Genomic DNA, 100627 nt, shown 5'->3' with positions numbered 1-100627 from the left:
GGCCGGCTCCGGGGGCGCACCGGCGGAAGCCTGCCCCGGCTCGGCCGCACCGGCGGCCGGGGCCGATACGACGCCGGAAGCCACCTGCCGCTCCAGCCGTTCAAGCCGTTGCAGGGTTGCGGCGTCGGAGGTATCGGCCGCGGGGAGCACCATCCGGGAACACACGACCTCGAGCAGCAATCGCGGCGCGGTGGCACCGCGCATCTCCCCCAGGCCGGCATGCAGGAGTTCGGCGCAGCGGGTGAGCGTCGCGGGACCCAGCCGGGCGGCTTGATCGCGCATCCGGTCCAGCAGGTCGGCGGGCGCGGCCACGAGACCGCGCTCGGTGGCGTCCGGCACGGCCTGCATCAGGATCAGGTCGCGCAGCCGTTCGAGCAGATCCACTGCGAAACGGCGCGGGTCGTGTCCGGCCTCCATCACCCGGTCCACCGTGCGGAACAGCGCGGCACCGTCGCCGGCGGACAGCGCGTCGATCGCGTCGTCGATCAACGCCACATCGGTCACCCCCAGCAGCGCGACGGCGCGCGTATAGGTGACGCCGTCGCTACCGGCGCCCGCGAGCAACTGGTCGAGAACACTCAAACTGTCTCGCGGGGAACCCCCACCTGCTCGGATGACCAGCGGATACACCGCCTCGTCCACCGGTACGTGCTCCTGGGCGCAGATATCACCGAGCAGCCCCCGCATCGTGGCGGGCGGCAGCAGCCGGAACGGGTAGTGATGGGTACGCGACCTGATGGTCGGCAGTACTTTTTCGGGTTCGGTGGTGGCGAACACGAAGATCAGATGCGCCGGCGGTTCTTCGACGATCTTGAGCAGCGCGTTGAATCCGGCGGTGGTCACCATATGCGCTTCGTCCACGATGAACACCCGGTAGCGGGACTCGGCGGGTGCATAGAAGGCGCGATCGCGCAGTTCCCGGGTGTCGTCCACACCGCCGTGGCTGGCCGCGTCCAGTTCGATCACATCGAGGTTCCCGCCGCCGCCCGGAGCGAGGGATGCACAGGAAGCGCAGGTGCCGCATGGGGTGGAGGTGGGACCTTCCACACAGTTCAGCGACCGCGCCAGGATCCGGGCGGACGAGGTCTTCCCGCAACCGCGCGGACCGGAGAACAGGTACGCATGACTGATCCGCCCGGTATCGAGCGCGGTACACAGCGGGTCGGTGACATGCTCCTGGCCCACTACTTCAGCGAACGTTGCCGGTCGGTACTTCCGGTACAGAGCCACGCGGAGAGTGTAGGGCGCGACTACGACGTGTGGGGTCTCGGCCCGTCGACGAACCGCTCGGCCGGAAGGGTCTTCCATCCATGGGTTAACAGCGTTACGCTAACGCCACTAACCTATCTAGGCGGGGGCCCTGCACATGCTGATCCGAATCGCGCAACTCGTCACGAGACATCCACGGGCGATACTCGTCGGCGCACTGGCCGTCGCACTGCTCTGCGGCATCTTCGGCGCCACCGCCGCGTCCGGACTCAAATCGGGTGGATTCGTCTCCTCCGATGCCGAATCCACACAGGCCGGGGAGTTGCTCGCAGATAATTTCGAAGGCGCCGCACCCAACTACATCCTGCTGGTCGACTCGCCGGAAGGCGTCGATACACCCGCTGTACGAGCCCGGGCACAGGCGGCCGTCGACACGATCCGGGCGCATCCCGGCACCACCAGCGTCCAGTCGTACTGGACCGCCCCCTCGCCCGCAGTCGCCTCGGCACTACGCAGTACCGACGGAAATTCCGGGCTCGTTGCCGTACACCTGGACGGCGACGAAACCCAGATGCAGGAAGCCGCGGGTGAGATCAGCGCCCAGGTCACCGGCACAATCGACGGTGTCACTATCCGGGCGGGTGGCGTGGCCGCCACCTTCAACGAGATCAACGAGCAGATCACCCACGATCTGGCGGTCGCCGAGGCCGCGGCCATACCGCTGACCTTGATCGTATTGATACTGGTGTTCGGCAGCCTGGTCGCGGCATCGCTGCCATTATTGGTCGGCTTGTTCGCGATCGCCGCCACATTGGCGATTCTGCGGCTGTTCACACTGGTCACCGATGTGTCCATCTACGCGATGAACCTCACCACCGCACTCGGCCTGGCGCTGGCAATCGACTACAGCCTTTTCATCGTGAGCCGGTTCCGGGAGGAACTCGCGGGCGGCCTGGACCCCCGTGCCGCGACCGTGCGCGCCTTGCAGACAGCGGGCCGCACCGTACTGTTCTCCGCCTTCACCGTGGCATTGTCGCTTTCGGCGATGCTGGTGTTCGACCTGTATTTCCTGCGCTCGTTCGCCTATTCCGGCGTGGCGGTCGTGGTGGCCGCGGCGGCGGCCTCGGTGATCGTGCTGCCGGCGGCGCTGGTACTGCTGGGTTCCCGGGTGAACGCCTTGGACCTGCGCGCACCGCTGCTGCGCTTGTTCGGACGCAAGCCGGCACCGCTGGGCACCATGATTCCGGAACAGACCGGCTGGTACCGGCTGGTCCGACAAGTGATGCGGTTCGCGGTCCCGGTATCCGTGGTGATCGTCACGCTGCTGCTGGCGCTGGGATCGCCGTTCCTGTCCGTGAAATTCGGCTACCCCGACGAGCGCGTACTCCCGGAGACCGCCGCCAGTCGGCAAGTGGGTGACGAGGTGCGCGCAGAATTCCCGCGGGCCGATCCGGGCGGCAACACCACGATCGTGCTGAACGGCCACCAGGACGAGCAGAGTGTCGGCGCATACGCGGCCCGGTTGTCCGAAGTCGACGATGTGACGGGGGTGCTGTCCAGCGCCGGAGTGTATGTCTCCGGTAGCCGGCTCGCTCCCACCCCGCCGGGGATGGCCAACAACACCGGCACCTATCTGACCGTGAATACCTCCCTCGACCCGTTCTCCCCCGCCGGAGGCGACCAACTGGCGGAGCTCCGGGCGGTACCGGCACCGGCGCCCCCGCTCTTCTCCGGCGCCGCCGCGATGAACGAGGATTCCCTCGACGCACTCGCCGACCGGCTACCCCTGGCGGCACTGCTCATCGTCCTGGCCACCTTCGTCGTGCTGTTCCTGTTCACCGGCAGCGTGGTCCTGCCGCTGAAAGCGCTGCTGCTGAACACCCTTTCGCTGACCGCGGCATTCGGCGCCATGGTGTGGATATTCCAGGACGGCCACTTCGAGGGCCTGCTCGGCTTCACCGCGGTCGGCTACCTGGTGCCTACCATGCCGATCCTCATGTTCTGCCTGGCCTTCGGCCTGTCCATGGACTACGAGGTATTCCTGCTCTCCCGGATCCGGGAGGAATGGCTCCACCGTCGCGCGGGCCGCACCGGCGGCGAATTCGCGGCGGAGGACAACACCGCATCCGTCGCTGTCGGCGTGGCCCGCACCGGCCGGATCTTCACCGCCGCCGCCGTACTGATGGCCATCGTGATCGGCGCGCTGGCCACCTCGCAGGTCTCGTTCATCCAGCTGATGGGGTTGGGTTTGACGCTGACGGTACTGGTCGACGCCACCATCATCCGGGCCCTGCTGGTACCGGCGCTGATGCGGTTGATGGGCCCACTCAACTGGTGGGCCCCCAAACCGCTGGCTCGCCTGCACGAACGATTCGGGCTCGGCGAGGAAACCGAGCCGCGGCCGGCCGCCACCGAACCACCGGTGCGGGTATGACCGGGCGGCCGCGCTCACCGCGTGGAACCGGAGGCCGCTTACGGGCGGAGATCATCGCGGCCACCCGGGAGCTGCTCGAACGTACGGGCAATGTCGAGGCCGTATCCATCCGCGCGGTCGCGGGGATGGTGGGTGTCAGCGCACCATCGATCTACCGCCATTTCGCCGATAAGGACGCGCTGATCGAGGCCGCGGTGGCCGAGGTTTTCGAAGCGTTGAACACCGCCATGCAGGCCGCGGTGGACCCGGCCGACCCTCCGCCGCTGCGGCTGCGGCGGCTGGGCTTGGCTTATGTCCGTTTCGCCCTCGACCATCCCGAGCAGTACCGGCTGGCCACTATCCCCACCGACGCACACGGCGCAGTGGACTTCGTCCTGACCAGTGGCGCTTTCCAGTCCTTCGCGACCACCCTCGAGGAAGCCATGGCGGACGGGTTGATCGACCGCGGCGACCCGACCCCGGTGGTTCTGGAACTCTGGGCCGCCGCGCACGGTATCGCCTCACTGCTTCTGGCGAAACCTTTTCTGCCGTGGGGCGACCCGATGGCTGTGGCCGCCCGGGTGCTCGACGCGGCCTGCGCCGGACATGTCGTCACCGAACTGATCGGCCCCGAGGCGGACCCGGAGGAGATGACGGACTGGCTCACCCGATTGCGGAGCCGGGTACGCGGCACCGGAACAGCCGCCGACTGATTCAGCTCACCGCATCGTCCGGTGCGGTGAAGGTATTGCACTGGGCCGTCCGATTGTGCTCCACACCGAGCCCGAACCAGCGCCCGCCGTTCTCCGGCGTGCCGTGATCGCGCATATCACCGCTTCGATCACCACGATTGTCGGCATCGGTGCGCGCCTGCGACATCTGTTCGGCGGTCAGCGAACCACCATCGGCCGAGGACACCAGGTACATACCGTCGAAACAGTTGGCCTGCAGTTCGACCCGCCGCGACAACGCCAGGCCGTCCGGGCTCTGCGCACCCACATCGACACGTTCACCGTTGGCCGCGAGCAGGATGCCGGACAGGTTCTGGATGTGGTGGCCGTACTCATGGGCGAAAACCGACAGGTAGACCACCCAGTCGTCCCCGTAGTAATCGGTTTGCAGCTGGCTGATGGGCATATACACGGTGCGGTTGGCCGGACAATAGAATGCGGCGAAATTACTGGTCGAGCCGGTGCACGGGGTGGATATGCCCTCGGTGGTGGCCGATACCTCGATGGTCGGCGGTTCGAACGGCAACCCCGCGGCTTCCAGCACCGGCTGCCACGCCGCCTCCAGGCATTTCTCGGCGCTCCCGAAGAAGGCGCGGGCCGTTTCCTCGTCGGTCGACCACTCGGTGTAGGGACAGTCGGCGGGGACGAGAGTCGCGCCGGTATCGATGAGCAGCGGATTGGTACCGGTTTCGGACGGCCCGGTCACCCCCGTGTCGTAACCATGATCGGGCTGCGGCCCGAACACGCTCGAGCCACCCGAATCCAATGCTCCGCGAACCAATGCCGCCACCACGAATGCGAGGATCGCGAGCAATATCCACAATGTCCGGGCGCCACCACGCCGAGGCCGGGGCTGCCGAACACCCGGCGGCCGCTGCGGGACGGGCGGTGGCATGGGCGGAGCGACGATCGGCCGGTATCCCGGTATCGGACCGCGCTGCGGCGGCGGGCCCGGCCGCGGCGGGTAGCCGGGCCGCGGCGGCGGATACCCCGGTGCGGCCGGGTATCCCGGACGCACCCCCTGCGGTGGCGGCTGCAGCCGGCCGGGCGGCGGTCCGTAAGGTGGTCGCCCGTGCGGTGGAATCGGCTGTCTACCAGGCGGAACCGGTCCACGTTCATAAGGTGGTCGAGTCACTCCCCCGGTCCCTCTCGAATTCTCGGAACGCCAACAGCCGCTGACGCAGGATAGCAAGCTGTCTAAAGTTACGGACCATGCTCACTTTTCGGGGGGGCGCCGCGGCGCTACTAGTTGCACTGACCGGATTGTTCACCCTGTTCACGCCCACCGCCCGGGCCCAGGATCCCGCCGGTGTGATCCTGAACTTGGATATGACCCTCAGCCGCGAGGGCGTTCTCGAAGTGACCGAGCGGGTTACCGTCCCACCCGGTGAACAATTCACCATGTCCCTGCCGCTGCGGGTGCAGATCAGCGAGGATTCCGAACGCAGGTTCGCGGTCACCGATATCGAAACGACCGGCCCCGGAACCGCACAGGTAGCCGGTGACCTGTTCACCATCGAGGCCGGGCCCGGCGAGTCGACTTTCCGCTACTCGGTGCAGAACACGGTCAGCGACGCCGAGGGCAGCCAGGTGTTCCGCTGGTTCGGGGTGCTCAACGTCGATATCGCCGAAATCCACGCCACGCTGATCAGCCCGAGTTTCGAGATGGGCATCGTGGAATGCCTGCTCGGGCCGATCGGTAGCACGCGGCCCTGCGCCCAGGTGCGCATCGAACCCGACGGGGTGCTGTACCTGGACCAGACAAACCTACGCAAGGGCGAATCGGTCGATCTCACGCTGCAGATCCCGCCCGGCACCGTAGCGTCGAACGCCGATATCAGCGGTCCCGGCGACTCGCCTTTCGCGATCACCGGTCCGGTCCTCGTCGCTTTCGCCCTACTGCTTGCCGCGTCGGCGGGGCTCGCCGGCTACATCGTCTGGGCACGCCGGCAGACAGCTGCCGCCGAACCGGCGCAGCCACTGGTCCACGCCGAGGGCCGCACCCAGTTCAGCTCCCCCGCGGGCCTGCTCCCCGGCGAAGCGGGAGTTCTGCTCGACGGGCACGCCGACACCACCGATATCGCCGCCACGGTCGTCGACCTGGCGGTGCGCAACTACCTCTGGATCGGGCGCATCGGCGAAACCCAGTGGCGGATGATCCGGGTCAACCCGGCCGATGAACAGCTGCGGCCGTACGAGCGTGCGGTCTACGACGCCCTGCTCCCCGCGGGGACCCATGAGGTCACGGTGGCCGATCTGAGTGCCCCCGGCCGGCTTCCGATCGAATCACTCCGCCACACCATGCTCACCGACGCGGTCGAACGCGGCGCGTTCATCGACCCGTCCCGCCGTCGCATACCGCTCTGGCTCGGCGGAGCCCTCATAGTGCTCGGCGCCGGGGTGACCGTTGCCGCGGCACTGCTTTCCGGACACGCACTGGTAGGCATCGCGATCGTGATCGCCGGCGCCGCACTGCTCGCGGCCCAGCGTTTCCTGCCGGCCCGCACCGCTTACGGGCGCTCACTCACCGGACAGGTGCGCGGATTGCAGCAGGGCCTGGAACAGGTGAACAGCGCGCAGATCCCCGCAGGCGACCGGGAACTGGTGTTCTCCCGCGGACTGCCGTACATGATCGTCTGGAGCCGCGCCGACAACTGGGTGCGCACGTTCCGCGATATCGACCCGTCCGCCGACGACGATCCCGGTCTGTACTGGTTCGGCGGTTTCGAGGGCGACCGCGACCTGCATCGGTTCGCCGGACACTTCCCGTACTTCATCACCGCGGTGGAAGGTGTGTTCTCGGCACGTTGACGTGCGCGACCCCCGCACGCTGACGTGCGGGGGTCGCGGTCCTTCTGGACGGCGACCGGCAATCCTTGCGCTATCCGTTCCCGGCTCCGGTCGTAGACGACCGGAGCCGGTGCCGCCGGGGGGCGCCGGCCGCCGCTCGTATTCCGCACCGGCCGGGTTCGCGGATACCAGCCCTGCCTATACCGGTATCCGAGGTTCGGTTGTCGCTTCCGTACCGTCGGGCCCGGACCCGGGCACTTTCGGCGGGGCAAGTCGGTCCCACGCGAAAAACGGCATTCACCCGCCGGACCGACGACGCCCGAGAAGTGCAGAGTCCGATAGCCCGTAGGAGTTATCGGACACGCTTCAAGCCTGGATACGGCGCAGCGCGGCGACGGGGTCGGCGTACAGAGCGCTCAGCGAAGCGACCACGGCCGCGAACTCCTGCACCTTCGACGCGTAGCCGGTGACCCGGATATCGGTGGGCGGCAGTACCGTCGCCTCGTTGAACGAACGCGCCACATGCGCCAGGCCGGGACGGTAAGTGGTGAAGGCCTGCCCGCCGAGCACCACGCGGTCCGGGTTGAGCATATCCCGCACCAAAGCGACCGTCTGCCCGAGAACGGTGGCGCGGTCGGCGAGCAGCTCGCGGGCCGGTTCCGAACCACCGGCCGCGGCGCGATACAGATCGCCGATGGTCGAACTGGCTTTTCCGTTGTGTGCGGGAATGATTCCGCGGCCCACCGCGCGGGCGTGTAGCGCGCGATCACCGACAGTGGCCTCCAAGCAGCCGCGCCGGCCGCACTGGCATTCGACCTCCGAGCCGGTCGGTAGATGCGCGATCGAACCCGGCCCATTGCTCGGGGTGTGCACGCGACCGTCCAGCGTCACCGAGATACCCACCATCTCACGGACATAGAAGTACAGGCTGCTGCCGTGCGCGTGCCCCTGTTCGGGGGCGTCGGCCGAATCCTGCTGTACGCCGGGTAACAACAGCTCCGCGGCCGCCATCGCCTCGACGTGGGGCGCCACCGAAATCGGTAGCCCGAGCACCTCACTGAATACCGCGCCGACCGGCGCCGCCTGCCAGCCGAGCTTCGAATGGTCGACCACGCCGGTACTCGGATCGACCCGGCCGCCGATCGCCACCCCGACCCATAACGGAGTGCGCCGGTACCACCGCTGCAGGAAGGACTTCGCACTGTACGCGACGGTTTTGACTGCGAATTCCTGACCGGTTTGCGGAGTGGCGATGGTGAGACCGCCGAGGATTCGCCCACGCAGGTCGGCGACCACGATTCGGGTGGAGGTGGATCCGATATGCACGCCCAGGGTCCCGAAGGTGTCGATATCCACCTCGAACGGAACGCGGGGCCGGCCCACCGCACCGGAGGCGGTGAGGTCGGCACGCTCGCGTAGCAGTCCGGCGGTGAGCAGCGCGGAAACCTGGCGGTTGACGGTGGCGATACTCAACCCGGTGGCGCGGGCGGTTGTATCACGGAACACCGGGCCGGTGGTGGCCGACCGCAGCACGGCGGCGGCGGGATTATCGGAGATCCGCAGGTCCGGGGGGACGACAGGGCGGGGAGCACGGGTACGGGTGGTGGGAGCCTGCGACGCGATGCGTTCGGCGGTGCGGACAGCCATATGATTTCCTCGATTATTCCGGCGTGCGCCGGATATGCCTACAGGTGCAGCAACGAGGCGGCGAGTGGATCGAAATCGCTCAACCGCGGCGGCGGGAGCAACACAACTCACGGGTGAGCGGCAAGCGCAGACCGAGCGCGGCGGTCACATATGTGACCGGCTTCGGTTTGGTGCCGCTGGTAGACATAACGAATAAATTAACACCCGGCACGGCGCCGCACCAAGAGATTCGTTCACGCCAGTTCCAACACCCGGGCGTTTCCCCAGCTCAGATGCGCATTCCAGGCGAGTCGTCGGCAGCAGTGCATCAGCCGCCCCGTCCGGACCCGGCGGCCGGGAGAATGCGTCGCCGGACGTCGTCGCGCAGGGTTGTATCAGCCTGTCGGCCGATATCGGCAAACACGTGGTGAATCACCTGCGCCGAGCGCCACATATTCCCCGCAAATTTCCGGGGAATATCTCCCGGAGCCGGATGGCGAATAATTGTCCGGAATTATCCGGACAATATTTCCCCGGATGTCACGGAGAACCGGTGCGCGCTTCCGCCGAGACCACCGGACCCCGGCGCAACCCCACATCCCGGATACATCGACCCTGGTCCGGGACCATTTCCGCTGCTATGCTCCGACCACGAGGCGGGGAGTCCGAAGGGGGAAGACGATGTCCGTACCAGATCTGGGACAGCAGGCGGGGATTCGGCTGCACGAAGCGGCCCGGTCCGGAGAATTCCATATGTCGGCGGATGCGGCCCGGGAACTCGCCGCCTCTTGTGATCGGCTCGTGGAACGAGTGCAGCAGGCCAGAACCGACGCCGCAGACCTCACCCGGGTGTCGGGATTTCCGGACCTTCCCTCGGGACGGGCACTGACCGCCGGCTTCGACGCGAAGGGCCGGGAGTACCTCGAGGTACTCGACGCCTTCGAACAGGCCACCCTCCGGCACAAGGCGGCCTACCTGGCCGCGGCGGCACTGTTCGAAGAGGCCGATGCGGCAAACGGCGCTGCTCTGGCCGCCGCGGTGGCGGTTACCCCCTGAAGTACGGCATCATATCGAATCACGCAGGGGTGCAAACGAATTGAAACCATCCGGTCCGGGTCGTGTTTTCGGCGGTCGCGGACCGACAGGCAAGGGGGCCGACCGTGACGTATCAGGGACAGGCCGGTACAGCGAGGACCGGCACCGATCCGGCCTATGTACCGGATCGTGAAGTGTTCGACGCCTATACCCATCAGCAGATCTGGGACCTCGCACGCGAGCGGCTGGCACCGGCCGAGCTACGCCGGGTAGCCGATGCGTGGGGTCGTACCGCCGACACAGTGGAATCGGCATTCGACGAGCACGCCCGCGAACTCACCCGGCTGTCCAGCGAATGGTCCGGTGTCGCGGCAGCGGCCGCGATGCAGGCCGCGACCGCCCTCGTGCAGGCCGGTGACGACACGGTCGAAGTCTGCCGGGCGCTCCGGCAGCTCATGACGGCGAATTCCGATGCCGCCGAATCGGTCCGGGCGGCCGTCCCACGGCTACCGCAACCGTACCGGCCGGATCCGGATTCCGCCGTCGAGGCGGCCACCGGAGCGCAGCGGCGTACGGCCTACAACCTCGCGACGGCCGCAGCGACAGCCTCCGCCCAGGACGCCATGACCTTCGGTTACAACCCGACCATCCCGGCGAGCGGCGACAGCGTTCCCCGGTTTCCGGCCGTGGTCGCCACGGCATCGGAAAGCTCGGGTACACCGGCGGTTTCGGGACGGGGCCCGGACACAGCACCGAGCACGGGCCCCGGAGCAGCCGCCGGAACGGACCCCGAATCGCCGGAAACCGATGCGCCGGGATCCACGACTTCGCATATCGATGGGGCCAGAGCCCCCGTCACCGTGCCCGGCCGAGCCGGGGACGGGCCGCAACCTTCGCTCGGCAACGATTCGGCATCCACGCCCACCACCACGGAAACCGAATCGCAACCGGCGGGTGCCCCGTCCGACTCTTCACCGCAAGCAGGCACCCCCGCGGACACCTCGAGCCCTCCGGCCGAACCTCCACAGCCGGACAACACTCGGGCCCCCGATTCCCCCCACCACCCGGCCGTGCCTGCGGCCGGTACTGCACCCGCTGCCGAGTCTGCGTCGGAGACCCGGCCCGCACGTTCGGAACCCGCCGTGGCACCCTCCTCGGCCCCGGGCGACCGCGGAACAGTCCCGGCCGACCATTCACCGCGCTCACCGGCGAGTCCCCCCACCAGCGGCCCAGTCACCCCGGTCCCGGCCGGACCTGTTCCCGCCGCACCGCCGCCCGGCGCTACGGGTGGTGGCTCTGCACCGGGCCACAGCGGTTCGACCGGCGGCACTCCGGGGCCCGCGCACGCACCGGGCACCAATACGCCACAACACCGTCCGGCACCGGGCGTCCCGCCCACCTTCACCGGCGGACCAGGAGTAGCCCCGGCCACACCACCCGGCTACGCACCGGGCGCCACGACACCCGTATCCGGCACCTCGGCCGCCACCGGAGCCGGAAATCCACTGCCCGCCGGAACCGGGAGCTCCCCTGCTGGGGTGGGAACCACGCCGTCCATCGAGCAGGCCCCTCCGTGCGAGGTGGAGTGGGAAGGCCCGAGCCGCATCGAGTGCGGCAGCCCGCCACACCCAGAATCGGGGCCGGACTACCCAGATGGCCCGCACACTCCGGCTTGCACAGGATCGGGACCCCCTGGACCCGATATACCGGTAGTCCGAGCGCCCACGACATCAGGTTCGTCCGCCGGCCCCGAGCCGGCGACTGTCCCCTATTCCCCCGACCCGTCCGTCCGGACCCCGGCCGGCCATACCGATCCGGTGGTCCATCCCCCGTTGCCCGCGGAGCGCGAAGCGCTCGACCCCGCAGGAACGGGCCCGAACGGTTCTACAGCGGAAGCACACGAGCATTCCGGGCAGCGACCGGTCCGCCCGCTACCCACGGGCGTGCCGGTGCCATCCACCGCCGGTGCACTTCCATCCCGCCCGGCCGATTCCGAGCGGGCCAGCCCCGACTATCTGCACGCACCGAACGAGGAATTGACCGCGACCGATCCCAGGGTGCCCCCCGTTCTCGGCGAATACACCGAATCGGAACGAGCCGAACGCGGCGATCCGGGTGGCGGGAGCCGCTGATGGAATGGGTGTTCACGCCGGACGAGTTCAGCTACATCTGGCAGACCGAGACAGGACTCGACCGGCGGCCCCATCCCATCGATCTGGCGCCGCGGGCCACCGCGGCCACCGAGAGCGAGCGGTCGGCACTGGAGTTGGAACACCGGTTCCCGCCCAACGGCGACCCCGACCTCACCGGAACTCTGCGGTTCCTCGCCCGGACCGATGTCACCCGGGTGACCGTATTCGGGGACGATTTCGACGGTTCCGGCCATCGTGGCGATCCAGTGCTCGCGGTCGCGGTCGGGTTCGGCAACTGGGGTGCGCTGGTACGCGCGCAGAACGAGGCGATCACCCTGATCGCCTGCCATGCGCGGACCGTGGGCAAACATCTGGTCAGCACCTTGGGCCCGGCTCGGGCCGGGCGCCTGCCCGCCATGCGCGAACCACGCGCCGCGGTGCTCTGCCCGGAGCAGGGCCCCGGCGCGGCCGATGCCGCGGAGATCCGGGCGCGACGGCTGCGAGAAGCGCTGCACCGGCCGATCGATGCCCGCGGATTCTTCACCATCACGATCGCACCGGAGAATCCGATGTCACCGCCACCGATCCACCGCACCTGGCTGGATTTCACCGGCGACGGCCGCTATCTTCTGGCCGCCGGTGCCGATCTGTCGCTCGCACCGTTCGGCGATTCCGGTCTGGCCGCCGAACTCACCCGGCTTGCGCGCCTACGCTGATCAGCGGGTACGCCGCTCATTTCTGTTTCGCTGCGGCCTTCATCTGCTTCTTGAAGGCGCGCACCTCGAGCAAGGTCTCCCCGTCGACGATATCGGCCGCCGACCGTCGCGACCCCGGCTCGGCATAATCACCGGCGGCCGCTTCCCAGCCGGCCGGCCGGATATCGAGCTGTTTGCCGAGCAAGGCGAGAAAGATCCGGGCCTTCTGGTCGCCGTAGCCCGGCAGCGCCTTCAAACGCCGCAGCACCTCTTTACCGTCCGGGTTCCCAGCGGTCCAGATCGCCGTCACATCGCCGTCGTAGTGTTCGATCACATATCGCGCCAGATCCTGGATCCGCCGCGCCATGGACCGGCCGTAGCGGTGAATGGCGGGCGGGGTCGCCGCCATCTCCTCGAACTCGGCCTGATCCGCCGCCGCGATCGCGTGGATATCCAGCCCGCCCATCCGGTCGGCGATCTTCTTCGGGCCGCGGAACGCGTGTTCGAGCGGGTACTGCTGGTCGAGCAGCATCCCGATCAACAGCGCCGGCGCGCTTTCCGACAACAGCTGGTCCGCCTCGGGTTCCTGCGCGAGACACAACTTGGCCATGGCCTGCTCTCCTCACTGCGCATATCGAGCATGAGCGGGGTCCTGCCGGTCACGGCCACCGCCGGGCCCGGCCGACGCTCTGTACTACCAGCGATCATCGCACGCCCCCGAGTTAGGCTCAGCACATGCCACACACGGCGATACACCCACCCACCACACTGGATGGACACGGACCCATGGACAGTTTCGGGTTACGCCCCGACAGATTCGATGCCGCCGGCCAGGATCAGCTGGTCGATATCCGCGACCTACAGGCGGCGCTCCCCGGACTCGACCGGTTGCGTGACTGGGCGCACCAGGCGCTCGCGCTGCAGCCGGGTGAAAAGGCCGTCGATATCGGCTCCGGCACCGGTTCCGAAGTGGTCGCCTTCGCGGCGGCGGTCGGTCCCACCGGGGTCGCCGCCGGGGTAGAGCCCGACCCCAACCTGCTGGCCGCCGCCGAACGGCAGGCAGCCATCGCACATTCCACCGCAACCTTCCACTCCGGCGATGCCTACGGTGTGCCCTTCGGTTCCGATACCTTCGACGCCGTACTGTGCGAACGCGTCTTTCAGCACCTGACATCGCCCGCGCGCGCCGCCCGCGAGATCGCCCGCGTCCTACGGCCGGGTGGCCGGACCGTGGTGATGGATGCCGACTGGGGTTCGGCAATAGTGCACCCCGGCAGCACCCGGGTCGTGCGCGAGGTCGTGGACACCCTGATCTCGGCGACCACCAATCCCTATTCGGGTCGCCGATTGCAGGGACTGCTCACCGCCGCAGGCCTGGAGGCCGAGAGCATCGGATCGCATGCGCTGGTCCAGGAGCGTTCGGTGGGAGCCGGCGCACTGGTCAGCAGGGTTTCCGCCATGGCGGTGGCGCGCCGGGTGATCACCGCGGCCGAGCGTGAACAGTTGCTCGCCGACCTGGCCGCGGGCGCCGCGAGCGGCGATATCCACCTGTCGGTGACGATGTTCGCCGTGCACGCCCGCAAACCGGCCTGATCCCTACTTCTGCAGTTTCTCGGTCGCTGCCAGCAGCACGCAGGTCGCCAACCCGTCCATGGCCTGCTCCAGCTCCGGCAGCGCCGGGAAACTGGGCGCGATCCGGATGTTCTTGTCCTCCGGGTCCTTCTTGTACGGGAAGGCCGATCCGGCGGCGGTCAACGCGATACCGGCATCCTTCGCCAGTGCGATGACCCGCGCCGCGGTGCCCTCGAGCACATCGAGACTGACGAAGTAGCCGCCCTTGGGCTCGGTCCAGGAGGCCACCTTGGACGAGCCGAGGCGTTCCTCGAGGATCCGCAGCACCAGCGCGAACTTCGGTTCCAAGATGGCCCGGTGTTTCTGCATATGCGCCCGCACCCCTGCGGCATCACTGAAGAAACGCAGATGACGCAGCTGGTTGATCTTGTCCGGGCCGATGCTCTTCTTCGACGCATGCCCCAGATACCAGTTCAGGTTCTCGGTCGAGGCGCCGAGGAAGCTCACCCCCGAACCGGCGAAGGTGATCTTCGACGTAGAGGCGAAAACAAAGGGCCGGTGCGGATTTCCCGCCGCCGCGGCGAGTCCGAGTACATCGACCACGGGCGCAGCGGTATCGGTGAGTGGGTGCACGGCGTAGGCGTTGTCCCAGAACAACCGGAAATCGGGCGCCGCAGCCGGCATCGAAACCAGTTCCCGCACGACCTCTTCGGAGAACACCGCGCCGGTCGGGTTGGAGTAGTTGGGGACCGCCCACAGACCCTTGATCTGCGGATCGGCGGCCAGCAGTTCGGCGATCATCCGGGTATCGGGCCCGTTCGGCCCCATCGGCACCGTGATCATCTCGAAGCCCAGCGATTCGGTGATCGCGAAATGCCGGTCGTAGCCGGGGCTGGGGCACAGGAATTTCACCACCGGCTCGTCGGCCCACCGGCGCGGCGAATCGGGCAGGCCGTGCAGGGTGGCGTAGACGATGGTGTCGTGCATCAGCTCGAGGCTGGCGTTGTTTCCGGCGATCAGGTTGTCGGCGCCGATGCCGAGGAGTTCACCGAAGATGGCGCGTAGCTCCGGAAGCCCGTGCAGACCACCGTAGTTGCGGCAGTCGATACCGGTGCCGTCGCGAAAATCGCCGTCACCGGGCAGCGACAGCATTGCGGAGGAGAGGGCGAGTTGTTCCGGCGAAGGCTTTCCCCGGGTCAGATCGAGGGTGAGTGCGGCGGCCTGCAGCATCGCGTAGTTCGCGGACTGGAGTTCGTGCTCGGCGGCGAGTTCCTCGGGACTCATCAAACCGATCTGGGTTTGCCGGGGCATCCTGGACAGCCTTTCCAACGACCTGGTGGGTGAATGCACTTACGGGCGGCCGGTGGTGCCGGGCGCCCGTGGCCACGTTACCCGGACGTCCACGACGGCTGGGAGGTGTTGGGATTCTCGGTGCCGGTCGGGAAACGTCACCGCGGCGGGTTCTCGTCCGGATGTCCGGACGGACACCGGGCCGGATATAAGGGGACCCCGCGCACCCGGCAGAGCCCGTTGACCCTTGCTGCCTTCCGGCCCTGGGGGAGTTCACAGGATGCGCGCCGCGCGGGATCCGTGGGCCAGTGTAGCCGCAGCCGCGCACACCGCGCAGCCGGGGCCTCACCGGCGGAACGGAAACAGGAAGGGGCCGGGTCGGTACAGAAAAACGGCCCCGCCGGTGGAATGCTCCACGGGCGGGGCCGGTTGCGGAGGATGCGGGATTCGAACCCGCGAGGGCTGTTAACCCAACCCGCGTTCCAGGCGAGCGCCATAGGCCACTAGGCGAATCCTCCGCCGAGCAGCATACCTGCCACCCCGGCGCATCGTGAAAACGCCCGCTCATTCCGGCCACCACGAACGGTCCGCCGCCTCAGCGACACGGCCCACATAGCATGAATCATCTTATCCCGCAAGATATCCAATGCTTCAGCCCCGCTGAGCACCCAATTGTGACGGCCGTCGCGCCCGACCGCGGCGACGGTGCCATTATGGGCGCCGTGGATCCCCAGGTGATCGAGATCGTTCAGAGTTCCCCGGCCTGGTGGCAGTCGTGGCTGCCGCTGCTCGGTTCGCTCGCGCTCGGTGGTGCGGCTGTGATCGCCGTACTGGTCAACAATCGGACGAGCCGGGATGCGATCGCCGCCGCCGACGAACGAGCCCAGCGGACCCTGTCCGTCGCGGCCCAGCACCAGACTGCCAGCGTCGCGCAACAGGCCGATTCCACCCGGTTGCAGCTCGACGCCGCCCACCATCAGGTGGAATCCGCCCATGCCGTGGCCTTGGTCCAGGCGAGCGAGCACTGGCGCCGGGACGCCGTCGCCGGCGCAGTGGCCGATTCGCTGGGTATGTCCAGCCGTATCTGCCAGGCGCTGCGCCGCGACGAGGACTGGACCGACGAACTGATCGGCGACCTGATCCACAACTTGGAAGCCGGTTCCGACCGGGCCAACGTGCTGCGGCTGGTCGGTTCGGATACGCACTACAAGCAGTGGCGCCGGCTGGCCGATACTCTCTCCGACGTACTGCTGTCGGCCCTGACCCTGCAGCGCAAGAAGCTGCAGGACGCACCGCCGGAGGAGATCCGCGCGGCCCGCGACCACAAGACTCAGATGCTGGGCGAGGTACGCGTCGCCGAACGCGACCTCATCATCGCCACCCGTGAAGAACTGGGCATCGACCCGAACTGACACACCAGGCGGGTCGGCCTGCGCGACTGCGCCGGCGGCTGTACGCGTCTTCGTCTCGACTGATCGCCGCCCGCGAAAGCGACCGGGGATCGGTGGCGCCCGCACGTGGCCGCCGCCGAAGTGGTCCCGCCTCGATCGCCGAGACGGCACCGAGCTCCGGACGCTGCCGAGACGGTCTCGTCAGCGGCGAAGGCGAGACAATTCGCGCAGCGCATCCCGGAGATGGCCGGTATAGGTATCCGGATCCACGACACCGGGGTCGGCGTGCACCGACAGCGTGACGGTCTCACCCAGCCCGTGGATCCCGTGGGTGAGATGCATCACCGCACCGAGCGCGGGAAATCCGCCGGTGAACCGCACCGGCGCACCACCGAGGGACAGATCCGCCGGCCCCCGGTTCACACTGGAGACCACGGTATGCCCGGTAACCCGCTCGGGGGTGCTGTGGATCGGATAGTCGCGTACGTCGCGGCGCAGCAGGAGCGGCGGCAACACCGCGTCGACGGCGTTCTGCGCATCGTGCAGCGGATGCCGGGCACGCTCACGCCGAGCAGCCAATTCCGCTGCGATCACCGCGGCCCGGCGCCGCGGGTCGCTTTCACCGGCGGCGAGGTCCACCCCGAGGCTGCGATAGTTGTTGCGGACATCGCGGCGCGGTGGCAGCGCCATCGGCACCTGTGCTCCCAGCCGCGTGACGGCTTCTCCGCGGCCCCGCAGATACTGCTCGACTGCGATCGATACCGCCGTAAGACCGATCACAGTGACACTGAGTCCGGGAACGCGAAAATCGTCCGCCGGGCACACCAGCATCCGTACGGCATGCCCGGTCACCCCGGCAGGCCGGTTCAACGGACCGGGCGGGTATCCGGGTCCGGGCGGTGGCACCCGGCCGGCCGCGGTGAGTGCGGCGAGCTCATTGCGCGCCCGCGCGGCGCCCACGCCGCGCCGAACCGTCCGGGCGACACCCACGGGCAGCGTCACGGCGGCCCGTAACGAGGCGAGGCGAACGGCCGAGATCGCCGGCGGCCTCGCGCCGGGTGCCGGTGGCAGCCCACCGACGCGCGGCGCCGGCGCAAGCACCTCCCCCGGCGTCGTCTCGGGGCTGTTCTCCGCCGGCACAGGTACGGCGAACAAGGCGCGGGCGATCCTCGAAGCTCCGCGACCGTCGACCAGTGCGTGCGATATCTGTAGTACAACCACTGTCACCTGCGGGTCCGATACGGGACTGTCGCGTATCCCACGGAAGATGTGCAACCGCCAGGAAGTTTCCCGCGCGTCGATACCGGTGCCGGTCAACCGGCCGAGCGTGGTGAGTAGTTCCGGCCAGTGGGGTGTGGGAAGCCGGTGCTGTTCGATCTGTGCCGCTGTGGGCTCGGCGGGAATCCACATCGGAGGGGCCAGGCCCGTGGGATCGTCGCGTAATCGCAGCCGCAACTCCGGGACGCCGGCGCACCGTTGCAGTATTTCGGCGCATAATGCGCTGTCCGCGCGGCTGGACTCCGCGAAGCAGTAGAGCAGGAACTGGTCGTTGCGGGTACGCCGGGACAGCCAGTACATGGTGGCGTCCGGAGTTGCCAGCGGGATCACCGGCCCGACCCTAGCCGCCATCGCGAACCCGATCGCGGACAGGCAAAGGCCCCGGGCCGACAGACCCGGGGCCGTACTGCCTGATATCGGGATAACCTCAGGCGCCGCGGCGATCTCCCGCCGACACGCCGGACAGGAATTCGGCCCATTCGCCGAGCGCGAAGGCCAGCACCGGCCCGTTGCCTCGATCCTTGGTATCTCGGACCGCTACGTTGCCGTCTACGAGAAATGCCACCTCCACGCAGTTCCCGTCCGGGCCACTGTATGAACTTTTCCGCCACACAGCACCCGTCATATCCACCTTCACGGCACTGCACTCCTTCGCTGCGTCGATAACGATATTCGATTCCTGCATAGTTCTCGAACTAGCTGGTATCCGGCGGTAACACCGAATACCTCCGATGCACGCGCAGATAGCGAGCAAATTTCCGGTTTGCCGGGTTCGGTCTATCGGACTCGCACCTGTCCGCGAACACACCTGACGCGGTGACTCAAACCCCTTGTGAGCGGCCGCGCATCCGGAAGACTAGCAGGTTCATGGCCAATTTGCCCATATCTTGCCAACGGATCCAATCGCCTTGCCAATTCCGCTAAGATGCGCCATTGCCACGCAATTGCGGACTTATAAGGATGACTTTGCTCGAAAATATCTGAAATGGTCTGGACGAATGGCCAGGAAACGACCGGCGTGATTGTTACGTAATCGACGTAATCACTTATTCACCCTATGTCAATCCCCCTGGCGCGCACTCCGCGCGCAGCGACCGCAATGATGGCCGCATGCCCGAACGCGATCGCGACGATCAGGGACGCGCCACCAACGCCCGGCCACGCGACCGGCTGGGACGCCCACTACCACCGGGTTCCCCCGGAGTTCCGCGAATCCCGGACGACCTGGACCTCCCGCCCGGCGAGGCACTCGTCTACGCACAGCAACTCCTGGACGAGGGCCTGGCCTTCAACGCCCACGAGGTCCTGGAATCGGTATGGAAGAACGGCCCGGCCGCCGAGCGCATGCTGTGGCAGGGTCTCGCGCAGTACGCGGTCGGACTGACCCATATCCAGCGCGGAAACCCCAAGGGCGCCCGGACACTACTGAACCGCGCGATCGGGCGCATCCGGGCATTCGACCCGGCCGCCGCCGGTCATCCCGCCGGGGCACTCCCCTACGGGCTCGACGGACCGGGCCTCATCGCCCATGCCGAAGCACTGCTGGCCGAACTGGACGAACAGATCCCGGCGCGACCGGGCACACCTACATCTCTCGCCGGACGCGCCGGGCTCATGCCCCGCCTCACCGCCGACCTACCATGACAGCGATGCCCACCGACCCCGCGCCCAGTACGCCCACCGCCGGCGCCGGCCGGTACGCGCCCAGCCCGTCGGGTGATCTACATCTCGGCAACCTGCGCACCGCGCTGCTGGCATGGCTGTTCGCCCGCAGTGCCGGCCGCCGCTTCATACTCCGCGTCGACGACCTGGACCGGGTACGACCCGGCGCCGAAGAACGCCAACTCGGTGATCTCGCCGCCCTCGGCATCGACTGGGACGGTCCGGTACTGCACCAGTCGGACCGGCTGGGCCGCTACGACGCAGCCGTCGGCAGGCTCACCGAAGCGGGCCTGACCTACGAATGCTTCTGCACCAGACGCGAGATCCAGCAGGCCGCCACCGCCCCGCACGGGCCGCAAGGCGCCTACCCGGGCACCTGCCGCGATCTCACCCCGGCCGAACGCGACGCCCATCGCGGCGCCGGCCGCCCGGCCGCGCTCCGGTTACGGACGGCCCGCCCCGACTTCGAGATCACCGATCGCCTGCACGGAAGGTACCGCGGGCCGGTGGACGATCTCGTGCTCCGTCGCGGCGACGGGATCCCGGCATACAACCTGACGGTCGTGATCGACGACGCCGAACACGGTATCGACCAGGTGGTTCGTGGTGACGATCTGCTGCCCTCCACCCCGCGGCAGGCCTATCTAGCCACCCTGCTCGGTCTGCCGGTCCCCGAGTACGCGCACGTCCCGCTGGTGCTGAACACGGCCGGACAGCGGCTGGCCAAACGTGACGGCGCTGTCACCCTCGCCGATCGGCGCCACCGCGGCGACTCCGTGCGCGATGTGGTCGCACTGTTGGCTACCTCACTGGGGTTGTCGGGTGGTAGCGCGGACGAACTGCTCACCGGATTCGATCCCGGCCGGCTGCCGCGAACCCCGTGGATACTGGACCCCGACAGCTTGGTGTGCACGGCCGGCGGTCCGTAATCTGGCCTGCGACCGGGTCTTTACGATTTTCGAGTGCAGGCAGGCGAAATGACCAGTGGCGGGTACGACCCCAGCAACCACCCCCAGGCCGGGCAGCCGTACGGGCAGTCGCCGCAGTACGGCGCTCCCGGCCCGTATGCGCCGCCGCCGGGCCCGCCCGGACAGCAGCCGCCGCCTCCGCAGCCGTACGGGCACCAGCCCCCACCACCACCGCCGCAGCAAGAGCGGCCCCCGTATCAGCAGACCGTGCACCCGCAGCCGCAGTACGGCGGCCATCGATACGGTCAGTTCGATCCCGCGTTCGGGGTGCCGGGCAAGGTGTGGCCTCGATTCACCGCCCGGGTGATCGACAATCTCATCGTCGGCCTCCCGCTGGCGATCCTGCTGAATTTCGTCATCATGCCGAATATGAGTGGTCTGTCCGGTATGTCGGTCAGCTATGCGATCGTCTTCGCCGCCATCCTGCTGTACTTCGTACTGATGGAGAGCCGGACCGGCGCGACACTGGGCAAAAGAATCATCGGACTCAAGGTCGTGGCCCCCAACGGCGCACCCACCGTACCGCCGCTGGTCTCCCTGAAACGCAATGTCTACCTGGCCGTATCGATCATCCCGTGCCTGGGCTGGTTGGCCGGGCTCGCGCTGATGATCTATATGGCCGCCACCGTGGACAAGGACCCCAACAAACAGGGCTGGCACGACAAGCTCGCCGGCGGAACCCAGGTTCTGGAGGCCTGATCGGCGGATCCGCTAGGACGCGGCGAAGATCAGCACCATATACAGCACCCAGAGCACGATCCAGCCGACACCGACCCAGATTCCGGCCAGCGCCATCCCGCGACCCTGCTGACCGTTGTCCCGGATCTGGCCGAGCGCGATCACGCCCATGATGATTCCGGCGATGGCCCCGATACCACAGCCGATACCCACCAGCGAAGCGATCAGCGAGGCGATCGCCAACCCGTTGGTGCCGCCGCCGGCCGCCGGATAGCCATAGGGCTGATAGCCCATGGGATATCCCGGCCCCGGGGGCGGGCCGGGATAGGACGGATTCGCCGGATACGAGGGATTCGCCGGGTACCCGGGCATCGCCGGGTAGGGGTTGGCCTGTGGGGCCGGCGTGGGCGGCACCCCGTACGTCGGGGGCACGGGCGGCGGCGTGGGAGCAGGCGCCGGAGACGACGGGTACGACGGGTAACTGGACGGTTCGCCCGCGGACGGCTGTGCGTTCGCGGGATCCGACGATACGCCCGACCCCCCGTATTGCTTCCACCATTCGTCGGAGTTGCCGGGGTTCGTCATCCCTACACCCTATTCGAGAGTTTGATTGGATAGCCGGGTGGAAGACTCCAACAAACCCCCGTTACCCGGCAAGTCTGGACACCCCGCGCCCGTTCACGTGGCATTCGCCCAGGTGGCGCGGGGGTACTACACGCCGATCGTCGTATTGTTCACCGCCACACTGCTCGTCTCCAACATCTGTGCGACCAAGGGCGTGCAGTTCTTCTCCGGTAGCTCGGTGAACCTGGGCCCCCTGGAGGTCCTGCCCATCACCACCGACGCCGCCTTCTTCCTGTTCCCCCTGGCCTACGTTCTCGGTGATGTGCTGAGCGAGGTCTACGGTTTCCGGGCCACCCGGCACGCCGTGTTCTACGGTTTCACCGCCCTGCTCGTCATGGTGGTGTGTTTCGCCGTCGCGATCCATTTGCCGGCGGCGGTGTTCTACGAAAACCAGGAGGCGTTCCGCAGCGTTATCGGCACCACCCCGCAACTGGTGGCGGCCGGGCTCGCGGGCTATGTCGTAGGCCAGCTGCTCAACTCCGCGACCCTGGTGCTGATCAAGGAACGTACCCGCGAGAAATATCTGTGGGCACGCCTCATCGGCTCGACGGTGGTGGGTGAACTCGCCGACACCCTGATCTTCTGCTCCATAGCGGCCACCGCGATCGGTATCGACAGCTGGAGTCAGTTCGTCAACTACGTGATCATCGGTTTCCTGTGGAAAACCTTGGTCGAGGTATTGATGCTCCCGGTGACCTACCAGGTCATCGGCCTGCTCAAAAAGCACGAACCCACCTACGCCCCCCGCGAAACCCCCCCGCTGCGTTCCTGACCCGGACGGTCCAGACCAGGGGCGGGGCCCCGCCCCTGGTCTGGACCGACGGAGCGAAGGAGGGAAGACCAGGGGTTGACAGGGCCCCGCCCTCGAGACGCGGAGCGGCGCCGGAATCACAGATCAGGGCGCCGTGATCCGCCCCCGCCAGCGCCCCATCGCCTCCGCCCGGAACTCGTCGAAATAACCACCGTCGATACTGGCCCGGATCCGGTCGACCAGCCGGATGGTGAACCGCTCGTTGTGAATCGTGCACAACGTCGAGGCCAGCATCTCCTTGGCTTTGAACAGGTGGTGGATATAGGCGCGGGTGTAGTGCCCACAGGTGTAGCAGTCGCAGGTTTCGTCGATCGGGGTGAAATCCCTTTTGAACCGCAGGGTATCGATATTGAACCGGCCGGCGTCCACGTAGATTCCGCCGTTGCGCCCCACCCGGGACGGGTTCACACAATCGAAGGTGTCCGCCCCCGCCTCGATCGCCGCGAACATATCCTCCGGTTCGCTGATCCCCAGCATATGACGCGGTTTGTCCTCCGGCAGCTCGTCACAGCACCAGCCGACGATGGTGCCTAGGTTGTGCTTCTCGAGTGCGCCGCCGATACCGTAGCCATCGAATTCTGTACCCGCGGCGCCACGGATCTCGGCGAGGTCGTGGGAAGCCTTCCGCCGCAGGTCCTCGTACTGCGCGCCCTGCACCACCGCGAACAGCGCCTGATAGGGCCGGTGGGTGCGGGCGGCGGTGAGCCGTTCGTGCTCATCGATGCAGCGCTGCGCCCACTGATGGGTGCGCTGTACCGATTTCTCCTGGTAGCCACGGGTGTTCATCAGGGTGGTGAGTTCGTCGAAGGCGAACATGATGTCTGCGCCCAGTTGATGCTGGATCCCCATGGACACCTCGGGCGTGAACCGGTGCTTCGACCCGTTCAGATGCGACCGGAAGGTGACTCCCTCGTCGTCCACGGTGGCCAGCCGTTCCTTGCCTTTGGCGATCACATCGTCGTCTTGTACGTCGACGGTTTCCATCGCCAGCACCTTCTTGAACCCGACCCCCAGCGACATGACCTGGAAGCCGCCGCTATCGGTGAAGGTGGGGCCGGGCCAGTTCATGAACGCCGCCAGCCCACCGGCCTCGTCGACGATATCGGGTCCGGGTTGCAGATACAGGTGGTAGGCGTTGGCGAGCAGGGCCTGCGCGCCGAGGTCGCCCATCGCCTCGGGCAGGACCGCCTTCACTGTCGCTTTGGTCCCCACCGGGACGAAGGCAGGCGTGGCCACGGCACCGTGCGGGGTCTGGACAACTCCCGTCCGGCCGTGCCGGCCATCGAGGCGGGTACCGATACTGAACGAGAAACCGGCGCTGTCGGACACGCCGCTATCCTCGCAGGCAGTATTCCCCGGGTATGAGCGAGGGGCCTACGTGGTGACTCCGTTGCCACCGTGGCGATGCTTCGCCACCGCGACCACTCCGGCGTCACTCGCTCACTCGTACCTGCTCACGCATCGACCGCGGCCGCCGCGAACTGCGCACTGTAGAGGCGGTAGTAGGCCGCCTGCCGCGCCAGCAGCTCCTCGTGGGTGCCCTGTTCGACGATATGGCCGTCCTCCATCACCACGATCAGGTCGGCGTCGCGGATGGTGGAGAGCCGGTGGGCGATGACGAAACTGGTGCGATCGCGGCGCAGTTCCGCGGTGGCCTGCTGCACCAGCAGTTCGGTGCGGGTATCCACGGAACTGGTGGCCTCGTCCAGTACCAGGATGGTGGGTTTGGCGAGGAACGCGCGCGCGATGGTGATCAGCTGTTTCTCGCCCGCGCTGACACCGGTGCCTTCTTCGTCGATCACGGTGTCGTACCCGGCGGGCAGCGAGTGCACGAAGCGGTCCACGTAGGCGGCGCGGGCGGCGTCGAAGATATCGGCGTCGCTCGCATCCGGATCCCCGTAGGCGATGTTCTCCCTGATCGTGCCCTTGAACAGCCAGGTGTCCTGCAACACCATGCCGATCCGGGAGCGCAGCGTGTCGCGGCCGATATCGGTGATATCCACCCCGTCGATGCTGATCGTGCCGGAATCCAGTTCGTAGAACCGCAACAGCAGATTGACCAGCGTGGTCTTCCCGGCACCCGTGGGGCCGACGATCGCCACCACATGTCCCGGTTCGGCCACCAGCGACAGGTCCTCGATCACCGGGGTTTGCGGTTCGTATCGGAAGCAGACATCGGCGAATTCCACACGCCCGCGCTCGGGTTGCACGGCGGCTTCGGGCACCGGGTCCGGGCTCTGTTCCCCGGCGTCCAGGATTTCGAAGATCCGCTCGGCCGAGGCCACACCCGACTGCAGCAGATTCGCCATGGCACCGATTTGGGTGAGCGGCTGGCTGAACTGGCGCGAGTACTGGATGAACGCCTGCACTTCACCCAGCGACAGCTGGCCGGAGGCGACCCGCAGGCCACCGATCAACGCGACCAGCACAAAGTTCAGGTTCCCGAGGAACATCGACGACGGCATGATCAGCCCGGAGATGAACTGCGCCTTGAAGCTGGACTGGTACAGATGTTCGTTGCGCTCGTCGAACTCGGCGCCGACCTGCTTGCTGCGCCCGAACACGGTGATCACCTCGTGCCCGGTGTAGGCCTCTTCCACCTGGGCGTTCACCAGTCCGGTGTACCTCCACTGGTCCACGAAATGTGGTTTGGAGCGTTTGGCGATCTGCGCCGTCACGATGATCACTGCGGGCACCGTCAGCAGGGCGATGAGCGCGAGCAGCCACGAGATCCAGAACATCATCCCGAGAATGCCGAAGACGGTGAGCAGCGAGATCAACAGCTGGCTCATCGTCTGCTGCAAGCTCTGCGAGATATTGTCCACATCGTTGGTGACGCGGCTGAGCACATCGCCGCGGGGTGCGGAATCGAAATAGCTCAGCGGCAGCCGGTGAAGCTTGTCCTCCACATCGGCGCGCAACCGTTTGATGGTGCGGTTGATCAGGTTGTTGAGCAGATAAGCCTGCAACCAGCCGAACAGCGCGGCGCCCAGATACAGCACCAGCACCAGCGTCAGCACCCGGCCGACGGCGCCGAAGTCGATCCCGACACCCGGTACGACCGCCATCCCCGACAGCATATCGGCGAAGGTGTCCTGGCCCTGCGCGCGCAAACCGGCGATGGCCTCTTCCTTGCTGGCTCCCGCGGGCAGTTGCCGGCCGACGACCCCGTCGAAGATCAGGTTGGTGGCCTTGCCCAGCAGGTAGGGGCCCGCGATATTGAGCACCACCGAGACGACGCCGAGGGCGACGATGATCGCCACCAGTGTTCGCTCCGGTGCGAGCCTGCCCACCAGCCGCTTTATCGAGGGCTTGAACGATTTCGGTTTCGCATCGGGGGCGCCCGGCGTACCCGGTCTCATCGCGCTTCCTCCACACTCAGCTGGGATTCCACGATCTCCCGGTATTCGGCGCAGTCGCGGACCAGCTGATCATGCGTACCGAGACCGACCATGGCGCCGTCCTCGAGAACCACGATCTGGTCGGCGTCGCGGATGGTGGCGATCCGCTGGGCCACGATGATCACTGCGGCGTTCGCCGTTTCCGGCTGCAGGGCCGCCCGCAGCCGCGCGTCGGTGGCGACGTCGAGCGCGGAGAACGAATCGTCGAAAAGATACACCCGCGGCGTGCGTACCAGAGCGCGGGCGATGGCCAGCCGCTGTCGCTGCCCGCCCGAGACCGTGGTGCCGCCCTGCGCCACCGGTGTTTCGAGGCCCTGTGGCATGGCCCGGACGAAATCGGCGGCCTGGGCGATCTCCAGGCACCGCCACAGTTCTTCGTCGCTTGCGTCCGGATCGCCGTAGCGCAGATTGCTCGCCACGGTGCCGGAGAACAGATAGCCCTTCTGCGGTACCAGCGCGATCCGGGTCCGCAGCTCGTTCAGGTCGAGGTCGCGGACGTCGGTGTCGCCGAGCAGGACAGTGCCCTCGGTGGCGTCCATGAGCCGCGGAATCAGGTTCAGCAGGGTGGATTTGCCCGCGCCGGTCGAACCGACGACGGCGGTGGTCTGCCCGGGTTCCACCCGGAAGTCGATATTGCGCAGTACCGGCTGTTCGGCACCCGGATAACTGAACCCGGCGTCACGTATCTGCAGGCGGGCGGGGTCGCCCTGGAACGGCCGCGGTTGTTCGGGGGAACGCACCGACGATTCGGTGCTCAGTACCTCGGAGATCCGGTCCGCCGAGACCGCGGCGCGCGGCGCCATCATGGCCAGGAACGAGGCCATCATGACCGCCATCAGGATCTGCATGATGTAGGACAGCAGCGCTGTCAGCGATCCGATCTGCATCTCGCCGGCGTCGATCGCTTTACCGCCGAACCAGATCACGGCGACCGAGGTGACATTGCTGATCAGCATGACGGTGGGGAACATCAGCGCCATCAACCGGCCGACCCGCACCGAAATATCGGTGAGCTCGGTATTGGCCACCTCGAAACGCCGGATCTCGAGCCGTTCGCGGACGAACGCGCGCACGACCCGGATACCGGTGATCTGCTCGCGCAGCACCCGGTTGACCTCGTCGAGCCGGGTCTGCATCAGGCGGAATGCGGGCACCATCCGGGCGATGATGAAACCCATGCTCAGTGCCAGCGCCGGTACCGCGATCAACAGCAGCCAGGACAGGCCCCGATCTTCGCGCACTGCCATGATGATGCCGCCGACGCACATGATCGGCGCCATCACCGCCACCGTCGAGGCCATGACGACAAGCAACTGCACCTGCTGCACATCGTTGGTGTTGCGGGTGATCAGCGACGGTGCACCGAACATTCCGACCTCACGGGCCGAGAAGGTGTTCACCCGGTGCAGCAGCGCGGCGCGCAGATCGCGACCCGCGCCCATCGCGGCCTGCGCGGCGAGCAGCACCGAGAAGGCGGACGCGACGATCTGGACGCCCGAGACGGCCAGCATCCGCAGGCCCGCGGTCCAGATATAGCCGATATCGCCCTTGGTGATGCCCTCGTCGATCAGGTCGGCGTTCAGGCTGGGCAGGTACAGCATGGCGATCACCGAGATCAGCTGCAGCACCACGATCCCGGCCAGCTGTTTCCGGTACGGGGCGAGGAAGTCGCGGAGCAGTCTGATCAGCATGATGACCGAACGCTACCGTCTGGATTTGCGGATCGCCCGGCAATTTCCGGCGGGTCCGGCAGGGCCGGATCGCCGGGTTCCCGGCGAGCCCAGGCTCCGGGGTCGTCGGTCAGGGCCGCCACGAAATCCGGTAGCGCACCGTCGGCGATATCGGCCAGCGTCACGTTCTCCAGCACGGCCCGGATATTCACCCGTAACGCGATCCACACCTGCTGCAACGGTTCGGCCGCTCCCGGATACCGCACCTCTTCGGGACGCAGCCCGCGCACCGACGCGAGCGGGCCCTCGATCGCCCGGATCACATCGGCGATCGAGATGGCGTGCGCCGGGCGGGCCAGCCGGTAGCCACCGTCGGGCCCGCGCCGGCTCGTCACCAGTCCCGCACGGCGCAGTTCGGCGAGGACGCTCTCCAGCACTTTGGGCGCGATCTGCTGGCCGGCCGCAATGGCCTCCGCCTTCACGGCCGCGGCCGAATCGGCTGCCGTGATCTCGAGCAGTGTGCGCACGGCATGATCCACCTTCGCGGTGATGTGCACGACCAACCTGACCTTTCACTCCGCCAGCGCCGCGAGCGCGGCGTCCAGCAGCGTCGACTCCACCACATCATCCCCCGCGTCCGGTGCTATCTCGTTCGAAATCAGGGCAACGGTCACGATCTCCATGGCCGCGGCGGCCCGCAGCAGCCGCACCGGTGTGGGTTCGGGACCGGCCAGCCAGTTGCGTACGACCTTGTGCGCGTCGACGATCACCGGATACTGATCGGCCACCGCGTTGACGATGGGCACCGCGTTGCGAACCATCATTTCTCCGGCGTCCCGGTTGCGGATCATGACCCGGATATAGCCGCGCAACACTGTTCGGCGGCCTTCGGTGTCGGGCGCCGGCATCGTCTCGACCTCGTCGGCCAACGCGCGTAATGCGTCCAGTAGTGGGTCGATGACGGCGACCAGGAGCTCGAGTTTCGACGAATAGTGATAGTAGAGCGACGGTTTTGTGATTCCGACCGCATCTGCTATTTCGCGCAGGCTGGTCTGCTCGAACCCCTTGTTCACGAACAGCCGCACGGCGGCGTCCAGGATTGCCTTCTTAGTGTCTCGACCTGCGGTAACGTGATCGCCAGTTCGCCGATTCGCCATGCTCGGTCCTCTCGTTCTTCCAGCCGTCGCGCGCCGTAGGCCACCGGAAGTCGAGCTTGTTCCTCCGTTTAACCTACCGGTAGTCTACCTACCGTACGGTAGATAAAAGGCGTCCACTGTGTAGGCGGATCCGAACCGATCGCGCGATCCGAGGCCGAAGCCTCCCCGCGCGATCCGATCCGCGAAAACGACGTCGGCCGTCAGTTCGTCACAGCAGAAGCACACGACCAAACCGTCTCGGCCTCGCCTAGGAGAAATCCCTCGTGTCCGTATTTCTGTACAGATGGGGAAAGTTCGCTTTCCGCCGGAAGTGGATAGTGCTGCCCGTATGGGCGCTGATACTGGTCCTACTCGGCGGGGCAGCGGGTGCGTTGGCCAAACCGTTCCAGGACAGCTTCGAAATGCCGGGGCTGCCCTCGGAACGAGCCACGGCCATCCTCGAAGAGCATATGCCGCAAATGGCCTCGATGTTCAGCATCGACGCCGTCACCGGCCAATATGTCATCGCCGCACCGAACGGCACACTGACCGACGAAACCAATATGACGGCGCTGGACGCGCTGGTCGGGCGCTTGAACGAACTCGATATCGTCGACCACAGTGAACCGGTCGTCAACCCGGTCACCGCAACCTCGATGATGCCGGCCAGCAAGGAGGCCGCCGCGGAACAGGCCGCGGCAGCAGCCGGCCCAGAACCCGGCCGGGCCCCGCCCATGCCGGAACCGAACTGCCTCGACGGCCGGAACTCTCCCGACTTCAAGGCCCTGTGTGGTGGTGCCCCACTGAACGTGCTCAGCGAGGACCGGCCGCAAACGGTCGCCGTCATCGATGTGAAGTTCACGATGCCGACCTTCGCCGACGTCACCGAGGAACACCGGCAGGAAGCCGAGAGAATCGCACAGGAAGGCCGCGACGCCGGGCTCACCGTCGAGATGAGCGGCGCCATCGCGCAGACTCAGCCCGAGACCGGGCAGGCCGAGATGATCGGCATCGGGGTCGCGCTGATCGTCATGATCATCGCCTTCGGCGCCATCGTTGCCGCGTTCGTCCCGATCATCACCGGAATCGTCGGCGTCGCCAGCGCGGGCGCTCTCATCCTGACCGGTACCTCGCTGACCGAAGTCCCGACGTTCACGCCGATCCTGGCGTCGATGATCGGCTTGGCGCTGTCCATCGACTACGCCCTGTTCATCGTGTCCCGGTACAAACACGAACTCGTCGTCCAGGATTCACCCGAGGAAGCCGCGGGTGTCGCGGTGGGCACCGCCGGTTCGGCCGTCGTATTCGCCGGGCTGACAGTGGTGGTCGCGCTTCTCGGCCTATCCGTGGTCGGGATCAGCTTCCTCACAGCGATGGGTATCGGCGGCGCCATCGCGGCGGGGTTCGCCGTACTCGCGGCCACCACCCTGATGCCGGCCCTGCTCGGCGCGTTCGGCAAAGCGCTGTTCAAACCGAAACTGCCGCTGATCGCCCGGCACGACCCCGAGGACGACACCTCGGTCACCAACGGGATGCGATTCGCGCGCATCATCGCCCGGATGCCGGTGCTCACGCTGATCATCAGCGCGATCGTGCTCGGTGCGCTCGCCGCCCCCGCGGCCCAGCTCAGCCTCGGCCTGCCCGGCGGCGACAGCATGCCGGAGGACTCGTCGGTCCGGAAGGCCTACGAACTACAGACCGCGGGCTTCGGCGAAGGCAAGAACGGCATGCTCGTGGTAGCGGTCGATCTCTCCGAAACTCCCCCCGACCAGCGCGATGCCGCACTGACCGCCCTGCGCGATCAACTGGCGGGCTACGACGGTGTGGACTACCTCAGCGTCGCGCAGCCCAGCCAGGACGGGCAGGCCGCACTGTTCCAGGTGGTTCCCCAATCCGGGCCCAACAGTGCGGAAACACAGGATCTGGTCGAACACGCCCGTGATGCCGAAGCCGCGCTGCAGGACCAGTACGGCATGGAATACGGCATCACCGGTCAGACGGCCATCTACGCCGATGTCAACAGCGTGCTGCTCGACAGCATCATCCCGTACATGGCCATCGTCGCGGTGGCGGCATTCATCTTGCTGCTCCTGGTGTTCCGGTCGATCCTGGTACCGCTCACCGCCGCGCTCGGCTTCCTGCTCTCGATGGCCGCGACCTTCGGGGTCACGGTGCTGATCTTCCAGGAGGGCGCCTTCGGCCTGGTCGACGACACCCATCCGATCATCAGCTTCCTCCCCATCGTGCTGATCGGCCTGGTATTCGGCCTCGCCATGGACTACCAGGTGTTCCTGGTGACCCGGATGCGCGAGGAATACGTGCGCGGCAAGGATCCGAAGCAGGCGATGGTCGACGGCTACCATCACGGCGCCCGCGTGGTCGCCGCGGCGGCCGTCATCATGATCTCGGTCTTCGGCGGTTTCATGCTCTCGCCCGACATCACGTCCAAATCCATGGGCTTCGCGCTGGCAGCAGGCGTTTTCTTCGACGCCTTCCTGGTGCGGATGGTGCTGATCCCGTCACTGCTGGTACTGCTCGGCAAATGGGCCTGGTGGATGCCGGCCTGGCTGGACCGGATCCTGCCCGATATCGACGTCGAAGGGTCGAAGCTGCGCGAATTGCAGGAGCGCGCCAAGGCGAAAGCCGTCGAAGAACCTGCCGGAGTCTGATCCAGGTGAACGAGCCGGCTGGCACCCACACAGGTGCCGGCCGGTTCTGCTTGTGCACGCCGCCAGGTGCCGGGCTCCGTACCAGCACACGACCGCTGGCAACACGCTCGGCGGCATCCGCAAAGATGCGGCTCGAACCAGCCACCGTCCTACATCGGCGGGGTACCGTCTGCCTCAGCACGAGCCGGGCGCACACAGGCTCGCCCCCGGCCGGACGCGCGCTGGACCGACACCAGCGGACCCGCGTTGTGCAGCGCGGGCAGGGGGACGCCGGGGTCAGCGCCAAACGGGCAGCTGCGGGAGCTCCGCGGGCAGGGTCTCGTCCGCACCGCGCCCCAGCAGCCAGGCCACCAGCGACGCGGCCGGTGCCGCCACCTTCCGGTCCGGATCACCGGTCCCGAAGGTCGCGCCGAAACCGGTATCGGTCGCCTCGATTTCGAACGGTTGCACGGCCGGGCGAGCGCCCAGATCAGCGGCGACCTCGGCGAGCAGTTCCGCTACGAAATCCGCAGGCCAATCTGCCGGGGTGTAGCCGGCAGCCAAATCCACATGGTGGATCCGCAGCTCCTGCAACCGCATCCAGGGTATCCGGTACGCCGGTAGCGGCCGCCCCTGCCTGGTGCGGACCTCCACCTGCCATTGCTCAGCAGTCGGCACCCGCGCCATCCCCATCAACCGATCCGCCGATTCCACCAGGTCGGCCCGTTGTTCGGCGAGCGGACGCGGCGCACCCAGCTCGATATCGGCATCGCGCAGCACGGTACTCGCGTACTGCGGCGTCTCCACTCCGGTATGCGCCCAGAGCAGCAGATTGACCAGGCTGTCGGCATTGCGCGAAATATGTGCGAGCACATGCCCCCTGGTCCAGCCGGGAAGGGCAGAGGGGTCGGCGAGCGACGCCTCGTCGAGTGTGTCGACGGTGGCGAGCAATTCGGTGGTCGCCGCGGCGACCGCCTCCATCCGCGTGGTGAGCAGTTCGATGAAATCCCTGGGCACGACACCGACCCTAACGGTGCGCTTCTCGGCCCGCCCACGAGCACTCGGCCGGGGTCGCGTCCGGACACACCATCGCGATCGAGCGCCGGCCTGCCCTCTCAACGTCTCAAGGCCACCTGTACCCGGTCCGCCGCGCGCACGGGATCCTCGTGTTCCCATATCCGCACCACTTGCCAGCCCGCGGCGGCCAGCGCCGCGTCGGTGTCCCGATCGCGCACGACGTTGCCGGCCAGTTTCTCCGCCCACCAGGCCGCATTGTTCTTCGGATCGGTCGCATGGACCGGGCAGCGATGCCAGAAACACCCATCCACGTATACCGCGACCCGGCGCCGCGGGAACACCAGATCCGCCCGCCGCCGCTGCCCCCGGATCGGCGCCCGATCCACGAAGTAGCGGATACCGCGCCGGTGCAGCTCACGCCGCAAGGCCAGCTCCGGCGCGGTATGCGCCCGCCGCTGCCGCGACATCCGTGCGCTGGTCACCGGATCGGTGGCCGGGCGGCGGCTGCTGCGGGCGGGGTCGCCGGTCATGCCGCCGAGCCACCCATCCGCACCAGATGCGCCTGCACATCGTCGAGGAAACCGGCCGGGAAACGCAGCGTTCCCATCCCGGTCCGGCGCAGGAAACCGGCCGTGGCCCGCGCCGACAGCAATCGGGTGTCGGTGAGGAAGAACCGCAGGTCCTCATAGGACTCGTGAACCGGCCAGGGCGACAGCGGCACCTCGAACACCTCCCCGGAATGCCCCCACGCCGCCCCCGGCCACGGGCTTCCCGGCGGTAACGGAATATGTCCGGGTATCGGCTCGCCCGGGATCCGCAACCGCGACCCGACCCACGACGCCATCCGCACACTCACCGCGTTCCCCACCAGCCGCCACCGCTGACCGGGCCGGAAACCCGGGACCGCCAGCGCCGGTTCGGTCCAGCCGGGCGCGAACCCCTGGAGCCGTTCCCCGTCGGTGATCCCCGGCGTGACCATTTCCCCGGACGGTAACCGCACCGCGGGCGCGCTCGGAATACCGAGCCCCGACCCGCCCTTGAGCGTGGGCACAGCGTTGACCACCCAGCCCAGGCCCCGCACACCCTCGGTCCAGTAGAAACCGCACGGGTCGCTCTCGACGCACCCCAGCAGTCGCGGGCCGGCATCGTCGGCGAACAGTACGGTGCGCGGATCCTCGGTCCGCGAAGCCAGCATGAGCACCCGGTTACGCCGCTGCGGCAGGCCGAACGCCCGCGCGTCCACCACCCGGTAGGCCCAGGTGTAGCCGAGTTCTTCGAGAGCGTCGGTGATATGGCGCATTGCCGCACCGCGACCGAGTTGCAGCATGAACGGCACGTTCTCGATCAGCAACCAGCGCGGCCCGCGTTTACGCCGTACCAGGCGGAACACATGGTCGACCAGACTGGATTTCGTCCCGGTGATTCCGGCAGTGCGGCCGGCCTGGGACAGGTCCTGGCACGGGAATCCCGCAGCCACCAGCTCGGTTTCCGGCGGCAGCGCCCGCAACCGGGTGATATCGGTGTGGAGTTCGGCTTCGGGAAAACGCGCCCCCAGCACCGCCCGCGCACCGGGATCGATCTCACACAGCAGTGTGCTGTGCCAGCCGTGCGCCGCCAACCCGAGCTCCAGCCCTCCGATCCCGGCGAAAAGCCCCACCATCCGCGCGCCCGTCACGAGGTCCTCTCCATCCGGTCCGGCTACCGAAGCGAGATTACTCCGCGCGTCCGGCGGGTCCACCGGGTCCGGGTGAGCACCGGCACATCGGCCGGGCCGAACCCCGGTGACCGGTGCGAACGATACGGCCCACGTGCGCGAGTCGATCATCACCACCCGAGATCCATTCCGCGACAATATCATCGAAAGACCAGGTCAGAGCATATAAATCGACCCTTTCGGTGCCCCGATGCAGGCCATCAGGTCTGGCAGGATGGGCGCCATGAGGTATCGCGTCGGCCTGGCCACCGTTGTTTCGGGCGCCGTCGCCCTGTGCGGTGCTGTCGCCCCCGGTGCAGCGCAGGCAGGCCCCGACGGACTGCACACCGCGCCCGCTCAGCCCGGCACCGGCTCGGCCGAGGACCCCGGTCCGGTCGAACGCCCCGAAGCGGTCCGGGCGCCACGGGCCGCCATCGTGGGCGTCCAACCGGTACACGACCGCCTGATGCGGGTATTCGTCGACTCACCGGCCATGCACCGCACGGTGCAGGTCCTCGTCCTACTGCCGGCCGACCGCAGCAAACCCCGCCCGACCGTCTACATGCTCGACGGCCGCAGCACCCAGATAGACAGCAACAACTGGCTGGACCGCGGGGGTGCCGCTCAGTTCTACGCCGACAAACCGGTGAATGTGGTGTTCACGGTCGGCGGTCCCGCCAGTTTCTACACCGACTGGCAACGCCCCGACCCGGTGTTGGGGGTCAACATGTGGGAGACATTTCTCACCGAGGAACTACCGCCACTACTCGACGCCGAATTCGCCGGCAACGGCCGTAATGCCGTGGTCGGAACCTCCATGGGCGCCGAAGGGGCCATGATGCTGGCCATCCGGAAACCCGAACTCTATTCCGCCGTAGCTGCCCACAGCGGTTGCTTCTCCACCGGAACCGACCTGGGCCAGGCGCAGGCCCGCATGGTCGTCACAACCTTCAAAGGCAACCCCGAGAACATGTTCGGCTCCCCCGACGACCCGGCATGGCTGGCCCACGATGTGACCCTGCACGCGGAAGCCCTGCGCGGGAAGAAGCTCTATCTCTCTGCCGGCAGCGGACGACCGGGTGTCCACGATGTACTGACCAACCCCGAGACCCCGGTGAGCGTACTGATGGGTGGCCCGCTGGAGGCGGCCACCGATTTCTGCACCCGCCGGCTGGCCCAGCGTTTCGACACCCTCGCTATCGATTACACCGCCCACTTCCGTCCGCAAGGCACCCATTCCTGGCCGTACTGGGCCGACGAACTGGTCACTTCCTGGCCCACCATTTCCGAGGGCCTCGGCATCGACCGAATCGGCTGATCCGCCGCTCGGTACTGCGATCCGGCGTCCGACCGGTGCGAGACACGCTCCTCCGGGCCGAGAACAGCCATCGCCGTATCAGCACTCGGCTCTGGACCCGTCCAGTGGCGTGCAGGGCTACGCGGTTACGAGGCTTTCGCCGCAGCAGTCACGGCCTGGCCCGGCCGCCGGTCTGCGTACCTGCCGACCGGCCGCGGCGGCCGGCCGCGGTCCATCGGCGGACGGCGGACGATACGCGAAGACCGGCTGCACAGGCCGGCCGAGACTCCTCGACTTCGTCAGGCGCCTGTGAAGCGCGCAACCGTATCCGCGGACGTGGCGAACCGCAGGAACAGATCGTTCTCGTGCGGGTCTCCCGCCGTGACCCGCACCCCTTCGCCGGCAAACGGCCGGATCAGCACCCCTGCCGCCGCGCTCGCCTCGGCGAACTCGGCCGTCGACGCGCCCAGGTCGATCCAGACGAAATTCGCTTCGCTCGGCGGCACCCGGTAGCCCGCGGCCAGCAGGCCGGCGCGCATCCGTTCCCGTTCGGCGATCACCGCGTCGGTGCGGTCCAGTAGTTCGTGCCGGGCCTCCAGCGATGCCATGGCCGCCGCCTGCGCCACCCGGCTCACGCTGAACGGGATGTGCACCTTCAGCAGCGAGGCGATCACCTCCGGTGCGCCGACCGCGTATCCGACCCGCAGGCCCGCCAACCCGTACGCCTTCGAGAAGGTTCGCAGCACAACGACGTTCGGCCGCGTCCGGGCCAGTTCCACACCGTCGGGGTGATCGCCGGGGATCCGCAGGTACTCGTAGTACGCCTCGTCCAGCGCTACCAGCACATCGGCAGGTACCCGGTCCAGGAACCGGCCCAGCTCGGCCGCTCCGACCGCGGTACCGGTCGGGTTGTTCGGGTTGCAGACGAACACCAGTCGCGTCCGGTCGGTGATCGCGGCTGCCAGGGCGTCCAGATCGTGTATGTGCTCGCGTAGCGGCACCGTCACCGCGGTCGCGTTACCGACCTGGGTGATGATCGGGTACGCCTCGAACGAACGCCATGCGAAGAGCACTTCGTCGGACGGATCCCCGCAGGTGATCTGCACCAACTCCTGACACAGCGCCACACTCCCGCAGCCGACCGCAACCTCGGCCGGCGTGACGCCGAGAAATTCCGCGAGCGCTGCTCGTAGTTCGCCGGACTGATTGTCCGGGTAGCGGTTGGCCAGCTCCACCGCCTCGGCGACGGCCTTGCTCGCGGCGGGCAGCGGACCTGTGGTCGTTTCGTTGCTCGCCAATTTGACCGCGCCGGGATGGCTGCGGCCGGGAACGTACGCCGGAATCGACTCGAGGTCCGGCCGGATGTGCGCGGTCACGTATCGAGCTTAGTTCCGATCTCGATCGTGCCACGTTCGGGCTGTTCACCTGCCAGTTCTTCCCGCTCCGCGGATATCGCCCTACGCTGGGAACATGTCGGGCACTTATGACGATATCGCTCCGCTGCGGCGCCACGGGCCGGAAACCACCGGAACCGATCAGAAGCCGGCAGCGGCCGCTACCAGCCCCGCCACCGACGAACACGTACCCATCACGGTGATCGAACCAGAGGGCTACGCCCGTGGCGGAATCGTGCTGCTCCACGAATCCCGCGAGTTCACCGGATCGTTGCTGGAGTTCATGCGCGCCCTCGCCGGCGAAGGCTGGCTGGTGGTCGCGCCGAACCTCTTCCACCGGGCCACCGCCTCGTCGGCCGGGGTCTACGGCGACGAACTGTTCGAGGATTTCGACGCCTGCTTCGATTGGCTCACCCACCGCGGGATCTTCCCCGATTGCGTCGGCGCCCTGGGTTTCGATACCGCCGGCACCGCGGCTTTCCTGGTGGCGACCAACCGGCCGATCGGCGCCGCGATCAGCGTGGCCGCCCCCGGCATCACCGCCCCCTTGACCGACCAAGCCGAAGCCCTCGTCGCCGTCGCGTCCCGGCTACAAGCCCCGTGGCTGGGCCTGTTCGGCGCGGAATCGACCACCCCCCTCGACGAGGTAGACCAACTCCGCGACGCCGCCGCCCGCGCCGCGGTCGCAAGTCTGGTGGTGATCTATCCGGGCCTGTTGCATCGCGCCGACCACCCCGGCGACGACGAGGACGACGCCGCCGAACTCATCGACTCCCAAACCCGCATTTTCGACTGGTTCGACAGCCACCTACGCTGATCAACCACCCGTTTTGCAGTTTCGCACCAGGCTCCGGTAGCCTTTCTGCTCGGCGGCCCGGAAGGGCCGGCGCCCTCGAAGAGAAGGCTCCAGGAGGCGTGCCAGAGCGGCCGAATGGGACTCACTGCTAATGAGTTGTCCCTTCACGGGGACCGGAGGTTCAAATCCTCTCGCCTCCGCCACACCCGGCAACGGGTGACAACTGAATAACGCGTACGCGCCCGTAGCTCAACGGATAGAGCATCTGACTACGGATCAGAAGGTTAGGGGTTCGAATCCCTTCGGGCGCACAGAGAACAGCCCCCGATCTGCGAAAGCGGATCGGGGGCTGTTTCGTGGTCTCGATGAAGAGACCGGAATCCCATACTTTGCCCGCACAAACGAGCCCTTACTTTCCTCCGGCGTGCCGATCCAGGGCGGTCCCCCGGTAGCTACACCCGCTCGAGCGGTGTTATTCGGGACGCTACCGATTCCCGGAACTGCGCGTCGAACGCCGACCGCAGCTCTTCCGGCGGGCTCGAACACGCCGATGCCTCGGCCGTGACCGCGAGGTCATCCCATAACGACCTCTCTACCCGCCGCCCTGCCGCCTGGTGGCCCGTATTGGGCGCCACATCCCCAGGACGCCCCCGGCTTCGGCTGCGCTGATTGCCGAACAATCGATTTCGGTCGATTCGAACCGTTCTACCAGTGCAAATGCGCGACCTCCCGCCGCGTGGCCCGGCTGACTGGTGGCCTGCATCGTGTTCCCGCGCCCCTCCACCGCCAAGGGGGATCACGTTACGGATCGCCGCGTAACCCGCTCGGACGCACGGATGCGTCTCTGATCGCGAGGCTCACGCAATCCCCGAAATCCAGGCCCGGTCGGCTCGGGAGGTCTTGCCTCGCCACAAAATGGAAGTTACTCTCAAAAAACAGTGACTTCCACTAAAGAGAGGCTGTCATGTCGGCCCTGCTCTATCGGATCGGGCGGTTCAGTTTCCGCGCTCGACGACTCGTTCTCCTGTCCTGGGCTCTCCTCGTCGCCGTCCTGGGGGTCGGTGCGGCCACCCTGGCCGCGCCCTCTGCGACGACCTTCAACCTGCCCGGTACGCAATCTCAGGAAGCTTTCGACCTACTCGAGGAACGGTTCGCCGAACTCCCGCTCGACGGCGGGTCGGCCCAGATCGTGTTCATCGCCGAGAACGGTACGGTGACCGATCTCGCCCAGCGGCAGAAAATCGATGAGGTGGTGCAGGCGGCGGCCGGGGCATCAGAGGTCGCGGCCGTAACAGGCCCCTTCCAAAACGGGCTGATCTCCGCGGATCAGCGGATCGCCGTCGCCGAGGTGACCTATGCGGTCTCCTTCGAAGCAGTGCGTGATTCGAGCCGTCAGGAGCTGATGGAACTGGTCGAACGGAGCGGTTCGGCCGATCTGCGCACGGCGGTGGGCGGCGATGTGATGGAGCTGATGCCGGATGTGAGCAAAGAACTCCTCGGACTGCTCGTGGCCGCCGTTGTGCTGGTGATAACCCTCGGATCGCTGGCCGCCGCAGGGATGTCGCTGATCGCCGGGATCACCGGCGTCATGGTCGGCCTGCTGGGCATTCTGACCGCGACGGCATTCCTGGATCTCGGTGTCACCACTCCGATCCTGGCGCTCATGCTCGGGCTGGCCGTCGGTATCGACTACGCGCTGTTCATCGTCTCCCGCTACACCCACGAACTGTCCCGGACTCCCGACCCCGAGGACGCCATCGGACGGGCGGTGGCCACGGCCGGTTCCGCTGTGTTCTTCGCCGGTATGACCGTGGTGATCGCGCTGACCGGACTGAGCGTGGTCGGTATCGGGCTGCTCACCGAAATGGGTCTCGCCGCGGCGGTGACCGTGGCTGTCGCCGTACTGGTGGCGATCACGCTCCTACCGGCACTCCTCGGATTCGCCGGGCGCCGGGTACTGCGGCGCGGGCGGCGCGAGCAGGCCACGGAAGCCACGACCGGCCGCACCCTGGCACCGCGCTGGGCATCGCTGACCACGCGACGGCCGGTGACAACGCTCGTCGTCGCGCTGCTCGGTCTCGGCATCCTGACCCTTCCGGCGCTGGACTTGCGGCTCGGCGTCCCGGACCAAGGGACATACCCGGAACACACCACCCAGCGCCAGGCCTACGACGCGATCTCCGAAGGTTTCGGTCCGGGCTTCAACGGGCCGCTTCTGGTCGTCGTCGACCTGGCCGGCGCGGCGCATCCCACCGACACCGCGCAGCGGGTCCAGACGGAATTGGCCGGGACCGAAGGGGTCACCATGGCCGCGCCGCCGGAGTTCAACCCGGCCGGTGATACCGCGATCATCGGCGTCGTCCCGCGGGGCGGACCGGACAGCGAGGAAACCGAGCAGCTGGTGCAGCTGCTGCGCGGCAGCGTCGCGGATACGGTCGAGGGTTTGGGCGCCCGGATCGCCGTCACCGGAACCGCGGCCATCATCATCGATTTCAGCGACCGGATGGCCGACGCGCTGCTGACCTACCTCCTGGTGGTCGTCGGCCTGTCGTTCGTACTGCTGATGACCGTGTTCCGCTCGGTTGTCGTCCCCCTCAAGGCGACAGTGGGTTTCCTGCTCAGCCTGGGCGCGACCTTCGGCGTCATGGTGGCCGTCTTCCAGTGGGGTTGGCTGGAATGGCTGGGCATCCACACCACCGACGTCGTGGTGAGCATGCTGCCGATCTTCATCATCGGTGTGGTGTTCGGGCTGGCCATGGATTACGAGGTGTTCCTGGTGACCCGGATGCGGGAGGAGTACGTGCACGGCGCCTCGGCGACCGCGGCGGTCCGGGCCGGTTTCGGGCACGGGGCACGGGTGGTTTCCGCTGCCGCGATCATCATGGTGAGCGTTTTCGCCGGATTCGCCTCCGGCGATGCGAGCGATATCGTGCAGATCGGTGTGGCGCTGGCGGCCGCGGTCGCCGTGGATGCGTTCCTGGTGCGGATGACAATCGTCCCGGCCGTTCTCGCGCTGGTCGGCGACAAGGCGTGGTGGCTGCCGAAATGGCTGGACCGGATCCTGCCGGACCTGGACGTCGAGGGCCGCAATCTCCGCGGCGCACCCGAGCCGGATACCACCGGGGAACTCGCCCATTCGTTTGGCCGGCCGGTCGAGGGTTCGGCAAAATGATCCTATGAGTACCGGTGGCCTGCGGGAACTGAAGAAGAAGCGCACGCGCGAAGCTATCCAGGATCACGCACTGCGCCTCTACCAGGAGCAGGGGTACGCAAACACCACACTGGAGGAGGTGGCGGCAGCAGCGGAGGTCTCGCCGAGCACGCTGTTCCGCTACTTCCCCGCCAAACCGGATACGGTGCTGTTCGACCGCGTGGACCCCATATTCCTCGAGAAGTTTCTCGCAGAGCCCGCCGGTGTCTCGCCGTTGCAGGCAGCACGTAACGCCATTCTCGGCGTCTTGAACAGCACGGACGTCGATATGGCTGCGCTGGAAACCACCCGGATGAAACTCATCGCCACCGTGCCGGAGCTCCGCGCGGCCGTGGTCACGAAGATCGAGACGGATATGCCGCCGTTCATCGAAGCTTTCGCTCGACGTGTGGGCCGGCAGCCCGATGATCCACTGGTCCGGTACTGGACCGGCGCCGTCGCGGGTGTGGCGGTGATGGCCTATCTGCGTGCAGTGGACAACGACGAGGACATCTATGTCATCGTCAACGAGGCGCTGGAGTTCCTGGAGAACGGTATGCCTCTCTGACACAGCAGAACCGCCACCCGGGCCCCATATTATCCGGCCCGGGTGGCGGTTTCGGTGGCGCAGCGCCCGCAGGGAGCTACCGGAAGGCGCTGCCCTGCTCCCGGTCGAGTGCCGTTTCGCTCTTGTTCTTCAAGGCGAAGACGTACACGAGCAGCGACGCGAAGACGACTACGGTCACGTACACGATGAACAAGGTCACGTGGCCCCCGTTCTTCGCGGCCTGGTAGATCACCGGCGCGGTACCGCCGAACGCCGAATTCGCCAGCGCGTACCCGACACCCACCCCCAGGGCACGGATATGTGACGGGAACAGTTCGGCTTTGACGATGGCGTTGATGGAGGTGTAACCGGTCAGGATGATGTAGCCGATCCCGGTCACCAGCAGGGTCGCCGCGACCGATGTCGCGTCCTGCAGATAACTGATCAGGAACCAGGTGTAGGCGACACCGCCGACACCGAAGAACACCAGTACGGGTTTGCGGCCGACCTTATCGCTGATCATCCCGCCGACCGGCTGCAAGAGCATGAGGAAGATCAATCCCGTCAGGTTGATCCACGTGGCCGTCATACCCCGGTCCCCGAAGGCGGTCTTGATCATGGCGGGGGCGTTCACGCTGTAGACGTAGAAGGCGAGGGTGCCACCCATGGTCACCAGGAAGCACAGCACCAGCGGCCGCCAATGGTTGCCGACCAGTTCCCGCAGCGATCCCGATTCGGAATCTTCACCCCGCTGGACAGCTTCGAGCTGCTCGGTACTGAGCGATTCGTCCATACTGCGGCGCAGCCAGAACACGACCACCGCGGCGATACCGCCGATGAAGAACGCGATACGCCAGCCGTAATCGGAGATTTCCTGCTTGTCCAGGAACAATTGCAGCACCAGCAGGGTGAGCTGGGCGAGCACATGACCACCGACGAGGGTGACGTACTGGAAGGACGAGAAGAAACCACGGCGTTCCCGGGTGGCGGCCTCGGACATGTAGGTCGCCGAGGTGCCGTACTCGCCACCGGTCGCGAATCCTTGCACAAGTCTGCACAGGATCAGGATCGCCGCGGCGCCCACGCCGATCACCTCCCGGCCCGGCACCAGCGCGATCACCAGTGAGCACGCCGCCATGAGCGAAACGCTGAAGGTGAGCGCCGCGCGCCGGCCGTACCGATCGGCGTAGCGGCCGAAGAACCACGACCCCACCGGGCGCATGAGGAAGGTGACGGCAAAGATCGCGTACACGTAGACGGTGGAATTCTTGTCGCCCGAATCGAAGAAGTGGCTTTCGAAGTACGAGGCGAACACCGTGTAGACGTAGACGTCGTACCACTCGACGAGATTGCCGGACGAGCCGCGCAACGTATTCCAGACGGCGCGGCGGGTCTCCGCGCGCGAAGACGCCGGTTCGCCGGGTACGCCCGGGTCCGCGGTAGTGGTTTCGGACATTGGTGCTTCCTCCGTTCAGCAGTGCGCGCCGGCGTGCTGCCCGCGCCGCTGCATGCTCAGTGTGCAGGTAGGAAGCGGGATTCGGAGCCGACTGCGGGATTTCCGGCTGCGCAACGGACCGCACCGCCGCGGCTGCCTACTGTGCCCCGGCAGCGGTTCTGCCCACGCCCTGGATCGGATGATCGCCGCGCTCGGGTCCCCGCCACCTACGACACGAGCGGACGCTGTTCATCCTCGGGCTGTACGGGCAACCCCCTCGGCGGTCAGTTGCGCATCGCCGCGCGCATGGTTGCGACAACTCCGCCGTCGACCAGCAGATCAGTGCCGGTGACGAAGCCGGCGGCGGGGTCCAGCAGGTACGTGGCTGCCGCCGCGATATCTTCCGCGGTACCGATACGCCCGGTCGCGGATTGTTCGATCATCTGCCGCATCCGCGCCCCGGACTCCCCGGCAAGTTCATCCCGGCCCTGCGCGGTGGAGATCACGCCCGGGCTGATCGAATTCACCCGGGCACCGGCGCGACCCCACGCGCCGGCCGCCGCCTGCACACGAATGATGGCTCCGCGCTTGGCAACAGGGTAGGCAAGCATCGGAGGCAGTGCAGGTTCCGGGTGCAGGAAGGAAAGGCCGGCCAGCGCGGTCGCCGGAGTGACGGCAAGCTCGGCTTCTTGTTCGGCGGTGAGCTGCGCCAGATGGCCGGCCATACTGGCGATCACCACACCGGCGCCACCGCGGGCCATCAGCGGCGCGAACTCGTCCAGCACATAGGCGACCCCGCACAGATCGACCCGGACGATCGCCTCGGTGGAGGCTTTCACCGGCGACACCCCCGCGGTGTGTACAAGATGCCGGATCGGCCCGGCGGCGGCGGCCGCGGACGCGAGTTCGGCCACGGACGCCGGGTCTCCGGCGTCGACCCGATGGGTGCTCACCTCGAAGCCCTGCTCGGTGAACTGCTCGGCCGCCCCGGCCAGCAGGCGTTCGTCGAAATCGGCCAGCACCAGGTGCCGGCCGCTACCGATCCGGGCGGCGATCGCACGGCCCATTCCCCCGACACCTACGACGACGCTGACATCCGTGCTCATACCGAGTTACCTCCAGGGCTGCTACAAGACAATCCGTACTGTAGGGCGCGGTTGTCGCCGAGACCGCCGAATCCACACCACCGCCGATTTGCGGCGCTGTCAGCCGGTGACCATCGGGACCACGTAGGTGCGGGCGAATTCGCCGAGTTGCTCGTCGGACTCCAGCGGCACCAGGCCGGACGGGCAGAGGATGAACGAATGCACCACCCGGCACACCAGTTCCGCGCGGGTGAGCAGGTCGGCCGGTTCGGTGAGGAGGCCGGAGTCCGCGGCGCGGCACAGGGCGGTGTGGGCGGCGGCGACCGACATCGCGAATACCGGACCGCCCTCGATGGTGAGTTTTTCCAGGATTCGCTCCGGTTCCACGTCGAGCATGCGCCGGACGAGAACGTGTTCACGCCACCGGGTGAGGATGGTGACGAAGATATCGGCGACCATATCCTCGAGGCTTTCGTGGCGAGTGGATATCGCATCGACCTCCGTGAGTACCGCGGCCACCTCGCGGCTGACCACGGCCTGGACCACATCGTCACGTGAGCCCACGCGACGGTAGATCGTGACGCGGTCGACGCCGGCCTGGCGGGCGATGTCTTCGATGGTGGTCTTCTTGACGCCGAACTCGCCGAATCTGATCAACGCCGCGTCCAGAATGCGGGCTTCGATACCATCCTGCAGCCCAGGGGACGATGTGTACGCGGCGGACATGAGATAACGCTAGCAAGAGCGCCCTCGGCGCAAACACCTATCGGCCAGGACGCAAAACGCATATCCTGCACTCGCAATATTGCAACATTGCCATTAATTCTGTTGCCGTGTACATTCGCCGAATGGTGCAGACCACCCAAGCAGCCGCTTGTTTCACCCTGGTGCGTCTTCCGGCCCGGCCGATGGGGCACAACTGATGGGCACCCAGACACCGGCTCGCGGCCTACAGATGATCGGCGCGGCAATGGACGCCTGCCGCTCGATATTCGTGACGCATCGGCCGGCGCCGATGCTGCCGCGGTCGAAAATGCTCTGGCACAGCGGTTTCAACCGGCGGCTCGTCGTCGCCGCCATTCAGCGGGAAGCGGCCGATGTCGTTGCCGTGGTCCTGGTCGACCCCGAGGGAGATCCCTTACCGGCCTGGCTTCCCGGCGCCCACCTCGATGTTTTCCTCCCCTCCGGCCGGCAGCGGCAGTACTCGCTGTGTGGCAATCCGCTCGACCGATCCGCCTACCGGATCGCCGTACGGCTCATGCCGCACGGCAACGGCGGATCGATCGAAATCCACGAAAACCTGCGCAGCGGCGATATTCTCCGCGTCCACGGCCCCCGCCACACCTACCCGTTCGTCGATGCCGACAACTACCTCTTCGTCGCCGGCGGTATGGGTATCACCGCGCTGCTGCCCATGGCGCGGGCGGCAGGACCACGCGGCACACTGATCTATACCGGCCGCTCCGCCGACTCCATGCCGTTCCGAGACCAGGTGCCCGACGCCGAGATCCGGCCCGACGACCGATTCGGCAGTCCGGATATGGCCGAACTACTCGCCCGCGCGAACCCGGGCGCCGCCGTCTACGTCTGCGGACCCCCACCCATGCAGGAAGCCGCAGCCCGCGCTCTGCCCCGGGTGAACCCCACATGTTCCCTACATCTGGAACGCCATCAAACACGACGGACCCACCGACCGGTAGCGGCGAACCTCACGGAAGCACGAAAAAACCTCTGATCCGGTTTCCCGGATCAGAGGTTGTGGCGGTGGCGGAGGGATTTGAACCCTCGGAGGGGGGTTACCCCTCACACGCTTTCGAGGCGTGCTCCTTAGGCCGCTCGGACACGCCACCGCAGGTGACGATACCGGACCGGTCACCGATCCTCTAAATCGGGCCTCGAACTGCGCTTATGAACCGGGTCGACGCTGAGAACGGAAGAACGAGTCGAGGATCGCCGCGCAATCCTCCTCCAGGATTCCTCCGCGAACCTGGGGGCGGTGATTGAGGCGGCGGTCGCGGACCACGTCCCACAGCGACCCCACCGCACCCGTCTTGGGCTCCCACGCACCGAACAGCAGCCGATCCACCCGCGCCGCGACCAGGGCTCCGGCGCACATCGTGCACGGTTCGAGCGTTACCGCCAGGGTGGTTCCGGTGAGCCGCCAGCCGTCGCCGTGGACGGCGGCGGCCCGCCGCAGCGCCACTACCTCGGCGTGCGCGGTGGGGTCGCCGGTGGCTTCGCGCGCGTTGACGGCGCGGGCCAGCTCACTGCCCCGGCTGTCGAACACCACCGCACCGACCGGTACGTCACGCGGATCGGCGGTGCCGGCGGCGGCCAGCGCCGCCCGCACCATCTCGGTATCGGAGAGCCGGCCACTCACTTCAGCGTGGCAGTTTGTCGAGCACCGCGGAGAACTCCGAGGCGAACCCGAGCCGTTCGGCGATCATCGCGAGCTGCTCGTCCGGGTAGAGGTCGGTTTCGGCGAGGATCACACTGAATACCGGTTCGGGGAGACCCAGATCGGCCAGAACACCGAGGTCACCTTCCTCCCACGGCTCCGTATCGTCCAGATCGTCGGGGTCGATATCGGGGATCTCGATATTCAATTCCTCCAGAACATCTGCCGCGATGTCGTAGTCGATCGCCGCGGTCGCGTCCGACACCAGCAACCGAGTGCCGCTGGGGGCGGGCCGGACCACGATGAAGAATTCGTCGTCGACATCCAGGAGTCCGAAAACCGCACCAGAGGAGCGGAGTGCTTTCAGCTCGTTCTCCGCGGCGGACAGTGTGGTGAGCGCGGCCGTGGTCAGCGGACTGCATTTCCATGTACCGTCTTCCCGGACAACGGCCACCGCGAACCCCTCGACGTCGTAATCATCGTCCGACGTCGAACGGTTCGTGCCCGAGCGCTGTGCTGCCATGGGCGCAACGGTAGTCGGCTGGAGCCCGTTAGATGAACTCGTATGCGAATCTGTTTCGGTGACGGCTGACAACCATACGGCGCTCTGTGTTCTCGGGACGGGTTTGATCGGCGGATCGCTGCTGCGTGCGGCGACCGCGGCGGGCTACACCGGCTGGGGATACAATCGGTCGGCGCCGGGCGTGGCGGCCGCCCAGGAAGCAGGTTTCGATGTTTCCGGTGACCTCCCGGCAGTGCTGGGCCGCGCCGCCGAGACCGATGCCCTGATCGTGGTGGCCGTGCCGATGCCGGCGGTCGATCCGTTGCTGGACGCGATCGACCGGTACGCGCCGCAGTGCGCGCTGACCGATGTGGTGAGTGTGAAAGCCCCGGTTGCGGCCGCGGTGCGGCGTTACGGCCTGCACGAACGCTATGTGGGCGGGCATCCGATGGCCGGGACAGCCGAATCCGGTTGGCAAGCCACCGATCCCGGCTTGTTCCAGGATGCGGCCTGGGCGGTGGGGGTGGATCCGGGAACCGACCCGCACGCCTGGACACGGGTCACGCGGCTGGCGCTGGACTGCGGGTCTGTGGTGGTCCCGGTGATCGCCTCGGAGCACGACCGTGCCGTCGCCCGGGTCTCGCATCTGCCGCATGTGCTTGCCGAGGCGCTGGCGGTGGCCGGGGCACGCGGTGGCGACCTGGCGCTGGGGCTTGCGGCGGGTTCCTTCCGCGACGGCACCCGGGTCGCGGCAACTGCGCCCGGTCTGGTGCGCGCGATCTGCGAACCGAACTCCGACGCGCTGCTCGCGGTCCTGGACGAAACACTCGCCGCCCTCGCCGAGGCCCGGGAATCGCTGAGCGTGCACACCTCGCTCGACGAACTCACCGCTGCCGGGCACACGGCGCGGCAGCGTTACGAATCCGCGCAACGCTGGGAGATCACCGATATCGCACCGGGTGCGCCGGGCTGGCTGGAAGAACTGCAGGACGCCGGCCGGTCGGGCGGCGTGATCACCCGCCTCGACATCAGAGCGGAGCCGAACTGACCGGCCATATCTGTTCGGCGGGGCCCGGCAATCGATGCCTCGACACCCTGCCGTGCCGGGGCCGAGCTGTCAGATCCGTTCGGCCAGGCCCGGATAGTCGAGTACGAAACCGTCCGGGTCGACGGTGAGCGTCGCACTGGACACCGGCGAGAGCACACTGATCCCGTCGCCCGCGCTGCTGTAGGTGAGATCGGCTTCCTGCACAGTCAGATCCGGGAGGCCTACGTAGACCACCGGAACCTGGACGTCCTCCATCGCATGCTGCAGACCGAAACGCCGGATCGGCAGCGTGTTGAAGAACGGGCTCAGCACCACATCGGCGTCCAGCGCCCCACCGAACGTCGAGCGGACATGGGCGCCGGTGGTTTCGATGAGCCAGTAGTTCTCCTCGTCGCGCGCGATCGACGCATGCCGTTCGCCGGCCGCGGTAGTGCTGCTCAGCGACAACCGCCTGGTTGCCCCGTTCTCATCCGTGACCAGGTCGTAGGAGGCGCTGAACGGGGGATGCTCCCCACAACCCCCGCCGATGATGCGGCCGCTGGCCCGGATCCGGTTGCCGTTGAGGGTGACGCGAACCGATTCCATCCGCGAGTAGTCGTGGGAGCGCCAGGTGAGCACAGCGGGCCACTGCACCCGCTCCGGCACGGCGCCCGGACCAGGGGTTTCGTCGCTCGTTTCTGTCACATGTCCACCGTACGCAACAGGCCGGCCTACGCAGTGCTACCGCAGGGGTCGATCAGTGCGAGCCCGCTCGACGCTGATCCACGACCGTGACGAAATCCGGGTGGGCCGACACAATCAGTTGCTCGGTGGTATCGGTCAACCAGACGTCCGCGAAGTAATCGGACCGCGTCCAGGCAACGATGCCGACAACCGCCGCGATGGGAAGGCATCCCGGTACCACCGCCAAGGCCAGCGGTACAGCGAGCTGCTCCACACCGGAAACGACCGCGACCACGATCGCCACGACCGTCGCGACAATCGCCGACAAAGCCGACAAAGCAATGCGCCGAAACTTCCCGACCTCGGATAAGCAGTACTCGCAGGCCGGGCATTCGAATCGCAGACGCGCCTGGATGCCGCAGTTCTGCCGCGGCCGCCAGGCCGGCTTGATGGATCGAAAGAACACCCCGATACTCGGCATCTCCGATCCCGGCAGCCCCTGGGAGTTCACAACGAAAGGCCGTCTTTCCACGGCCGGCAGACCGTGTTCGCTGCAAATATCGGGCAGCGCCTCGATCAGTTTCAACTCCAGCGGCGCGTTCGAAAAAGCGGGCGCCCGGTCCGGGTCGACCTCGGTGTCGAACAGCATCCTCGGTCGTCCGGTCACCGCAGCCACCCGTTCTTCCGGCGGTCGCTGAAGTAGAGATCGTCCTCGTCCGGTTCATCGGGCGTAACTACCTGGTCCTTGTAGGACTTGCGGCGCGCCGGGGATGCTGCCACGACGGGAGGCACCGGTTGCTGTTCGACCGGTGGTTGCGGTGGCGGTTCGGCCGGCCGGGGCGGTGTGGACCACTCGGGCGGCAGGTTGCGGAGCTGGTCCAGTTGGGCTTGCCCCTGCGCGGCGAGCCGCTGCCGTTCGTTCTCGGGCATATCCGCGAACTGCTCCATCGCTGCGGGCATGGTCCGATCCAGGACGATGTTGAACGCATCGCTGTGCATCAATTCGCGGGCGCTTCCCCGGCCGTCCAGGATGGCGCGGATCTGATTCCTCAGCTGTTTATCCGCTGTCCCGGCCATGATGACCTGGAGAGCCTTGGAGAGTTGACGCGATACTGCGACATCGCCCCGTGCGAGATCATGTATCGGCTCGGGTGCACTCATATCAGGCTCCGGCTCCGGGGTGGTCGTAGGACTTCTGCGGCAGGGCGGTCAGATCGCCGCCCTGGATGGCACCCGCACCCGCGTAGACGAGCCCCGCGATCCCTTCCAGGCCGATGTAGATCGATGAGAACGCCGCGACGATCAGCCCGAACTCCTCGATGACCTTGAGGGTGCTCAACGTGGCGGCCGCGATCAGCGCCGCTGTCGCGACGGCGCCGACACCCGTCGCCGCGGAAACCTTCACCGCGACCCATTCGATGATGGCAACGGCCGCCAGGTCCAACAGGGTCTGTACCGAATCGCCGATCGTCTTCGCGCCGTAATATGCCGCGTTCGCGAAGTTCTTTATCTCGTCGGCGATTGTGTTCAGCGAATCGACCTGCGCCGCGACCGAGGTGGACAGCTCCGCGAAATAGGTCTGAGCGCTGGTCGCCGCGTTGCCGTCCCAGGTGGTATCCACGGCCTTTGCCGCGTTCTCGATCTCGGCCGAGAAGCTCGAACTGTAGCCGGCCAGATTCTCGACGGCCTTGCCCGCTTTCTGCAGGGCCTCCCAGTCGCCGGCGATCTTCTGCGCGAACCACTCCACCGGATCCACACCGAGCACGTTCTTGCTCCAAGTGCACGCCCAGTAAGCCGGTGAGATCTCGTTGGCGGTCACCAGGAATTCGAACTTGTCGTTCATCGGATCTTCGAGGGCGGGCTCGGCCAGCTTCTCGACAGGTGGCACGGCCATTATTTGCCCCCCGGATAGGTGCGGTCCAAGGCAGTGGCGTTCGTTTTGTCCGTGGTCCGATACATCTGGGCCACGGCCGTTAATTCGGTCGCCGCGGCTTCGGATAGATTGCCCAGCGTCTCGTAGTTCGGTTTGAGCTTGTCGTACGCCTCGCTTATGGCGCCGAGCCCGACGCGGATCAGTCCACCGTCCCCCCACACGGTGTTGTCCACCCGTAACCATTTGTCGATGTATGCGATGGCGTTCGCGTTCTCGTCCGCCAATTTCTTCACGTTCGCCGCGAATTTGTCGACCTCATCAGGATCGACCTCGAGCTCTTCGGCCATCGGACCCCTCCCTTCGGCGGCACTCCCACACCGCACTCTGCATCGCGAAACCATGACACAGCCCGGTACCGAGGGCAAGCAGCCGTTCGCCGCACTCGAACACCCTGCTCCCGGCCACGTGCGCCGAGCGATCCCCCGCAACGACCGGCTCGACCGAGAACTTCTGGCGGAGACGGAGGGATTTGAACCCCCGGTCGCTCTCACGACTCTCGCTTTCAAGGCGAGTGCATTCGGCCGCTCTGCCACGTCTCCAGAGCCTCGATGTTAACCGATACACCCGGCCACAACCGAAATCCGGCGGGCACTCCCCCCGGGTAGCCGATTCCCGGGTTCAGCGGGGGACGGCGAGCAGATCCCGGGTGATTCCGGCGAGGTCGGCGCAGCCGGACAGGCCCATGGTGGAATCGAAATCGGCGAGCAGCAACCGCAGTGCGTGCCGCACCCCGGGCGCCCCGGCGATACCGAGGGCGTAGGCCCAGGGGCGGCCGTAGCAGACGGCTTTCGCACCGAGGGCGAGCGCGGTCACGATATCGGAGCCGGTGCGGATACCCGAGTCGAAGAGCACATCGGCACGGTCGCCGACGGCCGCGACGATCGGGCCCAGCGCATCGAGGGCGGCGATCGAGTTATCGATCTGGCGGCCACCGTGGTTGCTCACCAGGACCCCGTCGGCACCGGCGTCCACGACCGAGCGGGCGTCGTCGGGGTGCAGGACGCCCTTCACCGCGATCGGCAGATCGGTCCAGCCGCGCAGTTTGGCCAGATCGGCCGGGCGCAGGGTGTGGTTGCCGAACAGGCCCACCCAGGTGAGGATCGCCATCCGCATGGCGTCCTCGCTCTCCTCGGGCGGGGCGGGCAGCTTGGCGCGGAACACCGGATCGGATAGGTAGTTCGCAATACCTTTCCCCAGCAGGAACGGCAGATGAGCGAGCTCCAGGTCGCGGGGGCGCCACCCGAGCGAGGGCGTGTCCACGGTGACCACGATCGCCCGCGCGCCGGCCCGCTCGGCCCGTTGGACGAACGACCGGGCCAGCTCGTCGTCGGCCGGCCAGTACAGCTGGTACCACCAGTCCTCCGCCACTTCGCCGACTTCCTCGATGGTCGAGGAGGAAGCCGTGGACAGTACGCTGCCCACCCCGAGTTCCTTCGCGACCCCCGCCACCACGACCTCGCCCTTTTCGTGCAGCAACCCCAGCACCCCGACCGGCGCCGTGAGCACCGGCGCGGCGAGTTTCGTGCCCAGGACCTCCACGACGGTATCCCGCGTGCCGGGGCCGCTGGTACCGCGCAGCATGCGCGGCACCAGCCGGAACCGTTCGAACGCAGCCAGATTCGCGGCGGCGGTGCGTTCGCTGGAAGCGCTGCCGGCCACATAGGCGAAGGCGCGCGCATCGAGCAACTCCCGGGCCCGGTCCTCGAACCCGTCCGCCGTCATCGGCAGTTCGGGCACCGCTCCGCCCATTCCCTGGAGGTAGATCTCGTTCTGGAAGTCGATGAAGCTGCTCACGGACGCACACGCTAGCCCTGCGGGGCGTATCCAGGGCGCATATGAGCGAGGACATTGCTGTCACGCCGGCGCCGCCGTCACGATCTCGCCCTGTGTGGTCACACCCCCGTACCACCGCGGCGGCTCGCTCGCCGACGGTGCGCAGTCACCTGTCCGGTGAGCGCCTGTTGCACTATGGGGCGATGCGCGCGATCAATTTGAACGGTTTCGGTGGACCCGAGGTGATGGAGTGGTCGGCGGCACCCGATCCGGTACCCGGGCACGGTGAGGTGCTGATCGAGGTGGCGGCGGCCGGGGTGAACCGGGCCGACCTGCTGCAGCGCCGCGGCTTCTACGCGCCGCCGGCCGGGGCGACACCGGTTCCCGGGCTGGAGTGTTCCGGAGTGATCGCGCAGGTCGGCGAGGGTGTTCGCGAGTGGTCGGTGGGCGACCGGGTGTGTGCGCTGCTCTCCGGCGGCGGTTACGCCGAGAAGGTCGTGGTGCCCGCCGGCCAGGTGCTGCCGGTACCGGACGGACTGGATCTGGCGGCGGCGGCCGGACTGCCCGAGGTCGCCGCGACGGTGTGGTCGAATCTGGTGATGACCGCCGGTCTGCACTCGGGGCAACTGCTGCTCGTGCACGGCGGTGGTAGCGGTATCGGCACGCACGCCATCCAGGTGGCGGTGCGGCGGGGTGCCCGGGTCGCGGTGACGGCGGGCTCGGCGGCCAAACTCGAACGCTGCGCGGAACTCGGGGCGAGCGTGCTGATCAACTATCGCGAACACGATTTCGTGCAACTCATCCGCGCCGAGCACGGTCTGGGCGGGCCGGGCGCCGACATCATCCTCGACAATATGGGCGCCGCGTATCTGGGTCGCAATGTCGAGGCGCTGGCGCTGGACGGCCAGGTGGTGGTCATCGGGATGCAGGGTGGGGTCAACGCCGACCTGAACCTGGGTGCGCTGATGGCCAAACGGGGTACCGTCCGCGCGATCAAACTGCGCGACCGCCCGGCCACCGGCCGCGGCAGCAAGGCCGACATCATCGCCGAGGTGCGCGCCCACGTCTGGCCGCTGCTGGAGAAGGGTGAGATCGTCCCGGTGATCCACGCCGAGGTGCCGGTGGCCGAAGCGGGCCGCGCGCACGAAATGCTCGACGATCACGAGACATTCGGCAAGGTGATTCTGCGGGTGGGTGGCTGATCGGGGCGCCGCGGACCTCAGCCGAGGGACGTGAGCGCCCGGCCGAACAGGTCGATCTCGCGCCGGGTGGTGTACGGCGCGAGACCGATCGTCACCGCGCCGCCTTCGTCGTTGACACCCAGTGCGTCCAGCAGCCGGCTGCCGCCGTGCGCGCCGGCGAGCACGGCGATCCGTTTATCGGCCAGTTCGGCCGCGATCTTCTCCGCCTGCATACCGTCGATGGTGAAGCTGACCGTCGGGATCCGGGTGGACGCCCGGCCGATCACGGTGAGGCCACTGATCTTGTCCAGGGTGCTCATCAAATGGTCGAACAGCTGATCGTGGTAGTCCTGCAGAGAGGTCACCGAAATCTCGAGCCGTTCCCGCCGGGTCCCCTCGGCGCCTTCGTCGAGACCGGCGAGGTAGTCGATCGAGGTGGTGAGCCCGGCCAGCAACGCGTACTGGTGGCCGCCCACCTCCAGCCGTTCGGGACCCTTCGCGTACGGATTCAACGCCATGGACGGGATCCGGTCCAGGAACGCCGGATCCCGGAAGACCAGCGCCCCGACCTGCGGCCCACCCCAGCTCGGACCGCTCAGCGCGACCACATCGGCGTTCAGGTCGTCGATACCGATCAGCGCGTATGGCGCCGCACCCACTGCATCGGCGACCAGTAGCCCGCCGACCTCGTGTACCCGTTCCGCGGCGACCCGCACCGACGGCGCCGACCCTACGATCGGAGAAGCCGCCGTCAACGCGACCAGCCGTGCAGTGGGTCCGATGAGTTCCTCGAACTGCCAGGCCGGCATTTCACAGGTCTCGATCTCCACTTCGGCCCAGCGCACGTGTGCGCCGTACCGGTTGGCGATACGCAGCCATGGCGCGACATTCGCCTCATCGTCCAGGCGCGACAGCACGATGCCGGTCCCCAGGCCCAGCCGGGAACTCAGTGATTCGGACAGCCAGGACAGCAGGACCGCGCGGTCGGGCCCCAGCACAACTCCGCTGGGGTCGGCGCCGACGAGATCTGCGACGGCCACCCGGGCCTCGTGCAGGATATCGGCGCTGCGCTTGGCGGCACCGTGGCGGCCGATATGGGTGAAAGACGACGAGCGGAACCCGATCGACACCGCGCGGGAGACAGAATCCGGAACAAGCATGCCCGCCTGCGGAGCCAAGTTGATCCAGCCGTCGGCCAGGGCGGGGATCAGTCCCCTGACCCGCGCGACGTCGTAAGTCATGCAGGCCACTTTAAGGGCAGCGGCCTCGACTCGGTAACCCTGGCCCGGCCCAGCGCGGGGACTTGCCGCGGGCAGCAGGGCCGAGTTGCTGTGGGTGGCGCCGCCGGCACGACCCGCACTACGACCACCGGCTTTAGCGTGTTCGCCGTGAACACGACATGATGGAGAGCATGACGCATTCGGATGACGCATCGGATCCCGTTGTCGTGATCGGCCCCGAAGGCCGCCCGCTGGTGTTGCCGCCGGGTGCCGTATCGAACGCGTCGTATTCCGGCGGGGAGAACTCCACGGGTGACGAAGCCGAGGACGAACGCACCGAAACGCTCGCCGGTATGGTCGAGCAGCCGGCCAAGGTGATGCGGATCGGCACCATGATCAAGCAGCTGCTGGAAGAAGTGCGGGCGGCCCCGCTCGACGACGCCAGCCGCACTCGCCTGGCCGGAATCCACAAATCCTCGATCCGGGAGCTGGAGCAGGGCCTGGCCCCGGAGCTGCGCGAGGAACTGGAGCGGCTGGCGCTGCCGTTCAGCGAAGACGCTGTCCCCTCGGATGCGGAACTGCGGATCGCGCAGGCGCAGCTGGTGGGCTGGCTCGAAGGTTTGTTCCACGGCATCCAGACGGCGTTGTTCGCCCAGCAGATGGCCGCGCGCGCACAGCTCGAACAGATGCGCCAGGGCGCCCTGCCACCGGGCATCCACGCCGGTGAGGGCCGCAGCGGTCAGCAGGGCCACTCCATCGGGGGCACCGGGCAATACCTCTGAACGCGGTGGTGTATATGCCAGGCGTTACCGGATCGTGTTGCCGGGGTAGTGTCGTGCACCGTGCCTGCAGCTTCCGCTCGCCCCGACCTGGTAACCCCTGAAGATCCGGCGAGCACCGACGAGAGCTCGGTGCGCGCCGACCATACTCCCGCCGCAGATGAGAAGCCCGTGAGTTCCGAGCAGACCCCGGTAGCCGATACCGATATCGCCCAAGTGGGGGCCCCGGCCCCGATCGAGCCCGATTCACAGTCCTGGGCCCGCACCTGGCGCGATATCCGCGATGGCTTCGGACAGCGCGAACTATGGCTCTCTCTCGGCTGGCAGGACATCAAGCAGCGCTATCGGCGTTCGGTGATCGGCCCGTTCTGGATCACGATCGCGACCGCCGTACAGGCCACCGCCATCGGCATCCTGTACGCGGCGCTGCTCGGTCAGCCGCTGCAGGAGTACCTGCCGTACGTCGCGGTGGGCCTGATCGTGTGGAATGTCATCAACGCCTCGATCCTCGAGGGCGCGGATGTGTTCATCGCCAACGAGGGCCTGATCAAACAGTTGCCTTCGGCGCTGAGCGTGCACGTATTCCGGCTGGTGTGGCGGCAGATGCTGTTCTTCGCCCACAACCTGCTGATCTACGTCGTGGTCCTGGCACTGTTCGGGGTCTGGCGCGATCTGCACTGGACCGCGATCGCCGCGCTACCGGCGCTGGTGCTGTTGTTCCTGAACGCCATGTGGGTTTCGGTGCTGTTCGGCATCTTCAGCACGCGCTACCGCGATATCGCACCCATTCTCGGCAGTATGACGCTGATGCTCTTCGTGCTGACCCCGGTGATGTGGAGTACCAAGAGCCTCGAATCCCAGGGGGGCGAGGTCGCCGAACGGGCGCGGATAGCCGAAGTGGTCCCCACCTACCACTACCTGGAGATCGTGCGCGCGCCGCTGCTCGGCGACGATCAGAAGCTGTACCACTGGGCGATCGTCGGCACGATCACCGTGGTGGGCTGGATCGCCGCCGCGATCGCCCTGAAGAAGTACCGTTCGCGCGTGCCCTACTGGGTTTAGGAGTCAGCCGGTCATGACCGATCAGGTGAGTATCGAAACCCGCGACGCGTGGGTGGAATTCCCGATTTTCGACGCGAAATCGCGGTCGTTGAAGAAGGCGTTCCTGGGGAAGGCCGGCGGTTCGATCGGCCGCAACCAGTCCGATGTGGTGGTCGTCGAGGCGCTGCGCGACATCACGCTGTCGCTGAAGGAAGGCGACCGGGTGGGCTTGGTCGGCCACAACGGCGCCGGTAAATCCACCCTGCTGCGACTGCTGTCCGGTATCTACGAACCCTCGCGCGGCAGCGCGCGCATCCGCGGGCGGGTGGCACCGGTGTTCGATCTGGGTGTCGGGATGGACCCGGAGATCTCCGGGTACGAGAACATCATCATCCGCGGCCTGTTCCTCGGCCAGACCCGTAAGCAGATGATGGCCAAGATCGACGAGATCGCCGATTTCACCGAACTCGGCGAATACCTGTCCATGCCGCTGCGTACCTATTCGACGGGTATGCGGGTCCGGCTGGCGATGGGAGTGGTGACCTCCATCGATCCGGAGATCCTGCTGTTGGACGAGGGTATCGGCGCGGTCGACGCGGAGTTCATGAAGAAGGCCCGGATCCGGCTGCAGGAACTGGTCGCCCGCTCGGGCCTCCTGGTTTTCGCCAGCCACTCCAACGAATTCCTCGCCCAGCTCTGCGATACCGCGATGTGGATCGACCACGGCCAGATCCGCCTGCACGGCGGAATCGAAGAGGTGGTCCGCGCCTACGAGGGTCCCGAGGCGGGTAACCATGTGGCGACGGTATTGCGGGAACTGGAGGCCGAGAAGGCCGGTGGTTCCACCGCCGGAGCCGGTGAGGCCGCGCAGCAGGCAGACGGCGAACGAGAACTGGAGAAAAATCAGGTATGAGCGAGTCAGGCCCGGAGAGGGCGGCGAAGCGTGACCACGCGGAGCCCTCGCTCACGCCCGATGGACCGAGCACGATCGAATCGGGCGGCTCGGAGGCGCTAGCGGAACACGACCACGCAGCGCCGCCGCTCGACGCCGATGAACACGATGTGAGTGAACCCGCACATCGGCCGGCGGATCCTGCGCCCGGCCGCCACCCGGCCGCCCCTGGACAGCCCGTAACCGCCCCGGTCGAGCAGACCACGACGGCGCAGGGTGAGTCGGCCATCGCAGACCGTCCGGACCCGCCGACGACTGCTCAGGATGCCCGGACCGCGGCCGAGCAGGCCGTACCGACGGCGGCTGCCCGGGGCGTATCGCCTGCTGCCGTGCCGACGGACCCTGCCGCGGCGGTACTGCCTGCGGTCGACTACAGCGTGGACGCCACCGTCGTAGCCGTAGTGGTGACGCACAAGCGGCATGACCTGCTCGCCGAATCGCTGAAAGCCGTGGCGGCCCAGTCGCGTCCGGTCGATCACCTGATCGTGGTCGACAACGGTAACGAGGACGAGGTGGCCGAGCTCGTCGCCGATCAGCCGGTACCGACCACCTACCTCGGTTCGGCGCACAATCTCGGCGGCGCCGGTGGATTCGCGCTGGGGATGCTGCACGCGCTGAGCCTGGGGGCGGACTGGGTGTGGCTGGCCGACGACGACGGCCGCCCCGACGGTCCGGAAGTACTTGCCACGCTGTTCGATTGCGCACGCCGCCACGAACTCGTGGAGGTTTCGCCGGTGGTCTGCGACATCGACGAACCCGACCGGCTGGCTTTCCCACTGCGCCGCGGGCTGGTGTGGCGGCGGCGGCGCTCCGAACTCGGCGACGACGATTTCCTGCCGGGTATCGCCTCCCTGTTCAACGGCGCGCTGATCTCGGCGCAGGCAGTTGATGTGATCGGCGTGCCGGATCTGCGGTTGTTCGTGCGCGGTGACGAGGTGGAGGTCCATCGGCGGTTGGTGCGTTCCGGATTACCCTTCGGCACCTGCCTGCAAACGGCGTACCTGCATCCGAACGGTGCCGCCGAATTCAAGCCGATCCTGGGCGGGCGGATGCACACCCAGTACCCGGACGATCCGGTGAAGCGCTATTTCACCTACCGCAACCGCGGGTATCTCATGTCGCAGCCGGGCATGCGAAAGCTGCTGCCGCAGGAATGGATTCGTTTCTCCTGGTTCTTCCTGGTGACCCGCCGCGATCCGGCCGGGTTGCGCGAGTGGTTCCATCTGCGCAGCCTCGGGCGCAACGAGCAGTTCCAGAAACCGGATTGATCCCGGATCGCCCATACGGCTCATATCGGTCACCCAATGTGTAACAGGGGTTGACAGCGGATGCGAGAGTTTCCTCCCCAGCAGGTAGGTTCGGCTGGCAATCAGCATGATTCGGGAGGAGATCGATGAGTTACCCCGGCGGTCAGCCGCCACAAGGCATGCCCGCACCCGGCCAGTACCCGGCACCGCAACCACAGTTCGCGCCGCCGGCACCGTATCCGGGCGGGCAGCCGCAGCAACCAGGGGGACCACAGGGGCAGGAGCAGTGGGGCGTGCCGCCGCAGGGATTCGGGCAGCCCCCCGGGCAACCGCAATTCCCGAGCAGTCCGCAACCCCAGCCGGTGGGGCAACCACCGTTCCAGAGCGGACCGTACTCGCAGCCGGTCGGGCAACCGCAGGCACAGTTCGGGCCGGGCGGGCAACCCGGGCAGTACGGTCAGCAGCCGGGTCAGCCGGCGCCGAACGATCCGCCGGGCATCACGGTGGACTGTTCCTACACACCCATGGCCTTCCTTCTCGCCATCACCAAGCCGAAGATCCTCGTGAACGGGCAGCAGGTGCCGAATACCCGCTGGGGCGCGAACCATATCCCGGTCGGCGCGGGTAACTACCACGTACGCGTGGCGACGCCGTGGTTGTTCGATATGGGCCCCGCGGAGACCCCGGTTCCTGTTCAGCCAGGGCAGGCGGTTCGCTGCTACTACCGGACGCCCGCGATCATCTTCATGAACGGCGCGATCGGGCCGGTACCGCAGAAGACCCCGGGCATTGTGGTGATGTATGTGCTGTGGGCGTTCGTGGCCCTCATGTTCGTGCTGAACATCGCCGTGATGGCCTCGATGTGAGTTGACGCGACGCGCTCGGCGGACCGATACCGGCCCGCCGAGCGCCGGCGTGACACCCACACACCCGCGTGACGCCCTTGCCCCGGGCAAATCGCCGGCGCACGAAATGCCGAACACCGCACTGTACGGCAGATACGCCCCGCCCGACCTGCGGTAATCGCGCGCCCCCTGGGCAACGCACAGCCGGTTGCCTACGCTCGAACCGCATGCGCCGACCATGCGGTGAACCGCTGGGCGGCGGCCGCGACGACAAAAGGGGCAGGCTATGACGGCAACCGCAAACAAACCACTGAGCGGGCGGACGATGATCATGTCCGGCGGCAGCCGGGGCATCGGCCTGGAGATCGCCAAGCGGGCCGGCGCCGACGGCGCGAACATCACCCTGATCGCCAAGACCGATCAGCCGCATCCCAAACTGCCCGGCACCATCCACACCGCAGCAGCCGAGATCGAGGCGGTGGGCGGGACGGTTCTGCCGTTCGTCGGCGATATCCGGCTCGACGATTCGGTGGCCGAGGCCGTCCGCCGGACCACCGAGCGTTTCGGCGGGATCGATATGGTGGTGAACAACGCCTCCGCCATCGACCTGTCCCCCACCGACGCGCTGGCAATGAAGAAGTACGACCTGATGCAGGACATCAACTGCCGCGGCAGTTTCCTGCTGTCCAAACTCTGTATTCCGGAGCTGCGCAAATCCGCGGCGGCCGGGCGTAATCCACATATCCTCACCCTGTCGCCGCCACTGAACCTGGACCCGAAATGGGCGGGGTCCTCCCTGGGCTACACGATCGCCAAATACGGCATGTCGCTGACCACGCTGGGCCTGGCCGAGGAACTGAAGCCCGACGGTATCGGCGTGAATTCACTGTGGCCGCGCACCACCATCGCCACCGCCGCGGTGCGCAATCTACTCGGCGGCGAGGAGATGGTGAGCACCTCGCGGACCCCGGATATCTACGCCGACGCGGCCTACCTGGTGCTCACCTCGCCGGCCGCAGAAACCACCGGCAATTTCTTCATCGACGACGACGTTCTGGCTGCCCACGGCATCACCGACCTCGACAAATACCGCGTAGCACCAGGCGACGGCCCGCTCACCACAGACCTGTTCCTCTGAGCGTCCGCCACGCGAGTCGAACTCCGGCCCGGCACCCGGGGCAAGGCGTGAACGCCCTGTCCGTCCCTGCGGGGCCGACGGCGGGCCCACCTCCCGTTCCTCCACGAGCAGCTGATGGTCGCTGCCTGCGGCAGCGAGAGGTTCGCGACCGCCGCTGCACGCAATCGACCTACCGCGGGCCCGGTGCACGCTGAACAGAATCGGCTGTTACGGGTGGCGCACCTCGGGCTCCACCCGTAACAAGCTCATTTCCCGTCGATCCCGTAAAGCCGTTCCCAGTTCTCGCGACTGGTGAGCTCGGCGTGGGCACTGCGGTAACGCTCCTGCAGCGTCGGCAGTTCTTTGCGCAACCGGCGCAGGGCCCGCAGCGTGCGCAGCAGGAGGGCACGCGCACGCGCCTTGTCACGTTTACGCACCCGCACCCCTGATTGCGAAGCATCGGTGACGACCACATGGTCGAACAGCGAGACATGCCACCAGTGCGCGTCCTCGCGGGCCACCCCCATCAGCCCGTACTGCACCCGGCCGGTCCACTGCTGGATCGCCCGTTTGATCAGCACCGCCAGCAGCCGGCTCGGTTCGCCACCGGCCCGGCGTACCCGGATATCGGCGGAGTTCACCGACGGGGTGGCGGCCGGATGTTTCACGGTTTCCGAGTAGTCGGCGCGGCTGGTGCGGGCCAGGCGCAGCACCTCGGTGCCGCCGTCGCGCAGGATCTGCGGACCCTGCAGGAAGTCTTCGATTCCCTGCAGCGTGGTGTGCGCGAGACCGTACTGCATCCCGACCAGGTACTCCCCGATATTGCGGAGCAGCTGCCGGGAGATGGTGCCGGCGTCCAGGTCGGTGTGCATGGCGCTGACGATCAGCGAGTTACGGGTGCTGAAGTAGCGGGCCCAGTCGTCGAAATCCTTCCAGTAGAAGTCCGCGTGCCAGACCGCCGCATTCGGCAGGGTGACCGTGACGAACCCGTGCTCGCGGGCGCGGACCCCGTACTCCACATCGTCCCACTGGAAAAAGATCGGCAGCGGCAGCCCGATCTTCTTCACGACCTCGGCCGGGATCAGGCAGGTCCACCAGGCGTTGTAACCGGCGTCGACGCGGCGTTCCTGGTTCTTCTTCAGCATGCTGGTATTGCGCAGCGCCTTGGGTACCTTCTGGCCGTGCATCAGCTTGTTCAGGTGCACGTCCTCGGCGCCGACATTCAGGTAGTCGGGGTTGAGCAGGAAGAGCATCTGCGCACCGACGAGAGTCGGTTCGACGGTGAGGTTGGCGAAGGCCTGCAGCCGCAGTACGGTTTCGGGTTCGCAGAGGATATCGTCGTCCATGAGGATGACGTCCGCGTGTTCGTTGGCCGCCGAGACTTCGTACAGCCCGCGGGTGAATCCGCCGGCGCCGCCCAGGTTGGGCTGGCGGATATAGCGCAGTTTCGCGCCGAGCGCGGGCCGGGTTTCCTGGTATCGCGGCTGGTTCTCCACCAGGTCGGTGCCCTGGTCCACCACGTACACCGCGTCGAGGGCGCCGAGCACGGTCTGGTCGGAGGCCAGTGCCGCGACGGTTTCGGCGCAGTCCTGGGCGCGATTGAAGGTGCAGATGGCGATGGCCACCGGGCGTACGGTGTCGGGCGCCGGGGCGGTCCAGGTGAGGTCCGAAACGGCCAGTTCCGCGCCGACGGCATCGAATTCGAGCCAGAGCGCGCCGCCGTCGACGAACTGGTCCAGTGGCGCGGTCAGGGTCACCGGACCGCTGGCGGTGACCTCGGTGCTACCGACGATGCGCCGATGCCCGGCGATATCGGAGGCGACGATCCGGACTGCGGCCTGCCGGCCGACGTGCAGGGTCATGGTCGCCTGCACTTCGGTCACCACGGTCCAGCGCTGCCAGTAACTGGCGGCGAAACGGCCGAAGTAGGTGTTGGTGTGTGCGGTGGCGCCCTTTTCCAGGTGCAGGCTCAGCCGATCGCGGGTGGCGCGACCCTTGACCACCGCGTACAGCTCGTCGCTGATCTTGGGTGAGGGTCCGGTGAAGATGCCCCGGGCGAGCACCAGCCGGTCCGGTGCCCGATGGTGCTCGGCGAGCAGCGACTCCGGCGCGACCGCCGAATGTTCGTTCGTCTCGCTGACGGCCTGCGTAGCCGACTGGTCCATGAAATCCTCGAAATCCTCGTATATCGCGCATGTGCGAGGGCCCTGCGTGGTTACGCTTCGTTTCCGCCTCCGGGCCCGACTCGCTCATGCTCTGCCTATTAAGCCAGAGCGAGGGCCCTGCGTGGTTACGCTTCGCTACCGCCTCCGGACCTGACTCGCTCATGCTGGGTGCCGACGGGACCGACATGTCCCGGAACACGGTTCGCGGCGGGCCCGAGAATATCAATCAGCCACGCCGGTCGCCCGTTCGGTCGTTTCCCTTTCGCCTTCACCTGTAAACACGAACTTGTCGTAGGCCCAATACCGGAACACCACCGCGACGATCTGACCAATCAGTGTTCCAGAAATATTGTCCGCCAGCGGAGTGGACAGCTCCAGCACATAGCGGGAGAAACCCAGGCAACCCAGTTGTAGCCCGATGGCAACCACATTGATCAGCGCGTACATCACATATTCGCGGACCGGACTACCGGTTTGCTTATGCGAGAACGTCCACCATTTGTTGCCGAAGTAGGTGACCACGGTCGCCACCGCGATCGCGATGATCTTCGCGGGCAACGGGATGTGGAACATCACCCCCTCGCCGTCCCCGACACCGAAGTCGAACACCAACAGGTTGTAGGTACCGGCATCGACCAGGAACCCGATCACACCGACCACCAGGAACGCCGCGCTCTGCCGTAACCCGGCGCGCACTCGCGCGGCGAGCGAACGGGGGGCCGGCGCGCCGGTGTCGACCACGGCCGACGACTCACCAGATGACACGCGCCGACGGTACCGTAGTGACCTGAGCCATCGGTGTTGACATGGCAGGAGCGAGTCAGGCCCGGAGGCGGCAGCGCAGTGTAACCACGAAGGGCCCTCGCTTCTGCCCCATGGATACAGCCCGGTACTCTCCCGATGTTCCCATATCCATCGATTTCGAGGATCTGACCAGGTGGAGTCCACCGTTCTGCGCGTTGCTGCCGTGGTCCCGTGCCACAACGAAGAAGCGTCGGTCGCCAAGGTCGTCACCGACCTGAAGGCGGCGGTGCCGGGGATCGTCGTGTACGTGTACGACAATCTCAGTACCGATGCCACGGTCGAGAAGGCACAGGCCGCCGGCGCCATCGTGCGCAAGGAACTGGCCAAAGGCAAGGGCAATGTCGTACGCCGCGCCTTCGCCGATATCGAGGCCGATGTGTATCTCATGATCGACGGCGACGACACCTACGACGCGGCCGCGGCCCCGCAAATGATCGAAACCCTGCTCTCCGGCCCCTTCGATCATGTGCTCGGCGTCCGGAAACAAGATGTGGGCGGATCGGCCTATCGGGCCGGTCACGAAGCCGGAAACCGGGTCCTCAACGGCGTCGTCGGCAAGGTTTTCGGCGAAAACGTCGAGGATATGCTGAGCGGTTTCCGGGTGTTCTCCCGCCGCTTCGTCAAGAGTTTTCCGGCCGTATCCCGGGAATTCGAGATCGAAACCGAACTCACCGTGCACTCGCTGCATTTGCGCGTTCCGAAGGCCGCGGTGCCCGTCGGCTTCCGGGACCGTCCCGCGGGCAGTGAGAGCAAATTACGCACCTACCACGACGGGTTCAAAATCCTGGCCCTGATCTTCGGGCTGGCCCGGCACGAGCGGCCGGTCGCGTTCTACGGCCTGTTCGGGACCCTGGGCTGGCTGGTCGCGGTAGTGCTGACCATCCCGATCATCGCGGAATACTACGAATCACATACCGTGCCGCGCTTCCCCACTCTCTTCCTGGCGTGCACACTGCTGCTGGTGGGCTTCCTCGCTTGGACCGCAGGCCTGATTCTGGACGGTATCCGCCGCTCCCGGCACGAAGCCGCCCGGCTGATCTATCTGCGCTACGAGGCGCCGACCGCGGCGCAACCGGCCGCTTCGACCGGCGAACCCCAGCCGGATCCTGTGGCCGGGGATATCCGTTGATCGCCGATACCGAGACCCGTCCCGCCGGAAACGAGCGGGCCGCGGGCAAAAACCGCCTGTCCACTCCGGCCCGCGCCGGCCGCGCCGTGATTCACCGAGCCGGCCCGGCGACCGTCGCCTTCCTCCTGCTCGCCGGGATCTTCGGCCTGGTGTTCGCGGTGATGAGCCCGCCGTTCTGGGGCCACGACGAACTCACCCAGTTCGGCCGCGCCTACCAGGTATCGCAGGGCGGGTTGGCACCCACCGAGATCGAAGACGGCCGCGGTGTCGCCTACGGCGGTGAAGTACCGGCCACGGTGGAAGCCCTCATGGGATTCGCACTCGACGATTACACCCACAACCCCGGCGAGCCGTTTCCGCTCGTCGCCGACCCCGGCACCTACCAGCGGCTCAGCGACGCACCGGTTACCGACGAGCGGAAAACGGTGTGGTTCACCAATACCGCGGCGTATTCAGCGGTGCCCTATATCCCGAACGCCATCGGTATCTGGGCTGCCGACCTCATAGGTGCCGATACAGGCACCCTGGTACGCCTCACCAGGCTGGCGGGACTGGCCTCCTACCTGCTGGTGGTCGGATTCGCGCTGTGGGCGCTGCGGGCGCACCGAATCCAATGGCTGGCGTTCACCGTCGCCGTACTGCCGATCGCGGTGTTCCAGGCCGGCACCATCACCGCCGACACCCTCACCAACGCGCTCGCCCTGCTGGTCTCCGCGTTGCTGGTGAAGGGACTGTTCCTCGGAGACAGGCTGGGGCGCACCGAAACGGCCGCAGTGCTGGCCTGCGCCATTCTGCTGCCGTTGTGCAAACCGACATACATTCTGCTGGCCATGCTGGTGGTCTTGATCCCGGCCGAGCGGATGGGCCTGACCGGATGGCGCCGCTGGATCACCTGGGTCTGTGCCGCCCTGGGCGCCATCGGATTCGCGGTGTGGATGAAGATCGCGGCACCCACCGGCGAGGGCACCAGCCTGATGCGCCCGCAACACCAGTGGTACACGGTCGATACCGGCGAACAGCTGATCGGCATCCTGACCGACCCGTTCGGTTTCCTACGGACCTTCTGGGAAAGCATTCTGCGCCGCGACCACGAATGGTTCACCGAGTTCTTCGGCGAACTCGGCTTCGCCTACGTGAATGTGCCCGCCACCGCGATCGTGGCCTGCCTGCTGGCCCTCGCCGTAAGTGTCGGGACGGCCGAACGATTCACCCACCCGGATTTCCGGCGGACGCTGGTGGTCGCGCTGATCATGGCCGCCAGTGTCGCGATGATCTACGTAACGCTGTACATGTCGTTCACACCGGTCGGCTACTACATCATCGACGGAGTCCAGGGCCGGTACTTCATCCCGCTGGCCCTCGTGACCTTGGCGGTGCTGCTGCGCTGGATGCCGTTCCGGCTGCGCGGCCCCGGCGACCGTGAGCCAGGACGGGGTGCCGCGGTCACGATCGTCGTCGCGGCGACGATCGCATTGGTCGCCACGGTTGCCAAATACCACATCTACGTCTGGGCGTAGCTGCGCTGCCGGCGGCCGTGCCGAATCAGGAAACTTAGATGGTCCGTTCGCCCGCTTCGGCGTAGGCCTGTTCGGCGGCCGCCTTCATCGGGCGCCACCAGTGTTCGTTGTCCCGGTACCAGGCTACGGTGGCGGCCAGCCCCGCCCGGAAGTCCGCGTAGCGGGGCGCCCAGCCGAGTTCCTCACGGAGCAGGCTTGCATCGATCGCATAGCGCTGGTCGTGACCGGCGCGATCGGTGACGAAGTCGAAATCGTCCGGTGCGCGGCCGAATTCGGTGAGCAGCATTTCGACCACCGTCCGGTTGTCGAGTTCCCCGTCCGCCCCGATCAAGTAGGTCTGGCCGGCCCGGCCGTATTCCAGCACCGCCCAGACCGCGCGGTTGTGATCGTCGACGTGGATCCAGTCACGGATCTGGTGCCCGCCGCCGTACAGCCGAGGCCGTGCACCGTCGATCAGATTGGTGATCTGACGCGGAATGAACTTCTCGACATGCTGATACGGCCCGTAATTGTTCGAGCAGTTCGACAGGGTGGCCTTGATGCCGAAGGACCGGCCCCAGGCGCGCACCAACATATCGCTGGCGGCCTTGGTGGCCGAATAGGGACTCGACGGGTTGTAGGGGGTGCGCTCGGTGAACGCGGGATCACCGGCGGCGAGATCACCGTAGACCTCGTCGGTGGACACATGGTGGTAGCGCACATTGTGCCTGCGCACTGCCTGCAACAGGGCATAGGTGCCGACGATATTGGTCTGCAGGAACGGCCACGGTTCGGCCAGCGAATTGTCGTTGTGCGATTCGGCGGCGAAGTGGACCACCGCATCCACCCCGCTGACCAGTTCGTCTACGAGGTCCAAATCTGCGATATCCCCGTGCACGAAATCGATCCGGTCGGCCACCGGATCCAGCGAGGAACGGTTACCGGCATAGGTGAGCGCATCAAGAACGGTGACCGTCACCTCCGGCCGTTCGGTGACGGTCTGCTGGACGAAGTTGGCTCCGATGAACCCGGCCCCACCGGTCACGAGAAGACGCACCCGTTCACTCTACGACCCGCACGCACGTCCCGTCGTAATCACGAACGACTCCTGTAGAAACCCGGCACATATAGGGCAACTACGGATTTATCCGGAGGATTACGGCGGGCGTTCTCGACATCACCCGGCGCCTGCACCCGTGGCCCCCTGCGCGGCCATGACAGGGCACCTCAGGACAACCGCTGAACTCCGTGCCAGGACGTCCCCGACATCAGCTTGACACCGAGCTGAGGGTCTTCACCAGCCAGCTCGACGAGTTCGCGGGCTGTCGGGTAGCCGTCCTTACCCTTGAACCGGCTCAGGACCTCGTCGAGCAGTGCCCGGTCCGACGGTGAGCAGTCGGCTCTGATCGCGACGGCTTGTTCCCTGACACTGCTGATCGTCCGCTTCATCCGGTCGGGATCACGATCGAAGTCGAATCCCGCTCGCGCCCATGCGACACTTCCGTCTTGCACAGCAAATATTTCGATCCGGTCGACACCGGATCGGCGATAGTAGTCGTTCATCGACGCGGTGAAAGCCTGCGAGAAGCCGCGGCCGCGCGCCCCCTCTTCCAATCGCATATGCGCGTTGAACACAACGATCCGGCCATCCTTCACGCTGATATGTCGTTCGACGCGTCCTACCTGCCGGCCGGCGTCATCGACTACGGCACCATTGATCCGGAAACCGCTGACCGGCGGTCCCCCAGCGCTGGTGGGCCCGAAGTACGACACGTCGGTGAGCCGCAGGTGAAATGGACCATACCGACGCTCGAGCCCGGACAGATCCGAACGAAGCCGCCGGTTGTCCAGGGTGCGGACACGCAGTAATTCATCGACGCCCGGTACCGAGGCGAGGTTCGGTCCGGTGCCGGTTGGCCGATTGTCCGGCCCGGACATACCCGTTTCACGTACCGCCGCCCTGTTCGCCCCATCGAACCGATCGGCACCGTCGTCGAGAATGCCCGCAGAATCGCGCATCGATGATGCCTTGTGCCCGACGAAATTCCGGAACACTCGAGCTATCCGCGCTGTACCGTCGGACAACAGTTCACGAGCCGAACTCATCTAGCACCACGCTTATCACGCCGGAGTCATGCGGGCAGCCGATCCGCCCCCCAGCTGCGGTGCACATATCCGACGACCCGGTCCAGTTCGGTGCGGTCCACCGAGGCCAGTTCGCCCGGCTCCAGCGGGTCGAAATGGAAGATGTAGAGCCGGGAAGCGAACTGTTCGAACGGCAGCGACGCCTCGCCGAAGCGTTCGCCGTGGCCGGCCGTACCCACCACGACTCCGTCGCCCCAGTCCTGACCGCTGTCGTTGTTCGGGTTGTAGAAGTAGACCCGCATCCGGTCCTGCGGATCCAGCGCGACCCGCAGTACGGTGATCGCATGCCAGCCCACGAACCGGGCGGCGCTGTCGGTGACCGCGACTCCGGCCGGCTGGGGGTGGATCAACGGCTGGTTGCCGTTGTGGAACGGGTGGTAACTGGCATAGAAGTGGCGTAGGAACTCGTCCAGATCGGTGAGCTGCCCGGTGGCGACATCGACGTTGATCCGGAACCCCCGGCCCGACCACCAGCCGTGGAATTCCGGATTGACCCAGCGGTGCGGATCGCCCTCGCGGTCGGCGCACTCCCGGCCCATCTCCGCATAGATACGGTCCAGATGCGGCACAACCAGCAGCGAGACCGGGTCCAGATCGACCGGTAGCTTCGTGGCAACCCCGCCGGCACTGTCACGCGAGGAGATGGGCCGGCCCTCGAAATGCATGACGACCTCGTCGTCGCGCGCCGCCCACGCCAGCGTCTGTAGGAGGTAGTCGGGATCGTTGTAGGCCCACATCGACAGCGCCCGGGCCGACTGGCACGTCGGGTTGTCGCCCTGACCGACACCGAGCGGCAGCCCCAGAACGGACAGCATGCCCGCGAGCAGGCGGGAATGCGGGGCCGGGGCGGGACCGAAGGCCTGGATGAGGCGTTCGGCCGAATGCGGGGACAACTGCAGCGCGAGCTGCCGCCACAACGCCGGGGCGACCGGCGGCTGGTAGAGGATTCCGCGTTCCAGCAGCAACGCGATCCCGTAGATGCACTGCGCGGTTTCGACGTGCACGGCGTCGGCGATGAGACGGCGTACCAGTTCGTGATAGCACAGCAGGCATTCGCGACCGGTGCTGGACAGGCCCAGTGCCTCGCCCAGCAGATACTCGCCCTTGCCGAGCAGGAAACGCACGAGCACCGCGTGATACGGGGAGACCAGGCCGGTGTCGTGCATGGACCGGGCGAAACCCGCGGTCTCGTACGCCAGCGCGCTGTCATCCATCGTCTCGAGGCGTGCCCGGTAGACCTCGACGCCCGGATCCTCCCGGCACGCCTCGGTGGTGCCGTAGAGGCTGCTGATCAACCGGTCGGCGCCGAGTCCGGCGGCGCCCAGATCGATATCGGGGTTGGTCCGGGCGACGGCGATCTGGGTGATCATCCGCTTCACCGGCTCCACCTGTATCGGCCGCTGCCGCAGAATCCGCCAGATCTCGTCGACCAGGTTCTCCAGCACCTTCTCGTAGCCGATCTCCTCGACGAGATGGCGCAGCAGCTCCCGCGAAACCTGGGCCATTCGGCCCTGCTGCGCCCGCTCGGCCTCGGTGGGCGGCGCGAACAGCAGCGTCAGATTCATGGCCAGCACCTGGGACAGGTGATGGTTCGCGTGCTCGGCGGAGATCATCGGGTGCACGTACTCACCCTTGGCCACCGCCAGCAGTCGCAGATTGCTCACCGTCTCCAGCACTACGGTGTCGGCGTTGGCGCTGCGCAGCGAACCGGTGCTCAACGAGGGGATCAGAATCTGCGGCTGCGCCCAATCCGTACCGCGGAACAGGCCGGCCGATTCCAGCTGTGCCGACCGTGCCCGCACGGCCGCGCAGCCGCCGGGCAACAGCAGTACTCGGCGCAGCGCCGCGAGAACCCTCGACAGTTTCAGGTGTTTGCCGAAATCGCTGGTGTCCGCGAGCAGCTGCGTCGCATCATCCAGCATGGCCAGACGCCTGTCGAGGGTCGCCCCGTCGCCGCTGTGTGGGGTCAAATGAGGATCCTCCCCGTGATCATTGTCTATGGCGTATGAGCGACGGCCCTGCGTGGTTACGCTGCGCTACCGCTTCCGGGCCCGAGTCGCTCATACGCGAAACTGCCGAACGAATCAGATGTAGAAATCGAGCTCTTCCTGTCGCTTCAGCAGATCCCGCAAAGTGTACGGGTCGTCACCGAAGAAGTACAACAGGCCCCAATGGTTGCCGAACGCGGTACGTTTGGTCACTTTTTCGGTCAACGGCTCCGCGAGCTCGTGGGTTTCGAAATATTCGTGGTCCTCGGTCTCTTCGGGTACCGACAACTGACTGACCACTCGCCGCCGTGGATAAACCCCGAAGCAGCCGGCATGCCCCTTCGCATCCTCCACTTCCCGCGGGAAGAAGTTCTCGATCTCTTCCTCGGTGGTCTTGGGGTCGAATGCCAGAACGAGGGCATGGTAGGCGTTGAACCCGTACGAGCGCTCCAGCAGTTCGAACACCTTGAATCCGGGTGGACGGTAGGCGACCTCACCGAAATACATCTCACCGTCGCTGGTGACGAAGTACTCCGGATGCACGAAGCCGAATTCGATATCGAACGTCTTCACCAGCCGTTCGACCTGCCGGATGATCTCCGGCCGGAATTTCTCCAGTTCGGGTGTTGCCGGTACGAAAACAGAATAGCCGAGGGTGACGTATTCAGAAATGTTCAGAAAACATATCCGGCCGTTGTGGATCCATGCCTCCACGGCAAATTCCCAGCCGTCCAGATGTGATTCCATGAGGACCGGGAACTCGTCGTCGGGGATCGTATCTATCTCGTCCGGGGTCCGGATAATCCGATGTCCGAGGCATCCGGCCTTGTCGAAGGCCTTCACGTGGATAGGGTCGTTGGGGTCCCCGTCGAGCTTGAGCAGGGTCTGGTTCACTCGTTTCAGGAAACGGATCACATCATCGCGTTCGTGGGCTTCCTCGAATATTCCGACGCGGATACCGCCCAGCTGTGCGCGCCGCTTCATCAGCGCCTTGTCGCGCAACAGCATGGCCTGCCCGAAAAGGCGTGGATTATCCATCAGTACAGAATTGATGGCCCCCGCCCATTCGACGGTTTCCTCGAAGATGGGAATGGCGACGTCCACTCCCATGTCCTGGAGTGTCTCGGCGATTTCCATCGACCGATCGTTGAGCCGTTCGAAATTCCAGGGAAGATAGGGTATGCCGTTTTCGGCGCAGTAATCCGCCACCCATTCCGGTGCCACTACGACGTAGCGCCGGTCGAAACGATCCACCGCTTCCACGGCATTCAAACTCCAACCCAACAGGGCTACGTAACCTTTGTCCGGGTTGTACTCTTCATCCGGGTTCAGAACTCTGGACTCTGATGCCGAAATCGACAAAACCTCTCCCCTCTCGACCACATTTACAGCTCGCTGAATCACGAGGGCGTCGGTTCACACGCGAAACTCCGGCCACACCGCCGGCACAGATATCGGGCCGCTACCGAATCCGCGTCGAAAGTTCGAATTCGCCGTGGACCGAAAAATGTAACGCCCTCATTTCCACCGAGTACCCGATGTTCCCGGAACGAAACAGGCACCGGCCCGGGCCGGCCCGGTACCGCACCCGAAAGCCGCGCGGCCGCACTGTCATCGGGCCGCGCGCACCGGCCTCGATCCAGTGGCCACACCGGCCCGTACGCCGGGCACCGGACCCCGGAGGGCCTGCCGCACGAGCGCCGCCGCATCCCGGCTGGCACACTGATCGAACATGCGCGGAATCATTCTGGCGGGCGGCACCGGGTCACGGTTGCATCCGATCACGCGCGGGGTGAGCAAACAGCTGGTCCCGGTCTACGACAAGCCGATGGTCTACTACCCGCTGTCCACTCTCATGCTGGCCGGGATCCGGGACATCCTGGTGATCACCACACCCGAGGACGCCGAATCCTTCACCCGGTTACTCGGCGACGGATCACAGTTCGGCATCTCGATCAGCTATGTGGTGCAGCCGGTTCCCGACGGAATCGCGAGGGCCTTCGTGCTCGGCGCCGGCCATATCGGCGGCGATTGCGCCGCCCTGGTGCTGGGCGACAACATCTTCCACGGCCCCGGCCTGGGTACCAGTCTGCACCGGTTCGCCGATATCGACGGCGGCGCCGTCTTCGCCTACCGGGTCTCGGATCCGACCGCCTACGGTGTCGTCGAATTCGCCGACGGCAAGGCGATCTCCATCGAGGAGAAGCCGAAGGTCCCGCGTTCGAACTATGTGGTGCCGGGACTGTACTTCTACGACAACGACGTGGTGGAAATCGCCCGCGGCCTCGTCCCGTCGGCACGCGGGGAATACGAGATCAGCGATATCAACCGCGCCTACCTGGAAGCGGGCCGGCTGGGGGTCGATGTGCTGGCGCGAGGCACCGCCTGGCTCGACACCGGCACCTTCGATTCGCTGCTCGACGCCGCCAACTACGTGCGCACCGTCGAGGAACGCCAGGGTTTGAAGATCGGCGTGCCGGAAGAGGTCGCGTGGCGGATGGGCTATATCGACGACGAACAACTGTGCCTGCTGGCCGACCCCCTCACTCGCTCCGGTTACGGTAAGTATCTGCTCGATCTGCTCGAGCACGGACGGAGTTGGTGAGTAGGTAGATGCGGATCAGTGAGATGTCGGTCCCCGGCGCCTGGGTTTTCAGCCCCACGGTCCACGGCGACGATCGCGGCTGCTTCGCCGAAACCTTCCGCGCTTCGGAATTCGAGAAGGTCACCGGCCGGCCGTTCGATCTGTTGCAGGTGAACACCTCGGTATCCGCGGCCGGGGTACTGCGCGGGATCCACTACACCGACGATCCGCCCGGCCAAGCGAAATACGTCACCTGCGTGCGTGGAGCGTTCCTGGATGTGGTGATCGACCTGCGGGCCGGATCACCCACCTTCGGCCGGTGGGACAGTGTGCTGCTCGACGACCGCGACCGGCGTTCGGTTTTCATCTCCGAGGGGCTCGGGCATGCCGTCCTGTCCCTGGCCGACGATTCCACCCTCACCTACCTGTGCTCCCTCGAATACAGCCCCGAATACGATCACGACCTGGACGCCTTCGATCCGGATCTGGCCATCGACTGGCCGGCGGCCGGTCGCGACGGGCAGCGACTCACCTACCTCCGTTCACCGAAGGACGCGGCGGCACCGCGACTGCGCGACCGCTGACCGTCCGGACCGTCCAGGGGCGCAGGCCCGACGTTGCGCAGAAGCCGCCCGCCAGGACGGTTTCCGCCGGATTCGCCGAGTGGCCGGTTCGGCGGTAATGTCGCTGCCCGGCGGTTCTGTGGCAGGGCCGCCCCACGGTGCCGGTGAAATCCCGGCCCAGGCGCCCCGGCTGCCGCCGGGCCGGTTCTCGGGGATTCGTCCACTGACTCACTGGCCGTACCGGGATCCTCCCCTGGATTCCAACCGGGAAGCCAACCGTGACCAGGTATAGCGATGCCGGCCGCTGCTATTCCCCCGTGGAAAGGAATGAGACCTAGCCGACAGTCGAAAAAATTCGCTGGAACGGCGTAACGCCACGGGGACCCGGCACCGATACGACCCATGAAAGCCGGAGCTGATCTATACCGGGGAATGGAGATGACAGTGCGTACGACGTTTTCGACTTCCGTCTCGGCGGGCGCCAAGTCCGCGGCCGCGCGGGACTACGTCCAGCGTGGCTGGACGGTCGCCGAAACGACCAACGGCCTGTGCCTGATCACCGATGCCGACGTGTCCGCCGTCGAGGTCACCGGGGAGTTGGCCGCGTCGGTACGCCGGTACCTGCGCGCGAACAACCTGACCGGTCCGGTGATCGAGATTCCGGGCGCCGAGCGCCGCGAAATCCATCTGGTCACCGGTGTGCGCAAGGCCGAGCGTGCCGTAGAGGCGCTGCGTGCGGCCGGGGCGGTCGTGCATACCGACGGTGACGGCATCCCGCTGCCGCCCACCCACCTGTCGGCGGGTTCTGCGAGCTGGGGTGTCTCTCCGGAGGAGGCCCGCTGGATTCCGCCGGTGGTCGCGCTCGGCGCGGCGGTGCGTACCGCCCTCGCCCGGCGCCCGCACCGGCTGACCAGCGTCGCCTGAGCAGGCACAACAGATAAACAACAGTCGACAACCCCGGTCGCGGGTCCGACCGGGGTTCCGTCGTGCCATACCTCTGTCGTGCCATACCTCTGCTGGGATTCCCGCCGCACCCGGTCCGGATACGCGGATCTTCGCCGGGGAAGGCGCCGAACCGGATCAGCGGATACGGAAGATGACCAGTCGCTGCACCACGAAGTTGATAACCGTCGCCGTCCCCTGTGCGATCACATAGGCCAGCGGCACCCGCCACCACAGACCTTCGTCGATGGCCTCGTAGAAGACCCAGTTGATGCCGACCTGCACGCAGAAGGTCAGGGCGTAGAGCACGACCACAGCGGTGAAACGGGCCCGGCTGGGCGGCGCGTTGAAGGTCCACCGCCGATTGATCAGATACGCCGTCGTGGTGCCGGCGATGAACCCGATCGCCTTCGCGATATTCACCGGGAGTCCGGCCACCTCGAGCAGTAGCCAGTACAGCCCGAAGTCGACCACCGCCGAAAGCACCCCGGTGGCCACGAACCGCAGCAGTTGCGTCTTCAGGCCGATTTCCGCACTCTGCTGCCCGGAAACGTCCGGCGCGAGCCCGGCAGCCACCTGTTTCTCAGCGGAGGCGGAGGGATCCGCGGCTGCTCCCGGCACTACCCGAGGTTCCCGGCTTACGGCATTGCTTTCAGGGGCCACCGCCCGAAATCTACTTGCCGAACCCCACCCGCGGCACCCTTGGGTGGCCGGCGCCCCGTATCCCCTGCCCTTCACGAATGGTCTACGCCGATAGCACGGGCGATAAGCCTCGACCCGCGACGCCGCAAGCGGCGCAAAGTTGCAGTAGCCTCTATGCCGATGTCCACGAAAGCTCCGACCTCGACCCAGTCGGCCGGTACCGAAACCCCACCGGCCGGCGAACGCGACACCGCCGCCGGCGACTTCTCGCTACCCACTCGCACCAAGACGCTCACCGGATGGGGCCGCACCGCAGCGACCTCATCGGATGTGCTCGCCACCGACGATCCGGAACTGATCGCCCGAGCGGTGACCATGGTTGCGGAGGACAACGAGAGTAAGCCTGCCCACCTGCGGCGCGGGGTGATCGCGAGAGGCCTCGGCCGGTCGTACGGCGATCACGCGCAGAATGCCGGGGGGTTGGTCATCGACATGACCGCTCTCAACCGCATCCACCGCATCGACAGCGATACTCATCTGGTCGACGTCGACGGCGGTGTCAGCCTCGATCAACTGATGAAGGCAGCCCTCCCCTTCGGTCTCTGGGTCCCGGTGCTGCCCGGCACCCGGCAGGTGACCATCGGTGGCGCCATCGCCTCCGATATCCACGGTAAGAACCACCACAGCGAGGGCAGCTTCGGCAATCACGTCCGCTCGATCGACCTGCTCACTGCCGATGGACAGGTACAGCACCTCACCCCGAAGCGCAATGCCAAGCTGTTCTGGGCCACCGTCGGCGGTAACGGGCTGACCGGCATCATCCTGCGCGCGACCATTCAGATGGTGCCCACCGAAACGGCATACTTCCTCAACGACGGTGTGAAGACCCACACCCTGGACGAAACCATCGCCGCGCACAGCGACGGCAGCGAAGAGCACTACACATATTCGAGCGCCTGGTTCGATGTGATCAATCCTGCTCCCAAACTCGGCCGCGCCACGATCACCCGTGGACGGTTGGCCAAGGCGGACGAGCTACCGAAGCGGCTGCGGAGCAAACCGCTGAGATTCGATGCGCCGCAGTTGATGACAGTGCCGGATATCTTTCCGAACTGGACGATGAACAAGTTCACCCTCAAATCCATCGGCGAGGCCTACTACGCCATGGGTGGGGATTACACCGGCAAGGTGCAGAACCTGACGCAGTTCTACCACCCGCTGGACATGATCGCCGAGTGGAATCGGGGGTACGGCTCGAACGGTTTCCTGCAGTACCAGTTCGTGGTGCCGACCGAAGCCGTGGACGAGTTCAAGCGCATCATCGTCGATATCCAAGCCTCCGGCCATTATTCGGCTTTGAACGTCTTCAAGCTGTTCGGGCCGGGCAATGCCGCACCGTTGAGCTTCCCGATGCCGGGCTGGAACATCTGTGTCGACTTCCCGATAAAACCGGGGCTCAACGAGTTGGTCAGTGAGCTGGATCGGCGGGTGCTGGAGTTCGGCGGCCGTCTCTACACTGCGAAGGATTCGCGCACGACCGCCGAAACCTTCCATCAGATGTATCCCCGGATCGACGAGTGGATCAAGGTGCGCCGCAGCGTCGACCCGACAGGCGTATTCATGTCCGATATGGCGAGAAGGCTGGAGCTTCAGTGATCAACGCGGTAGGCAATCCGCAGTCCATTCTGCTGTTCGGCGGGACCTCGGAAATCGGCCTCGCGATCTGTGCGGAATACCTGAAGAAGGGCCCGGCCCGGGTGGTCCTGGCCGTTGTGCCCGGTGACCCGCTACGCGATACCGCCGTGGCCCAGCTGAAGGCAGCCGGCGCGAGCCAGGTCGATGTGCTCGATTTCGATGCGCTCGATACCGCCGCGCACCCCGAGGTCGTCGAAAAGGCGTGGGCCGAGGGCGATATCGATGTCGCGATCGTGGCGTTCGGCTTGCTGGGCAATGCCGAAGAACTGTGGCAGGACCAGCGCAAGGCGGTCCAGATCGCGCAGATCAACTACACCGCCGCGGTATCGGTCGGTGTGCTGCTGGGCGAGAAGATGAAGGCGCAGGGTTTCGGCCGGATCATTGCCATGTCCTCGGCGGCCGGTGAGCGAGTCCGGCGCTCGAATTTCGTCTACGGCTCCACCAAGGCCGGGCTGGATGGTTTCTACCTGGGCCTCGGTGAGGCGCTGCGGCCGTTCGGGCCGCGGGTGCTGGTGATCCGGCCCGGTCAGGTGCGCACCACCACTACGGTCGAGCATTGGAAGGCCACCGGCGCCAAAGAGGCACCGCTCACGGTGGACAAGGAAGAAGTGGCGGCGCTGGCCGTCGCGGCCTCGGAGAAGGGCAAGGAGCTCATCTGGGCGCCCGGCGCGTTCCGGTACGTGATGATGATCCTGCGCCATATTCCGCGCCCGATCTTCCGCAAACTCCCCGTCTGACGGGCAGTAATCGGGAACAGCAGGAAGCCGCGGCGGAGATACACCGTCGCCGTGCCGAAAGGGGCCCGGCCGGACCGGCACCATCGCAGGTCTCGGCACGATTGATCCCCGCTCACCGGGCTCGCTGCTTCCGTCGACCCGATCAGTAAAGCTCGAGGGCCGTCGCGCCCGGATGTACTCCGGCGCAACGGCCCTCGTCGTATTTCGGTTCACCCGGCCGCGGGTTCCGGCCGGGTTCGCTCATACTCGCGTCATTCGCTGTCCGAGTTCGCGGCGCAGCACCTCCTGAGACGGCAGGCGCCCGAGGACGCGTAATACCGTGGGTCGTAGTTCTCGCTGCTCTTCATCGGTGAGCAAGCCGACGAGATCGCGCAGTTCCATATCTTCGAAGGCCGAGGTCATGCGACCCAGGGTACGGCGTGAGTCGGTGTTCGTCACCCGTTCGGGAATTCCCTCACCTGGAAATAAACCGCACTGTGAGGTAACACACATGATTGACGAGTTTCGATGTAGCGCACCGTAGTTCAACTCACTTTGATGGGATCATCGGTGTCCAGACCGCTGCGATTACGCTCGGTGACAGCCAATTTCGCAGGCTGCGCGCCGGGCCGGTACGGGGTGTAACGCTCCAGCGAACCCCAGTCCCGCGCCCAGTCGTCGGCCAGGTAGGCGGCCACCGAATCCGCCCGCAAGAGCAGTTCGGTCCAGCCCAGCGGGCCCCCGCCGATATGGTCCTGCCAAGCATTGGACGCATCGGATCCGGTCCGGTCGGGCAGGATCCGCCAGCGCGGTACCTCCGCGACACCGTTTGCGTGGTCGAACGGCCGTTGACAGCCGAATGCGAGCCCGACGTGCCAGTCGAGCAGCACCGGGTCGGTATGCCCGACAACGGAATCCAGGGTCTCCAGGCGCGGCAGGCGCGGCGGTGTGAGGGCCAGCCATTGCCGGCTGGTGATGTCGTTGTCCACCGCTACCAGCCGGACGGCGTTCACCTCGGGCGGCAACTGATCCAGCGGGACCCGCAGATTGCGCCAGGACGGATTCGGGCCGATATCCAGCGGGGTCACCGAACCCAGCACCTGCATGCTGCCGTCGGCGGCGCGGGTACCGTATTCGACGGTCAATTCCTGCCCGTAGGTGAGAACTCCATCGGCGTCCACCGATTTGATCCGGCCGGCAGCCGTTATCGCCAGCACCCGATAGGCGGGGTCGGCACGCATCTCGTCGGTCAGGTCCAGGCGATACCACTGCGAGGTCAGTTCCGCCTGCTGCTGGTCACCGGTGTGGTAGCTGCCCAGCACCGGGGTGCGGGCGGGGTCGAGACCGAACGGCAGGGTCACGGTGGAACCGTTGATCCCGGCTTGTTCCTCGGTGCCTCCGCCGGTCCCGGCGCCGGTGGTGGCGGTTGTTTTGTTCTCGGTATCGGATTCCACCGAGTTCGCGCTACCGGTCACGGTTTCCTCCGCGTCCGCGGTGAGATCGCCGGCGACCCCGTCCGGGGTGAAACCGGAGGTCTGCGCCTCGGGGTCGGTGGAGACGAGACCGGCGGCCGGATCACCCTCATAAGGCTGCAGCAGCGAATCCGCGGTATCGGTCTCCACCAGCACCTCGTCGGCCATCCCGCACGGGTCACCGGCCAGCGCCCGGAAATTGGATTTTGCGATCGAGTACGCCGGGTACTGGCCCACGGCAGCCTTGGTGAGCGAGGCGATCTCGAACAACACCACCAGCGCCGCCGCAATCGTCAACGGGGCGGATGCGTAGCGCGCCGAGCGGGACGGCGGACCACTGCGGTACGGCGCCCGATAGTGCAACCACAGCGCCAGCAGCAACGCGAGCACGCTGAGCCCGAGGAACAGCGTCGAAAAGCCCTTACCCGCGATCACCGGCGCTTTGTCCCACCACGGGACACCGAAGCTGGACACATACCACCAGCCGTTCGACCCGGTGAAGGTGATCGCCAGCAGGAACAGTACGGTGGCGGCGAACAGCGCGCGGTTTCGGGGCGCGCGAATACCGTTGGTACCCACGGCCACCGCTGCCAAGGCCGCGAGCGAACCGGCCAGCCCGGCGTAGACGCCGAAGTGATGGGTCCATTTCGTAGGTGTGAACATCATCAGCAACAGCGCGGCGAACACGATGCCGAGAATGCGCACCGAGGGCCCCCGTGAGGTACCCGGGATCCGGCCCTTGCGCAGCACTTGCAGCACGCAGACCAGCAGGCACAGCAGCATCAACAGCACACCGAAACGCCGGGCCAGCGAACCGTCCGGGGAGAGCATGAGCAGCGAATCCCAGCGGGTGCGCTCATCGAACCACGCCACATTCGGGCCGACTGCGGTACGCACCCGGGTGGCCTCCAGCACCGTCGACAGTGTCTGATCGGCGAAGATCACCACGAGCACCAGCGTCCCGGCGGCCAGTCCGGGCGCGAGCAGACTCGCGTAACGCCCCATCGCGCCCCACACGCTGTTGCTCTCCATGCCGCCCCGAGCACGTTTGATGATGATCTGCAGAACCGGCCGGGAACCCGCGATCAAGGCGGCGATACAGATGAGCCCGGTCGGGCCGGCGGCCAGCGAGAACGCGGCGATGAGTATCGCGACCGCGGCCGGCAGCAGACGTGCAGTGGCGATGGCGCGTTCGATAGAACACCAGGTGAGCAAGGCACCTGCGGCGATCAGCGGTTCGGGGCGCAGACCGTTGTCGTAGGGCAGCCAGAACGCCAGGAACACCAGCCCGGCGGTCCACAGCGCGACCTGGTTACCGCGTACTCGGGCGCCGAGCCGCGGCAGCACTTCCCGGCTGATCACCAGCCAGCAGACGATCCCGGCAATCAGCGTGGGCAGTCGCATCCACGGGCTGGACTCCGAGAGCCGCGACATCCATGCCAGCACCTCGTAGGACCAGCCGAACGGCGCCTCCGGCACCCCGAACCAGCGGTAGTAGTTCGCCAGATAACCGGATTTCTCCGACACCCTGGCCATATTCAGGATGTAGCCGTCGTCGGAGGTGTTGGCGCCGATCACATGCCAGCCCACCAGCACCCCGAGTACCGCGCCGTCGGCCAGCCGGAACCGCCACCAGTGCGACGGCAGGAACCGCCGGGCACGACGGCCGTCGGCAGTGTCGAGCAGGTGCAGAGCGAGCAACGCGAGCGCAGTGAACACGACCGCGCCGATGATCGCCGCAAGTTTCAGCGGGGTCGGTGAGGAGGTGAAACGGGAGTCGATATCGGCGTGCAACCGGATACCGGCGAGCTGCTCGGCAGGCAGATCGGTGAAGACGCCGACCATCTGCGGCCGGATATCCCGATCCACCTGCGTGCGCAACGGTGTACCGTCCGCGCGGGCAGCGCCGATGATCTCGGCCGTGGTCGACGCCGCGGTCGATACCACCGACACCGATTCACAGCCGGCCAGTTCGGCGCGGTCGGCGGCGAGCAGCGGCACATCGCGCAGCACCACCGAAAGCGTGTCGCCGGACATGCCGACCCGCAGGCCGCGGGCCGACGATTCACCCGATTCGTCGGGAACCGTCGCCACCACGGTGCCCTCGGCGGCGGCCAGAACCGGGCACGGCACCGTGAGCTCCAGGCGCAGCGGCTGATAACTCACCAGCGGCGCCTCGATATCGGTCGCACCGGCCTGCGGCCACTCCAGGACCGTCTCGTCCTGCCGGACCGGCAGCACCGGCGCCAGGATCGCCAGCACGAACCCGAGTAGCCCGGACACCAGGGCCAGCAGACGGATACGGTTCAACGCTCGGGGGGATCGTTGCGGTCGCACGGGGCTCGACTCTAATGGGCGCAACCAGGCGCGGCGCATTCACGGCTGTGCATGGCCAGGCGGGCCGCCCGGAACGAACCGGGTTGCCCCGGACGTCGGTGAACTCAGCGTTTCACCACGACCAGGCTGAACGGTCCGATATCGGTGGTGGTGAACCGAGGATCGTCGAACACGGCCGCCGGGAAGGTGACCGTGTAGCGGCGGACGTTGGGGTCGTTCGGGTATACGTCTGCGGCGAGCCGCAAGGTGTAATCGTCGCCGCTGCGGCGGAACAGGAAAGCGTCGGGGGCACGCCAGGGTGCGGCGGCCATCGCGTCGAGGAGTTCCTGTGGTGTCTCCAGCTCGCTCCAGCCCTCGATGGCCGCCGAACGGTCCGCGTAGTCGGCCAGCGGATTGGCGTAATGCGAGGTCAGACCCTGGAATCCGAAGTACGGGTAGTAGGCGAGGAAGGTGGTGTCGCCGGTGAGCAATACGTTCTCCGACGGTTCGCGGCCGGTCTGCGCGCGCAGGGCATCGTCGATGTGGTGGTAGTGCCGGACAGCAGCGGGGTCGCGCTGGTCGGCGCGGTTACCGTCGCCGTCGGTATCGGTGTAGGCGGTGGTGATCTCGGGCGCCAGGACGTGCGCAATGTTCTGGCAGTAGGCCAGCGCACCCACGGTCGCGAGCACGATAGCCACCCAGCGGAATCGTGCCGGTTCGTTCAGTGCCTGATACACCGCTCGGGCGCCCTCGACGAACCCGAACGCACCCGCCGCGGCCAGCAGCACCAGCAGCACCGGTTCCAGCCGGAACGACAGCAGGGTGCTCCCCGCCACCGTGGCCAGCATCGACAACAGCGACCACAAATACACCGCGATCACCCCGAGCCCCAGCGATTGCGCGCGCCGCGAGGAGCTTGCCCGCAGCACCAGCCAGATCACTCCGACCAGGCACAGACCGCCGAGCAGCGAGAACTCGGCCATCGGTAGCGGCAGTTCGGAGCCGGCCTCCGGCAGATAGTGGAACGCGCCACCGGATTCCAGCTTCGGGTTGTCCAGCATCCGCAGCAGGAAGGGCACGAACACCGGCAGCCCGACCAGCGCGGTGACCACGCCCATCACGACCAGCCGCAGCAGCGGCGACCCGATCGCGCGCCCGATTCCCCCGACCGGTTGCCCCGCATCCCCTTGCTGCACCGCAATCCGCCGCGGTGTCCGCGCGGCGTAGCAGGCTCGGACCCCCAGCCCGGCCGCGAACACCGCCATAAGAACCACAGCGAACACCGCGAAAGCAAAGTAGAGCGTGTAAAAAGTGGCCGCGAGGCCGAGGAACAGCCCCGTCCCCAGTACTGCGGCCCAGCCTCCCGCAGTAGCAGCACCGGACAGCCCGGCCGCACCGGAATCCCGCGCGGCCGTCGCACCGGCCGCTTCGGCGGCGGCCGGATTCTCGTTCCCATCGCTCACGGCAGCGGTCCGAAGCGTGAGTTCGGCCGGTCGATACAGCGCTCCCCACGCCATCACGAGTACCGGCGGGATGAGGATCGCAATCACGGCGCCGTAGGCCTCGGGCGCGGCATAGGTGACGCCCACCGCGGTGATCGCGGCGGTCACCCCCACCGCCCAGTCGGCGCGGATCAACCGCGACCACAGCACCAGCGAGACCACCGCCGCCACCGCGATCGACCCGATCGCGTACGGCTTGAAAACCTCCCAGCCGTCCATTCCGAGCACATTCGCGACGCGCCCGCCGAGCCAGAACCACCCGGCCGGGTAGAACGGCGGCAGGTCCGCGTAGGTCATATCGCGCAGCGCGGCGCTGTCGGTGAGCCGGGTCAGGTATTCGGTGCGGAATTCCTGATCGACCGAGATCCCGAACAGGTACAGCTTCGTCGCCGCCAGCGGCAGCCCCAGAGTGACGGTGACGAATGCCGAGATCCCGGCCCAGGACAGTAGTTTCGCCCACCGGCGGGCCCGCCGCAGCCGAAACAGCGCGATCGATACCGCCAGCAGTACCGCGGCACCGACCTGCCCCACGGTGGTCAGTGCCCGCAGCACATTCGAGGAGTTGAACGCCGGCCAGTTCACCAGCGAAAACGCGGCCAGCCCCAGCGCGACCACCAGCACGGCGACCACCGTGGCCAGTACCGCCTCGCCGATTCCGGCCCCGACCTGACGCCCCAAACGCGCGCCACGACTCGTCGTCATCGGCGTACTTACCTCCGGCTCCTGTCCACCTACTGGCCGTCGGTCAGCCTAGTGGAGAACCACCCCGCGCCGACCGCGCCGTCGGAATGCCCCGGCCGGGGCGACCTCGGGACCGATGGACGGGCCGGGCTCAGGCGACCGGCCCGTCCGGACCTTCGTGCACAAGGCCCTGACCACAAACGGATCGATTATCAGTAGACCCGCAGCATCCCCGGATCCCACAGACCGCTCCGGGTTGCGGTGCCGGTCTGCAGCTGGGCGGGGACCGCGTCGTAGTACTGGTCGTAGCGTTCCAGCGTGCCCCAGTCGCGACCCCAGTCGTTCTTCAGGTAGGTCGGGATGGTGGTGGATTTCGCCAACATCTGGGAGAACCCGAGCGGGCCGCCGAACTCCTGGGCCTGCCAGGTGTTGGTGGAGCTCACCGCCAGCGGGCGGTCGGGCAGGACGCGGAACGCCGGTACCTCGGCGACACCGTTCTCGTGCCGGAACGGGCGCTGGCACGGGAACTGCAGGCCGACAGCCCAGTCGAGCAGGATCGGTTGTTCCGAGCCCAGGTAGTCGTCGGCGGTTACCAATTTGGGCAGCCGGGGCGGGGTGAAGGCCAGCCACTGGTCTCCGATGAGGATCGGGTCGTTGGCGACGATGCGCACCGCGTCGGCTTCGGGGGCGAGTTCGTCCAGCGGGATACGCAGATTGCGCCAGGACGGCGCGGGACCGATATCGCGCGGCACGTACGTGCCGATATGGCTGACCGAACCGTCCGGCTGCCGCTTCCCGTAGTCGACGGTGAGCGACTGACCGTACTGCATGACACCGCTGTCGTCGTAGGACATGATCCGCCCGGCGGCGGTGACGACCAGCAGCGGATGGTCCGGGGACCGCTGCGGCATTTCATACCAGCTCGAGGTGACCAGCGCGGGCCGCTGCACACCGTCCTGGTAGCTGCCGAGAATCGGCGTGGTGGCCGGATCCAGGCCGAACGGCAGGGCCACGGTGGAGCCGTTGACGCCGAGCGCGCCCTGGCCACCGCCGGTACCGGCATTCTGGCCTTCCGCGAACGAGGCGCCCACCGACTGGTTGGAGGTGTTGCCGGTACCCGGTTTCACCTCGACCGCGTCGGCGGACAGATCGTCGGGGACCCCGTTGGGATCGAAACCGACCGGTTCCACACCGGCCAGCGGGTCGCCGGGGTTGGTGGGCGGGTTCGCCGGATCGACGATCGGGTTCAACCGGCCCGCGTTGGTGTCGACCTCGACCAGCACATCGTTGGCGAGCCCACAGGATTCACCGGCGAGAGCGTCGATATTGCCTCGTGCCAGCGAATAACCCGGGTATTGCGAATACGCGCCTTTGGCCAGCGAGAGCACCTCGAACAGCACCATTGCCGCGGCTACCAGGGTCAGCGGGATGGCGGCGAATTTTCGAACCCGCCGGCCGCGCACCGTCCGGGTGGTGTTCGGCGGTTCGGCATACCCTTCCCGCAGTACATGCCAGCCCACCAGCAACAACGACAGCCCGAACAGCACCAGCATCACGGTGTTGGACGAGATACCGAACAGCGAGATCCGTTTGTCGAACCACGGGACCCCGTAACTGGAGACGTACCAGTAGCCGTTGATCCCGGAGAACGCGAGCGCCAGCGTGAACAGCAGACCGGCCAGGAAGATCGCCCGGTTCTTGTGTGCGCGCAGCGCCGCCGCCGATACCGCGACCGCGGTCACCGCGGCCAGTGAACCCGCGATACCGGCGTAGGCGCCGAAGTGGTGGGTCCACTTGGTCGGGAGGAACATCATGAAGAAGATCGTTCCGATCACCACGCCCATCAATCGCCAGGTCGGGCCGACGGCAATACCGGGTACTCGGCGACGGCGCAGTAGCACCAGCATGGTGGTGAACAGGCACAGCAGCATGACGAGGAACGCGAAACGGCGCGCCAGCGACCCGTCGACGGTTTCGACGAACAGGTAGTAGTAGCGCAGGTAGTCCTCGTACCAGGCGAGGTTCGGGCCGGCCAGCTGCCGGACGCGGTTGGCTTCCTGGATCCCGGCAAAGGTCTGGTCGCTGTAGACCACCGTGAGCACCAGGAATCCGGCCGCCGCCAGCGGGGCCAGCAACGCGGCCGTGCCGTGTTCGCGATGCCGCTTCACGATGATGCGGGTGATCGGCCGGATACCGGCCAGCAGCGCGGCCACACACATGAGGCCGGTCGGGGCGGCGGCCAGTGTGAGCGCCGCGACCACCACCGCGATCGCGGCAGGCAGCAGGCGCGCGGTGGCGATGGCGCGTTCGATGGAAACCCAGGTGAGCAGCGCACCCAGCGCAACGATCGGTTCCGAACGCAGGCCGTTGTCGAAGGGCATCCAGAACGCCAGGAACACCAGGCCGCCGGTCCACAGCGGCACACTGCCGAACCAGGCTCGGGCACGCGCCCCCCGCAACCCGTTACCCAGGCGCGGCACCACCTCGCGGCTGAGCACCATCCAGGACAGGATTCCGCAGGCCAGAGCGGGCAGCCGGACCCACGGGCTGGCCGTGGAGACCTCGGCGAACAGCTGGATGACGTAGTAATACCAGCCGAACGGCGCCTCCGGGACCCCGTACCAGCGGAAGTAGTTGGCCATGTAACCGGCGTCCGGCGCCACCCGGACCATGCTCAGGATGTAGCCGTCGTCGGAGGTGTTGGCGCCGAGGAAATGCCAGACCAGCAGAGTGCCGATCACTCCGCCGTCGGCGAGTGTGGGTTTGAGCCAGTTCGCGGGCAGGAACCGTCGGTGCCCGCGGCCGTCGCTGGTGTCCAGCCGGGCCAGCGCCACCAGCGCGAGCACGGTGCACAGTACGGCCGCGATCATGGCGGCGAGTTTGATCCAGGTGGGGCTCGAACTGAACCGGGTGTCGATCGTCGAGTCGAGAGTCATCCCGGCCGGGACATCACCGGTCATATCGGTGAAGATGCCCACCATCTGCGGGCGCAGATCACCGAGCAGCTGCCCCGCGTTGGGGACACCGGTCTCGGTGAACAGGCCCTCGAACGCCGCGGTGGTGCGCTCGCTGTCGGAACTGATGGTGATGGCCGAGCAGTTCGCCATCTCTGCCCGGTCGGCGGTGGCCACCACCGCATTACGGTCCACCACATCGACCGAGGTGTCCGAGACCCGCACGAACAGCGCCTCCAGCGCGGCCCGGTCGCCCTGCGGGGGCGCGGTGGCCAGCAGCATGCCCCCCTCGGGCGGCAGCTGGTTCACCGCCGAACACGGGATGGTCGCGGTGAGGTCGAGCGGAACCTGCGACATCAGCGGGGCCTGCGTATTGGCCAGGCTGTTGTTCTGCGGCCAGGTCAGCGTCGCCGTGGTCTGGGTGACCGGTAGGAACGGGGTGGCGATCGCGAAGAGCACACCGAGTACTCCGGTGATGATCGCGACGAGGCGCGCGACCCGGAAATCCCTCGGCGTAACCTTCGGCCCCGGTTCCGGTGGCGTCTTCGTCAGTACTGCGGTGGCGACTTCTGGCACGCTGGCATGCTACTTGGGCGCGCCGCGCCCGGCCCGCCGATACCCCGGCGCGTACCCAGCCGAAACGAAAACGCTCAGGCGAACAGGGCATAAAAAGTAGTGGAACGGGGTAAAGAGGGGCGGCTGGCAGAATCGGCCCGGAAATCACCCCCTTATGCGCGGGGTATAGCGGCGGTAATGGAAAGGTAGGGGCATGACCAAGGTGAATCTCGAGACGAACTACGGAACCATCGGCCTCCAGCTGGACGAGACGAAGGCGCCGGACACCGTCCGCAACTTCGTCGAATACGTCGAAGCCGGACACTACGACGGCACGATCTTCCATCGCGTGATCCCGGGCTTCATGGTTCAGGGCGGCGGCTTCGACCCTCAGATGCAGCAGAAGCCGACCAAAACGCCCATCCAGAACGAGGCCGCCAACGGCCTCAAGAACAACAAGTACACGGTCGCCATGGCGCGCACCAACGACCCGCATTCGGCGACGGCGCAGTTCTTCATCAATGTCGCCGACAACGATTTCCTCAACCACACTCAGCCGGCGGGTCAGGGCTGGGGTTACGCCGTCTTCGGTGCCGTCACCGACGGCACCGATATCGTCGATGAAATCGCGAAGGTGTCCACCTCGTCGCAGGGTATGCACCAGGACGTGCCGGCGGAGAACGTGGTGATCAAATCCGCGTCCATCGTCGGCTGAACCCGGGCCTCGGCAGCGGTTCGGGTCGCGCCGGCGCCGTTATCCGGCGGCGCGCCCCGATCCGTGGCCCGTCACAGCGGCAGCAGATGGTGTTTGCGCGGGTTGCGGATCACTGTCTTGTCACGCAGTAGTTGTAGCGCGCGGCGCAGTTCCAGCCGGGTCTGCGCCGGTTCGATCACCGAGTCGATGAAACCGCGTTCGGCCGCCACCCACGGCGTGGCCACGGTGGCGTTGTAGAAATCGACCAGCTGCCGGCGGACGGCCGCTTTCCGGTCCTCCGGCGCGGCGGCGATCTGGCTCGCGCCGATCAGGCTCACCGCGCTCTCCGCGCCCATCACCGCGATACGGGCGGTGGGCCAGGCGAGATTCACATCGGCACCGCACTGTTTGGACCCCATCACGGCATACCCACCGCCGTAGGCCTTGCGGACGACCACGGTCACTTTGGGCACGGTGGCCTCTACGAACGCGAACAGGAACCGGCCACCGCGTTTGATGACGCCGATCTTCTCCTGCTCCACACCCGGCATGAAACCGGGGGTGTCCACCACGAGCACCAGCGGAATCTCGTAGGCATCACACAACCGGATGAAATGCGACGCCTTGTCCGAAGCTCGGGCGTCGAGGGCGCCGGCGTACACCATCGGCTGATTGGCAACCACGCCCACACTGCGACCGTCTACCCGGGCGAAACCGGTGATGATGTTCTTCCCGGCTTCCGCGCCGTATTCGTGGAAGGCGCCGTCGTCGAAGATCCGCAGCAGGACATCGTGCATATCGTATCCGGCGTTGTCGGAATCCGGCACGAGCGAGTTCAGTTCCCGGTCGCTGTCGGTGACCTCGGGTTCCAGCCCCGGATTGATGACCGGCGGAACCTCCTGGCAGCTGGTCGGCATATACGACAGGTAGTCGCGCACCCAGGCGAAAGCCGCGGCTTCGTCCTTCGCGATGTGATGGATATTGCCGTACTGGGCCTGGGCGTGCGCGCCACCCAGCTCTTCCAGGCTCACGTCCTCGCCGGTGACCTCACGGATCACTTTGGGACCGGTGACGAACATATGCGCGGACTCCACCGCCACCACGACATCGGTGTTGATCGGCGAATACACCGCGCCACCGGCGCAGTTGCCGAGAATCATCGAAATCGTGGGCACCATCCCCGACAGCGGCTCCTGCCGGGTACTCAACTCGGCGTACCAGGCCAGCGAAGACACCGCCTCCTGGACGCGGGCGCCACCGGAATCGTTGATCCCGATCATCGGGCAACCGACCTTCGCGGCGTACTCCATGATCGCGGCGACCTTACGGCCGAACATCTCCCCCACCGATCCGCCGTAGACGGTCTGATCGTGGGAGAACACCGCCACCGGCCGCCCGTCGACCAGCCCGTGCCCGGTCACCACACCGTCCCCGTACAGGGCTGCCGGGTCACCGGGCCGGCGAACGAGCGCACCGATCTCGGTGAAACTACCCGGGTCGAGCAGCATATTGATCCGGTCGCGGGCACTGGGTATCCCCTTACGCGCCCGTTTCGCCACGCCGGCCTCGCCCGCCGGTTCCTGGGCGAGCTCCAAACGCTTCCGCAGGTCGGCGAGTTTTTCGGCGGTAGTGCTCACTTGCTCCCTTTCACACCCGATGAGTCGATCCGGGCGAGTTTAGCGGTGAGGTCCGCACCGATTTTCCCGATCCTGGGCTCGTCGACGATCTGGAGGTGGTCGCCGGGGATGTGGACAACCTCCAGGTTGGGCACGTACTCGTCCCAACCGCCGTTCGGCTGACGCTCGGCAAACCGGGGTTCGAGCTCGATCATGCCGTCGTGGTAGCGATCGGCGAGATAGAGCACCACATCGCCCTCGTAGTGGCTGGGTTGTACCCGCTGCAACGCCTGGTTCTCGATCCAGGAGGTGCGCTGGTGTTCGATCACGCCTCCGGGGATTTTCGCTCCGGACATCTTGATCAGGCTGGACACCATTTCGAACTGTTCTTCCGGGGTGGCATCGGCCAGCTCACGCAATTGCTCGGGGTCCAATTCGCCCTGCACCCCGTAGGTCTTCTGCGCGAAGGACTGGTAGCGCTGCATCCGGCGCAGGCTCTCCTCGGAGCTGTTGTCCTGCGGTTCACTCGGGATGGCGAGATCGATCAAACCCACAACCCGCACATCGGCGCCCTCGGCCCGCAGCACCTGCGCGACCGCCATGGCGAGAACCGCACCGAGCGACCAGCCGTACAGTACGTACGGACCTTCACCCTGCAGTTTCCGCAATTCCGGAATGTACTGCCGGGCACGCTCCTCGATCGAACCTTCGACCCGTTCGAATCCGTACATCGGTGTCTCGCCGGGCAAACGCTTCAACAGCGGTTCGTACACGAGGGTGTTACCGCCGGACGGATGGAACACGAACACCGGAACAGCCCGGGACCCCTCGGGACGTGCCCGCAACGGCCTGACGAACCCGTCCACATCGGCACCGCTGTCCTGCAGTGTGCGCACGATATCGGCCAGCTGTTCGATGGTTTCGCAGTCGAGCACATCATCGACGGTGATCTCCGCCCCGACCCGCTCGGTGAGGCGCTGCGCCAGCTTCTCGGCGGTGTCTTCGTCGAGGATCGGCAGGGTGTTGAAGATCCCGCCGGCCGATTCGCCGGTGATCGTCGCCCAGGACGCGTAGGTCAGCCGTTCCGCAGCGTCACGTGGCGGAACGTTGTCCTCGTCCGCGGCACCGGCCGCGCCGCCACCGAATACCGCCGGGGCAGGTTTGGCCGTGGGCTGCGGCGTCACCGCGGACGGGGCCGCGGTGCGCGTCGATTCCGGCTCGGAGGGAGTTGCACCGGAGGTTGTCTCGGCAGTGCTGTCGGCCGCCGGTTCGGTGGCTGGATTGCCGCCCGACGCCTGGTTCAAAGCCGCAACCGGATCTTGCCCCGATTCCATGGCCGCCTTCGCCGCTTCGACGAAGTTGTCGTCCACATTGAGCGCCCCGGATTCTCCGGCGGCCTGCTTCTCCGCCATTTCTCGCACCTCATCGCGGTGCTCGATCGCGTAGCGCAGCACCTTCCCGACCTCGTGCAGGCTGGCGTCGCGCACCGCCGAAACCTGGAGCTGCGGAATATCGAATTCGTATTCGACCCGGTTCTTGATCCGCATCGCCATCAGCGAATCGAGGCCGAGTTCCATGAGCGGGATCTCCATCGGCAGATCCTCGACCGCGTAACCCATGGATTCGGCGACGATCAACGCCAGCCGTTCGTCCACGGTCTGCCCGCTGTCCGGATCCCAGCGATCGCCGAAGCCGGCGGTGTCCACCGCGTCGAGAACCTCGGCTTCCGCGGCCGGGGCAACTGCCGCCGATTCCGCCGGGGCCGGGGTGGACTGCGCCGCACCGGAGGTGATCACCGCGTCGAACAGCAGCCGGAACTGCGCATCTTCGCGGGCATGCACCTGCACCGATGCGCCGCCGGGGTGCGGGGTGAGGGTGGTGGTCAGCGTTCCGGTCGCGGGCAACGGAGCGTGGGCGATACTGGCGCCCACGTGCACATCGGCCAGTACCTGCCCGGCCGCCGAACGTACCAGCGCCGGCAGTTCGTTCACCGCCGCGGCCTGTACCTCCCACACGTGCCGGCCGTCCGGCAGCGCAACCGAGGCGCCCGGCACCCGCGAGCTGCCGCCGGTGGACAGCGGGCTCACCTTGGGCCAGTAGTGCTTACGAACGAATGCGGTACGCGGGATATCGGCGTAGGGCCCGGCCGGTACCAGCGACGCCAGATCCACCGAATGGCCGTGCACGTACAGCTGTGCCAGCGCCGTGATCACCGCGGCGGATTCGTCTTCCTTGCGTTTGAGCGTCGGGATGAGCTGGGCGTCGTGCAGGCCGGCGGCGAAGGTGGTGCCCAGTACCTGCATGAGCGCCACCGAGTTCGGGGCCAGTTCCAGGAAGGTCGTGATCCCGGCGTCGACCGCGCGTTTCACCGCATTGGTGAAGTACACGCTGTGTCGCATGTTCTTCACCCAGTAGGTCTCGGTGTGCACCGGGTCGTGACCGGGTGCGTAGTACTGCTCCTTGTCGACCGTGGAGTACAGCCCGACCGTCGGTTTCGTCGGCTCGAGCCCGGCCAGTTCGGCAGCGAGTTCACCGAGCAGCGGATCCATCTGCGAGGTGTGCCCGGCGCCCTTGGTTTGCAGCACGCGGGCGAATTTCCCGGCTTCCTCGACCTTCGCGACGATCGCCGCGACCTGATCCACCGGGCCACCGATCACGGTGTTGGTCGGCGCCGCGTACACCGCGACCTCGATATCGGGGTAGTCGGGCAGCATGGCGGCGACATCATCGGCGCTCAACTCCACCAGCGCCATATTGCGGACGTCGTCGTCGGTGAGCATCTGCTCGCCCTCACGCATCAGGCGGGAACGCGCGCAGATGACCCGGACCGCGTCCTCCAGCGGCAGCCCGCCGCTGATATACGCACCGGCCACCTCCCCCTGGGAGTGGCCGACGATTGCGGTGGGTTCGGCTCCGTGTGCCCGCAAAACCGCGGCGAGCCCGATCTGGATGGTGAATGTACCGACCTGGGAGGTACCGATATCCCAGTCCTGGGCGTCGTCGAGCATCAGCTCGCGCACTGAATAGCCGGCCTCGTCCTCGACGAGTTCGTCGACCTCGTCGACGGCGCGGCGGAAGATCGAATTCTCCTGGTAGAGCTGTTTGCCCATCTTCCGGTGCTGGGCACCGAATCCGGCCATCACCCACATCGGGCCCTCGGGCGCGGGCGCATCCGCGGTGAACACCCCGGCCCCCGGCTTACCCGCGGCGATCGCACGCAGCCCGGCCACCGCCTCGGCGTGGTCCTTGGCCAGCACAACTCCGCGGGACCGCCAGTGACTGCGTTTGGCCAGCGCCCGTGCCACATCCGCCAGCGGAGTCCGCTGTCCCGCTTCACTTTCCAGCCAATCGGCCAGATCGGCGGCGGCGCGGCGACGACGCGAGGGCAGATAGGCGGAAACGGCCAGGATCACCGGAAGCGGTTCGGCGCGATCGGCCGACCATTCGGGTTCGCCGGAGCCGGTTGCGGTGCCGGACTCGGCTTCCGCCCCCGATACGGCGCCGGCCCCGGCAGCAGCGATCGCGTCGGCTTCCGCCACCACGTCGGTGGTCTCCGCATCGAGGTCCCCCGCATCCGGGGTGGTGGCGACCGGTGCTCCGGTCGCGACGGCAGGAGCTACATACTCCTGCACCACAACATGCGCATTGGCTCCACCGAATCCGAAACCGGAGATACCGACGGTCGCGGTGCCGCTGTAGCGCGGGAACCGGGTCGGTTCGTCGACGACCTTCAGCCGCGCCTGCTCGAACGGGATGTACGGGCTCGGCGCGGCGTAGTTGATATTGGCGGGCACCACATCGTTACGGAATGCCATGAGCACCTTGGCCAGGCTCGCCACGCCGGCCGCAGACTCCAGATGCCCGAAGTTGGTCTTGGCCGAGCCCAGTAGGACGGGCGCGTCGGCGGCACGGCCGGCGCCGACCACACGGCCCAGCGCCGCCGCCTCGATCGGATCACCGATGGGGGTTCCGGTGCCGTGTGCCTCGATATAGTCGACGGTGGAGGGCACGATCCCGGCGTCACGATAGGCGCGGCGCAGCACATCTGCCTGAGCCTCGGGATTGGGCGCAGGCAGGCCGTTGGATCGTCCGTCGCTGTTGACCGCCGAACCCTTGACCACTGCCAGGATGTTGTCGCCGTCACGTTCGGCGTCGGCCAGGCGTTTCAGTACGACCAGCCCGGCTCCCTCGGACCGCACCATACCGTCGGCATCGGCGGAGAAGGCCTTGATCCGGCCGTCCTTCGCGACCGCGCCGGCCTGGTCGAATCCCAGCGTGACCATGGGCGCGAGGATCATGTTGACGCCACCGGCAAGAGCCACATCGGCATCGCCCGCCCGCAGCGCCTGGACGGCCTGGTGTACGGCTACCAACGTCGACGAGCAGGCGGTATCCACCGCCACCGACGGACCGCGGAAATCGAAGAAATAGGAGACGCGGTTGGGAATGATGCTGTTCGCGCTGCCCATGATCTTGTATGCCTCGGCCGAAGCCGGGACGTTGGGATCTGTCTCGCCCAGGCTCATGGCGGCGAGCAGCTGGAAATCACTGGTCGAGGTACCGATGTACACACCGACCGACCCCCCGCGCAGGTCACTGGCCGGGATATGCGCGTGTTCCAGCGCTTCCCAGGTGAGCTCCATCATCAGCCGCTGCTGCGGGTCGATCCGCTCGACCTCGATCGGCGACATGGCGAAGAACTCTGCATCGAAATCGGTGACCACGTGCTGGTCCAGGTAGCCGCCGCGGGTATTACCCTCGGCCACGGCCTGCGCGAACTGCGGTTCGCTCGAGAATTCCGCCCAGCGTCCCTCGGGAAGGTCGCGGATGGCGTCGCCGCCGTTCATCAGGAATTCCCAGGTCGATTCCGGGGTATCGCCCGCACCCGGCAACCGGGTCGACAGACCCACGATCGCGATATCGTGCGCTTCCCCCGGCACGAACCCGGCGGTGTAGAACTGGTCGTCGGGGACCTCGAGCGCGCTCGCCGGCGGACCGTTGACGATCACCTCGGACAGTGAGGCGATCGTCGGATGCTGATAGATGATGGTGGGGTCGAGCATCACACCGGTGAGGTCCTCGATTTCGCCGCCGAGAGCCAGCGCATCGCGCGAAGCGAGCCCGAACTCCTCCATCGGCCGGTCGACGGTGATCTTGTCGACCGATTGGCCGGTGGCCTCGGCCACCCAACGCCGCAACCACTCTCGTAGTTCCGCCACCGATATCTCGGATTCCGCGGGGCCCACCCCGGCCGCGGCCGCCGCGCTCGTCCCGGCGGCACCGCCGTCCTGCCCGGCGGGAAGGTTCTCGGTCATATCCGGCGACGTGCCCTCGTTATCAGCCATCAGTCCTCAAGCTACCTGTCTGTATGCGGTGCCTGGCAACAGCCTGCATCGCAGGGATGGGTGGACGGCAACCGCCGGCGCCGCGGTGGTCACGATGCCGCCACCTCCGGAGCACGGCACAGGCCGCTGGGTTTCGTTGGGCCTCCCACCTGCGCCGATGCAGGTGAGCACCGCGCGATACGGCGCTCGGCCGCCGCGCCGGTGGGGTGGTCTCGCCGCGTATGCGTGATCACGCTGCGTTACCTCCTCCGGCACTACGCTCAGCCGCCTATCTTCCCGGACGCTGCGTCACCGCGTCGACCGGGCTCATTCCTCAGGTGCATCGGGGAACGCCTGCTGCGTGTAACCACCGCGCAGCGTGCCCTCGATATATGCCGCCTTACAGGCGCGCCGCGCGATCTTCCCGCTGGAGGTACGCGGGATCGAGCCGGCCGGCACCAACAGTAGATCGCGCACCGTGACACCGTGGCGCTGGGAGATCGCCGCCCGGACCGCGTCGGCGATGGGCATCGGATCGGCCTTACCGGCGCCCGGACCGCGCTCGGCAACGACGACCAACTGTTCGGAGGCATCGTCGGCGTCGAATTTCAGGCCCGAATGGCTGCCCTGCGCGAAAACCTCGGCGGGTAGCTGATTGGCCGGAACCGAGAACGCCGCGACGAACCCGGGCCGCAGCGCGTTGCTGGCTTCCTGCGCGGAGAATTCGAGGTCCTGCGGGTAGTGGTTGCGGCCGTCCACGATCACCAGGTCCTTCACCCGGCCGGTGATGTAGAGCTCGTCGTCGAAGAACACGCCGTAATCGCCGGTACGCATCCAGTGTGCGTCGGCGGCGCTGCCCTCGGCGTGACTGCCTTCGGGTAGTCGCTCGGTGACCTTGTTCCGGAATGTCGCATTCGTCTCGTTCTCGCGACCCCAGTACCCGATACCCATGTTGTTGCCGTGCAGCCAGATCTCGCCGACGTGCCCGTCGGGCTGTTCGCGCGGCGTACCGTCGACCGATTCCGGATCCACGATCACGGCCCACTGCGAACGGGCGATATAACCGCAGCTGACCTGGGCGATCGCATTATCCGAGCCAGGTTCGACCTGCACCATCCGGCCGGCGCCCAGCTCGGTGCGATCGACATAGGTGACCTTCGCCTCGTCCTCGGCCTTGGTGGCCGATACGAACAGCGTGGCCTCGGCCATGCCATAGCACGGTTTGATGGCTGTCTTCGGCAGGCCGTACGGGGCGAACGCCTCGTTGAACTTCTTCATCGACGAGGTGGTCACCGGTTCGCTGCCGTTGATCAGGCCGATCACATTGGACAGGTCCAGTGATTCACCGTTCTTCGGCAGTCCGCGCACGGCGGCGTGCTCGAACGCGAAGTTCGGGGCCGCGGCGAACGTGCCCGCGCCGTCGGAGGCGGCGGCGAGTTCCTTGATCCAGCGGTACGGCCGCCGCACGAATGAGGCCGGCGACATGATGGTGATGAACTTGCCGCCCACGGCGGGCAGGATCACGGTCAGCAGGCCCATATCGTGGAACAGCGGCAGCCAGGTGACACCGCGCGAATTCCAGTCCAGATTGATGGCGTCGACCATCTGCAACAGGTTGGTGCCCACGGCGCGGTGGGTGATCTCCACACCGGCCGGGGTACGGGTGGAACCCGAGGTGTACTGCAGGTAGGCGATATCGTCCACCGCGATATCGGGGCGCACCCAGCTTTCCCCGACACTGTCGGGAATCGCGTCGACGGCAATGATGCGTGGGCGCTGCGCAGCAGGTAGCGAACGGAAGAACTGGCGCACCCCGGCCGCGGACGAACCGGCGGTGAGAATGGCCGACGGTTCGCAGTCGCCGAGCACCGCGTGCAACCGGTCGGTATGGCCGGGCTCGTCGGGGTCGAACAGCGGCACCGCGATCGCGCCCGCGTAGATGGCGGCGAAGAAGGAGATCACGTAGTCCAAGCCCTGCGGTGCAAGTACCGCCACCCGGTCACCGGGCTTGGTCACCTGCTGCAGTCGACCGGCCACCGCGCGCAGCCGGACCCCGAACTGTTGCCACGTCAGCTCGTGTACCTCACCATCGCGTTCGCGCGAATAGTCGATGTAGCGGTACGCCAAGGTGTTCGCGTCGTTGCGGGTGTGCTTCTCGACGTGGTCGACCAGGGTGCGATCATCGGGAATTGTGATGTTCCCGTTCTCGTCCAGGTAGTCGTCGAAAGTCTCGTCCATTCCTTCTCCTCCGAGGCGCACGCCGCAACGGCACGATGACCGTTATTTACTGTGTGGCCCCGACTCGCTTTCGCCGCGGTGCTCTCATCCGAGAACTTTCCCGCAGGTTCGGTGTGCGGTCTGCGCGGTGACCGCTATCGGCTAGATGTTCTCAAACCAGAGACATGTTACAGAGATGAGCTTCTCACTCCTCCCGGAGCAAGGGAATCACCGGCGCGAAAGCGTCCATCTGAGTCGGGTAGATGCCGATATAGGACATGCCCGTGAGTTGGCGCACTCGCCGCATCTGCTCGGCGATCTCCTCGAACGTGCCTATGGCCACATACGGGGAGTTCAGGATGTCTTCGACCGTGAGCTGGACATCCACCTCGAGGTCGGGAAGCTGGCCACGGTCCAGAGCCGCAAGGGCCATTTCCGCCATCTTCTCCCTGTCGTCGGTGACGACGATCGCGGTAACCGCCCAGTTCAGCTCGATCTGGGAGAACCGCTCCCCGGCGGCTTCCTTGATCAGGTTCACCTTCTCGATGGTCTTCTCGAGGGTGATACTCGACAGCAGCCCCTGACCTTTCGGCGTGGTGACCGGGACCACCGAGATGATGTCGGCGTGTTTGGCGGCCAGCTTCAGCATGCGCGGCCCACCACCGCCGGTGCACAGCGGCGGACGCGGCCCCTGCCGCGGCCGGGGAGTCCCCTTGATGCCGTGGACCCGGTAGTACTTGCCCTCGAAGGTGCACTCCTGCCCACGCAGCAGCACATCGAGAATGGTCAGCGTCTCGTCGAGTTTGGCCAGCCGGATCCCCGGGCGTTCGTAGTCCAGCCCGGCGGCGGCGAACTCGTCGGCCTTCCATCCGGCCCCGATGCCCACCTCGAGCCGGCCCTTCGACAACACATCGATGGTGGCGAGGTCCTTGGCCAGCACCACCGGATGCCGGAAGCCGTTGGCCAGCACCGAGGTGCCGAGGCGGATCTTGTCGGTGGCCTGTGACAGCGCGCCGAGGGCGGCGATCGGACCGATCTGGTCACCGAGATGATCCGGTACCACGAAGGTGTCGTAGCCGTACTCCTCGGCCTGCTGCGCCGTCTGGATGAACTTTCGGGCGCCACCTTCCTGCTTGTTTCCCTCGCCGGCGGCGGCGAAGCGGAACTTTCGCAACGGAGTGCCCAGCGCGCTCAACTCATCCACCGGTACGGCGGCTTCTGTCATGAACTCATGCTCCTGGATATCGGAAGTCACTGCGTATCCCGGCCGGCGCAGGGCCGGGACGCGCGATCACCAGCGCACTTTACAGCGTGCTGCGGGGGAAGGAGCACGCTGCGTGCGGTGAATTGTCACAACACGCCGCGCGTACTTCGCCACACCACCGCAACAGCGGCTCACCAGGGACGATTTGGCCTACTCGAGCCGAACGGTCCGCGCTGGGTGTCTGGGCCGCCACTGCCGATTCACCGCCGGCCCCGCACCGCACGCCTCGGCTCCGGACACCGCCACCGGTGCGGGACCGGTGCCATTCGCCACGCGTGCCCCGCACCCGTGATCCGGCGGCCAGTTCAGTCACGAATGCGCCGGGCGCGGCGCATTCGTGACCAGACCGACAGCCCAATCGGCGGCCCACTGGGTGGCGGTGGTGCCATCGGGTTCCACCACGAAATTGTGATAGAGGCTGTGTACAGGATTACCGACGGCCGCCGTCAGTGTTCCCAGGCTGCCGATGATATTGCCGGGGCTGAGCGCACTACGCGGTGCGTCGCAGATCAGGTCTCCGGGCGCGCAGATCGTGTACACCCGGTCGGCGAGTTCGCCGAACCCCTCCTCACGTGCACCTGTCATGGTGATTCCGGGCACGCTCAACCCGGCCAGCGCGACCTCCGCCCCGGTCCCGGGCGGCGGGGTACCCACCTGGATGGGCTGCCCCGGACCCGGCTCGCCGGACCGGCGGCCGTCGGCGATCAGGGATACCCCCAGCACCCGGTCCGCCGGTACGGGGCCGTTGCCCTTACCGATCTGCTCGGCGATATCCCCGGCAATCACTGCGCCCTGTGAGAACCCGGCCAGCACATACGTGGTGAGCGGGCATTCTTCGTGCCGCTGGGTCAGGAAATCGAATGTCCGCCGCATGCCCTCGCTGCGCGAGACGTTGTAGGACGCCTGCCCGTCCGGCGGAAACGCCACCGGGTTGGAGAACTGCGCGACGTAGGGAACCGTGTACACGTCGACTCGTTCGGTCGGGAACTGCTCCCGCACCGGATCGCTGATATTCAGCATCAACGAAGCCGGGTTGGCCGACGGATTGTAGGGGTCGTCGGTACTGCTGGACTCCCACGTACCCGGCACCGAAATCATCTGCACATCCGGGCAGCTCGCCGGCTGACTGGTCGGTTCCTCGGGTCCCGGCCCCGGGCCGGGCCCCGGCGGAGGTTCCCGCAGGCACCCGGCCAGCAGATACCAGAGCAATACCACGATGACGAGCCCGGCCACACCGAGCGCAAGCAGCGTCAGGCAGCCCGCCGACCTCGACCGACGGGCTCCGGAGCGTCCCCTACTCACCGGCAGCCACTAGCAGTAGTGCGCTTTCGCGGTATTGATGTAGATCTGCCCTGCCTGCTCGACCGGCATCTTCGCGGGATCGAAGGCCGCGTCCGCACCGGCCATCGCGGTCACCCAGGTGAGCATGGCGGGATCCGGGGTGCCCTGCGCCACCTGACTGCACACGTAAGAGCCGATGCTCAGCGCGGTATCCGGGGACGACGGAGTCACGCCCTGTTTCGCCAGCTCATCGATATAGGTCTGCTCCTTGGGGCCGAGCTCCGTGTCCGCGGCTTCGGGGGGCTCCACCGGTGCGGGACGCTCCATTTCCTCCGGGGGCGCCTCCGGAGCGGCGCTCTCCTCCGGAGCCGGAGGCTCGGGCGCGGGAGTCTGTTCACCCGGCGCCGGAGCCGGAGCCGGCGCCGAGCTCTCGGAAGATGCGGCGGCCGGGGTCGACAGCGTCGGGGTGCTGGTCGCGGTCGATTCGTCGTCGCCGCAGCCGGCGAGCAGTCCGGCAGCCGCCACGGCCGCCACCACACCGAGCATCGTGCCTCGGGTCCGATACATACATTCCATCCTGTGTTCCGGCGCGCCGTTGCGCGCTGGTTCACGGCACCCATAGCGAGCACCGCCGAACCACTGGTTGACCGTCGGGTACGTCCAGGCCCGGCGAGCTACTCGCGGGCCGCGACCACCGAGGGTAATACCACCCGCCGGATGCCGCTGCGTTGTGCCTGACCACACACCGCATATCGGCACCGGCGAACGTGACGCCGGCCTGCGCCGGGTCAGCGAACTTCGGCGCGATTGTCCCGGACAGTGATGGCACCGTGCTGGAAATTCTGCTGCACCCCGCCCGGGACGGCGAATTCGTCACTGATCGGGAAGCCCAGGCGGCCGTTCTCGAATCCCGCGTCGCGCCAGGCATCCATGACCGGGCCGTTGCGGACCGCCCAGGCACCCGAGAGC

At 66.8% G+C, this 100627-nt stretch carries 81 protein-coding genes, 5 tRNA genes and 1 other RNA gene (1 of these 87 running past the window's edge); 36 read left to right on the top strand and 51 right to left on the bottom strand.

Going from position 1 to position 100627, the window contains the following annotated elements; all coding sequences use genetic code 11:
• Positions 1-1230 (bottom strand): DNA polymerase III subunit gamma and tau (locus NS6_RS23310; RefSeq protein WP_157112901.1); only part of this gene is annotated, 1230 nt, incomplete at its 3' end.
• A gap of 136 nt (positions 1231-1366) precedes the next feature.
• On the opposite strand from NS6_RS23310, the gene NS6_RS23305 reads away from it, so the two are divergent.
• Positions 1367-3643, top strand: a complete 2277-nt coding sequence (locus NS6_RS23305) for an MMPL family transporter (protein ID WP_068045234.1) — start codon at positions 1367-1369, stop codon at positions 3641-3643.
• The gene (locus NS6_RS23300) at positions 3640-4335 is read left to right on the top strand and encodes a TetR/AcrR family transcriptional regulator (RefSeq protein ID WP_068045232.1); all 696 of its coding nucleotides are present in this window, start codon (positions 3640-3642) and stop codon (positions 4333-4335) included. Before NS6_RS23305 ends, NS6_RS23300 begins: the two co-directional genes overlap by 4 nt.
• 1 nt (position 4336) lies before the next feature.
• Here the strand turns inward: NS6_RS23300 and NS6_RS23295 are convergent, their stop codons facing one another.
• A complete protein-coding gene (locus NS6_RS23295; RefSeq protein ID WP_245669478.1) occupies positions 4337-5167 on the bottom strand; it encodes a neutral zinc metallopeptidase in 831 nt (276 codons plus the stop codon).
• Positions 5168-5565: 398 nt separating this feature from the next.
• Here NS6_RS23295 and NS6_RS23285 point away from each other — a divergent pair, with 398 nt between their 5' ends.
• Positions 5566-7164: a DUF2207 family protein gene (locus NS6_RS23285; protein WP_068045224.1), complete on the top strand. Its 1599-nt coding sequence runs from the start codon at positions 5566-5568 to the stop codon at positions 7162-7164.
• Between the two features lie 345 nt (positions 7165-7509).
• On the opposite strand, the gene NS6_RS23280 is transcribed toward NS6_RS23285, so the two are convergent.
• Complete coding sequence (locus NS6_RS23280; RefSeq protein WP_068045219.1) at positions 7510-8790, bottom strand: ROK family transcriptional regulator; 1281 nt, start codon at positions 8788-8790, stop codon at positions 7510-7512.
• Between the two features lie 660 nt (positions 8791-9450).
• Between NS6_RS23280 and NS6_RS23275 the strand changes: the two genes are divergently transcribed.
• The 3 genes from NS6_RS23275 (at position 9451) to NS6_RS23265 (ending at position 12652) form a co-directional block, all read left to right on the top strand.
• Complete coding sequence (locus NS6_RS23275; RefSeq protein ID WP_068045217.1) at positions 9451-9825, top strand: hypothetical protein; 375 nt, start codon at positions 9451-9453, stop codon at positions 9823-9825.
• Positions 9826-9929: 104 nt separating this feature from the next.
• Positions 9930-11936 (top strand): WXG100 family type VII secretion target, encoded by a 2007-nt coding sequence (locus NS6_RS23270; protein ID WP_068045215.1) that lies wholly within the window; start codon positions 9930-9932, stop codon positions 11934-11936.
• Positions 11936-12652 carry an ESX secretion-associated protein EspG gene (locus NS6_RS23265; protein WP_068045212.1) on the top strand — a complete coding sequence of 239 codons (717 nt, stop codon included), beginning with the start codon at positions 11936-11938 and terminating at the stop codon, positions 12650-12652. The genes NS6_RS23270 and NS6_RS23265 overlap by 1 nt, the downstream gene beginning before the upstream one ends.
• A gap of 16 nt (positions 12653-12668) precedes the next feature.
• On the opposite strand, the gene NS6_RS23260 is transcribed toward NS6_RS23265, so the two are convergent.
• Entirely contained in the window at positions 12669-13241 is a 573-nt protein-coding gene (locus tag NS6_RS23260) for an HhH-GPD-type base excision DNA repair protein (RefSeq protein WP_068045210.1), read from the bottom strand.
• Positions 13242-13417: 176 nt separating this feature from the next.
• Between NS6_RS23260 and NS6_RS23255 the strand changes: the two genes are divergently transcribed.
• Complete coding sequence (locus NS6_RS23255) at positions 13418-14224, top strand: methyltransferase domain-containing protein (protein WP_068045207.1); 807 nt, start codon at positions 13418-13420, stop codon at positions 14222-14224.
• 3 nt (positions 14225-14227) lie between these two features.
• Here NS6_RS23255 and NS6_RS23250 read toward each other — a convergent pair whose 3' ends face one another.
• The 3 genes from NS6_RS23250 to NS6_RS23240 form a co-directional block, all read right to left on the bottom strand.
• Entirely contained in the window at positions 14228-15514 is a 1287-nt protein-coding gene (locus tag NS6_RS23250; protein WP_068045204.1) for an aspartate aminotransferase type Ic, read from the bottom strand.
• A gap of 187 nt (positions 15515-15701) precedes the next feature.
• Positions 15702-15796: signal recognition particle sRNA small type (gene ffs, locus NS6_RS23245), an RNA gene on the bottom strand.
• 129 nt (positions 15797-15925) lie between these two features.
• Positions 15926-16011: transfer RNA gene (locus NS6_RS23240), tRNA-Ser, on the bottom strand.
• Between the two features lie 156 nt (positions 16012-16167).
• Here NS6_RS23240 and NS6_RS23235 point away from each other — a divergent pair.
• Complete coding sequence (locus NS6_RS23235) at positions 16168-16905, top strand: hypothetical protein (protein ID WP_157112900.1); 738 nt, start codon at positions 16168-16170, stop codon at positions 16903-16905.
• Between the two features lie 180 nt (positions 16906-17085).
• Here the strand turns inward: NS6_RS23235 and NS6_RS23230 are convergent, their stop codons facing one another.
• Together NS6_RS23230 and NS6_RS23225 are read right to left on the bottom strand one after the other, a co-directional pair.
• The gene (locus NS6_RS23230) at positions 17086-18492 is read right to left on the bottom strand and encodes a wax ester/triacylglycerol synthase domain-containing protein (RefSeq protein WP_168443495.1); all 1407 of its coding nucleotides are present in this window, start codon (positions 18490-18492) and stop codon (positions 17086-17088) included.
• A gap of 97 nt (positions 18493-18589) precedes the next feature.
• Positions 18590-18847, bottom strand: coding sequence for a DUF397 domain-containing protein (locus NS6_RS23225; RefSeq protein WP_068045195.1), 258 nt, complete (start codon positions 18845-18847; stop codon positions 18590-18592).
• 425 nt (positions 18848-19272) lie between these two features.
• Between NS6_RS23225 and NS6_RS23220 the strand changes: the two genes are divergently transcribed.
• From NS6_RS23220 to NS6_RS23210, 3 genes are read left to right on the top strand one after another with little or no spacing between them, the layout of a single operon-like run.
• Positions 19273-19806: a DUF309 domain-containing protein gene (locus NS6_RS23220; RefSeq protein WP_068045192.1), complete on the top strand. Its 534-nt coding sequence runs from the start codon at positions 19273-19275 to the stop codon at positions 19804-19806.
• Positions 19803-20753, top strand: a complete 951-nt coding sequence (gluQRS, locus tag NS6_RS23215) for a tRNA glutamyl-Q(34) synthetase GluQRS (protein WP_068045189.1) — start codon at positions 19803-19805, stop codon at positions 20751-20753. Before NS6_RS23220 ends, gluQRS begins: the two co-directional genes overlap by 4 nt.
• 33 nt (positions 20754-20786) lie before the next feature.
• Entirely contained in the window at positions 20787-21491 is a 705-nt protein-coding gene (locus NS6_RS23210) for an RDD family protein (RefSeq protein WP_245669474.1), read from the top strand.
• A 12-nt stretch (positions 21492-21503) separates the two neighbouring features.
• Here the strand turns inward: NS6_RS23210 and NS6_RS23205 are convergent, their stop codons facing one another.
• Complete coding sequence (locus NS6_RS23205; protein ID WP_068045184.1) at positions 21504-22055, bottom strand: DUF4190 domain-containing protein; 552 nt, start codon at positions 22053-22055, stop codon at positions 21504-21506.
• 37 nt (positions 22056-22092) lie between these two features.
• On the opposite strand from NS6_RS23205, the gene NS6_RS23200 reads away from it, so the two are divergent.
• Positions 22093-22866, top strand: a complete 774-nt coding sequence (locus tag NS6_RS23200; RefSeq protein WP_084471330.1) for a queuosine precursor transporter — start codon at positions 22093-22095, stop codon at positions 22864-22866.
• 123 nt (positions 22867-22989) lie between these two features.
• Here the strand turns inward: NS6_RS23200 and tgt are convergent, their stop codons facing one another.
• From tgt to NS6_RS23175, 5 genes are all read right to left on the bottom strand, one after another.
• The gene (gene tgt, locus NS6_RS23195; protein ID WP_068045177.1) at positions 22990-24234 is read right to left on the bottom strand and encodes a tRNA guanosine(34) transglycosylase Tgt; all 1245 of its coding nucleotides are present in this window, start codon (positions 24232-24234) and stop codon (positions 22990-22992) included.
• Positions 24235-24359: 125 nt separating this feature from the next.
• Positions 24360-26267 carry an ABC transporter ATP-binding protein gene (locus tag NS6_RS23190; RefSeq protein WP_068045174.1) on the bottom strand — a complete coding sequence of 636 codons (1908 nt, stop codon included), beginning with the start codon at positions 26265-26267 and terminating at the stop codon, positions 24360-24362.
• Positions 26264-27997: an ABC transporter ATP-binding protein gene (locus NS6_RS23185; RefSeq protein ID WP_068045171.1), complete on the bottom strand. Its 1734-nt coding sequence runs from the start codon at positions 27995-27997 to the stop codon at positions 26264-26266. Before NS6_RS23185 ends, NS6_RS23190 begins: the two co-directional genes overlap by 4 nt.
• The gene (locus tag NS6_RS23180; protein WP_068045169.1) at positions 27991-28533 is read right to left on the bottom strand and encodes an RrF2 family transcriptional regulator; all 543 of its coding nucleotides are present in this window, start codon (positions 28531-28533) and stop codon (positions 27991-27993) included. The genes NS6_RS23185 and NS6_RS23180 overlap by 7 nt, the downstream gene beginning before the upstream one ends.
• Positions 28534-28548: 15 nt before the next feature.
• On the bottom strand, positions 28549-29133 hold the full coding sequence (locus NS6_RS23175; protein WP_068045166.1) for a TetR/AcrR family transcriptional regulator: 585 nt from the start codon (positions 29131-29133) through the stop codon (positions 28549-28551).
• Between the two features lie 263 nt (positions 29134-29396).
• Here NS6_RS23175 and NS6_RS23170 point away from each other — a divergent pair, with 263 nt between their 5' ends.
• Complete coding sequence (locus tag NS6_RS23170; RefSeq protein ID WP_068045161.1) at positions 29397-31781, top strand: MMPL family transporter; 2385 nt, start codon at positions 29397-29399, stop codon at positions 31779-31781.
• A gap of 276 nt (positions 31782-32057) precedes the next feature.
• Here NS6_RS23170 and NS6_RS23165 read toward each other — a convergent pair whose 3' ends face one another.
• The 3 genes from NS6_RS23165 to NS6_RS23155 all read right to left on the bottom strand — a co-directional run bounded on the left by NS6_RS23165 (position 32058) and on the right by NS6_RS23155 (position 34437).
• Positions 32058-32777 carry a maleylpyruvate isomerase family mycothiol-dependent enzyme gene (locus NS6_RS23165; RefSeq protein ID WP_245669472.1) on the bottom strand — a complete coding sequence of 240 codons (720 nt, stop codon included), beginning with the start codon at positions 32775-32777 and terminating at the stop codon, positions 32058-32060.
• 98 nt (positions 32778-32875) lie between these two features.
• Entirely contained in the window at positions 32876-33307 is a 432-nt protein-coding gene (locus tag NS6_RS23160) for a very short patch repair endonuclease (RefSeq protein ID WP_068045159.1), read from the bottom strand.
• Complete coding sequence (locus tag NS6_RS23155) at positions 33304-34437, bottom strand: DNA cytosine methyltransferase (RefSeq protein ID WP_174552622.1); 1134 nt, start codon at positions 34435-34437, stop codon at positions 33304-33306. The genes NS6_RS23160 and NS6_RS23155 overlap by 4 nt, the downstream gene beginning before the upstream one ends.
• A 277-nt stretch (positions 34438-34714) precedes the next feature.
• Between NS6_RS23155 and NS6_RS23150 the strand changes: the two genes are divergently transcribed.
• Positions 34715-35788: an alpha/beta hydrolase gene (locus NS6_RS23150; RefSeq protein ID WP_084471336.1), complete on the top strand. Its 1074-nt coding sequence runs from the start codon at positions 34715-34717 to the stop codon at positions 35786-35788.
• Between the two features lie 278 nt (positions 35789-36066).
• On the opposite strand, the gene hisC is transcribed toward NS6_RS23150, so the two are convergent.
• A complete protein-coding gene (gene hisC / locus NS6_RS23145; protein WP_068045153.1) occupies positions 36067-37143 on the bottom strand; it encodes a histidinol-phosphate transaminase in 1077 nt (358 codons plus the stop codon).
• Between the two features lie 94 nt (positions 37144-37237).
• Here hisC and NS6_RS23140 point away from each other — a divergent pair, with 94 nt between their 5' ends.
• The 5 genes from NS6_RS23140 (at position 37238) to NS6_RS23120 (ending at position 41715) form a co-directional block, all read left to right on the top strand.
• Entirely contained in the window at positions 37238-37978 is a 741-nt protein-coding gene (locus NS6_RS23140) for a dienelactone hydrolase family protein (RefSeq protein ID WP_068045151.1), read from the top strand.
• 92 nt (positions 37979-38070) lie between these two features.
• Positions 38071-38160: transfer RNA gene (locus tag NS6_RS23135), tRNA-Ser, on the top strand.
• Between the two features lie 35 nt (positions 38161-38195).
• Positions 38196-38268, top strand: a tRNA-Arg gene (locus NS6_RS23130).
• Between the two features lie 653 nt (positions 38269-38921).
• Entirely contained in the window at positions 38922-41129 is a 2208-nt protein-coding gene (locus tag NS6_RS23125; protein ID WP_068045121.1) for an MMPL family transporter, read from the top strand.
• Between the two features lie 4 nt (positions 41130-41133).
• Positions 41134-41715: a TetR/AcrR family transcriptional regulator gene (locus NS6_RS23120; RefSeq protein WP_068045119.1), complete on the top strand. Its 582-nt coding sequence runs from the start codon at positions 41134-41136 to the stop codon at positions 41713-41715.
• Positions 41716-41791: 76 nt separating this feature from the next.
• On the opposite strand, the gene NS6_RS23115 is transcribed toward NS6_RS23120, so the two are convergent.
• The 3 genes from NS6_RS23115 to NS6_RS23105 form a co-directional block, all read right to left on the bottom strand.
• Positions 41792-43150 carry an MFS transporter gene (locus NS6_RS23115; protein WP_068045117.1) on the bottom strand — a complete coding sequence of 453 codons (1359 nt, stop codon included), beginning with the start codon at positions 43148-43150 and terminating at the stop codon, positions 41792-41794.
• 263 nt (positions 43151-43413) lie between these two features.
• A complete protein-coding gene (locus tag NS6_RS23110; protein ID WP_068045115.1) occupies positions 43414-44235 on the bottom strand; it encodes an SDR family oxidoreductase in 822 nt (273 codons plus the stop codon).
• A gap of 99 nt (positions 44236-44334) precedes the next feature.
• On the bottom strand, positions 44335-44940 hold the full coding sequence (locus NS6_RS23105) for a TetR/AcrR family transcriptional regulator (protein WP_068045112.1): 606 nt from the start codon (positions 44938-44940) through the stop codon (positions 44335-44337).
• Between the two features lie 196 nt (positions 44941-45136).
• Between NS6_RS23105 and NS6_RS23100 the strand changes: the two genes are divergently transcribed.
• Positions 45137-45949, top strand: a complete 813-nt coding sequence (locus tag NS6_RS23100; protein ID WP_068045110.1) for a ferredoxin reductase — start codon at positions 45137-45139, stop codon at positions 45947-45949.
• A gap of 24 nt (positions 45950-45973) precedes the next feature.
• On the opposite strand, the gene NS6_RS23095 is transcribed toward NS6_RS23100, so the two are convergent.
• The 3 genes from NS6_RS23095 to NS6_RS23085 all read right to left on the bottom strand — a co-directional run bounded on the left by NS6_RS23095 (position 45974) and on the right by NS6_RS23085 (position 47135).
• Positions 45974-46064, bottom strand: a tRNA-Ser gene (locus NS6_RS23095).
• 56 nt (positions 46065-46120) lie between these two features.
• The gene (locus NS6_RS23090) at positions 46121-46567 is read right to left on the bottom strand and encodes a nucleoside deaminase (protein WP_068045297.1); all 447 of its coding nucleotides are present in this window, start codon (positions 46565-46567) and stop codon (positions 46121-46123) included.
• A gap of 28 nt (positions 46568-46595) precedes the next feature.
• Positions 46596-47135, bottom strand: coding sequence for a tRNA adenosine deaminase-associated protein (locus NS6_RS23085; protein ID WP_068045108.1), 540 nt, complete (start codon positions 47133-47135; stop codon positions 46596-46598).
• Positions 47136-47193: 58 nt separating this feature from the next.
• Between NS6_RS23085 and NS6_RS23080 the strand changes: the two genes are divergently transcribed.
• Positions 47194-48162, top strand: coding sequence for a prephenate dehydrogenase (locus tag NS6_RS23080; RefSeq protein WP_245669471.1), 969 nt, complete (start codon positions 47194-47196; stop codon positions 48160-48162).
• A gap of 69 nt (positions 48163-48231) precedes the next feature.
• Here the strand turns inward: NS6_RS23080 and NS6_RS23075 are convergent, their stop codons facing one another.
• The 7 genes from NS6_RS23075 to NS6_RS23045 form a co-directional block, all read right to left on the bottom strand.
• Positions 48232-48846, bottom strand: coding sequence for a putative glycolipid-binding domain-containing protein (locus tag NS6_RS23075; protein ID WP_084471329.1), 615 nt, complete (start codon positions 48844-48846; stop codon positions 48232-48234).
• A 52-nt stretch (positions 48847-48898) separates the two neighbouring features.
• The gene (locus NS6_RS23070; protein ID WP_157112899.1) at positions 48899-49492 is read right to left on the bottom strand and encodes a hypothetical protein; all 594 of its coding nucleotides are present in this window, start codon (positions 49490-49492) and stop codon (positions 48899-48901) included.
• Positions 49489-49986, bottom strand: a complete 498-nt coding sequence (locus NS6_RS23065) for a hypothetical protein (RefSeq protein ID WP_068045102.1) — start codon at positions 49984-49986, stop codon at positions 49489-49491. Before NS6_RS23065 ends, NS6_RS23070 begins: the two co-directional genes overlap by 4 nt.
• Before the next feature lies 1 nt (position 49987).
• Complete coding sequence (locus NS6_RS23060; protein ID WP_068045100.1) at positions 49988-50719, bottom strand: WXG100 family type VII secretion target; 732 nt, start codon at positions 50717-50719, stop codon at positions 49988-49990.
• Positions 50719-51045 carry a type VII secretion target gene (locus NS6_RS23055; RefSeq protein WP_068045098.1) on the bottom strand — a complete coding sequence of 109 codons (327 nt, stop codon included), beginning with the start codon at positions 51043-51045 and terminating at the stop codon, positions 50719-50721. Before NS6_RS23055 ends, NS6_RS23060 begins: the two co-directional genes overlap by 1 nt.
• Before the next feature lie 164 nt (positions 51046-51209).
• Positions 51210-51297 (bottom strand) — tRNA-Ser (locus NS6_RS23050).
• A 79-nt stretch (positions 51298-51376) separates the two neighbouring features.
• A complete protein-coding gene (locus NS6_RS23045; RefSeq protein ID WP_068045096.1) occupies positions 51377-52552 on the bottom strand; it encodes an alpha-hydroxy-acid oxidizing protein in 1176 nt (391 codons plus the stop codon).
• A gap of 182 nt (positions 52553-52734) precedes the next feature.
• On the opposite strand from NS6_RS23045, the gene NS6_RS23040 reads away from it, so the two are divergent.
• A complete protein-coding gene (locus NS6_RS23040) occupies positions 52735-53733 on the top strand; it encodes an NAD(P)H-quinone oxidoreductase (RefSeq protein WP_068045095.1) in 999 nt (332 codons plus the stop codon).
• A gap of 17 nt (positions 53734-53750) precedes the next feature.
• Here the strand turns inward: NS6_RS23040 and NS6_RS23035 are convergent, their stop codons facing one another.
• Positions 53751-54953 (bottom strand): cysteine desulfurase-like protein, encoded by a 1203-nt coding sequence (locus NS6_RS23035; protein ID WP_068045092.1) that lies wholly within the window; start codon positions 54951-54953, stop codon positions 53751-53753.
• 170 nt (positions 54954-55123) lie between these two features.
• Here NS6_RS23035 and NS6_RS23030 point away from each other — a divergent pair, with 170 nt between their 5' ends.
• The 6 genes from NS6_RS23030 to NS6_RS23005 all read left to right on the top strand — a co-directional run bounded on the left by NS6_RS23030 (position 55124) and on the right by NS6_RS23005 (position 60934).
• A complete protein-coding gene (locus tag NS6_RS23030) occupies positions 55124-55714 on the top strand; it encodes a bacterial proteasome activator family protein (protein WP_174552619.1) in 591 nt (196 codons plus the stop codon).
• Positions 55715-55918: 204 nt separating this feature from the next.
• A complete protein-coding gene (wzm, locus tag NS6_RS23025; RefSeq protein ID WP_068045289.1) occupies positions 55919-56773 on the top strand; it encodes a galactan export ABC transporter permease subunit Wzm/RfbD in 855 nt (284 codons plus the stop codon).
• 13 nt (positions 56774-56786) lie between these two features.
• The gene (gene wzt / locus NS6_RS23020) at positions 56787-57665 is read left to right on the top strand and encodes a galactan export ABC transporter ATP-binding subunit Wzt/RfbE (RefSeq protein WP_068045090.1); all 879 of its coding nucleotides are present in this window, start codon (positions 56787-56789) and stop codon (positions 57663-57665) included.
• A gap of 395 nt (positions 57666-58060) precedes the next feature.
• Positions 58061-58972 carry a galactofuranosyltransferase GlfT1 gene (gene glfT1, locus NS6_RS23015; RefSeq protein WP_210747270.1) on the top strand — a complete coding sequence of 304 codons (912 nt, stop codon included), beginning with the start codon at positions 58061-58063 and terminating at the stop codon, positions 58970-58972.
• A gap of 125 nt (positions 58973-59097) precedes the next feature.
• Positions 59098-59817: a hypothetical protein gene (locus NS6_RS35995; RefSeq protein ID WP_245669470.1), complete on the top strand. Its 720-nt coding sequence runs from the start codon at positions 59098-59100 to the stop codon at positions 59815-59817.
• 265 nt (positions 59818-60082) lie between these two features.
• Entirely contained in the window at positions 60083-60934 is an 852-nt protein-coding gene (locus tag NS6_RS23005; RefSeq protein ID WP_068045088.1) for an SDR family oxidoreductase, read from the top strand.
• A 245-nt stretch (positions 60935-61179) separates the two neighbouring features.
• On the opposite strand, the gene NS6_RS23000 is transcribed toward NS6_RS23005, so the two are convergent.
• Both NS6_RS23000 and NS6_RS22995 read right to left on the bottom strand, forming a co-directional pair.
• Positions 61180-63078 (bottom strand): glycosyltransferase, encoded by a 1899-nt coding sequence (locus NS6_RS23000; protein ID WP_068045086.1) that lies wholly within the window; start codon positions 63076-63078, stop codon positions 61180-61182.
• A 222-nt stretch (positions 63079-63300) separates the two neighbouring features.
• Positions 63301-63843 carry a GtrA family protein gene (locus tag NS6_RS22995; protein WP_084471327.1) on the bottom strand — a complete coding sequence of 181 codons (543 nt, stop codon included), beginning with the start codon at positions 63841-63843 and terminating at the stop codon, positions 63301-63303.
• Between the two features lie 172 nt (positions 63844-64015).
• Here NS6_RS22995 and NS6_RS22990 point away from each other — a divergent pair, with 172 nt between their 5' ends.
• Positions 64016-65011 (top strand): glycosyltransferase, encoded by a 996-nt coding sequence (locus NS6_RS22990; RefSeq protein ID WP_068045082.1) that lies wholly within the window; start codon positions 64016-64018, stop codon positions 65009-65011.
• Complete coding sequence (locus tag NS6_RS22985) at positions 65008-66528, top strand: DUF2142 domain-containing protein (protein ID WP_068045080.1); 1521 nt, start codon at positions 65008-65010, stop codon at positions 66526-66528. Before NS6_RS22990 ends, NS6_RS22985 begins: the two co-directional genes overlap by 4 nt.
• Before the next feature lie 34 nt (positions 66529-66562).
• Here NS6_RS22985 and rfbB read toward each other — a convergent pair whose 3' ends face one another.
• The 4 genes from rfbB to NS6_RS22965 form a co-directional block, all read right to left on the bottom strand.
• Positions 66563-67564, bottom strand: a complete 1002-nt coding sequence (gene rfbB, locus NS6_RS22980) for a dTDP-glucose 4,6-dehydratase (RefSeq protein WP_068045077.1) — start codon at positions 67562-67564, stop codon at positions 66563-66565.
• A gap of 170 nt (positions 67565-67734) precedes the next feature.
• Positions 67735-68613: a hypothetical protein gene (locus NS6_RS22975; protein ID WP_157112898.1), complete on the bottom strand. Its 879-nt coding sequence runs from the start codon at positions 68611-68613 to the stop codon at positions 67735-67737.
• Between the two features lie 26 nt (positions 68614-68639).
• Positions 68640-70574 carry a hypothetical protein gene (locus NS6_RS22970; protein WP_068045072.1) on the bottom strand — a complete coding sequence of 645 codons (1935 nt, stop codon included), beginning with the start codon at positions 70572-70574 and terminating at the stop codon, positions 68640-68642.
• 162 nt (positions 70575-70736) lie between these two features.
• Positions 70737-71777: an ATP-grasp domain-containing protein gene (locus NS6_RS22965; RefSeq protein ID WP_245669477.1), complete on the bottom strand. Its 1041-nt coding sequence runs from the start codon at positions 71775-71777 to the stop codon at positions 70737-70739.
• Between the two features lie 595 nt (positions 71778-72372).
• On the opposite strand from NS6_RS22965, the gene rfbA reads away from it, so the two are divergent.
• From rfbA to NS6_RS22950, 3 genes are all read left to right on the top strand, one after another.
• Positions 72373-73245, top strand: coding sequence for a glucose-1-phosphate thymidylyltransferase RfbA (rfbA, locus tag NS6_RS22960; protein ID WP_068045069.1), 873 nt, complete (start codon positions 72373-72375; stop codon positions 73243-73245).
• 8 nt (positions 73246-73253) lie between these two features.
• Positions 73254-73808, top strand: coding sequence for a dTDP-4-dehydrorhamnose 3,5-epimerase family protein (locus NS6_RS22955; protein ID WP_068045068.1), 555 nt, complete (start codon positions 73254-73256; stop codon positions 73806-73808).
• Positions 73809-74219: 411 nt separating this feature from the next.
• Entirely contained in the window at positions 74220-74711 is a 492-nt protein-coding gene (locus NS6_RS22950) for a hypothetical protein (protein WP_174552621.1), read from the top strand.
• A gap of 156 nt (positions 74712-74867) precedes the next feature.
• Here NS6_RS22950 and NS6_RS22945 read toward each other — a convergent pair whose 3' ends face one another.
• Positions 74868-75305: a GtrA family protein gene (locus tag NS6_RS22945; RefSeq protein ID WP_245669476.1), complete on the bottom strand. Its 438-nt coding sequence runs from the start codon at positions 75303-75305 to the stop codon at positions 74868-74870.
• A 240-nt stretch (positions 75306-75545) separates the two neighbouring features.
• On the opposite strand from NS6_RS22945, the gene dprE1 reads away from it, so the two are divergent.
• Positions 75546-77027 (top strand): decaprenylphosphoryl-beta-D-ribose oxidase, encoded by a 1482-nt coding sequence (dprE1, locus tag NS6_RS22940; RefSeq protein WP_157112897.1) that lies wholly within the window; start codon positions 75546-75548, stop codon positions 77025-77027.
• A complete protein-coding gene (gene dprE2 / locus NS6_RS22935) occupies positions 77024-77803 on the top strand; it encodes a decaprenylphospho-beta-D-erythro-pentofuranosid-2-ulose 2-reductase (protein WP_068045066.1) in 780 nt (259 codons plus the stop codon). Before dprE1 ends, dprE2 begins: the two co-directional genes overlap by 4 nt.
• 240 nt (positions 77804-78043) lie before the next feature.
• Here the strand turns inward: dprE2 and NS6_RS35240 are convergent, their stop codons facing one another.
• The 4 genes from NS6_RS35240 to NS6_RS22920 form a co-directional block, all read right to left on the bottom strand.
• The gene (locus tag NS6_RS35240) at positions 78044-78205 is read right to left on the bottom strand and encodes a hypothetical protein (RefSeq protein ID WP_168433881.1); all 162 of its coding nucleotides are present in this window, start codon (positions 78203-78205) and stop codon (positions 78044-78046) included.
• 122 nt (positions 78206-78327) lie between these two features.
• Positions 78328-81630, bottom strand: coding sequence for an arabinosyltransferase domain-containing protein (locus NS6_RS22930; protein WP_084471326.1), 3303 nt, complete (start codon positions 81628-81630; stop codon positions 78328-78330).
• Positions 81631-81695: 65 nt separating this feature from the next.
• Entirely contained in the window at positions 81696-83774 is a 2079-nt protein-coding gene (locus tag NS6_RS22925) for a galactan 5-O-arabinofuranosyltransferase (protein ID WP_068045062.1), read from the bottom strand.
• A 191-nt stretch (positions 83775-83965) separates the two neighbouring features.
• The gene (locus NS6_RS22920; RefSeq protein WP_068045060.1) at positions 83966-87283 is read right to left on the bottom strand and encodes an arabinosyltransferase domain-containing protein; all 3318 of its coding nucleotides are present in this window, start codon (positions 87281-87283) and stop codon (positions 83966-83968) included.
• Between the two features lie 193 nt (positions 87284-87476).
• On the opposite strand from NS6_RS22920, the gene NS6_RS22915 reads away from it, so the two are divergent.
• Positions 87477-87977: a peptidylprolyl isomerase gene (locus tag NS6_RS22915; RefSeq protein ID WP_068045057.1), complete on the top strand. Its 501-nt coding sequence runs from the start codon at positions 87477-87479 to the stop codon at positions 87975-87977.
• Between the two features lie 71 nt (positions 87978-88048).
• On the opposite strand, the gene NS6_RS22910 is transcribed toward NS6_RS22915, so the two are convergent.
• The 7 genes from NS6_RS22910 to NS6_RS22880 all read right to left on the bottom strand — a co-directional run.
• The gene (locus NS6_RS22910) at positions 88049-89593 is read right to left on the bottom strand and encodes an acyl-CoA carboxylase subunit beta (protein WP_068045054.1); all 1545 of its coding nucleotides are present in this window, start codon (positions 89591-89593) and stop codon (positions 88049-88051) included.
• A complete protein-coding gene (gene pks13, locus NS6_RS22905; RefSeq protein ID WP_068045051.1) occupies positions 89590-94917 on the bottom strand; it encodes a polyketide synthase Pks13 in 5328 nt (1775 codons plus the stop codon). The genes NS6_RS22910 and pks13 overlap by 4 nt, the downstream gene beginning before the upstream one ends.
• 306 nt (positions 94918-95223) lie before the next feature.
• On the bottom strand, positions 95224-97134 hold the full coding sequence (fadD32, locus tag NS6_RS22900) for a long-chain-fatty-acid--AMP ligase FadD32 (protein ID WP_068045048.1): 1911 nt from the start codon (positions 97132-97134) through the stop codon (positions 95224-95226).
• A gap of 184 nt (positions 97135-97318) precedes the next feature.
• On the bottom strand, positions 97319-98338 hold the full coding sequence (locus tag NS6_RS22895) for an LLM class F420-dependent oxidoreductase (protein WP_068045269.1): 1020 nt from the start codon (positions 98336-98338) through the stop codon (positions 97319-97321).
• A gap of 348 nt (positions 98339-98686) precedes the next feature.
• Positions 98687-99679, bottom strand: a complete 993-nt coding sequence (locus NS6_RS22890; RefSeq protein WP_371859353.1) for a cutinase family protein — start codon at positions 99677-99679, stop codon at positions 98687-98689.
• A 9-nt stretch (positions 99680-99688) separates the two neighbouring features.
• On the bottom strand, positions 99689-100225 hold the full coding sequence (locus tag NS6_RS22885; protein WP_068045044.1) for a DUF732 domain-containing protein: 537 nt from the start codon (positions 100223-100225) through the stop codon (positions 99689-99691).
• Between the two features lie 221 nt (positions 100226-100446).
• Positions 100447-100627 carry the 3' portion of an alpha/beta hydrolase-fold protein gene (locus NS6_RS22880; protein ID WP_068045042.1) on the bottom strand. It continues 1598 nt past the right edge of the window, so only the last 181 of its 1779 coding nucleotides appear in the window; its start codon lies off the right edge, out of view; it ends in the stop codon at positions 100447-100449.

Origin of the sequence: Nocardia speluncae NBRC 108251, assembly GCF_001613245.1 — a bacterium.
Taxonomy (GTDB): Bacteria; Actinomycetota; Actinomycetes; order Mycobacteriales; family Mycobacteriaceae; genus Nocardia; species Nocardia speluncae.
This window is presented reverse-complemented; position numbering and strand designations above follow the sequence as displayed.

Bases quoted from the DNA above. Each gene is read 5' to 3' on its own strand.
- NS6_RS23305 (WP_068045234.1), top strand. From the start codon at position 1,367: ATGCTGATCCGAATCGCGCAACTCGTCACGAGACATCCACGGGCGATA.
- NS6_RS23300 (WP_068045232.1), top strand. From the start codon at position 3,640: ATGACCGGGCGGCCGCGCTCACCGCGTGGAACCGGAGGCCGCTTACGG.
- NS6_RS23285 (WP_068045224.1), top strand. From the start codon at position 5,566: ATGCTCACTTTTCGGGGGGGCGCCGCGGCGCTACTAGTTGCACTGACC.
- NS6_RS23280 (WP_068045219.1), bottom strand. From the start codon at position 8,790: ATGGCTGTCCGCACCGCCGAACGCATCGCGTCGCAGGCTCCCACCACC.
- NS6_RS23275 (WP_068045217.1), top strand. From the start codon at position 9,451: ATGTCCGTACCAGATCTGGGACAGCAGGCGGGGATTCGGCTGCACGAA.
- NS6_RS23265 (WP_068045212.1), top strand. From the start codon at position 11,936: ATGGAATGGGTGTTCACGCCGGACGAGTTCAGCTACATCTGGCAGACC.
- NS6_RS23260 (WP_068045210.1), bottom strand. From the start codon at position 13,241: ATGGCCAAGTTGTGTCTCGCGCAGGAACCCGAGGCGGACCAGCTGTTG.
- NS6_RS23255 (WP_068045207.1), top strand. From the start codon at position 13,418: ATGGACAGTTTCGGGTTACGCCCCGACAGATTCGATGCCGCCGGCCAG.
- NS6_RS23250 (WP_068045204.1), bottom strand. From the start codon at position 15,514: ATGCCCCGGCAAACCCAGATCGGTTTGATGAGTCCCGAGGAACTCGCC.
- NS6_RS23225 (WP_068045195.1), bottom strand. From the start codon at position 18,847: ATGCAGGAATCGAATATCGTTATCGACGCAGCGAAGGAGTGCAGTGCC.
- NS6_RS23220 (WP_068045192.1), top strand. From the start codon at position 19,273: ATGCCCGAACGCGATCGCGACGATCAGGGACGCGCCACCAACGCCCGG.
- gluQRS (WP_068045189.1), top strand. From the start codon at position 19,803: ATGACAGCGATGCCCACCGACCCCGCGCCCAGTACGCCCACCGCCGGC.
- NS6_RS23205 (WP_068045184.1), bottom strand. From the start codon at position 22,055: ATGACGAACCCCGGCAACTCCGACGAATGGTGGAAGCAATACGGGGGG.
- NS6_RS23190 (WP_068045174.1), bottom strand. From the start codon at position 26,267: ATGAGACCGGGTACGCCGGGCGCCCCCGATGCGAAACCGAAATCGTTC.
- NS6_RS23185 (WP_068045171.1), bottom strand. From the start codon at position 27,997: ATGCTGATCAGACTGCTCCGCGACTTCCTCGCCCCGTACCGGAAACAG.
- NS6_RS23175 (WP_068045166.1), bottom strand. From the start codon at position 29,133: ATGGCGAATCGGCGAACTGGCGATCACGTTACCGCAGGTCGAGACACT.
- NS6_RS23160 (WP_068045159.1), bottom strand. From the start codon at position 33,307: ATGACCGGCGACCCCGCCCGCAGCAGCCGCCGCCCGGCCACCGATCCG.
- NS6_RS23155 (WP_174552622.1), bottom strand. From the start codon at position 34,437: ATGGTGGGGCTTTTCGCCGGGATCGGAGGGCTGGAGCTCGGGTTGGCG.
- NS6_RS23150 (WP_084471336.1), top strand. From the start codon at position 34,715: ATGAGGTATCGCGTCGGCCTGGCCACCGTTGTTTCGGGCGCCGTCGCC.
- NS6_RS23140 (WP_068045151.1), top strand. From the start codon at position 37,238: ATGTCGGGCACTTATGACGATATCGCTCCGCTGCGGCGCCACGGGCCG.
- NS6_RS23125 (WP_068045121.1), top strand. From the start codon at position 38,922: ATGTCGGCCCTGCTCTATCGGATCGGGCGGTTCAGTTTCCGCGCTCGA.
- NS6_RS23120 (WP_068045119.1), top strand. From the start codon at position 41,134: ATGAGTACCGGTGGCCTGCGGGAACTGAAGAAGAAGCGCACGCGCGAA.
- NS6_RS23115 (WP_068045117.1), bottom strand. From the start codon at position 43,150: ATGTCCGAAACCACTACCGCGGACCCGGGCGTACCCGGCGAACCGGCG.
- NS6_RS23110 (WP_068045115.1), bottom strand. From the start codon at position 44,235: ATGAGCACGGATGTCAGCGTCGTCGTAGGTGTCGGGGGAATGGGCCGT.
- NS6_RS23105 (WP_068045112.1), bottom strand. From the start codon at position 44,940: ATGTCCGCCGCGTACACATCGTCCCCTGGGCTGCAGGATGGTATCGAA.
- NS6_RS23100 (WP_068045110.1), top strand. From the start codon at position 45,137: ATGGGCACCCAGACACCGGCTCGCGGCCTACAGATGATCGGCGCGGCA.
- NS6_RS23090 (WP_068045297.1), bottom strand. From the start codon at position 46,567: ATGGTGCGGGCGGCGCTGGCCGCCGCCGGCACCGCCGATCCGCGTGAC.
- NS6_RS23085 (WP_068045108.1), bottom strand. From the start codon at position 47,135: ATGGCAGCACAGCGCTCGGGCACGAACCGTTCGACGTCGGACGATGAT.
- NS6_RS23065 (WP_068045102.1), bottom strand. From the start codon at position 49,986: ATGAGTGCACCCGAGCCGATACATGATCTCGCACGGGGCGATGTCGCA.
- NS6_RS23060 (WP_068045100.1), bottom strand. From the start codon at position 50,719: ATGGCCGTGCCACCTGTCGAGAAGCTGGCCGAGCCCGCCCTCGAAGAT.
- NS6_RS23055 (WP_068045098.1), bottom strand. From the start codon at position 51,045: ATGGCCGAAGAGCTCGAGGTCGATCCTGATGAGGTCGACAAATTCGCG.
- NS6_RS23040 (WP_068045095.1), top strand. From the start codon at position 52,735: ATGCGCGCGATCAATTTGAACGGTTTCGGTGGACCCGAGGTGATGGAG.
- NS6_RS23035 (WP_068045092.1), bottom strand. From the start codon at position 54,953: ATGACTTACGACGTCGCGCGGGTCAGGGGACTGATCCCCGCCCTGGCC.
- NS6_RS23030 (WP_174552619.1), top strand. From the start codon at position 55,124: ATGACGCATTCGGATGACGCATCGGATCCCGTTGTCGTGATCGGCCCC.
- wzt (WP_068045090.1), top strand. From the start codon at position 56,787: ATGACCGATCAGGTGAGTATCGAAACCCGCGACGCGTGGGTGGAATTC.
- NS6_RS35995 (WP_245669470.1), top strand. From the start codon at position 59,098: ATGAGTTACCCCGGCGGTCAGCCGCCACAAGGCATGCCCGCACCCGGC.
- NS6_RS23005 (WP_068045088.1), top strand. From the start codon at position 60,083: ATGACGGCAACCGCAAACAAACCACTGAGCGGGCGGACGATGATCATG.
- NS6_RS23000 (WP_068045086.1), bottom strand. From the start codon at position 63,078: ATGGACCAGTCGGCTACGCAGGCCGTCAGCGAGACGAACGAACATTCG.
- NS6_RS22975 (WP_157112898.1), bottom strand. From the start codon at position 68,613: ATGAGTTCGGCTCGTGAACTGTTGTCCGACGGTACAGCGCGGATAGCT.
- NS6_RS22970 (WP_068045072.1), bottom strand. From the start codon at position 70,574: ATGCTGGATGATGCGACGCAGCTGCTCGCGGACACCAGCGATTTCGGC.
- NS6_RS22965 (WP_245669477.1), bottom strand. From the start codon at position 71,777: ATGGAAATCGCCGAGACACTCCAGGACATGGGAGTGGACGTCGCCATT.
- rfbA (WP_068045069.1), top strand. From the start codon at position 72,373: ATGCGCGGAATCATTCTGGCGGGCGGCACCGGGTCACGGTTGCATCCG.
- NS6_RS22955 (WP_068045068.1), top strand. From the start codon at position 73,254: ATGCGGATCAGTGAGATGTCGGTCCCCGGCGCCTGGGTTTTCAGCCCC.
- NS6_RS22950 (WP_174552621.1), top strand. From the start codon at position 74,220: ATGGAGATGACAGTGCGTACGACGTTTTCGACTTCCGTCTCGGCGGGC.
- dprE1 (WP_157112897.1), top strand. From the start codon at position 75,546: ATGCCGATGTCCACGAAAGCTCCGACCTCGACCCAGTCGGCCGGTACC.
- NS6_RS35240 (WP_168433881.1), bottom strand. From the start codon at position 78,205: ATGACCTCGGCCTTCGAAGATATGGAACTGCGCGATCTCGTCGGCTTG.
- NS6_RS22930 (WP_084471326.1), bottom strand. From the start codon at position 81,630: ATGCGCCGCGCCTGGTTGCGCCCATTAGAGTCGAGCCCCGTGCGACCG.
- NS6_RS22925 (WP_068045062.1), bottom strand. From the start codon at position 83,774: ATGACGACGAGTCGTGGCGCGCGTTTGGGGCGTCAGGTCGGGGCCGGA.
- NS6_RS22915 (WP_068045057.1), top strand. From the start codon at position 87,477: ATGACCAAGGTGAATCTCGAGACGAACTACGGAACCATCGGCCTCCAG.
- pks13 (WP_068045051.1), bottom strand. From the start codon at position 94,917: ATGGCTGATAACGAGGGCACGTCGCCGGATATGACCGAGAACCTTCCC.
- fadD32 (WP_068045048.1), bottom strand. From the start codon at position 97,134: ATGGACGAGACTTTCGACGACTACCTGGACGAGAACGGGAACATCACA.
- NS6_RS22895 (WP_068045269.1), bottom strand. From the start codon at position 98,338: ATGACAGAAGCCGCCGTACCGGTGGATGAGTTGAGCGCGCTGGGCACT.
- NS6_RS22885 (WP_068045044.1), bottom strand. From the start codon at position 100,225: ATGTATCGGACCCGAGGCACGATGCTCGGTGTGGTGGCGGCCGTGGCG.